General features: G+C 49.6%; 115 protein-coding genes, 2 tRNA genes, 10 pseudogenes and 2 other annotated features (2 of these 129 only partly in view). Of the genes and pseudogenes, 46 read left to right on the forward strand and 81 right to left on the reverse strand.

All coding sequences use genetic code 11. From position 1 onward, the window contains the following. From QUE34_RS22075 to eilA, 6 genes and pseudogenes are all read left to right on the forward strand, one after another. On the forward strand, window positions 1-382 hold the 3' portion of the coding sequence (locus tag QUE34_RS22075) for a SycD/LcrH family type III secretion system chaperone (protein ID WP_286338880.1). It extends 116 nt beyond the left edge of the window; the window shows 382 of its 498 coding nt (coding positions 117-498); the start codon falls outside the window, past its left edge; its stop codon occupies window positions 380-382. Window positions 383-391: 9 nt separating this feature from the next. Further along, entirely contained in the window at window positions 392-574 is a 183-nt protein-coding gene (locus QUE34_RS22080; RefSeq protein ID WP_103253760.1) for a hypothetical protein, read from the forward strand. Window positions 575-629: 55 nt separating this feature from the next. Continuing rightward, window positions 630-2,410, forward strand: a pseudogene (locus QUE34_RS22085) (type III cell invasion protein SipB). A gap of 12 nt (window positions 2,411-2,422) precedes the next feature. After that, window positions 2,423-3,574 (forward strand): hypothetical protein, encoded by a 1,152-nt coding sequence (locus QUE34_RS22090; RefSeq protein WP_103253758.1) that lies wholly within the window; start codon window positions 2,423-2,425, stop codon window positions 3,572-3,574. A gap of 43 nt (window positions 3,575-3,617) precedes the next feature. Beyond that, window positions 3,618-4,967 carry an IpaD/SipD/SspD family type III secretion system needle tip protein gene (locus tag QUE34_RS22095; RefSeq protein ID WP_103253757.1) on the forward strand — a complete coding sequence of 450 codons (1,350 nt, stop codon included), beginning with the start codon at window positions 3,618-3,620 and terminating at the stop codon, window positions 4,965-4,967. Window positions 4,968-5,169: 202 nt separating this feature from the next. Then, window positions 5,170-6,867, forward strand: a complete 1,698-nt coding sequence (eilA, locus tag QUE34_RS22100; RefSeq protein WP_103253756.1) for a HilA family transcriptional regulator EilA — start codon at window positions 5,170-5,172, stop codon at window positions 6,865-6,867. Window positions 6,868-6,918: 51 nt separating this feature from the next. Here eilA and iatC read toward each other — a convergent pair whose 3' ends face one another. Together iatC and nepI are read right to left on the reverse strand one after the other, a co-directional pair. Further along, a complete protein-coding gene (gene iatC, locus QUE34_RS22105) occupies window positions 6,919-16,596 on the reverse strand; it encodes an inverse autotransporter adhesin IatC (RefSeq protein WP_286338881.1) in 9,678 nt (3,225 codons plus the stop codon). 201 nt (window positions 16,597-16,797) lie between these two features. Then, complete coding sequence (nepI, locus tag QUE34_RS22110) at window positions 16,798-17,982, reverse strand: purine ribonucleoside efflux pump NepI (RefSeq protein WP_032185504.1); 1,185 nt, start codon at window positions 17,980-17,982, stop codon at window positions 16,798-16,800. A 233-nt stretch (window positions 17,983-18,215) separates the two neighbouring features. Here nepI and QUE34_RS22115 point away from each other — a divergent pair, with 233 nt between their 5' ends. Continuing rightward, a complete protein-coding gene (locus QUE34_RS22115) occupies window positions 18,216-18,569 on the forward strand; it encodes a type II toxin-antitoxin system RelE/ParE family toxin (RefSeq protein ID WP_001521686.1) in 354 nt (117 codons plus the stop codon). After that, complete coding sequence (locus QUE34_RS22120; protein WP_000125643.1) at window positions 18,553-18,876, forward strand: helix-turn-helix domain-containing protein; 324 nt, start codon at window positions 18,553-18,555, stop codon at window positions 18,874-18,876. Before QUE34_RS22115 ends, QUE34_RS22120 begins: the two co-directional genes overlap by 17 nt. Before the next feature lie 115 nt (window positions 18,877-18,991). Here QUE34_RS22120 and QUE34_RS22125 read toward each other — a convergent pair whose 3' ends face one another. Both QUE34_RS22125 and adeQ read right to left on the reverse strand, forming a co-directional pair. Then, window positions 18,992-19,444 carry a DUF1198 domain-containing protein gene (locus tag QUE34_RS22125; RefSeq protein WP_001353562.1) on the reverse strand — a complete coding sequence of 151 codons (453 nt, stop codon included), beginning with the start codon at window positions 19,442-19,444 and terminating at the stop codon, window positions 18,992-18,994. A 52-nt stretch (window positions 19,445-19,496) separates the two neighbouring features. Then, a complete protein-coding gene (gene adeQ / locus QUE34_RS22130; RefSeq protein WP_024166224.1) occupies window positions 19,497-20,831 on the reverse strand; it encodes an adenine permease AdeQ in 1,335 nt (444 codons plus the stop codon). A gap of 174 nt (window positions 20,832-21,005) precedes the next feature. On the opposite strand from adeQ, the gene adeD reads away from it, so the two are divergent. Beyond that, the gene (gene adeD, locus QUE34_RS22135; RefSeq protein ID WP_032304083.1) at window positions 21,006-22,772 is read left to right on the forward strand and encodes an adenine deaminase; all 1,767 of its coding nucleotides are present in this window, start codon (window positions 21,006-21,008) and stop codon (window positions 22,770-22,772) included. A gap of 46 nt (window positions 22,773-22,818) precedes the next feature. Here the strand turns inward: adeD and uhpT are convergent, their stop codons facing one another. The 9 genes from uhpT to ivbL form a co-directional block, all read right to left on the reverse strand. After that, window positions 22,819-24,210 (reverse strand): hexose-6-phosphate:phosphate antiporter UhpT, encoded by a 1,392-nt coding sequence (uhpT, locus tag QUE34_RS22140; RefSeq protein ID WP_000879194.1) that lies wholly within the window; start codon window positions 24,208-24,210, stop codon window positions 22,819-22,821. A 137-nt stretch (window positions 24,211-24,347) separates the two neighbouring features. After that, window positions 24,348-25,667 carry an MFS transporter family glucose-6-phosphate receptor UhpC gene (gene uhpC, locus QUE34_RS22145; RefSeq protein ID WP_032304084.1) on the reverse strand — a complete coding sequence of 440 codons (1,320 nt, stop codon included), beginning with the start codon at window positions 25,665-25,667 and terminating at the stop codon, window positions 24,348-24,350. 9 nt (window positions 25,668-25,676) lie between these two features. Continuing rightward, window positions 25,677-27,179, reverse strand: coding sequence for a signal transduction histidine-protein kinase/phosphatase UhpB (gene uhpB, locus QUE34_RS22150; RefSeq protein ID WP_001355057.1), 1,503 nt, complete (start codon window positions 27,177-27,179; stop codon window positions 25,677-25,679). After that, on the reverse strand, window positions 27,179-27,769 hold the full coding sequence (uhpA, locus tag QUE34_RS22155; RefSeq protein WP_000633668.1) for a response regulator transcription factor UhpA: 591 nt from the start codon (window positions 27,767-27,769) through the stop codon (window positions 27,179-27,181). Before uhpA ends, uhpB begins: the two co-directional genes overlap by 1 nt. A gap of 161 nt (window positions 27,770-27,930) precedes the next feature. Further along, entirely contained in the window at window positions 27,931-29,256 is a 1,326-nt protein-coding gene (locus QUE34_RS22160) for a hypothetical protein (protein ID WP_241232120.1), read from the reverse strand. A gap of 413 nt (window positions 29,257-29,669) precedes the next feature. Beyond that, window positions 29,670-30,152, reverse strand: a complete 483-nt coding sequence (locus QUE34_RS22165; RefSeq protein WP_032304088.1) for a hypothetical protein — start codon at window positions 30,150-30,152, stop codon at window positions 29,670-29,672. A 1,077-nt stretch (window positions 30,153-31,229) separates the two neighbouring features. Further along, window positions 31,230-31,520: an acetolactate synthase small subunit gene (ilvN, locus tag QUE34_RS22170; RefSeq protein ID WP_001181706.1), complete on the reverse strand. Its 291-nt coding sequence runs from the start codon at window positions 31,518-31,520 to the stop codon at window positions 31,230-31,232. A 3-nt stretch (window positions 31,521-31,523) separates the two neighbouring features. Continuing rightward, window positions 31,524-33,212, reverse strand: a complete 1,689-nt coding sequence (gene ilvB, locus QUE34_RS22175) for an acetolactate synthase large subunit (protein ID WP_286338882.1) — start codon at window positions 33,210-33,212, stop codon at window positions 31,524-31,526. 105 nt (window positions 33,213-33,317) lie between these two features. Next, window positions 33,318-33,416: an ilvB operon leader peptide IvbL gene (gene ivbL / locus QUE34_RS22180; protein WP_001300753.1), complete on the reverse strand. Its 99-nt coding sequence runs from the start codon at window positions 33,414-33,416 to the stop codon at window positions 33,318-33,320. A gap of 563 nt (window positions 33,417-33,979) precedes the next feature. Between ivbL and tisB the strand changes: the two genes are divergently transcribed. Further along, the gene (gene tisB, locus QUE34_RS22185) at window positions 33,980-34,069 is read left to right on the forward strand and encodes a type I toxin-antitoxin system toxin TisB (RefSeq protein WP_000060506.1); all 90 of its coding nucleotides are present in this window, start codon (window positions 33,980-33,982) and stop codon (window positions 34,067-34,069) included. Window positions 34,070-34,192: 123 nt separating this feature from the next. On the opposite strand, the gene ysdE is transcribed toward tisB, so the two are convergent. Continuing rightward, on the reverse strand, window positions 34,193-34,267 hold the full coding sequence (ysdE, locus tag QUE34_RS22190; RefSeq protein WP_211180519.1) for a protein YsdE: 75 nt from the start codon (window positions 34,265-34,267) through the stop codon (window positions 34,193-34,195). 81 nt (window positions 34,268-34,348) lie between these two features. On the opposite strand from ysdE, the gene emrD reads away from it, so the two are divergent. Beyond that, entirely contained in the window at window positions 34,349-35,533 is a 1,185-nt protein-coding gene (gene emrD / locus QUE34_RS22195; protein WP_024166225.1) for a multidrug efflux MFS transporter EmrD, read from the forward strand. Between the two features lie 7 nt (window positions 35,534-35,540). Here emrD and QUE34_RS22200 read toward each other — a convergent pair whose 3' ends face one another. From QUE34_RS22200 to QUE34_RS22210, 3 genes are read right to left on the reverse strand one after another with little or no spacing between them, the layout of a single operon-like run. After that, window positions 35,541-36,038: a radical SAM protein gene (locus tag QUE34_RS22200; protein ID WP_000148072.1), complete on the reverse strand. Its 498-nt coding sequence runs from the start codon at window positions 36,036-36,038 to the stop codon at window positions 35,541-35,543. Beyond that, a complete protein-coding gene (locus QUE34_RS22205) occupies window positions 36,035-36,397 on the reverse strand; it encodes a DUF202 domain-containing protein (RefSeq protein WP_001113432.1) in 363 nt (120 codons plus the stop codon). Before QUE34_RS22205 ends, QUE34_RS22200 begins: the two co-directional genes overlap by 4 nt. Then, window positions 36,387-36,734: a YidH family protein gene (locus QUE34_RS22210; RefSeq protein ID WP_000703959.1), complete on the reverse strand. Its 348-nt coding sequence runs from the start codon at window positions 36,732-36,734 to the stop codon at window positions 36,387-36,389. Before QUE34_RS22210 ends, QUE34_RS22205 begins: the two co-directional genes overlap by 11 nt. Window positions 36,735-37,315: 581 nt before the next feature. On the opposite strand from QUE34_RS22210, the gene QUE34_RS22215 reads away from it, so the two are divergent. The 9 genes and pseudogenes from QUE34_RS22215 (at window position 37,316) to QUE34_RS22250 (ending at window position 40,959) form a co-directional block, all read left to right on the forward strand. Continuing rightward, the gene (locus tag QUE34_RS22215; RefSeq protein WP_062896910.1) at window positions 37,316-37,954 is read left to right on the forward strand and encodes an antA/AntB antirepressor family protein; all 639 of its coding nucleotides are present in this window, start codon (window positions 37,316-37,318) and stop codon (window positions 37,952-37,954) included. Between the two features lie 47 nt (window positions 37,955-38,001). Further along, the gene (locus QUE34_RS22220) at window positions 38,002-38,223 is read left to right on the forward strand and encodes a TraR/DksA family transcriptional regulator (protein ID WP_060565136.1); all 222 of its coding nucleotides are present in this window, start codon (window positions 38,002-38,004) and stop codon (window positions 38,221-38,223) included. Continuing rightward, window positions 38,220-38,536 (forward strand): annotated as a pseudogene (locus QUE34_RS22225) (DUF4752 family protein). Before QUE34_RS22220 ends, QUE34_RS22225 begins: the two are co-directional and overlap by 4 nt. Next, a complete protein-coding gene (locus QUE34_RS22230; protein ID WP_062896909.1) occupies window positions 38,490-38,792 on the forward strand; it encodes a hypothetical protein in 303 nt (100 codons plus the stop codon). The pseudogene QUE34_RS22225 and the gene QUE34_RS22230 overlap by 47 nt, the downstream one beginning before the upstream one ends. Then, a complete protein-coding gene (locus QUE34_RS28480; RefSeq protein WP_086252968.1) occupies window positions 38,779-39,519 on the forward strand; it encodes an ead/Ea22-like family protein in 741 nt (246 codons plus the stop codon). The genes QUE34_RS22230 and QUE34_RS28480 overlap by 14 nt, the downstream gene beginning before the upstream one ends. A gap of 1 nt (window position 39,520) precedes the next feature. Then, a pseudogene (locus QUE34_RS22240) lies at window positions 39,521-39,699 on the forward strand (hypothetical protein). A gap of 333 nt (window positions 39,700-40,032) precedes the next feature. Beyond that, window positions 40,033-40,167, forward strand: a pseudogene (locus QUE34_RS28665) (DUF551 domain-containing protein); the annotation flags it as partial. A 225-nt stretch (window positions 40,168-40,392) separates the two neighbouring features. Then, window positions 40,393-40,494, forward strand: a pseudogene (locus QUE34_RS28670) (DUF551 domain-containing protein); the annotation flags it as partial. A gap of 258 nt (window positions 40,495-40,752) precedes the next feature. Next, entirely contained in the window at window positions 40,753-40,959 is a 207-nt protein-coding gene (locus tag QUE34_RS22250; protein ID WP_231207013.1) for a DUF551 domain-containing protein, read from the forward strand. An 86-nt stretch (window positions 40,960-41,045) separates the two neighbouring features. Here the strand turns inward: QUE34_RS22250 and QUE34_RS22255 are convergent, their stop codons facing one another. The 15 genes and pseudogenes from QUE34_RS22255 to QUE34_RS22325 all read right to left on the reverse strand — a co-directional run bounded on the left by QUE34_RS22255 (window position 41,046) and on the right by QUE34_RS22325 (window position 59,297). After that, window positions 41,046-41,237 carry a hypothetical protein gene (locus QUE34_RS22255; RefSeq protein ID WP_000481379.1) on the reverse strand — a complete coding sequence of 64 codons (192 nt, stop codon included), beginning with the start codon at window positions 41,235-41,237 and terminating at the stop codon, window positions 41,046-41,048. A gap of 123 nt (window positions 41,238-41,360) precedes the next feature. Further along, window positions 41,361-49,712, reverse strand: a complete 8,352-nt coding sequence (locus tag QUE34_RS22260; RefSeq protein WP_187206026.1) for an LPD5 domain-containing protein — start codon at window positions 49,710-49,712, stop codon at window positions 41,361-41,363. 69 nt (window positions 49,713-49,781) lie between these two features. Beyond that, entirely contained in the window at window positions 49,782-51,047 is a 1,266-nt protein-coding gene (locus tag QUE34_RS22265; RefSeq protein WP_000012437.1) for a hypothetical protein, read from the reverse strand. A gap of 10 nt (window positions 51,048-51,057) precedes the next feature. Continuing rightward, a complete protein-coding gene (locus QUE34_RS22270; protein WP_000540391.1) occupies window positions 51,058-51,309 on the reverse strand; it encodes a bacteriocin in 252 nt (83 codons plus the stop codon). A gap of 10 nt (window positions 51,310-51,319) precedes the next feature. Then, on the reverse strand, window positions 51,320-51,766 hold the full coding sequence (locus QUE34_RS22275; protein WP_000455645.1) for a hypothetical protein: 447 nt from the start codon (window positions 51,764-51,766) through the stop codon (window positions 51,320-51,322). Between the two features lie 2 nt (window positions 51,767-51,768). Further along, window positions 51,769-52,422, reverse strand: coding sequence for a hypothetical protein (locus QUE34_RS22280; protein ID WP_000509019.1), 654 nt, complete (start codon window positions 52,420-52,422; stop codon window positions 51,769-51,771). Between the two features lie 93 nt (window positions 52,423-52,515). Further along, window positions 52,516-52,644 (reverse strand): annotated as a pseudogene (locus QUE34_RS22285) (hypothetical protein); the annotation flags it as partial. A gap of 44 nt (window positions 52,645-52,688) precedes the next feature. Then, window positions 52,689-53,902 (reverse strand): IS3 family transposase gene (locus QUE34_RS22290; protein WP_394295875.1). Its coding sequence is split into 2 segments (ribosomal slippage): window positions 52,689-53,614 and window positions 53,614-53,902, totalling 1,215 coding nucleotides; the frame shifts between segments, so codons are not numbered across the junction. Beyond that, window positions 53,505-53,621: a sequence feature (AL1L pseudoknot), on the reverse strand. Its footprint overlaps the gene before it by 117 nt. A gap of 52 nt (window positions 53,903-53,954) precedes the next feature. Beyond that, a pseudogene (locus QUE34_RS22295) lies at window positions 53,955-54,230 on the reverse strand (hypothetical protein); the annotation flags it as partial. A gap of 55 nt (window positions 54,231-54,285) precedes the next feature. Next, window positions 54,286-54,426 carry a Hok/Gef family protein gene (locus QUE34_RS22300; protein WP_001135718.1) on the reverse strand — a complete coding sequence of 47 codons (141 nt, stop codon included), beginning with the start codon at window positions 54,424-54,426 and terminating at the stop codon, window positions 54,286-54,288. Window positions 54,427-54,659: 233 nt separating this feature from the next. Beyond that, window positions 54,660-55,394 (reverse strand): Ail/Lom family outer membrane beta-barrel protein, encoded by a 735-nt coding sequence (locus QUE34_RS22305; RefSeq protein ID WP_000835365.1) that lies wholly within the window; start codon window positions 55,392-55,394, stop codon window positions 54,660-54,662. Between the two features lie 90 nt (window positions 55,395-55,484). Next, a complete protein-coding gene (locus QUE34_RS22310; RefSeq protein ID WP_077168061.1) occupies window positions 55,485-56,102 on the reverse strand; it encodes a hypothetical protein in 618 nt (205 codons plus the stop codon). Between the two features lie 5 nt (window positions 56,103-56,107). Further along, entirely contained in the window at window positions 56,108-56,386 is a 279-nt protein-coding gene (locus QUE34_RS22315; RefSeq protein WP_077168060.1) for a hypothetical protein, read from the reverse strand. 14 nt (window positions 56,387-56,400) lie between these two features. Next, window positions 56,401-57,675, reverse strand: coding sequence for a phage tail tip fiber protein (locus QUE34_RS22320; protein ID WP_286338883.1), 1,275 nt, complete (start codon window positions 57,673-57,675; stop codon window positions 56,401-56,403). Then, window positions 57,672-59,297 (reverse strand): hypothetical protein, encoded by a 1,626-nt coding sequence (locus QUE34_RS22325; protein WP_137535565.1) that lies wholly within the window; start codon window positions 59,295-59,297, stop codon window positions 57,672-57,674. The genes QUE34_RS22320 and QUE34_RS22325 overlap by 4 nt, the downstream gene beginning before the upstream one ends. 106 nt (window positions 59,298-59,403) lie before the next feature. Here QUE34_RS22325 and QUE34_RS22330 point away from each other — a divergent pair. Further along, window positions 59,404-59,541 (forward strand): annotated as a pseudogene (locus QUE34_RS22330) (YkgJ family cysteine cluster protein); the annotation flags it as partial. A 143-nt stretch (window positions 59,542-59,684) separates the two neighbouring features. Here QUE34_RS22330 and QUE34_RS22335 read toward each other — a convergent pair. The 11 genes from QUE34_RS22335 to QUE34_RS22385 all read right to left on the reverse strand — a co-directional run bounded on the left by QUE34_RS22335 (window position 59,685) and on the right by QUE34_RS22385 (window position 71,467). Beyond that, entirely contained in the window at window positions 59,685-60,293 is a 609-nt protein-coding gene (locus QUE34_RS22335) for a DUF4376 domain-containing protein (RefSeq protein ID WP_250312946.1), read from the reverse strand. Window positions 60,294-60,310: 17 nt separating this feature from the next. Beyond that, on the reverse strand, window positions 60,311-62,269 hold the full coding sequence (locus QUE34_RS22340) for a tail fiber protein (protein WP_286338884.1): 1,959 nt from the start codon (window positions 62,267-62,269) through the stop codon (window positions 60,311-60,313). Beyond that, window positions 62,266-62,916, reverse strand: coding sequence for a phage adaptor protein (locus QUE34_RS22345; protein WP_000207922.1), 651 nt, complete (start codon window positions 62,914-62,916; stop codon window positions 62,266-62,268). The genes QUE34_RS22340 and QUE34_RS22345 overlap by 4 nt, the downstream gene beginning before the upstream one ends. Then, window positions 62,916-63,479, reverse strand: a complete 564-nt coding sequence (locus QUE34_RS22350; protein WP_000829202.1) for a hypothetical protein — start codon at window positions 63,477-63,479, stop codon at window positions 62,916-62,918. The genes QUE34_RS22345 and QUE34_RS22350 overlap by 1 nt, the downstream gene beginning before the upstream one ends. Next, window positions 63,463-63,924: a hypothetical protein gene (locus QUE34_RS22355; protein ID WP_286338841.1), complete on the reverse strand. Its 462-nt coding sequence runs from the start codon at window positions 63,922-63,924 to the stop codon at window positions 63,463-63,465. Before QUE34_RS22355 ends, QUE34_RS22350 begins: the two co-directional genes overlap by 17 nt. Before the next feature lie 49 nt (window positions 63,925-63,973). Continuing rightward, window positions 63,974-64,363: a hypothetical protein gene (locus QUE34_RS22360; RefSeq protein WP_001140444.1), complete on the reverse strand. Its 390-nt coding sequence runs from the start codon at window positions 64,361-64,363 to the stop codon at window positions 63,974-63,976. 54 nt (window positions 64,364-64,417) lie between these two features. Then, a complete protein-coding gene (locus QUE34_RS22365; protein WP_000214474.1) occupies window positions 64,418-65,632 on the reverse strand; it encodes a N4-gp56 family major capsid protein in 1,215 nt (404 codons plus the stop codon). A 23-nt stretch (window positions 65,633-65,655) separates the two neighbouring features. After that, entirely contained in the window at window positions 65,656-66,663 is a 1,008-nt protein-coding gene (locus tag QUE34_RS22370; RefSeq protein ID WP_000345011.1) for a hypothetical protein, read from the reverse strand. A gap of 157 nt (window positions 66,664-66,820) precedes the next feature. After that, a complete protein-coding gene (locus QUE34_RS22375) occupies window positions 66,821-68,965 on the reverse strand; it encodes a portal protein (RefSeq protein WP_032188285.1) in 2,145 nt (714 codons plus the stop codon). Beyond that, complete coding sequence (locus QUE34_RS22380; protein WP_286338885.1) at window positions 68,965-70,671, reverse strand: terminase large subunit; 1,707 nt, start codon at window positions 70,669-70,671, stop codon at window positions 68,965-68,967. Before QUE34_RS22380 ends, QUE34_RS22375 begins: the two co-directional genes overlap by 1 nt. Further along, on the reverse strand, window positions 70,652-71,467 hold the full coding sequence (locus QUE34_RS22385; protein WP_033807821.1) for a hypothetical protein: 816 nt from the start codon (window positions 71,465-71,467) through the stop codon (window positions 70,652-70,654). The genes QUE34_RS22380 and QUE34_RS22385 overlap by 20 nt, the downstream gene beginning before the upstream one ends. A 602-nt stretch (window positions 71,468-72,069) precedes the next feature. On the opposite strand from QUE34_RS22385, the gene QUE34_RS22390 reads away from it, so the two are divergent. Then, the gene (locus QUE34_RS22390) at window positions 72,070-72,651 is read left to right on the forward strand and encodes a lipopolysaccharide core heptose(II)-phosphate phosphatase (RefSeq protein WP_001441777.1); all 582 of its coding nucleotides are present in this window, start codon (window positions 72,070-72,072) and stop codon (window positions 72,649-72,651) included. 80 nt (window positions 72,652-72,731) lie between these two features. Here the strand turns inward: QUE34_RS22390 and QUE34_RS22395 are convergent, their stop codons facing one another. The 12 genes from QUE34_RS22395 to QUE34_RS22450 all read right to left on the reverse strand — a co-directional run bounded on the left by QUE34_RS22395 (window position 72,732) and on the right by QUE34_RS22450 (window position 77,102). After that, window positions 72,732-73,169 carry a lysis protein gene (locus QUE34_RS22395; RefSeq protein ID WP_286338886.1) on the reverse strand — a complete coding sequence of 146 codons (438 nt, stop codon included), beginning with the start codon at window positions 73,167-73,169 and terminating at the stop codon, window positions 72,732-72,734. Continuing rightward, on the reverse strand, window positions 73,166-73,642 hold the full coding sequence (locus tag QUE34_RS22400) for a glycoside hydrolase family 24 protein (protein ID WP_000229392.1): 477 nt from the start codon (window positions 73,640-73,642) through the stop codon (window positions 73,166-73,168). Before QUE34_RS22400 ends, QUE34_RS22395 begins: the two co-directional genes overlap by 4 nt. Next, window positions 73,626-73,949 (reverse strand): phage holin, lambda family, encoded by a 324-nt coding sequence (locus QUE34_RS22405; protein WP_000783734.1) that lies wholly within the window; start codon window positions 73,947-73,949, stop codon window positions 73,626-73,628. Before QUE34_RS22405 ends, QUE34_RS22400 begins: the two co-directional genes overlap by 17 nt. Before the next feature lie 242 nt (window positions 73,950-74,191). After that, window positions 74,192-74,267, reverse strand: a tRNA-Thr gene (locus QUE34_RS22410). A 5-nt stretch (window positions 74,268-74,272) separates the two neighbouring features. After that, window positions 74,273-74,347, reverse strand: a tRNA-Asn gene (locus tag QUE34_RS22415). 63 nt (window positions 74,348-74,410) lie between these two features. Continuing rightward, window positions 74,411-74,929 carry an antiterminator Q family protein gene (locus QUE34_RS22420; RefSeq protein WP_023155362.1) on the reverse strand — a complete coding sequence of 173 codons (519 nt, stop codon included), beginning with the start codon at window positions 74,927-74,929 and terminating at the stop codon, window positions 74,411-74,413. Next, window positions 74,926-75,114: a protein ninH gene (locus QUE34_RS22425; protein ID WP_000994511.1), complete on the reverse strand. Its 189-nt coding sequence runs from the start codon at window positions 75,112-75,114 to the stop codon at window positions 74,926-74,928. Before QUE34_RS22425 ends, QUE34_RS22420 begins: the two co-directional genes overlap by 4 nt. Next, window positions 75,111-75,473, reverse strand: coding sequence for a RusA family crossover junction endodeoxyribonuclease (locus QUE34_RS22430; RefSeq protein WP_097921315.1), 363 nt, complete (start codon window positions 75,471-75,473; stop codon window positions 75,111-75,113). Before QUE34_RS22430 ends, QUE34_RS22425 begins: the two co-directional genes overlap by 4 nt. Beyond that, a complete protein-coding gene (locus QUE34_RS22435) occupies window positions 75,470-75,760 on the reverse strand; it encodes a DUF1364 domain-containing protein (RefSeq protein WP_000002238.1) in 291 nt (96 codons plus the stop codon). The genes QUE34_RS22430 and QUE34_RS22435 overlap by 4 nt, the downstream gene beginning before the upstream one ends. Window positions 75,761-75,783: 23 nt before the next feature. Next, complete coding sequence (locus QUE34_RS22440) at window positions 75,784-75,975, reverse strand: NinE family protein (protein WP_001254268.1); 192 nt, start codon at window positions 75,973-75,975, stop codon at window positions 75,784-75,786. Next, window positions 75,972-76,382 (reverse strand): recombination protein NinB, encoded by a 411-nt coding sequence (locus QUE34_RS22445; protein ID WP_001076834.1) that lies wholly within the window; start codon window positions 76,380-76,382, stop codon window positions 75,972-75,974. The genes QUE34_RS22440 and QUE34_RS22445 overlap by 4 nt, the downstream gene beginning before the upstream one ends. Before the next feature lie 54 nt (window positions 76,383-76,436). After that, window positions 76,437-77,102, reverse strand: a complete 666-nt coding sequence (locus QUE34_RS22450; protein ID WP_219380928.1) for a P22AR C-terminal domain-containing protein — start codon at window positions 77,100-77,102, stop codon at window positions 76,437-76,439. Window positions 77,103-77,518: 416 nt separating this feature from the next. Here QUE34_RS22450 and QUE34_RS22455 point away from each other — a divergent pair, with 416 nt between their 5' ends. Together QUE34_RS22455 and QUE34_RS22460 are read left to right on the forward strand one after the other, a co-directional pair. Further along, window positions 77,519-77,815, forward strand: coding sequence for a type II toxin-antitoxin system RelE/ParE family toxin (locus QUE34_RS22455; RefSeq protein ID WP_286338887.1), 297 nt, complete (start codon window positions 77,519-77,521; stop codon window positions 77,813-77,815). Continuing rightward, window positions 77,808-78,125 (forward strand): helix-turn-helix domain-containing protein, encoded by a 318-nt coding sequence (locus QUE34_RS22460; protein WP_000042397.1) that lies wholly within the window; start codon window positions 77,808-77,810, stop codon window positions 78,123-78,125. The genes QUE34_RS22455 and QUE34_RS22460 overlap by 8 nt, the downstream gene beginning before the upstream one ends. A gap of 50 nt (window positions 78,126-78,175) precedes the next feature. On the opposite strand, the gene QUE34_RS22465 is transcribed toward QUE34_RS22460, so the two are convergent. The 12 genes from QUE34_RS22465 to QUE34_RS22520 all read right to left on the reverse strand — a co-directional run bounded on the left by QUE34_RS22465 (window position 78,176) and on the right by QUE34_RS22520 (window position 84,283). Continuing rightward, window positions 78,176-78,661 carry a type II toxin-antitoxin system death-on-curing family toxin gene (locus QUE34_RS22465; protein ID WP_000818160.1) on the reverse strand — a complete coding sequence of 162 codons (486 nt, stop codon included), beginning with the start codon at window positions 78,659-78,661 and terminating at the stop codon, window positions 78,176-78,178. A gap of 18 nt (window positions 78,662-78,679) precedes the next feature. Next, window positions 78,680-78,859 carry a hypothetical protein gene (locus tag QUE34_RS22470; RefSeq protein WP_000119356.1) on the reverse strand — a complete coding sequence of 60 codons (180 nt, stop codon included), beginning with the start codon at window positions 78,857-78,859 and terminating at the stop codon, window positions 78,680-78,682. A gap of 209 nt (window positions 78,860-79,068) precedes the next feature. Next, window positions 79,069-79,224: a type I toxin-antitoxin system Hok/Gef family toxin gene (locus tag QUE34_RS22475; protein ID WP_217821311.1), complete on the reverse strand. Its 156-nt coding sequence runs from the start codon at window positions 79,222-79,224 to the stop codon at window positions 79,069-79,071. Window positions 79,225-79,469: 245 nt separating this feature from the next. Continuing rightward, window positions 79,470-79,574, reverse strand: coding sequence for a hypothetical protein (locus QUE34_RS22480; RefSeq protein ID WP_001278450.1), 105 nt, complete (start codon window positions 79,572-79,574; stop codon window positions 79,470-79,472). 115 nt (window positions 79,575-79,689) lie between these two features. Continuing rightward, complete coding sequence (locus QUE34_RS22485) at window positions 79,690-80,274, reverse strand: DUF551 domain-containing protein (RefSeq protein ID WP_000206792.1); 585 nt, start codon at window positions 80,272-80,274, stop codon at window positions 79,690-79,692. A gap of 56 nt (window positions 80,275-80,330) precedes the next feature. Next, entirely contained in the window at window positions 80,331-80,726 is a 396-nt protein-coding gene (locus QUE34_RS22490) for a DUF977 family protein (protein ID WP_286338888.1), read from the reverse strand. A gap of 15 nt (window positions 80,727-80,741) precedes the next feature. Next, a complete protein-coding gene (locus tag QUE34_RS22495; RefSeq protein ID WP_000450868.1) occupies window positions 80,742-81,512 on the reverse strand; it encodes a DUF1627 domain-containing protein in 771 nt (256 codons plus the stop codon). A gap of 25 nt (window positions 81,513-81,537) precedes the next feature. Further along, window positions 81,538-82,278 (reverse strand): ATP-binding protein, encoded by a 741-nt coding sequence (locus tag QUE34_RS22500; protein ID WP_077168052.1) that lies wholly within the window; start codon window positions 82,276-82,278, stop codon window positions 81,538-81,540. A gap of 6 nt (window positions 82,279-82,284) precedes the next feature. Continuing rightward, window positions 82,285-83,367: a DNA-binding protein gene (locus QUE34_RS22505; RefSeq protein ID WP_286338889.1), complete on the reverse strand. Its 1,083-nt coding sequence runs from the start codon at window positions 83,365-83,367 to the stop codon at window positions 82,285-82,287. 20 nt (window positions 83,368-83,387) lie between these two features. Beyond that, entirely contained in the window at window positions 83,388-83,606 is a 219-nt protein-coding gene (locus QUE34_RS22510) for a hypothetical protein (RefSeq protein WP_000438870.1), read from the reverse strand. Between the two features lie 14 nt (window positions 83,607-83,620). Continuing rightward, window positions 83,621-83,917 carry a CII family transcriptional regulator gene (locus QUE34_RS22515; protein WP_000438525.1) on the reverse strand — a complete coding sequence of 99 codons (297 nt, stop codon included), beginning with the start codon at window positions 83,915-83,917 and terminating at the stop codon, window positions 83,621-83,623. A gap of 138 nt (window positions 83,918-84,055) precedes the next feature. Beyond that, the gene (locus tag QUE34_RS22520; RefSeq protein WP_001180318.1) at window positions 84,056-84,283 is read right to left on the reverse strand and encodes a helix-turn-helix transcriptional regulator; all 228 of its coding nucleotides are present in this window, start codon (window positions 84,281-84,283) and stop codon (window positions 84,056-84,058) included. A gap of 78 nt (window positions 84,284-84,361) precedes the next feature. Between QUE34_RS22520 and QUE34_RS22525 the strand changes: the two genes are divergently transcribed. The 8 genes and pseudogenes from QUE34_RS22525 to QUE34_RS22560 all read left to right on the forward strand — a co-directional run bounded on the left by QUE34_RS22525 (window position 84,362) and on the right by QUE34_RS22560 (window position 89,189). Further along, window positions 84,362-85,069 (forward strand): LexA family transcriptional regulator, encoded by a 708-nt coding sequence (locus QUE34_RS22525; RefSeq protein ID WP_000250473.1) that lies wholly within the window; start codon window positions 84,362-84,364, stop codon window positions 85,067-85,069. Window positions 85,070-85,129: 60 nt separating this feature from the next. Beyond that, window positions 85,130-85,471 carry a DUF3024 domain-containing protein gene (locus QUE34_RS22530; protein WP_000885926.1) on the forward strand — a complete coding sequence of 114 codons (342 nt, stop codon included), beginning with the start codon at window positions 85,130-85,132 and terminating at the stop codon, window positions 85,469-85,471. Between the two features lie 67 nt (window positions 85,472-85,538). Further along, entirely contained in the window at window positions 85,539-86,000 is a 462-nt protein-coding gene (locus QUE34_RS22535) for a RuvC family protein (protein WP_001221211.1), read from the forward strand. Further along, window positions 85,994-87,041: pseudogene (locus QUE34_RS22540) on the forward strand (serine/threonine-protein kinase). Before QUE34_RS22535 ends, QUE34_RS22540 begins: the two are co-directional and overlap by 7 nt. Before the next feature lie 2 nt (window positions 87,042-87,043). Continuing rightward, complete coding sequence (locus QUE34_RS22545; protein WP_000745483.1) at window positions 87,044-87,208, forward strand: hypothetical protein; 165 nt, start codon at window positions 87,044-87,046, stop codon at window positions 87,206-87,208. 489 nt (window positions 87,209-87,697) lie between these two features. Further along, on the forward strand, window positions 87,698-88,081 hold the full coding sequence (locus QUE34_RS28675) for a transcriptional antitermination N peptide (RefSeq protein WP_000198445.1): 384 nt from the start codon (window positions 87,698-87,700) through the stop codon (window positions 88,079-88,081). A 3-nt stretch (window positions 88,082-88,084) separates the two neighbouring features. After that, entirely contained in the window at window positions 88,085-88,798 is a 714-nt protein-coding gene (locus tag QUE34_RS22555; protein WP_151314344.1) for a hypothetical protein, read from the forward strand. Between the two features lie 31 nt (window positions 88,799-88,829). Continuing rightward, a complete protein-coding gene (locus QUE34_RS22560) occupies window positions 88,830-89,189 on the forward strand; it encodes a hypothetical protein (RefSeq protein ID WP_215271210.1) in 360 nt (119 codons plus the stop codon). Here QUE34_RS22560 and QUE34_RS22565 read toward each other — a convergent pair. After that, complete coding sequence (locus QUE34_RS22565; RefSeq protein WP_000189936.1) at window positions 89,158-89,367, reverse strand: hypothetical protein; 210 nt, start codon at window positions 89,365-89,367, stop codon at window positions 89,158-89,160. The two genes, QUE34_RS22560 and QUE34_RS22565, sit on opposite strands and share 32 nt — an antisense overlap. Window positions 89,368-89,823: 456 nt before the next feature. Here QUE34_RS22565 and kil point away from each other — a divergent pair, with 456 nt between their 5' ends. From kil to yidI, 10 genes and pseudogenes are all read left to right on the forward strand, one after another. Further along, window positions 89,824-90,045 (forward strand): cell division protein FtsZ, encoded by a 222-nt coding sequence (kil, locus tag QUE34_RS22570; protein WP_000560214.1) that lies wholly within the window; start codon window positions 89,824-89,826, stop codon window positions 90,043-90,045. Between the two features lie 83 nt (window positions 90,046-90,128). Further along, a complete protein-coding gene (locus QUE34_RS22575) occupies window positions 90,129-90,515 on the forward strand; it encodes a hypothetical protein (RefSeq protein WP_016238038.1) in 387 nt (128 codons plus the stop codon). A gap of 107 nt (window positions 90,516-90,622) precedes the next feature. After that, window positions 90,623-92,695 carry a RecE family exodeoxyribonuclease gene (locus QUE34_RS22580; protein WP_033865465.1) on the forward strand — a complete coding sequence of 691 codons (2,073 nt, stop codon included), beginning with the start codon at window positions 90,623-90,625 and terminating at the stop codon, window positions 92,693-92,695. Continuing rightward, on the forward strand, window positions 92,692-92,988 hold the full coding sequence (locus QUE34_RS22585; RefSeq protein ID WP_000995032.1) for a host-nuclease inhibitor Gam family protein: 297 nt from the start codon (window positions 92,692-92,694) through the stop codon (window positions 92,986-92,988). Before QUE34_RS22580 ends, QUE34_RS22585 begins: the two co-directional genes overlap by 4 nt. A 5-nt stretch (window positions 92,989-92,993) precedes the next feature. Continuing rightward, window positions 92,994-93,779, forward strand: a complete 786-nt coding sequence (bet, locus tag QUE34_RS22590; protein ID WP_000100829.1) for a phage recombination protein Bet — start codon at window positions 92,994-92,996, stop codon at window positions 93,777-93,779. After that, window positions 93,776-94,456, forward strand: a complete 681-nt coding sequence (locus tag QUE34_RS22595) for a lambda exonuclease family protein (RefSeq protein ID WP_000186872.1) — start codon at window positions 93,776-93,778, stop codon at window positions 94,454-94,456. Before bet ends, QUE34_RS22595 begins: the two co-directional genes overlap by 4 nt. Before the next feature lie 48 nt (window positions 94,457-94,504). Beyond that, the gene (locus QUE34_RS22600) at window positions 94,505-94,756 is read left to right on the forward strand and encodes a DUF4222 domain-containing protein (protein WP_000497817.1); all 252 of its coding nucleotides are present in this window, start codon (window positions 94,505-94,507) and stop codon (window positions 94,754-94,756) included. Window positions 94,757-94,790: 34 nt separating this feature from the next. Further along, window positions 94,791-94,886, forward strand: a pseudogene (locus tag QUE34_RS22605) (helix-turn-helix domain-containing protein); the annotation flags it as partial. A 131-nt stretch (window positions 94,887-95,017) separates the two neighbouring features. Continuing rightward, the gene (locus QUE34_RS22610; protein ID WP_001387389.1) at window positions 95,018-96,181 is read left to right on the forward strand and encodes a site-specific integrase; all 1,164 of its coding nucleotides are present in this window, start codon (window positions 95,018-95,020) and stop codon (window positions 96,179-96,181) included. Between the two features lie 69 nt (window positions 96,182-96,250). Beyond that, entirely contained in the window at window positions 96,251-96,661 is a 411-nt protein-coding gene (yidI, locus tag QUE34_RS22615; protein WP_286338890.1) for an inner membrane protein YidI, read from the forward strand. Between the two features lie 46 nt (window positions 96,662-96,707). On the opposite strand, the gene QUE34_RS22620 is transcribed toward yidI, so the two are convergent. Continuing rightward, the gene (locus tag QUE34_RS22620) at window positions 96,708-98,201 is read right to left on the reverse strand and encodes a sulfatase-like hydrolase/transferase (protein WP_032304096.1); all 1,494 of its coding nucleotides are present in this window, start codon (window positions 98,199-98,201) and stop codon (window positions 96,708-96,710) included. Next, window positions 98,198-99,913: a solute:sodium symporter family transporter gene (locus QUE34_RS22625; RefSeq protein ID WP_032304097.1), complete on the reverse strand. Its 1,716-nt coding sequence runs from the start codon at window positions 99,911-99,913 to the stop codon at window positions 98,198-98,200. The genes QUE34_RS22620 and QUE34_RS22625 overlap by 4 nt, the downstream gene beginning before the upstream one ends. A gap of 166 nt (window positions 99,914-100,079) precedes the next feature. On the opposite strand from QUE34_RS22625, the gene QUE34_RS22630 reads away from it, so the two are divergent. Beyond that, entirely contained in the window at window positions 100,080-100,973 is an 894-nt protein-coding gene (locus QUE34_RS22630) for a helix-turn-helix transcriptional regulator (RefSeq protein ID WP_001366762.1), read from the forward strand. On the opposite strand, the gene QUE34_RS22635 is transcribed toward QUE34_RS22630, so the two are convergent. Then, window positions 100,970-102,292 (reverse strand): 6-phospho-alpha-glucosidase, encoded by a 1,323-nt coding sequence (locus tag QUE34_RS22635; protein ID WP_032185514.1) that lies wholly within the window; start codon window positions 102,290-102,292, stop codon window positions 100,970-100,972. The genes QUE34_RS22630 and QUE34_RS22635 overlap by 4 nt on opposite strands. Next, window positions 102,292-103,908, reverse strand: a complete 1,617-nt coding sequence (locus QUE34_RS22640; protein ID WP_103253850.1) for a PTS sugar transporter subunit IIB — start codon at window positions 103,906-103,908, stop codon at window positions 102,292-102,294. The genes QUE34_RS22635 and QUE34_RS22640 overlap by 1 nt, the downstream gene beginning before the upstream one ends. A gap of 295 nt (window positions 103,909-104,203) precedes the next feature. On the opposite strand from QUE34_RS22640, the gene QUE34_RS22645 reads away from it, so the two are divergent. Continuing rightward, on the forward strand, window positions 104,204-104,920 hold the full coding sequence (locus tag QUE34_RS22645) for a GntR family transcriptional regulator (protein ID WP_001309076.1): 717 nt from the start codon (window positions 104,204-104,206) through the stop codon (window positions 104,918-104,920). Here the strand turns inward: QUE34_RS22645 and QUE34_RS22650 are convergent. The 3 genes from QUE34_RS22650 to ibpA form a co-directional block, all read right to left on the reverse strand. Next, complete coding sequence (locus QUE34_RS22650; protein WP_001279752.1) at window positions 104,917-106,578, reverse strand: putative transporter; 1,662 nt, start codon at window positions 106,576-106,578, stop codon at window positions 104,917-104,919. The two genes, QUE34_RS22645 and QUE34_RS22650, sit on opposite strands and share 4 nt — an antisense overlap. A 195-nt stretch (window positions 106,579-106,773) precedes the next feature. Then, window positions 106,774-107,202, reverse strand: a complete 429-nt coding sequence (gene ibpB / locus QUE34_RS22655; protein ID WP_001243431.1) for a small heat shock chaperone IbpB — start codon at window positions 107,200-107,202, stop codon at window positions 106,774-106,776. 111 nt (window positions 107,203-107,313) lie between these two features. After that, entirely contained in the window at window positions 107,314-107,727 is a 414-nt protein-coding gene (gene ibpA, locus QUE34_RS22660) for a small heat shock chaperone IbpA (protein ID WP_001243437.1), read from the reverse strand. After that, window positions 107,721-107,793: a sequence feature (ROSE (Repression Of Heat Shock gene Expression) occurs in the 5'-region of heat shock genes and acts as an RNA thermometer to modulate expression.), on the reverse strand. Its footprint overlaps the gene before it by 7 nt. A gap of 239 nt (window positions 107,794-108,032) precedes the next feature. Between ibpA and QUE34_RS22665 the strand changes: the two genes are divergently transcribed. After that, window positions 108,033-108,365 carry a YceK/YidQ family lipoprotein gene (locus tag QUE34_RS22665; RefSeq protein ID WP_000620888.1) on the forward strand — a complete coding sequence of 111 codons (333 nt, stop codon included), beginning with the start codon at window positions 108,033-108,035 and terminating at the stop codon, window positions 108,363-108,365. 1 nt (window position 108,366) lies between these two features. Here the strand turns inward: QUE34_RS22665 and QUE34_RS22670 are convergent, their stop codons facing one another. Continuing rightward, complete coding sequence (locus tag QUE34_RS22670) at window positions 108,367-109,581, reverse strand: YidR family protein (RefSeq protein WP_032304100.1); 1,215 nt, start codon at window positions 109,579-109,581, stop codon at window positions 108,367-108,369. Between the two features lie 100 nt (window positions 109,582-109,681). Here QUE34_RS22670 and cbrA point away from each other — a divergent pair, with 100 nt between their 5' ends. Next, window positions 109,682-110,782, forward strand: coding sequence for a colicin M resistance lipid reductase CbrA (gene cbrA, locus QUE34_RS22675; RefSeq protein ID WP_032304129.1), 1,101 nt, complete (start codon window positions 109,682-109,684; stop codon window positions 110,780-110,782). On the opposite strand, the gene QUE34_RS22680 is transcribed toward cbrA, so the two are convergent. The 5 genes from QUE34_RS22680 to dgoR all read right to left on the reverse strand — a co-directional run. Further along, window positions 110,743-112,080, reverse strand: a complete 1,338-nt coding sequence (locus tag QUE34_RS22680; RefSeq protein ID WP_000253459.1) for an MFS transporter — start codon at window positions 112,078-112,080, stop codon at window positions 110,743-110,745. The genes cbrA and QUE34_RS22680 overlap by 40 nt on opposite strands. Window positions 112,081-112,154: 74 nt before the next feature. Beyond that, entirely contained in the window at window positions 112,155-113,303 is a 1,149-nt protein-coding gene (gene dgoD, locus QUE34_RS22685; RefSeq protein WP_000705256.1) for a galactonate dehydratase, read from the reverse strand. Continuing rightward, a complete protein-coding gene (dgoA, locus tag QUE34_RS22690) occupies window positions 113,300-113,917 on the reverse strand; it encodes a 2-dehydro-3-deoxy-6-phosphogalactonate aldolase (RefSeq protein ID WP_032304102.1) in 618 nt (205 codons plus the stop codon). Before dgoA ends, dgoD begins: the two co-directional genes overlap by 4 nt. Further along, window positions 113,901-114,779 carry a 2-dehydro-3-deoxygalactonokinase gene (dgoK, locus tag QUE34_RS22695; RefSeq protein WP_032304104.1) on the reverse strand — a complete coding sequence of 293 codons (879 nt, stop codon included), beginning with the start codon at window positions 114,777-114,779 and terminating at the stop codon, window positions 113,901-113,903. The genes dgoA and dgoK overlap by 17 nt, the downstream gene beginning before the upstream one ends. Further along, window positions 114,776-114,897, reverse strand: the end of a protein-coding gene (dgoR, locus tag QUE34_RS22700) for a D-galactonate utilization transcriptional regulator DgoR (protein ID WP_000174305.1). 568 nt of this gene lie beyond the right edge of the window; the window shows 122 of its 690 coding nt (coding positions 569-690); its start codon lies beyond the right edge, outside the window — the gene reads right to left on this strand; its stop codon occupies window positions 114,776-114,778. The genes dgoK and dgoR overlap by 4 nt, the downstream gene beginning before the upstream one ends.

The raw sequence follows: 114,897 nt of genomic DNA on the forward strand, positions 1-114,897 counted from the left end.
TGAAGGCGTTTATGCTTACGCTTATAACTTTTATGAAAAAGGAAGACTTGACGAAGCTGAACTCTTTTTTAAATTTCTCTGTATTTATGATTTCCAAAATTATAATTATTTAAAGGGATATGCCGCCGTCTGTCAGTTGAAGAAAGAATATCAAAAGGCATTCGACATGTATCATATCTGTTTGATGCTATCTCCCGATAACGATTTCTCTTTGGTTTATTATATGGGCCAATGCCAGATGGGCTTAAAAAACATTAAAATGGCCACGGAGTTATTTAATACAGTCGTAACCTACAGTCAAAATGAAAAAGTTAAAGAGATGGCTAATGCTTATCTTGAACTCTTGACAGCCAATTCCGAAGAGGAAGTTCAAACAGAGTGAGTCGGCAAAATGAACATAAACGTAAAAAAATCTCCTTTTACGCCTGAAGAAGCAACCAAGAAATATAAAGAGGAAGCAACAATTGATTTAAAAAACAACCATGCCAATAAAATAAATGAGAAGAATAACAATAAACACATTGCTTATTTTCCCGTTGATGCCATTTTAGATGGAAATAAACATCTGCCATGAGTTAAATAATAAACAGTTAATTAAGCCAGATGATAGATTAAAAAGGAGGTGAATTATGTCGGCACCGATTACGGGACAGACGATCACGTTTGAACAAACCAGCGAAACATTGCGTACACAATATAGCGATGAGGAAAAAAGACTGCAGGACAGCAGCAAAACGCAAGTTGATCCCATGCGGCTTAATAAAAACCCGAAGTCCCTTGATAACGATATTCGCGCTCGTCTTGAAAACAAACCTATGCTTGCTCTACCTGCAATGCAGGTTTCCGATTCTGATAACGCCACTGCAGCAAAGACGAATGATGCCCGCCTGACGATGATTTTGGGTAATTTATCAGGCATTGCCGATCAGGATATTACTACACGCTTGCATAATAACCTGGACAACACCCTGCTTCGACACGAAATGGCACATAATAAGTTTCGTGAATTAAGCGACGCCTACACCTCGTCATTAGATTCAGCGCAAAAAGCCAACGATAATCTGCATCAGGCCAACAATAATTACAATGCAGTCGATAAAAGAGTGCAATCGCTGGAAAAAAAAGTCAACACATTGGATCAAGAGTTGTCGCAACTGCAACCAGACGATCCACAATACAATAAAGTACTGACGCAAAAAAACGCGGCTGAAAAAACACTCACGCTGTCGTTACAAAAAAATCGTTAGCTGAGAAATCATTAAATACAGCCATTATGGATGCTGACGCTGCGATCGGCAAAAGTATGGAAATTTTTGACGAAATTCAACAGCAAGAACAGAATAATAACTTCACCACCAATATTTGCTTGACCCAGGAAAACCAGAAAAACAGAAACGCGACAGCCACATTTATTCTATTGATTACCTCAGTAATGGAAGTTATTGGGGACACCAATTGCGAATCTATTAAAAATCAATCTGAGGTAATGAAAGAGATTAACCATGTCAGGGAAAATAAACTCAATGAAACAGCACATAAATATACTACCACGACTAAAGTTTTAAAAATAGTTAATGAGTGTGTAACTGTAGTTACCTTTGCCGTAAGCGCAGTCTTAATTGTTGTTGGTCTTCTTGCTGCAGTTCCAAGTGGTGGTTCAAGTATTGCGGGTGCATTGGCACTTATTGGAGGAATAGCGGGCGCAGTAGTATTAGGTGTAGATATCACTTGTCAAATCGCTCTGGGCACCACGGCTACCGGCTGGATTTTAGGGAAAGTTGTAGAAGGTCTTTCGGCTGCGATTAAAACAGTTGATCCCACTCTGCTCGCAATCACCGCGCTTCTGGACGTTATTGGTGTCGATCAAGATACGATTGAACTGGTTAAAAGTATTTACGCAAGTGCAGCCGCTTCTATTGTCATGGCGACAGTAATGATTGGTGCAGCTGTAATATGTTCTGTAGCAATAGGGGCCGTTGTTTCTGCATTATCAAAAACAGCCGCCGAAGAAGTCACCAAAGAAATAACAAGCACTATAAAATCAACCATTGAATCAATTATTAATTCAGTTTCAAAAAATATTATAAAGGTATTAGACAGCGTATGCAGCGTGCTACAAACATCAGCCGTAGTGTTGAAGTTGATTGCCAAAATAAGTAATGGCCTGGAGAAAATAGGCTTACTCATCTGTGCAATAGCAACATCGACGATGAATTGTTTTGTTGCTGGAAACTCTGCCGACATGGCAATTTTACAACAGGACATGAGTAATCTATCAAAAACGCGTGAACAAATGCTTTCAGTATTGCAAAGGGTGGATAAAACCGTCGAACAAGAGGTAAGCCAGATGGTACGAGTATTACAACACCGAACTGAAGCCTTAAAATTTGCTTCCCATTCTATCGTATAAGAGGGTTTTAACATGGCCACCTATGAAATTAAAAATGCGTCCAGCACATCTAATATTAACAGTCTTGATAAAACAATCTTTGATAGAGATTATAGTAAAAAAAACAACATACCAAATGATAATAAAATTGTGCAATACTATAACCTTAAAGATATTAATCATGACATAAGCTCTCAGTTTATAATATTAAAAAATACAGACAGAGAAGTCTGTCCGGAACTAAGAGTAAAACTATTGGATAATCTTAATTACTCAAGGAGTACGCTAGATAATTTGAGGGGTGACCTTGACCAAGCTACAATTTCATCCAGTCAATCCAGCAGTTCTGCAGAACAGAGTTCTATTAAAATATCTAAATATAATATCCTTGATATGCTAGATAATTTGACCATGCGACAACAGGCTGTTATGGAGGAATTTTTAAGGGTATTCACATCAATGTATAAAGCCTCTGCTATGTCTGAGGCTATTATGAGCAACGTTTTTGAACAACTTGTCCAGTATCAGAAAACAGAAACCGTACACGCTACAATGGCAAGTTCGGCTGGTGTTCTTGCCGGGTCAACAGTTGGCGCAGCCGGAGCTGCAGCATCTGTTGTAGCAAATTTCAGAAGCCCTCCCGAAAAGATGCAAACCCTTACACCTGATCAGAAGCACACTATCAGTGGAACTGATGATAAAACACAGCGAGGATTAAAAAGGGAAGTTCAAGATCAACAAGCTTATCTCAAGCAAATAGATGAAGAAATAAAAACAACAACGAAAGATACAACACTTGATGAAGAACAAAAAGAAGAGACCCTGAAATATTACGATAAAGAAAAAGAAACTACGGAAGAAAAGATTAGAGATAAAAACGAGCGTATTAGTATAAAACATAACAAAAGATATAATAAATATTTTACTATAGGTAAAGCAGATGTACTTTCACAGCTTGTTAATCAATCAACTCAAGCATCACTTAGAATTCTAGAAAGTACTACTCATGCAGAAAAAGAAATTGTTGAGCAAGCTAAAAATGTTTTGCATTCAGTTATGAGTAGCTATCTGGATCAAATTAATCGTGATGTTCAAGGAAGAGATCAGGCACTCAATTTATTACAGCAAATAATACAAACCATTATTGATACTGATAGTGCTATCGTTCAAGGCATTCGCTCATAAATTATTGCAATAATAGTTAATTATATTTAAGGAGGAATGACACATGATTAATAAAGATAATAATTTAAATATAGATATTTTACGTCAGCAGAATGCAAACATTCCTCTTAAAGAGGCATCCTCGCAAAGTGAGGAGCCTCATCAACTGGAAAACCGCAAAAGCGAGGGTAATTTGTATAACAGCGCCAGTAAGGATAATAATATTGGCGCTATGCTCAAGAAAGATGTTGAAAAACTATCAACTTTAGTCAGTGAACGTAGCCCGCGAAATGAAGACTGGAAATGCCAGCATGACATACAACTTAACTTCGTTAAAAACTTGCTCAGAAATTTCCCTGCTGAAAACCTGTCAGAGCAAGGATCTGCACTTTTACACGAAAGTTATTTGCTGATAAAAAACGTTCTGCATCTTACAGAAAATGTTAATACTATTGACGGAAAATTAAAGGATCCCGATAAAATATTGACCCTGCATAACTCTGTGAGAAAAACCCTGGCTAACGTTGCTCACAACACAACCGGGTCAAGTGCAATGGCAATGACCAAAGGAACCTTAACTCACGCTATCGCTTCTTTAGATAGTTCTGTGCCTGAAATGAGAAGTTCAGCAACCAGCAGTACTTTAACGGCTAGTAGTTCAAACGAATTTAAAAGTGATAAATATATATGCAGTGATATTGCTGATTTGATGAGTGTGCTCGGTAGCGACTACCTCGAAATTTATGCGAATAGCGTTGAGATAATGAGCGCATACTGGCAGGACTTCAGTGAACATATCCAAAGCAATATGGGAAAATGGACTCACTCTAATAAAAAAGGCGATGCGATAGTTTTTGACGTCAATGCATTCCAAAAAGCCTTGATGCATTTTTATTATATCGATAAATATCCTAATGGTGATTTCCACTATCATTACAATCCAGACTATGTTTTATACCCTCCGGCACCTGCTGACAAAATTGGTGTACCACTAGAAGAAGCAGAAAAATGGTGCGCCGCTTTAGGACTTCCGGTAATTCCACCCGATCCCAAACACCGCACACCTTCTCCGATTGTTGAAGTTGAACCACAAGGTAGCGGTTTATATGTTATTATTCCCAACCCTCAGATTATTGACAGTATGAGTCAATCTTCAGATTCAATGGTGCACAGGGATAATAAAGGGAAGGAAAAAAATATATCTAAAGAATTCACCGGTTATGAAATAAGCACAGCTGAATACCAGGCATGGTTAGCGGGTTATAATGGGCAAGCAGAAAACATGAAAACCGATGTACAGGTTATCACGACTAAATACAGCACAGCCAACTCCACCTACGATACGATTATAAAATTATTATCGTCAACCATTACAGCATTATTTGATTCAGCGAAAGATTATTTACGTTTCTGATTAAGTAACGCCAAATATTATAGTCCACTATCTGGTCTCGTAAAATGGGACCAGCGTTTCATATTATTAAGCATCAGCTTTCATTCATTTCTTCATCACAATCTTACAAAATGAGCGTTTTTTGATAGAGCAATTCTGCCAATACTTTATTTTATATTGATCAAATTAATACTATGAATAGAGAAAACGGAAGGAGCGTTCTATGCAACTGCAACATGGAAAAAATAATACACAACAATATATATTTGGCGACTTTGTATTAAAAAACAATGGAATATTATTATTCAAAAACAAAGAATATCATATTCCCCCGAAAGAACTTGGCGTTATTATTCTATTGCTTAATGCTGACGGTGAAATTGTTAGCAAAGAAGAGATTATTGATAAGGTCTGGAGCGCAAGTGTTGCCAGTGATGAATCTTTAACACGGTGTATTTATGCATTGCGCAAACTTTTGCATGAGAATAAACAGTGTAAGTATATCGAAACGGTCTATGGTCGTGGATACCGTTTTACTGTACCCATTGTGATTGTAACCGATAATGAACCGGTAAAGTCGACTACCACTCTTGCTGTTTTTCCCTTTCGTACTGAAGGTTCGATCAATGTTCTAAAACTCCATTACGAACTTGTCCAAGGCCTTTCAAAATATGCTTTTTGTGGTTTAGATATTTTACCCGCATCGGTAACAAATGAGGCCAGTGATTTCTCCACTATCCATCAGTTTATCAATAAAACAGGTCCAGAATATTATATTATGGGTCAGGTCGTTCACTATGGTAAAAACTGGCGTTTATTTATTGAATTAATCCATGCCAGAACACATAAATTGATTGATCATCAAAGTATTGATTTCAACCCCGATAATCCTCTTTCCGTATTATTATCACAAGTAATTAATATTCTTATTGAAAAAATACCCAATATTAATTTTAAATCTATTAATACACAACAAATGCCATCTCTGGATTCTGCTGTTATGTATATGAATGGCAGAATGGAAATGTATCGTTATACACCAGAGAGTTTGAAACGAGCATTAGTAATATTTAGAGATTGTGTGAGTACGCAACCGCAAAATACCTTGCCCTACTGTTGCCTGGCGGAATGCCATATATCATTAGCACTCCTTGGACTCAGTGAACAAAAACAAGCAATAACTACGGCAGTAACCTCCATTGAAAAGGCTCTTGAAATTAACCCTTCAAATTCTCAGGCATTGGGTTTACTGGGTTTAATCAGTGGGCTAAAAGATGAAGATTCAGTGTCTAATGTGCTATTTAAGCAAGCACATTTACTCAAACCTAATTCGCCAGACGTTTATTATTATCAGTCTCTGCTATGCTTTTTGAACGGTGACCTTGCAAGAGCATTTAATCTAATAGAAAAAAGCATTGCTCTTGAACCCAATAAAATGGGCATAAGCATTCTTAAATTAATTATACTTTATTACACATCCCCCCTCGATAACGCGATATCTTTTGCATTAAATCTTAACAGTCAAAACACCTGTAACAATCCAATTATTACCTCTATTCTGGCTATGTTCATGGCACTGAAAGGACATAATGACAAAGCCAAAAGTTTATTGCTTAAACTTGAGCCTGAACATGGTCTTGATTACACCTGTGTTAACTCGCTTTATACGAAGTTTCTGATCTATGGCGCATCTATAAAAAATGACATTATGAAGTTACTAGCAAATATTAACACTAACAAAATCAATGGTGTGATCTTGCCGTTAATTTACACTGTTTATGGTAAGAAAGAATATGAAAAGCGCTGGCAACAATTAATTAAAGAGAATGATTTATGGTCAAATGTTTTGCTTCATGACCCCCGTTTGCTCAGTGTGAAAAACGAATTTAATACTATTGGTGTGATGCGTACTTCTGCGTAATAACGAATATAAATTGCCCTGCTGATGCAGGGCAATTTAGTAGTTATTTCGTTAAAAATATCTCACACACAAACCAGAAGACTTTCCTGATCCTGGTGTTGATATACCAGTTTCAGGATTGAATTTCTCGTGAACCCCTATAAGTACAGTACTTGTCCAGTAATCCGTACTGCTAAATGTACTGCCATAAGCTTTCAAATTACCATATTCTCCCCACAACGTACCTACTTTTCGTGGAACTACACCACTACTTGGTCGCTGCGCTAATTCTAAAGATGACGCCACTTGTCCATAGCTATTGCATGATGCATTTATAATATCCCAAGTGTTATTACTGGCAGCACCTAAACTAGTAAACCATTTTTTCATCTTGAATTTGAATACAACATTATTCCCTTTACCGTCTTTTGGTTTCCCGGTAATAGTGATTTCACTATTTAGGGGCAGACTTATTGTGACTTCTCCATTATTGTTAACATTAATACCATAGATGCCTGCCGTCCAATCATAATCTGTATTCTTCATATTATGGGTTAATACTAAGGTGAATTTAGCCCCATCAAATCCTGTTTCAGGAAAACCATCTGTCGCCCTGAATATTGCACCATTCACACTCAGTGAATCGACTGCCACAAAAGGAAGGATGGTATAGGAAGGTTGCCCGTTTACACGCCAACCCTTAATCTGCAGAAATGAATTTAAGTTCTCTCCTTCTTTGTAGGCCATATAGGTACGCTCATATATGCCATCACCCAAATATATCCATTTAGCCCCTTCTTTCTTCTCCACATTTTGTAAGTACACTGCATCATCCAGCACATCCAGACCGTTATCCAACGGGTTGCCAAAATCATCAGCTAATAAAACACTGACAGGTAAATCCGCCCCAACAACCACAGCATCTTCTCGTATACGAAGCTGTGAACTAAGTGGACTCGCTTCACCCGGTTTAATAGTATAATTATTTGAATAATTGGCATCGCTCCAACCAACCATCTTCAGTTGTGCATTCAAATTCACTTCCGCGAAATGCGCCATATACTGTCTTTGATATTGCCCATTGCCGTTGTATATCCAATTATTGCTCTGGATAGGATCTGCATTCCTGACTTTTACGTTTTCCTCATTAAGCTGAGCGACACCATCAGTAATAAAGTTACCCTGAGCATCACTAAGTACAACAGTCACCGTTATGCTCTCCCCAGCGATATATACCGTTTTGTCCGTGATAATCGTGGACTGAGTTTTTGCTGCTGCACCTGGTTGTATCCCGTATAGCGCGGAATTAATCTCCGTTGCCCATGTTTTTAATTTCAGACTGGCAACCAAATTTTTCTCGGCAAACCATGCTGTCCAGATCATGGTATATTCACCATTATTCTGTTCGACCCATTGCATCGAATCGGGGACTGCGCCGCCCACCGTAAAATTATCGATATATGATTCGATAACTCCTGATGTCAGCCCTAAAGCCGGGTTACCAAACTCATCCCGCAACGTTACTGTGACAGTTAATGACTCCCCGGCGATATATGTCGTTTTATCTGTCCTGATGGCTGAATTTGTTTGCACCGGAGCACCACTGTGGATGGAATAACTCTCTGATTGTTTACTGCTGCCCCATTCAGACAACGTCAACGTCGCGTGGTGAGAGTCTCCCGCCATTTGCGCCGACCATGTAGCAGTATAAACACCGGCGGTTTCAGACCATCCTCCTGAACGTACGGCTCCTTCCACTGCGACGTTATCGCCAGACAGTAAGGACTCGCCCCCCTCAACCAGGTTACCGTGCGCGTCTTTCAGCGTCACGGCGACGGTTATAGTGTCGCCAGCGGTGTAGGCGTTTTTATCCGTAGCGATAGTTGATGTGGCTTGCGCCGGAGAACCGGACTGTATGTCATAGCGATCTGACGTTACACCATCACTCCACGTCTGCAATTGCAGGTTGGCGTGCTGATTGGTACTGGCAATCGTCGCCATACGGGTTGTGGTATACACGCCACCTGATTCAACCCAGCTTCCCGTTTCTGACGGGTCGGTGCCAGCCACCGTAAGCACACCATTAGCGGCTAACTGTGAAGCTGCACCGGTTACCAGATTATCGAACACATCCCGGAGCGTTACCGTGATGGTGATTGTCTCTCCAACCGTATAGTTCGACTTATTTGTTTCAACGGTTGAAGTGAGCTGCGATGCATCACCCGGTACAAAGGTGAGGTTCTGGCTCAGGCTGCTGCTGTTGATGCTGGCGGTGACCGCACTGGTGCCCGCCGTCTGGCTGGTGACACTGATCTCCACCGTGCCGTCCGGCTGCGTGGTGACCGTCGGGGCAACCGTTGCACCGTTGTCCGCCAACACGCTGACTGTCTGTCCGGCCAGCGCATTGCCGAACGCGTCGGTGACTTTCACCCGCAGCGTGTTCGCCATCGCGCCATCTGCCACTGAGCCGTCCTTAATGACCACCAGATCCGCGATCTTCGCGGTGCTGACATCCGGGATAAATGTCACATTCTGACTCAGACTGCTGTTGTTGATGCTGGCAGTGACCATACTGGCTCCGGCGATCTGGCTGGTGACGGTGATTATCGCCGTGCCGTCCGGCCCGGTGATAACCGTCGCGGCAACCGCTGCCCCGTTGTCCGCTGAGACGCTGACCGTCTGTCCGGCCAGCGCATTGCCGAACGCGTCGGTGACTTTCACCCGCAGCGTGTTCGCCATCGCACCATCTGCCACTGAGCCGTCCTTGATGACCACCAGATCCGCGATCTTCGCCGTGCTGACATCAGCAATAAACGTCACGTTCTGGCTCAGAGTGCTGTTGTTGATGGTTGCGGTAACTGTACTGATGCCCGCCGTCTGGCTGGTGACGGAGATTTCCACGGTGCCGTCCGGCCCGGTGATAACCGTCGCGGCAACCGCTGCCCCGTTGTCCGCTGAGACGCTGACCGTCTGTCCGGCCAGCGCATTGCCGAACGCGTCGGTGACTTTCACCCGCAGCGTGTTCGCCATCGCACCATCTGCCACTGAGCCGTCCTTGATGACCACCAGATCCGCGATCTTCGCCGTGCTGACATCAGCAATAAACGTCACGTTCTGGCTCAGAGTGCTGTTGTTGATGGTTGCGGTAACTGTACTGATGCCCGCCGTCTGGCTGGTGACGGAGATTTCCACGGTGCCGTCCGGCCCGGTGATAACCGTCGCGGCAACCGCTGCCCCGTTGTCCGCTGAGACGCTGACCGTCTGTCCGGCCAGCGCATTGCCGAACGCGTCGGTGACTTTCACCCGCAGCGTGTTCGCCATCGCACCATCTGCCACTGAGCCGTCCTTAATGACCACCAGATCAGCGATCTTCGCCGTCCTGACATCGGCGATAAACGTCACGTCCCGGCTCTGGCTGCTGCTGTTGATGGTTGCAGTGACGGCACTGGTGCCCGCCGTCTGGCTGGTGACACTGATCTCCACCGTCCCGTCCGGCTTTGTGGTCATCGTCGGAGCAACCGTTGCGCCGTTGTCCGCTGAGACGCTGACCGTCTGCCCGGCAAGTGCATTCCCGTTAGCATCGGTGACCTTCACCCGCAGCGTGTTCGCCATTGCGCCGTCAGCCACTGAGCCGTCCTTAATAACCACCAGATCCGCGATCTTCGCCGTGCTGACATCAGCAATAAACGTCACGTTCTGGTTCAGAGTGCTGTTGCTGATGCTGGCAGTGACCGTACTGGCTCCGGCGGTCTGGCTGGTGACGGTGATTATTGCCGCGCCGTCCGGCCCGGTGATAACCGTCGCGGCAACCGCTGCCCCGTTGTCCGCTGAGACGCTGACCGTCTGCCCGGCAAGTGCATTCCCGTTAGCATCGGTGACCTTCACCCGCAGCGTGTTCGCCATTGCGCCGTCAGCCACTGAGTTATCCTGCGTCACCTCCAGACTCGCGATCTGCGCCGTGCTGACATCGGCGATAAACGTGACGTTCCGGCTCGCGGTACTGCTGTTGATGCTGACAGTGACAGTACTGGCTCCCGCCGTCTGACTGGTGACACTGATCTCCACCGTGCCGTCCGGCTCTGTAATCACCGTCGGAGCAACCGTTGCGCCGTTGCCTGCCGTCACGCTGACCGTCTGTCCGCCCAGCGCATTCCCGAACGCATCGGTCACCTTCACCTGCAGCGTGTTCGCCGTCGCGCCGTCTGCCACCGCGTTATCCTGGCTAACGACCAGATCCGCTATCTTCACCGTCCTGACATCCGCGACAAACGTCACGTTCCGGCTCAGGCTGCTGCTGTTGATGCTGGCAGTGACAGTACTGGCTCCCGCCGTCTGACTGGTGACACTGATCTCCACCGTGCCGTCCGGCTCTGTAATCACCGTCGGAGCAACCGTTGCGCCGTTGCCTGCCGTCACGCTGACCGTCTGTCCGCCCAGCGCATTCCCGAACGCATCGGTCACCTTCACCTGCAGCGTGTTCGCCGTCGCGCCGTCTGCCACCGCGTTATCCCGGGTGACCACCAGATCCGCGATCTGCGCCGTGCTGACATCCGCAATAAACGTCACGTTCCGGCTCTGGCTGCTGTTGTTGACGCTGGCGGTGATCACACTGGTTCCGGCGGTCTGGCTGGTGACAGAGATCTCCGCCGTGCCGTCCGGCTGTGTGGTGACCGTCGGAGTGACCGTTGCGCTGTTGTCTGCCGTCACGCTGACCGTCTGCCCGGCAAGCACATTACCGAACGCATCCGTCACCCTCACCCGCAGCGTGTTCGCCATTGCGCCGTCAGCCACGGCGTTATCCTGCGTCACCTCCAGACTCGCGATCTGCGCCGTCCTGACATCGGCGATAAACGTGACGTTCCGGCTCTGGCTGCTGCTGTTAATGCTGGCAGTGACCGCACTGATTCCGGCGGTCTGGCTGGTGACAGAGATCTCCGCCGTGCCGTCCGGCTGCGTGGTGACCGTCGGAGCAGTCGTGGCACCGTTGCCTGCCAACACGCTGACCGTCTGCCCGGCAAGCACATTACCGAACGCATCCGTCACCCTCACCCGCAGCGTGTTCGCCATTGCGCCGTCAGCCACTGAGTTATCCCGGGTGACCACCAGATCAGCGATCTTCGCCGTCCTGACATCCGCGATAAACGTCACGTCCCGGCTCTGACTGCTGCTGTTGATACTGGCGGTGACCGCACTGCTGCCCGCCGTCTGGCTGGTGACACTGATTTCCACCGTGCCGTCCTGCCCTGTGATGACAGTCGGAGCGACCGTTGCGCCGTTATCCGCCAACACGCTGACCGTCTGCCCGGCAAGCGTATTACCGAACGCATCGGTCACCCTCGCCCGCAGCGTGTTCGCCGTCGAACCATCTGCCACGGCGTAATCCTGCGTCACTTCCAGCACCGCGATCTTCGCCGTGCTGACATCAGCAATAAACGTCACGTTCTGGCTCAGAGTGCTGTTGTTGATGGTTGCGGTAACTGTACTGATGCCCGCCGTCTGGCTGGTGACGGAGATTTCCACGGTGCCGTCCGGCCCGGTGATAACCGTCGCGGCAACCGCTGCCCCGTTGTCCGCTGAGACGCTGACCGTCTGTCCGGCCAGCGCATTGCCGAACGCGTCGGTGACTTTCACCCGCAGCGTGTTCGCCGTCGAACCGTCTGCCACTGAGCCGTCCTTAATGACCACCAGATCCGCGATCTTCGCGGTGCTGACATCCGGGATAAATGTCACATTCTGACTCAGACTGCTGTTGTTGATGCTGGCAGTGACCGTACTGATGCCCGCCGTCTGGCTGGTGACGGAGGTTTCCACAGTGCCGTCCGGCCCGGTGATAACCGTCGCGGCAACCGCTGCCCCGTTGTCCGCTGAGACGCTGACCGTCTGTCCGGCCAGCGCATTGCCGAACGCGTCGGTGACTTTCACCCGCAGCGTGTTCGCCGTCGAACCGTCTGCCACTGAGCCGTCCTTAATGACCACCAGATCCGCGATCTTCGCGGTGCTGATATCGGGGATAAATGTCACATTCTGACTCAGACTGCTGTTGTTGATGCTGGCAGTGACCGTACTGGCTCCGGCGATCTGGCTGGTGACGGTGATTATCGCCGTGCCGTCCGGCCCGGTGATAACCGTCGCGGCAACCGCTGTCCCGTTGTCCGCTGAGACGCTGACCGTCTGTCCGCCCAGCGCATTGCCAAACGCGTCGGTGACTTTCACCCACAGCATGTTCTCTGTCGCGCCGTCTGCCACCGCGTTATCCTGCGTTACCCCCAGATCAGCAATACGCGCCGTGCTGACATCAGCAACGAAGTTCACCGTTTTACTATCGCTGCTTTGATTGACCTTAGCCTCAACAGTGCTGGCATCCGCTACGGTACTGCTCAGATCAACCTCTGCCATGCCATGCACATCCGTCCTGATGTCTGCACTCTGCCCTGCATTGGCAAATACAGCCGCCCCCTTCGTCACCGTAAAGGTGACGGTCTGCTCTGGCAGCACATTGCCAAACTGATCTTCCACCCGAACATTCACCGTATGTTGATCGCTACCATTGGCCAGCACATCCAGGCTACCCGTTGTCACTTGCATCGCGACGATTTGTGCGCTGGCGGCATCGCCACTAATACTGTAAACATTTGAAGTCAGGGCGCTCGCCCAGCCGGACATCTGTAGCTGTGCTTTTAAACCGGTGCCAGGAAGTAAAGCGGTATACGTTGCGGTATAAATGCCTTTTTGATCTTCATTCCAGGTAATGCTTTCCGCTTTTGTATTTGGCAGCTGGATAGCCTGGCTGATAGCGTCTCGTTGCCCCCCGACCAGGTTTTCATAGCTATCCTTGAGCGTTACCGTAACTTTAATCGCACCGCCTGCGGTATAGGTCGTTTTGTCGGTAACGATAGAGGAATAAGCCAGCACAGCTCCGCTTTCGCGGATGACATACGCATCGGATTGCTGCACGCTACTCCATGTCGATAGTTTCAGCGTGGCGTAATGGCTATTGCCAGCAATCTTCGCGGTTCGGGTGGTGGTGTAAACGCCATCAGACTCTTCGCTCCAGTTACCCGTTTCATTTGTATCTGTACCGCTCACCTCGACCACGCCGCTACCTGCCAGCAGCGAAGCCATCCCTGTCACCCGGTTTTTCTGCTCATCCATAAGGGTGACTGTCACTTTTATCTTGCCACCCGCGGTGTATGACACATCGTCCGTCTTGATGGTGGAGGTTAGCTGCGAGATATCGCCAGTGATAAAGCTCACTTCCACAGACTGACTACTGCCATTGATCTCGGCCTTGATAAGACTGTTTACCGCCTGGTCACTGGCAAGGTTAACGCTGGCAATCCCGTCTTTATCTGTCGTCACAATACCGCCATTTGGATCGGCAAAAACCGCCGCACCATTCACGACCGTGAAGGTAACATTTTGTCCCTGCAGTAAATTTTGATGCACGTCCCTGACCGTCACAGCGACGGTATTGTGATCGCGTCTGGCGACTGCGTTATTCGCGGTGATCTGCATCGCAGCGATTTTGGCGGTATCTTTATCACCCGCAATACTGAACGCATCCGAATGCTTGGTTTGCCAGCCGGGCATCGTCAGCTGGGCCGTTAATTTGTCGCCAATGAGATGGGCCGTATAGTTTGCTTTGTAAACTCCCTCACTTTCTTCCGTCCAGGCACTAACAGCATCAGTCTTCGTGTTGTCTACTTTAACAGCCTGTTTAAGAAGTTCTTTTCTTCCGGTAACCCCGTTGCCATTCTCATCTTTCAGGGTCACTTTTACGCCTATCGGCTTACCCGCGACGTAATTATTCTGGTCTGTTTCAATCATGGAGTCCGCTCGGGATGCCATATTAGCCACAATGGCAATCAGCGCTGGTGTTTTAGCAACATCGTCGCCGTTAAATTGTGGCATCAGCGACAACGCGCCTGACGTCTTCCCGGAGGTAACTAACTGGGTATAGGTTCCGTTACCGTTGTCTTTCCATTCGCTTAGGGCGAAATCTTGCAAACCTTTCGCATGGGTTTTTAATGTCATACCCGGGATAGGCTTGCCGCTGGAATCTCGCGCGGTATAGGTCAGCGTTGAGATTGATTTTCCATCCGCAAGCAGAATTTGTAGATCGACAGAAAGCGTTGAATCAGCGAGGCTTAGTGTGGGTTTTTCTACAACCACCATACTTTCTTCACGCCGGGAGAAATTCCCTTTCGAATCTTCCGCTATAACTGTTATTGGGTAAGTGTTGTCGGTTTCAGGCATTACCGTAAATCGGTAGGGTGGAATAGTGACCTGAATATCCTTGCCGGAAACAGCAACTTTCCCGCCCGCAGATTGCAAGGAAGCGGCTTCGATGTCATAACCTTTCAGCGCGTATTTGGTTTGTAAGGAAGAAACCAGCGATTTAACCTCCCCCGGCTTGCCTTTCAGCGGATCGGTCAGCGTCAACCGCACCAGCTCTTTCTTGCGATATTCGAGGACAATATTGTTATTACGATCGACCAGGTCATAGCGACTGCCCGCAAGGCTGCGTCGTGCTGCAACTTCAGCCGGATCGAGCTGTTTTTGCAGTGAATGACCGGGTTGCAACGTCAACTCCATACCAATTCGGGTGTCGTTTTCTCCCTGTTTGCCCTGCCGTTGCTCGGCACTAAAGGAGATCAGGGGAACGGGGGTGTAACTCAAACCTGCGGTAATCGCGTGAGGATCATTTTGTCGCTCGTCTTTACCAAACAGCGCCACTTCATCGCCATAATATTGTTCATAGACCAACTTGCCGCCCAGCTGCGGCCAGGCCGGTAACCAGCCTTCGGCGCGAAGATCCCACCCGTTCGCCGGACGTGCTTCATAGTCATTGTCGAGTTCCGGTGCACTACGCCAGTTACTGAGGCGCAGATAACCGTTGCCGCTCAGTTTCAGGTAATCGCGCCAGTATTCAACGCCCATCCCGGTTCGGGTGTGATAGCGGCTCAGGTCATGATCGATAAACAGGTTTATGCCCGACATCCAGCTCGATGTGAAATAACGCCAGCCGATACCGTGGTTCGTTTGAGTGCGATCATCCGTACGGTGGAGTGCATGCTGGCTGAAGACCAGGTTATCTGGCGTTTCGTACCAGGGATGGAGAAATTCAAATGAAGAGCTTTTAAGGCTGAAATCTTCATCAACACCCAGAGATACCCGGGCAGTTCCCCAGCGGCTGAGCCAGTCTGTCGCCTGCGCAGACACAGAAGAAGCCACCCAGCCACGCGCCATACTCGCAGCCTGTTCGCTGTCCATATCGCGCGCTAAAAGTGTCCCACTTTGTTGCGCCACTTCCGCGACCTGCATTTGTGGATCTTTACCGTCGCGCTCCATCTGCATTGCTTTCAGAGTGCGCGCTTCAGGGCTGTTACTGTTGATGAGTGGTACATCTATCTCATCGCCCTGACGCACATTGTCAAAGCCCCGCGCAAATGTACGGAACTGATTCAGGCGACGTAATTCATCAACGGTAATACCAAAGCGTGCCGCGACCGTTGGTGGCGATTCCAACGCCCCCAAGGTGTATGGAATAGTTTTAACGTTCGACAGGATCAGTGACGCGGCAGTATCCGAATGCGCAGGGTTAACATGCGTAGGAGCAGCAGCTATAACAGGGAAAATAGTTTGCGTTATCAGGCAAAGACCGGCGGTCAGACGACGTAAACGATCCCCCAATCCACATACGCTGTTATCGCCCCAACGATTACCGTTCCCATGCGCTTTCCCTGTCATTTGTCATCCCTGCCGCTATGCGTTCAGATTAAATGACCTTTCTTTAACATGAGGGAAAATGATGATTCATGATTAGCAAATGATGAATACAGGCGGAAGAATGGAAATAACAACAAGATAAGAACAATGCCTGATCAATGGTTATCAGGGGAAGAACAGGAGAGTGTTCCCACCACAGCAGTAACCCCTCCTGTAAATACGTTACTTCATTTTCACCTTTGCGGTGACTAACAGCGCGGTAAGCAACATCAATGTGCCGGACAACATCAGCGGCGAAGTCAGACCAATGTTATCCAACGCATAACCGCCGATTGCCGCACCGCAGGTATTGGCAAGCTGAATAACGGCCACCTGAATAGACCCAGCCTTTTCTGCCTGATCGGCCAGTGAGCGAGTGATCCACGTTGACCAGCCAACGGGAATTAAAGCAAAAGTCAGCCCCCAGATAATCGCAACGCCGGTCGCCACGATTTTATCGCTTCCCCACAACGTCAGCACCAACGCACTCAGAGCCAGTATTAACGGCGCACCTGCTAAGGCCAGTTTTACCGAATGTTTAAGAATGAACGACGAAAGCGACGTGCCGATAAAGCTGGCGATACCAAAACTCAACAGCACCAGCGTTAAGCCATCCACGCCGAATCCTGCGAGATTCATATACACTGGACGAATATACGTGAAGAAAGCAAACTGCCCGGCGAAAGACATGAAGATGGCGATCATCCCGGCCATCACGCCCGGACGCTGTAATAAGCGGAAAGTATTTTGCTTCTGATGCGAGGGTTCGCCAGGCAGCGAAGGCAATGATTTGATAATCCAGATAATACACAGCACGCCCATCACCGCCGCCGCATTAAAGACATTGCGCCAACCGATAAGCTCACCTAAAAAGCTACCCAACGGCGCGGCTATCACCAGCGCAATAGAAACCGCGCCGAAAATCACCGACAGCGCCTTCGGCACCGTACGCGCTGGTACCAGACGCATGGTCAGCGACGCCGACATCGCCCAGAACCCGCCGAGTGCCAACCCCAGACAGGCACGACCGATTAAAAGCAAACTGAATGAGTTGGCAAAGGAAACCAGCAAGCAGGAGAGCGTCAGCAAAACGGCAAACAAAATAACAACGTAGCGGCGGTCAGTGGCCTGAATTGTCTGGGTAATAAACAAACTGGCAAACATTGCCACAAAGGCGGTCACGGTCACCGATTGCCCGGCAACCCCTTCCGAAATACCTAAATCCTGGGCCATTGGCGTCAACAAACTGACGGGCAAAAACTCAACGATAATCAGGCAGGCGACGCAAAACGCTACCGAGAAAACGGCGGACCAGTTCGGTCGGATGATGGCATCCGCGCCGCGGTTTTCGGCAATAAATTCACTCATGGTGTTACCCGTGGCATGTTTCAGAGGAAAAGCTGACCACTTTAACATTGAAATGTGTGACACATTTAACGTTTTTGCAACTTTTACGGTGTTGTGGGAAAAGTTCGAGGCTGCTCGAAGAAATAAAAATCATAGGGCAAGCTGATATGCATTTTCGCGATTGGGTTGGGAATAAGAGATAAAGTATTGCACTTGGTGATATACTTTAATAACAGGACCTCAACGATATGCGCGTGTTTAAAACCAAATGGTTTGCAAGGGAAGCCAGGTCTCATGCAATAACAGATGAAGAGTTGTGCCGGGCCATTTTAGAAACGGAGCAAGGTAAAGCTGATGCACTTGGTGGTGGCGTTTTTAAAAAGCGCCTTCACCAAAATCGTGAGCGTGCAATTATTCTGGCAAAAGGGGGAAGCAATTGGTTTTACACGTTTTTATATGCAAAACAGGATATGTCGAACATCAATAGTCAGGAACTGGCTGGGTTTCGTGAACTTGCAAAGCATTATGCCTTCCTGACGAAAGCCCAACTAACAGCAATGATTAACACTAAAGAACTGACAGAGATCTGCTATGACTGCAAAAACTAAATTTAAAAGTCCTGCATTTGAGGCTATTCACAGCGCAGCTGCTGGATTGTCCAGCGTCGATGCTATTTCTGCCGAAACGATGCGTACTTTTGACAAAGCCTGCCTGACCAGCGTGCAAGACTTACAACCTGTTGAGATAAAAGCACTGCGGGAAAAATTAAAAGTGAGTCAGCCCGTCTTCGCTCACTATCTCAATACCAGCGTTTCAACTGTACAAAAATGGGAAAGTGGCGCTAAACGCCCCAATGGCATTTCATTAAAACTGCTCAGCATTGTGCAAAAACACGGGCTGGAGGTGCTGCTGTAAATAGAACGTAGATAATGCGTTCACCTACTGTCAGTTCCGATGCCGGATGCGGCGTGCACGCCTTATCCACCCACCAGCTCAGGCGCGGTCTGTAGGCTAATAAGACGAAACGGTTTTAATGCAGCCAGTGAACGCCCTCAGCAGGCTGAAAGAATGCGTTATAGCGCATCTGAAAAGCATTAATATCCTGCATTTCAGGTTCGGTTTCGCGCAGAAAACCCAGCGCCAGCCTGACCTGAGCATCGGTAATCGGCGCGGCAAGACGGGCTTTTTGTAAAATCCGATGCCATTGCAGCAGGTTCTGTTCGCTTCCATCGACAATGACAATTTGCCAGATGAGCAACACCTGCGCGGCGTTTTGCAGGTGCGACTCATCCGGGCGATGCAAATAACGTAAAAATTCCTCACCGGCTGACTTTCCCATTTGATCAACCATCGACTCCACGGGTACGACATCAATATTCAGCCGATCGCTGAGACGGCGAATCGCCTTTCTGGCCCCGGATGTCAGCACCCGAAAACCAATTACAAACACCACCGCCAGCGTAGCGAGCATTATCCAGATCATGAGTTCTCCTGCGTAATCAGAACTCATGATATCTGGAAACCCTCGCCAGTTACTAATCCACCAAAATAATCTTCAGAGCAAACAGAGCTGCAACCACCACCACACACAGGTTCAGATCGCGCCAGCGCCCGGTGCACACCTTCATGATGCAGTACGACATAAAGCCAAGCGCAATCCCTTCGGTGATCGAGAAAGTAAAGGGCATCATCACCGTAGTAATAAATGCAGGTACTGATTCGGTAAAATCATCCCAGTTAACGCGCGCCAGGCTTGAGGTCATCAGCACGCCAACAAAGATTAACGCTCCGGCGGTGGCGTAAGGAGGGACCATTGCCACCAGCGGCGAGAAAAACATAACCAACAGAAACATAATGCCGACCACGACCGCAGTCAGCCCCGTTCGACCACCAACTGCCACACCAGAAGTACTTTCAATATAGGCGGTAACAGACGAGGTGCCGATAAACGCGCCCGCCACCGAACTGACGCTATCAACATACAGCGCCTTATTCATATTAGGGAATTTACCGTTACTATCTATTAAGCCAGCTTTATCAGTCACACCGATTAATGTTCCTGATGAATCAAATAGGTTGATCAGCATAAAGGAGAAAATGATACCGGCGAGTTCAAGTGATAATGCGCCACTCAAATCCACTTCACCAATGACGCCGCTAATATCAGGCGGAATGGAATAGACGCCGCTAAAATGAACATCACCGAAAAATAATCCACAGCAAGACGTCACCACAATAGAGACCAGCACCGCGGCATGAAAATGACGAGATGACAACACGGTTATAATAAAAAACCCTAATATACCTAACAACACACCGTGAGAACTTAAATCACCAATCATCACCAGGGTGTCTTTATTGGCGACAATAACACCAGTATTTTTTAACCCCATTAAGGCGATAAATAATCCGATTCCGCTAGTGATACCAATACGTAAACTTAATGGAATGTTGGAGATCATCCAGTACCGGATGCGAAACAGCGTGAGCAAAAATAGCCCAATTGCGCCCCAGAATATTGCGCCCATCCCGGTCTGCCAGGAGATACCCATCGCCCCCACGACCACGAACGCAAAGAAGGCGTTCAGTCCCATTGCCGGAGCCAGCGCCACGGGTAAGTTAGCAAATATCCCCATCGCAATACTGCCGATACCGGCAATCAAACAGGTGGTAACAAACACCACTTTCGGGTCCATTTGTGCCGCGCCGAGGATTTGCGGGTTCACAAAAACGATGTACACCATGGTTAAAAAAGTGGTCATCCCCGCAATCAATTCTGTGCGGACGGTGGTCCCATGCTGAGGTAGTTTAAATAATCGCGAAAGCGTCCCTGATTCATTACTCACGTAATCGGTATTGTCATTATTCATTTTTTTGTCCATTGGAGGAGATTTAATCCCTTGCTTTTGTAAAACAAATGACAACAACGGTTCAGTGATAATTATCACATTTCAATTGCACATTAATGGATATTCTTTAATAATCTCGCGACGTTTCTTTATGATAAATAATAATCAAATTGATAAAATCAAAATGAGAAAAATATGAATAATTCCATTAACCATAAATTTCATCACATTAGCCGGGTTGAATACCAGGAATTGTTAGCCGTTTCCCGTGGCGACGCTGTTGCCGATTATATTATTGATAATGTCTCTATTCTCGATCTGATCAATGGCGGAGAAATTTCCGGACCAATTGTGATTAAAGGACGTTACATTGCCGGTGTTGGCGCAGAATATGCTGACGCTCCGGCTTTGCAGCGGATTGATGCGCGCGGCGCAACGGCGGTGCCAGGGTTTATTGATGCTCACCTGCATATTGAATCCAGCATGATGACGCCGGTTACTTTTGAAACCGCCACCCTGCCGCGCGGCCTGACGACCGTTATTTGCGACCCCCATGAAATCGTCAACGTGATGGGCGAAGCCGGATTCGCCTGGTTTGCCCGCTGTGCCGAACAGGCAAGGCAAAACCAGTATTTGCAGGTCAGTTCTTGCGTACCTGCCCTGGAAGGCTGCGATGTTAACGGTGCCAGTTTTACACTTGAACAGATGCTCGCCTGGCGTGACCATCCGCAGGTTACCGGCCTTGCTGAAATGATGGATTACCCTGGCGTAATTAGCGGACAGAATGCGCTGCTCGATAAACTGGACGCATTTCGCCACCTGACGCTGGACGGTCACTGCCCGGGTTTGGGCGGTAAAGAACTTAATGCCTATATTGCTGCGGGTATTGAAAACTGCCACGAAAGTTATCTGCTGGAAGAAGGTCGCCGGAAGTTACAACTCGGCATGTCGTTGATGATCCGCGAAGGGTCCGCTGCCCGCAATCTCAACGCGCTGGCACCGTTGATCAACGAATTTAACAGCCCGCAATGTATGCTCTGCACCGATGACCGTAACCCGTGGGAGATCGCCCATGAAGGACATATCGATGCCTTAATTCGTCGCCTGATCGAACAACACAATGTGCCGCTGCATGTGGCATATCGCGTCGCCAGCTGGTCGACAGCACGCCATTTTGGTCTGAATCATCTCGGCTTACTGGCACCCGGCAAGCAGGCGGATATCGTCCTGTTGAGCGATGCGCGTAAGGTCACGGTGCAGCAGGTACTGGTGAAAGGCGAACCGATTGATGCACAAACCTTACAAGCGGAAGAGTCAGCGAGACTGGCACAATCCGCTCCGCCGTATGGCAATACCATTGCCCGCCAGCCAGTTTCCGCCAGCGACTTTGCCCTGCAATTTACGCCTGGAAAACGCTATCGGGTCATTGACGTCATCCATAACGAATTGATTACGCACTCCCGCTCTAGCGTCTACAGCGAAAATGGTTTTGATCGCGATGATGTGTGCTTTATTGCCGTACTTGAGCGTTACGGGAAAAGACTGGCTCCAGCCTGTGGTTTGCTCGGCGGTTTTGGCCTGAATGAAGGCGCGCTGGCTGCGACGGTCAGCCATGACAGCCATAATATTGTGGTGATCGGTCGTAGTGCCGAAGAGATGGCGCTGGCGGTCAATCAGGTGATTCAGGATGGCGGCGGACTATGCGTAGTACGTAACGGCCAGGTACAAAGTCATCTGCCGTTGCCCATTGCCGGGCTAATGAGCACCGACACGGCGCAGTCACTGGCGGAGCAAATTGACGCCTTGAAAGCCGCCGCCCGTGAATGTGGTCCGTTACCGGATGAGCCGTTTATTCAGATGGCGTTTCTTTCCCTGCCAGTGATCCCCGCGCTGAAACTAACCAGTCAGGGGCTGTTTGATGGCGAGAAGTTTGCCTTCACCACGCTGGAAGTCACGGAATAATAAAAAAAAGCCCGGCGTCATGCCGGGCAAAAGTCACCAGTTACGTTTATGCCACTGTCAACTGCTGAATTTTTTTCTCGCGGCGGATTTTGCGTTCTTCCATCACCGCCACTATCGCCATCAGGCAGATACAACCAATCGCGGCGATATCCAGTGCGGCAAAGGTGCCTGCCCAGCCGGTAAGGCCGAATACCGGCGTCCCATCGGCAATCATCCCCAGCCCTAACTTGGCAAAGCTGTCACCAATCAGGTAAGCGAAGGTGCCTTTAATACCATCGGCAGCGCCAATGGCTTTTTTAGGTACAAAGCCAACAGCAGCCACACCAATCAACAATTGCGGGCCAAAGACCAGGAAACCTAACGCAAAGAGAGAAGCCAGGTAGATATATTCGTTGCTGGCATGTTGATACACACCGAGCGTGGCGATAATCAGCGCCAGCGCGATGCAGGCCACCAGGCCACGGCGACCGTTCGCCAGGTCAGAGAGCCAGCCCCACAACAGCGTACCCACCAGCGCACCAGCTTCAAACAGCGTAAAGCCCTGAATCGCCACCGCTTTAGAGAGTTTCAGTTCCTGGAACGCATACACGGTTGACCACTGGTCGATACCAATACGCACCACATAGAGGAAAATGTTGGCGAAGCACAGCAGCCAGATCACTTTGTTTTTCAGCACATACTCAACAAAGATCTGCCACTTGGTCATATCGGTAGATTCTGTCTCTTTGTCCTCTTCGCTGATCTCTTCGCCGAACAGTTCTTCAGCTTTGCCGAGGCCATAAGATTCCGGGGAGTCGCTGCCGTAACGCAGGCCGATAAAACCGACAATCAACGCGATGATGGACGGGAAGATAAACATGCCGATCACATGGCCGTCAAACAGGTAATTTGCGCCGAACAGCGCCACACCTGCCGCGCCCGCACCGCCAAGATTGTGAGAAATATTCCAGAAACCGAGGAACGTCCCGCGCTTACGACGCGGCGTCCATTTGGTGATGGTGGAGTAACTGCACGATCCCCCGGTACTCTGGAAAAAGCCGCTTAAGGCGTAGAAGGCAATCATCAGGAACAGACTAACCGAGCCGCTGCCCATACTGGCACTGAAGCCCAACATACAAATGGCAGACAAGATCAGCATGAACGGCAGGAATTGTTTGGTGTTTTTGCCGTCGGCGTAATAGGAAACCAGTGTTTTACCCACACCATAAGTGATGGAGAAGCCCAGGCCGATCATCCCCAGCTGCGTCATGCTCAAGCCGTAGGTCGAGATCATGTCGTTCTGCGCGATGTTAAAGTTCTTGCGAATCAGGTACATCGTCAGGTAGCCGATAAAGACCACCAGGTAGGATTGCATGAACGGTTTGAACCACATTTTGCGCCGCACTTCGAGCGGAAGATCCAGGGTCGGCTTGCGAACCTGGTTTAAGAAAGCCAGCATGGGTTACTCCTGAAATGAATACCTGCGTGAGGTATGCATTGTAAAAATCAGCAGCAAATCAGGCCTGAGATAGCGTCCAGGCAAAACCTGGAAAATTTCTTAGTTTTGCCGGATATGAAGTGAAAAAGTGAGATGCATCACGCTTCGCGCGGTGTCTGGGCATTCAAAAAGGGCAGTAACAGCAGTGCGGAAATCCCGGCGGCAATGGCGATAACCACAAAAAAACCGCTCCAGTGCCAGGTATCGAGTACTTTCGCCAGCGGCCAACCAGCAAGCGACGCCCCCAGATAAGCAAACAAGCCGACAAACCCCGTTGCCGCCCCTGCCGCCTCCTTGTGGGAACACTCTGCTGCCGCCATGCCGATTAACATCTGCGGGCCAAAGACAAAAAAACCAATGGTGAAGAAGCAGCTTGCCTGCATCACGTAGCTGGCAAATGGCATCAGCCATAGCGAGCCGACGGACAGCAAAATCCCGGCGGCGAAAATTAAATTCATCGGCCCGCGGTTGCCGTTAAAGAGTTTGTCCGAGCCCCAACCCGCTACCAGCGCACCGATAAATCCGCCCAGTTCAAACATTGTCACTGCCGTATTCGCCGTGACCAGATCGACGCCCAGCGTCTCGGACATATACAAATTGCCCCAGTCGTTGATCGCCGCCCGGACCACATAGACCAGCACATAGCAAAACGAAAGCAGCCAGATATACGGATTCAGCAACACATATTTGGTGAGGATCTCTTTACGTGTCAGCCCTGCCCCTTCTTGTTGTTGAGCGATTTCCAGCGCGTCGTGTCGCCATTCGCCGACCGCTGGTAAACCTAACGCCTGCGGGCGATCGCGCAGCCGCCAGCAGAGAATAATCCCCACGACTATCGCCATACAACCGGCAATCATCATCCCGGCACGCCAGCCGTAATGCAGCGCGCTCGCTGCCATCACAATGGGAATGAGTGCGCCGCCGACGTTATGCGCCGTGTTCCATAATGCCCACCACCCCCCGCGCTCAGTACGTGAATACCAGGTGGTTAACAGACGCGCACACACCGGTGAACCCCAGCCCTGGAAAAAGGCGTTCAGCCCCCATAGCATGGCAAACGCCCATAGCGACGTCGAGAAGCCAAACAGAATGTTGATGATGCCCGTGGCGATAAGCCCTATCCCCATAAAATAACGGGCATTTGAGCGGTCGCTGACAATGCCGGAGACAAACTTCGACACGCCGTAGGTAATGTAAAACAGGGTCGCTAACAGGCCGATATCGCTACGGCTGAGCACGCCATTAGCAAGGATTTCTGGTACGGCGGCGTTAAAACTTTTCCGCGTGAAGTAAAACAGCGCGTAACCCAGCCAGATGGTCAGCAGAATATGCCGACGCCAGTAGCGATAGCGGGCATCAATTTCATGTTTATCGCTAATCAACGGCGCGTCAGCTGGCGCTTTCAGAAACGGCAACATCATCAAGCCTTAGACATAACGTTGAGGTAGAGAAACACTGACACGCGTGCCGTGCAAACAGGAGATGGTCAAGGTGCCACCCAGCGCCGTTACTCGCTCGCGCATTCCGGTGAGGCCAAAACCGTGTTGCCCGGAACCCGGCGGTAAACCGCTACCATCGTCTTCAATCACCAGCATCAACCGTTCGTCCTGCTGCCAGCCTTGCAACGTGACCGCACTGGCATCGGCATGTTTCACAATGTTGTTCAACCCTTCCTGGCAGACGCGAAACAGCGTCACGCGCTGGTTTTCGCTTAACGCTGATTCATCGATTCGCCATTCGAGATGGCTGACAATGCCGCGCCCTTCCAGCTCCATTTCCCGCATCAGTGAGCGGATGGCCTGCTCCAGAGTGAGATCATCCAGCTGGCGCGGACGTAACCGCCCTAACAAGCGGCGCACCGCGTCGTAAACGCCCAGGGATAACTGTTCGATGAGCTGCCCGCTCTGTTTCACGCGGGCGTTATCCGCCGCGAGCCGCTGGACAATGCCCGCTTGCGTACGAATGGCGGTGATGGTCTGACCGATATCATCGTGTAATTCACGCGCCACATCACGACGCACACTCTCTTCGGTTTCCAGCAAACGTTCAGCCAGATGCTGATTGCGCGCCAGTTCCTTTTGTAGCGACTGGTTAAGTTCACGCAAGCGCTGTATGCCAGCACCAAGCAACAACCCAGTCAGACTTTGCACCAGCAGGGAGAGCAATAAATCGACCGGATGGTCACGCCAGGTTTGACTGGCGATCAGCGCGATGGCGTTCATCAACGTCGCAATCAGCGCCCCTTGCCAGCCATAGTGCCATGCCAGCGCGATAATCGGCAGCGCCAGGCAGAAGGGAGTGAAGCGCGACAGTTCATCCGGCAATCCCAACTGGAGCCAGAGACTGATAACAAACAGCAGCAAGTACCAGACCAGATGCCGCCCGCGCCAGTTGATTGGCTGAGAAACCAATGACGGACCGAGCGGCAGCCAGGTGTTATTGGCGAGATAGTGCCAGAACACCAGACATATCGGGGCCAGCGTCAGGCCGCCAGTTAAAGTTAACAGCAGCGCATTCCACGACTCTTTGCCGTACCAAAGCCAGGGCAGCGACTGCAACAACGCCGCCGCCGTCAGCGCCGCACCCTGTAACAGCAGAGTGCGCCAGTCGCGTTGATGGCGATAGCGTGAGATCAGCGCCACGGGCAGTAACGTCAGTAAACTACCGATCATCAATAAGGAGAAATGGCTTAAACCAACCGCCTGCATTAACCAATAAATCAGCAGCCATTCCGCGCCCAGCAGCACTGGCCAGTATCCGCGTGGGCATTGCAACATTAGCCCAAGTCGAAGACCAAACGGAAATAACAGCACCGCCATATCAGGGCGCTCAACCAGATGCAGGCTGATACTCCACAGGCAAAACCACGCGGCAGAGAAGATAAAAAAGCAGGCAATAACAGTAATTAAGCGGGAGAACAACGTCTTCATCACCAGCCATCAAACATGCGGCGCGCCAGTTCCACGTCGTTACTGACGCCCAGTTTTTCCATCAGGTTGGCGCGATGGACGTGTACCGTTTTCGGCGACAAGCCCAGTTCGGCGGCAATCTCTTTCACCGCCATTCCTTGCGCCAGTTTTTCCGCCACCTGGCGTTCACGTTTGGTTAGCGGGTCCTGGCGACCGGATGCCAGTTTAATGGCAATATCTGGCGTCAGATAACAGCCGCCCGTGGCAACCGTATGCACCGCAGCAATCAGTTCGTCAGGGCTACAGCGTTTGGAGAGAAAGCCGCGCGCCCCCGCGTTAAGCGCCTGCTCAACCAGCGCCGGACTGTCATGAACGGAGAGCATAATTGTCGCCATACCTTTCGGCAGCTGGCTTAGCAGCTCCAGACCGGAGATATCGGGCATGGAGATATCGCAAATACACACCTGCACACCGCGCCCCGGCAGCCCCGCCAACGCCTCGCGCCCCGAACCAAACTCGGCAACTACCTGCAAATCAGGTTCCAGCCCCAGCAGCTGCGCAAAGCCGGAGCGGACGATGAGGTGATCGTCTATAAGTGCAACGGTGATCATGATTGGGTCCTGGCGGATAAAAAACGCGCATACCTTAACGATAAGCGCGATGTTGTTCAAGTTGGATATGGGGTATGTATTGGCTTAATGATGTTGGGCTTATCGTCAAAACGCTTACCTGAAAGGTAAGCGTTTGGTGCGTGTTATTGAGAAAAAGCGAATTATTTGTAGGTTGCAATCGTAATATTGCCTGAGAAATTTCTCCTTAGATTGCGGACATCATTATCCCTTGCCCAATAATCATCTTTGTGTCTATAACTTTCATCGGAATGTACATAGGGAGAATCATCTTCAACGTCGTTATGGATAATATTTTCGCCTTTAGTGGTATAGATATAATTAGCAATATCAAAGGTGTCATTCGCGTTATTTATGACTGCTCTTAAAACATAAAGAGTTTGTGTGAACCCGTATTCTGAGAAATCGGCATGAAGATGGTTATTTCTACCATTCAAAGCAACAAAACTCGGACAATAACTTAATGTATCGCCAACAGCTACAGCGGCGCGACGCACATCAGGTGCAACATTATCATTAGCAACATAAAATGCTTGTGAACAGGCATAAAACAAATTTCCAATCCCGGTACGACTGGATAAACAAGAAATGATTTTTGCTATTTTTTCTGGCTTTATACCATCTTGATATAACGAATCTCTCACCAGATCACATTCATCAGGGGTGAAAATAACTTTCTTGAATATTTCCTCATAAACATCACAAGAAGGAGATCCAGAGCGAGTGAAAGATCTAGTGCGAAGTGTTAAATCTTGCATTTTTTCGCGAAGTAATTCACTTATAGTGCTGTTTATTTTTTCACCACAACATAAGACAAATGAACTTCCCTCCAGAACTTGTCTTTCTGCATCTGCCAGGAGTGAGCTAAATTCATCCTCATGAAGCTTAAGGTTTTTTATAGATGATTGATGTAAATACTTTTCTGGAATTAAATCTTTTTGTTCCCTTAAAAGCTCTATCATTCGGCGTTCGGTTTGCCTATCAGAAGGGGATTTCATGTTATAGTTATTTTTAGCAACTTCCAGCTTAAGAGCATTTGCAGCAACTGTTAATTCTGAGATTTGTTCTCTTTCCTGTTGATCATGTTGTGATAAGAGCTGCAAAAACTCTTGTGCGTTAGACCCTGAAAATTCCCTGACGTCCTCATGCTTTATACTTTCAGTTTCACCATTTTTTTTCTTATGAAATTCACGATACAATTGGGTTTCTTTAAATCTGTCACTACCGAGCTCTTCAATTTTGACATAACTATTTAAACCCGTTACAGCAATCCATATTTTATTATTCGAATCCTTAGATTCAGGTGTAACATGAAAATAAGGGATGAATTTAGAATTAACCTCATAACGATAAAGATGCAACATTTCCAACAGGTGAGTTAATATATTTACAAATGATTCTCTAAAGCTTACCTTTACGGGTTCTGTTGGTACTGTTAGGCAATCGTCAATCACACCACTTTTTTTCATTACGTCAATGTTAGAAAAATCCATATTAAGATCACGCTTAATACTCTTATTTAAATTTTGCTGCTTTTGGTTAAACAGAACACTCTGTTTAACAGGATTGGTGGTTACGCTATAAGTTCCCATAATAACCTCATGGTTTTTTCTCAATATTAATAAATACAACTTTGATATTATTCAAAGCATTAATATTAGCGCCACAATTGGTCATAAAGCGACCTCCATGTGCCAGTTCGTTAAGAAAAACGCAATAATACTGGAGCTTATTTTCCGAACGATTTTCCCAATGCAATTGCATCACTAACACTACTTATTCACTATCAAAAATCGCTCATTTTTTCAAAAAGACTGTTTACACACAGACGGTTAACAATACGCGTTCATCTTAATGATAAACGCGCTTTATCAAGAAAAAATCATAAATCAGCAGTTGTTGCGGCACCAGAAAATGTAAAAGAGACTTTATCGCTGGTGGAGTTTTTCTCGTCGACACTACCGGTAGTAATATAACGAGCGCACTGAAGATTAACTTCATTTTCAATTTTATTAACCGCCATCAAATATATCTTCTGACTAAACCCATTCATAGTAAAATCCATTTCATTAAGATACTTTCCAGACCCAAAAAAAGCATTTCCTGATTTTTTTAAATGCAATGTTAATGAAGTGGCACCATCCAAACTCTTTGAGAGTAACTCGCGAACATCTTGAGATGTATGTTGTAAGCGAGTCTGATAGCCTTGTGCGGAAGAATAATAAAAACATGTAATCCCCTGAGGACTGGCTAAGCAAGCGATTATTTCATCAATCTTATCATCCGTAATATTACCGTTTGATTGTTTTAATAATTCTCTTACCCGAGCACAATCATCATCATTAAAGCATACCTGTGCAACCAATTGTTCAGGTGTCTTTTGACTATAACTTAGATCTTTTTCAATTATTTCAATTTTGCTTGCAAATATTTTAAGAATATCTTTACTTAACTCAACACCACAGCAAGTTATTTTTGCAGCGCCACTTGGTTTAGTTTGTTCTTTTATACATCTATGAGCATCCATAGTCATAGAGTATAAATAATCATCATCAATATCAATTTTTTCCTGAACAGGTAAATGCCCCTCATCTTTTTGAATTCGCAGGTTTAATAAATCATATGTATTACTCAAAATTTCTGCAGGCATTTCGTAATTACAATCCGCATTCATCAGAACAATACTATTAACTAATTTTTTCCTCAAAACCGTGTCAGCAGAATGTGTTTCTAGCGCAGCAGTTTTTTCAGATAGCGATTTGATAATAGTCGCTACAGCCACTCCAGAATATGATGTATTCCCCAATATTTCTTTTATATTATTTTTACCTGCACCAACCTGAAAAACATTAAAGGATTTGCCACCTGTTTGTTCAATTACGGTGTATTCGTTCTCTCCAGTTGCCGCCATCCAGGTACGATTACCATTATTTTCAGTGCCTGGCATAGGGTGAAAATAGTTAAGTATTTCGGTATTAACACTGCGAGAACCGGACATAATATTTGCTATTAAGCGTTTTATTTCCTGTAACATCCATTTTGCGAAATTACTGCCAGGTGAATATTTTTTCTCGTTATTTGTGATATTAAGCTCAGCAGCAATAATTCTATTTTTATCCAAAAAGGTGGAAGGGCAGGGATTTGACATCATTGTTCCGCTGTTTATAGGGCTTGCCATAATATACCTCACGATGAACCATTAATTAATAGAATGCTGGTCATGACCACTGGTATAGACAGCAATCAGAATTTAACACCATCGCTGGAAATTTTTAGCCCTAACTGTCAACCCCCTGGTTATCGGTGCAGCGACTTAAATTAACGTCCTGGGCTAATAAATTGTGCCTGAGATGGTCTCTGGCACAATTTCACCCTATATATCTGAACGGATCTATCAAAAATCGCTCATCAGTAACTCCCCCGAGCGGTTTAATGTCGCTCCTTACTGAAAAAACACCGCAATCTTGTTAAACATCGTCGGATCGGACTGATTACGCTGCACTTTCACCACATCTTCCAGCTTATCGATTTGGCTTATCATCTGCTCCAGACGCTGGTCGTCATTGACCAGTAGCCAGATATGGCTTTTGTCGCTGTCCTGAATCGGCAGACAAAGAATGCCTTCAACGTTAAAAGCGCGGCGGGCAAAAAGGCCACAAACGTGGGTCATTACGCCCGGATGGTTGCGAACGGTGAGCTCCAGAATTACGTTGTCATGAGTTGTGTTTTGCATGGCTTATTCCCCCACCATTTCAGTATTCGCCGCACCTGGCGGCACCATCGGGTATACTTTTTCTTCGGCATCAATACGCACATGGATCAGCGCCGGACCAGGGCGGTTGATGATTTCCTGCAATGCAGCCTGCGGATCGGCTTCGTTATTCAAATCACAGGTTTCGAGGCCGAATCCGGCGGCAATCTGCATAAAGTTGATTTTGCCCGGATAGGTGGCGGCAAAAACGCCCTGCTTGTAGAACAGACTCTGTTGCTGATGTACCAGCCCCAGCGCTTCGTTGTTCATCAGAATGATTTTAACATCCAGCTGGTTTTCACTGGCGGTCGCCATCTCCTGAATATTCATCATCAGGCTGCCGTCGCCGGAGAAACACAACACTTTGCGATCCGGGTTCGCCAGCGCCGCGCCAATCGCAGCAGGCAGGCCAAAGCCCATCGTGCCCAGCCCGCCGGAGGTCAGCCACTGGCGTGGGCGATTGAGCGGATAAGCCTGCGCGGTCCACATCTGATGCTGACCCACGTCGGTGGTGATAATCGCGTTGTCATCGACACAGGCGGCAACGGCGTTGATCAGGCCGTAATGGCTTAACGGATCGCACGCTTTCGGGATTGGACACGGGAATTCGCGCTGCAAATCGGCTACCAACTGGTGCCACTCTGCACACGGTTGCGCTTCCACCAGCGGGATCAACTGCGCCAGCACGTCATCAACATCCGCCTGAATCGCTACGTGCGGCTGCTTGATTTTACCCAGCTCTGCGCGGTCGATATCGACATGAATAATCTTGGCATTCGGACAGAACTGCTCGGTTTTGCCAATCGCCCGGTCATCAAAACGCGCACCGAGCACAATCAACAAATCCGCCTCCTGCAAAATGTAGTTGGTGCTGCGCACACCGTGCATCCCCAACATACCCAGCGACAACGGATGCGCTTTTGGCAACATGCCCAGCGCCATTAAAGTCATGGTGGTAGGCAGTTGCGCTTTCTCCGCCAGTTCACGCACTCGCGCAGGCGCATTGATCACACCACCGCCCAGATAAAGCACCGGGCGTTTGGCGGCGTTAATCATTGCAGCTGCGTCACGAATACTCTCTTCACTAAACGCAGGCGCGGCAGCTTTTTCTGTCATACCGGGCTGTTCTTCAATCTCAAAAACTGCCGTTTGCACATCCTTAGGAATGTCTATCCACACCGGGCCAGGGCGGCCTGATTGCGCAATACGGAAGGCATCGCTCATGACCTGCGGGAGTTCTTCGATATGTCTGACCAGATAGTTGTGTTTGGTGATGGGGATAGAGATGCCGTAGGTGTCCACTTCCTGGAAGGCATCAGTGCCGATCATTGAGGCAGGAACCTGACCAGTGATGCAAATCAGCGGGATGGAGTCCAGTCGCGCATCGGCAATGGCGGTCACCAGGTTAGTCGCACCTGGTCCGCTACAGGCCATACAGACCGCCGGTTTGCCGTCAGTGCGCGCCATTCCCTGAGCGATAAACCCCGCGCCCTGTTCATGGCGAGCCAGAATATGGCGGATTTTCGTGCTTTGGCTTAAGGCGTCGTAAACAGGCAGGATAGAACCGCCCGGAATGCCCGTCACAATCTTAATGCCCTGCTGTTCCAGGAAATGAACGATAAATTCTGCGCCGGTAAAGCGCTTACGTGTCGATGATGTGCCCGAACTTGCCATGCTCCAGTCCTTTTCTTCTGGGCCGACTTTCCGGGAGGTGCTTAAACGAAAAACCCCGCCCGGTTTGCGCCGGCGGGGTTTTGGAATCGTGTGTTGTTCCAGTCCCTACGGCGCATTGCCGACGACCACCACCACACGCACGACGACCACTGCGGCGGATGGCGCAGTTGGCAGTAGTTTTGCGTTGAGCATGGAAGTAGTCATTGGGGACCTTGTTGGTTTTGTGTTTAACAATATTTATACAAGCACAGGTTTACAGGGGAGACAATGGAAAATTTTTCATCAAGGGAAAATTGAGGGATTGATCACGTTTTGTACTGAAAAGCAGGCAATAAAAAACCCCGCCGGAGCGAGGTTTCGTCAGCCGCCCGCGGCTGGTAACCGCAAAGCACACTGTATTATGTCAACACTGAAAGTATACGTGTTCCGCGCAGAACGCGCAATTTCGGCACGAATTTTGACGTATTTAGTGCATAGTTGAGTATCGATCACAGTTTGCGTTTTGTCTAAAAATTACTGTTTATTTATACAGTATACTTCTATAATATCACTGTACGCAATGTGTTATGCGGGGGCCGCATCGTTACCCGGCGCACTAAGTCCTGGCTGAAACGGGTGGTGCCGTCAGCGCCTTAACCCCGCGAGAGCACACTGTGTTATGTCAACAGCACAACGTTTCTCCTTGAGATACCGCGTGCACAACAGCTGGCAACAGGCAGCGGAAAGGTACGTCAGCTGGCAGTGCTCCTGAACCACAGGAGACGCGTATGAGCCTGGTGGATATCGCCATTCTTATCCTCAAACTCATTGTTGCAGCACTGCAACTGCTTGATGCTGTTCTGAAATACCTGAAGTAATTCAGATTCAAGTCGCACCAAAGGGGAGCGGGTAACCGCTCCCCTTTTATATTTAGCGTGTGGGTTGGTGTCGGATGCGATGCTGACGCATCTTATCCGACCTACCATCCCTCCCGGCAACATTTATTGCCGCTTTTGTTTACATATTCTGCCGCTAAACAATTCCCCATTCCTGGCGTATATCTGGCTAACATTCATCAATGTGATAGATTCCTCTCCCGCATTTATGGGAATGCGTAGTGACTTATTCTAATTATTTTTATAAAAGCATCCGTGATAATGAAAAGGCATAGAAACGTCAATTTGTTATTGATGTTGGTATTACTCGTGGCCGTCGGTCAGATGGCGCAAACTATTTATATTCCAGCTATTGCCGATATGGCGCGCGATCTCAACGTTCGTGAAGGGGCGGTGCAAAGCGTAATGGGCGCTTATCTGCTGACTTACGGTGTCTCGCAACTGTTTTATGGCCCGATATCCGACCGTGTGGGTCGCCGACCGGTGATCCTCGTCGGAATGTCCATTTTTATGCTGGCAACGCTGGTCGCGGTCACGACCTCCAGTTTGACGGTGTTGATTGCCGCCAGCGCGATGCAGGGGATGGGCACCGGCGTAGGCGGCGTGATGGCGCGTACATTGCCGCGTGATTTATATGAACGGACACAGTTACGTCATGCTAACAGCCTGTTAAATATGGGGATTCTCGTCAGTCCGTTGCTCGCACCGTTAATCGGCGGTCTGCTGGATACGATGTGGAACTGGCGCGCCTGTTATCTCTTCCTGTTGGTACTTTGTGCCGGTGTGACCTTCAGTATGGCGCGCTGGATGCCGGAAACGCGTCCGGTAGATGCACCGCGCACGCGCCTGCTTACCAGTTATAAAACACTTTTCGGTAACAGCGGTTTTAACTGTTATTTGCTGATGCTGATTGGCGGTCTGGCCGGGATTGCCGCCTTTGAAGCCTGCTCCGGCGTGCTGATGGGTGCGGTATTAGGGCTGAGCAGTATGACGGTCAGTATTTTGTTTATTCTGCCGATTCCGGCGGCATTTTTTGGAGCATGGTTTGCCGGGCGTCCTAATAAACGATTCCCGACGTTGATGTGGCAGTCGGTTATCTGCTGCCTGCTGGCTGGCTTGCTGATGTGGATCCCCGACTGGTTTGGCGTGATGAATGTCTGGACATTGCTTGTTCCTGCCGCGCTGTTCTTTTTCGGTGCCGGGATGCTGTTTCCGCTGGCGACCAGCGGCGCAATGGAACCGTTCCCCTTCCTGGCGGGCACGGCTGGCGCGCTGGTCGGCGGTCTGCAAAACATTGGTTCCGGCGTGCTTGCGTCGCTCTCTGCGATGTTGCCGCAAACCGGTCAGGGCAGCCTGGGGTTGTTGATGACCTTAATGGGATTGTTGATCGTGCTGTGCTGGCTACCGCTGGCGACGCGGATGTCGCATCAGGGGCAGCCCGTTTAAGCTCACGTCACCGCAGCATCGTCATCAGCTCCATGGGAGAACGATGCTGCTTTATCAGATCACGCATCACCCGCATATGCGGCGCGGAGTAAGAATAAAACGCCTGATAGCCCGCACAAAGCACGTTGTCTGGCGTCTCCTCCCGAGCGTGCGGGCACAGCCGATGCCAGTCGCACGCCTGGCAGCCACGGCGCGGTTGCGGGTTTTCGCTGCCACACCATTTTTGTAGGGTGGCGTCAAAAAGCTCAATCGAGATACGACTGATATCTGCCCGTACCCAACACTCGAACAGGGCAATTAAAAATTTCCCCCACAGCTCTGCTGTCACCGAAGCGGCCGTCAGATCGCCCCGGTCATCAAATTCAAGATGGGGAATAAGCTGTACGGAGCGGATGCCCCGCTGTTTGAAATTGTAATAAAAATCGGCAGGTTGCAGAGCATCCTTATACTCTACAACCAGTTTATGCCTGTCCTCTTCAGCATCAATGACCTGACTTCCTGTCATGCGACTCTCTCAATAAATACGATAAGTTGATGTATATGCGTTACAGCAAACAGTATTGCGAGAGATAACACCGCGAGGGAGATCAAAAATTTGTCACGGACTACGTGAAATTGGGAAAAATCGCTATTCGTGACATCCATTAAATTGCGATTACGGGTGTAGTGCCAGAGGATCAGCGCTACGATGGCGAGGATGCCAATCGAAATCCAGAATAACATGCCCGCCTGGTGCCAGTTGTGTTTGATAGCCAACGCCATCAACGCGCCGTAGCCCAGCATGGTACGAAACCACGCCAGTGATGTACGCTCCGGCTGCAGCCCTGGGTCGGCAATGCGTCTGGCTTTGCGGCTATCCGGCATACAACACCAGTCCCATAACGATCACCGCCACGACCATCAATATTAAGCTGATGATTAATAAGCTGTTGGTATAGGGCAGGTCCTCTTTCAGACGCATCGCTTTTTCATTGCGTAACCAGCGCAAGTAGCCATACATCGCTAACCCGCCGGAAAACAGACACAACAACAACGCCAGCAGTTCGCGAATGACGGGCGTGGCGAAATCTGGCGCAAGTTGATCAAGCCCAACCCCCGCCGCCAGAAATCCTAGTGCAGTACGGATCCACGCCAAAAAAGTACGCTCATTAGCCAGCGAGAAGCGGTAATCGGGCGCTTCTCCGAGGCGGGAAATTTTCATTGTTGCTCCTTTGCAATTTCACTAACGCTCTACCTTTAGCGGTTTTTTTAAGAATTTCGTCCACCCGTTTCCTGATATGCTTTTGCCATCCGCTACAAGGAGGTCAGATGGGTATCATAGCGCAAAATAAAATCAGTTGGTTACGTATCGTTTAAAATCAATTAGATAGCCCGTCATTTCTGCGCTCACACGTCCCAACATTGAAAAACATGCAAAGCTTTGTAAGCCGATGCAAAGCTTTGTGTGTCTCACTTTTGTCCCAATACCAATCCGAATCCACCCTTTGTCATCATTGAGAAATGGCAAGGAAGAAAAGGATGTTACTGCACGATTTGACAAATCCGCCTGAGCTATCGCATACTGACCGCACTGAACTTACAAGCGGTCATCCGCACCCGATAGCTTTGCGGCTTTTTTATGCCCGTAATGCGGCATAGTCACATCCGTACAAAGGTCGGGTGGAGAGGCGTAATACAATACCCGTAAGGGGAATATGCCCAGAGCTTCTTGTAAGGCTCAGTTGACACCCGACCAACCAGCTACTAACTGGTTGAGCTAACTAAACTTACAAGGAGGTCATCATGACCTGTCAACTCATCCCCGTATTCAACGGCACTATCGCCAACGAAACCACTCTTCTCGTTAATGCCCGTGATTTACATACTTTTCTTGGGGTAGGTAAACGCTTTGCGTCTTGGATTACAGAACGCATTGCTGAATATGGTTTCGTTGAAAATCAGGACTATATTTTGGTTTCCCCAAATCGGGAAATCAAAGGTCGAGGAGGCGATCGCCGTAGCAAAGACTATCACCTCACCCTCGACACAGCCAAAGAGCTTGCGATGGTTGAACGTAACGAAAAAGGCCGCCAGATACGCCGCTACTTCATCGAGTGCGAAAAGAAACTTCGCAACATTCAGCCAGTACAAGCAGAACCACAGCCGCAATTCACAGCCGAGGAAATCATCCTCCTTTGCTACATGCAGCTCTGGATGGAAAAAGCCCAGGACATCAGCAAACACCTGTATCCCATTATGAAAGAGCTGAACTCCTCATACACGAACAAGCTGTATGACATTGCGTTTGAGACCATCTACATGGTGACGAAGAACAGAGACGCGCTACTGAGGGAGGTAACACGTCTCGACATGTCAAGTTCCGTTATCCAGCGGGCCATGCCAATGCTGAAAAGCCTGCGGGCAAGACAATTTGAATTCTGATACCAAAGGAGCTTCGGCTCCTTTTTTCATGCCTGAAGGAAAGGAAAATGGCAGATATCGTCGACAATGCCGCTGAAATCGAAGAATTGCAGCGCAATCTCTCCCTGCAAAAATACAAATCCGATAGTAATGCCCCATCTGCTACTCATTGTTGCGAGTGTGGCGATCCGATAGATGAGCGGCGACGCCTGGCTGTTCGTGGATGCCGAGCTTGCGCAAGTTGCCAGCAGGATATTGAACTTATCAACAAACAGAGAGGTGTGAAGTGAACATCAACACCACGATAACGATCGATACAGCCCTGAACACCGGCCTGGCGCTCCTTGGTTATTTCTACATCATGTTCTGCAGCGGACGATGGCTGTCACTGTTGTTCATGAAAAAATGGAATAAACGCCGTAAGCAGGAGCAACGCCAGAAGGCAATGGATGCATTTTTCGAAGCCTTCGGGATTGACAGCATGGAACCAGGGGATCCAGCTCGCGCAATCAGCAGAGGGGCGTAGTAATCCTTGTATATCGGAGTGAAGAGAAAAATGACGATCACAAAACAACGTGTAGAAAAAATCATATATCGCCATGAAATGGGACTGAACAGCGATGTCACTGCCGAAGAGGTTTATGACCTGGCTGTACTGGCGCTGAATTTATCAAATATCGCAAACCTGAAGCGATACGAGCTTGATATGGATTGTTGTGACTCGTTCGGTCAGGATTGTGGCGCTGACATGACTGAAGATTCTGATGGCGATTATGTTCTGTTTGATGACGTGGTTAAGTTGTTTGAGTTTGATACATTCGAAAGCCCAGCAAAGGAGGCAACCAGTGAGCAAGATTGACTATCAGTCATTGCGTGAGGCAGTACAAAACTATCAGTCGACGCTGGCGTGGTATCAGGAAAAGCCAGACAGTCCAAACGCTGAGCGGGATTGTGATGCAGCTTTAGCGGCGTTTAAGCGAGAAATCCATCATCGGGAAGTGGACATTATCGCCGGGCTGTTGGATGAGCTGGACGAAAAACAGCAATACATCAAACTCCGCGACCAAGAGAACGAGGATATTGCGCTTACTGTTGGGAAGCTGAGAGTTGAGCTTGAGGAGACAAAATCAAAACTCAACGAGCAGCGTGAGTATTACGAAGGTGTTATCTCGGATGGGGGTAAGCGTATTGCTGAACTGGAGAAAAGCGAAGAGCAACTCATCAATGAGCGTGACCATGCTGAGTCCGCTTTAGATGATATGTACTTTGCAGCAACAGGTAACAGGCCGGAGTGGAGCAACTGGTTCGGCTTTTCAGATGCTGTCGATGCCGTGGTTGACAGAATTGCTGATTTAGAAGCTAAACAATGCATTGAAGAGATGAGTAAACAAAGTTGCGAAGCTCGGGAGCGTGATTTGTTTGAATCATGGGTAATGCATTCAATTTGTATTTCCAAATCGACGCTTGAAGGATTGCGCACCGAAACTGGATACCGTAACGCGACCTTATCAGGAACAGACTTCAACCGCATGTGGGAACAATGGAAATCTATCCGCGCCGCTGGCATTCGCATCAAAGGAGAGTGAGATGGCGTTAACACACCGAGAACTCTGTCAGATTGCGTACAAGTTCCTTAAGCGCAACGGGTTCAAGGTTTGCTTTCATGACCGCTTTATAGCCGTAACCAGTACCGGAGAACAGCCAGATGCTATGGGATTCAGAAATTCAGCATCATGCCTGATAGAGGCGAAGTGTTCTCGTGCTGACTTGTTAGCAGATAGAAAAAAGCGTTTCCGTAAAAATCCGTCTCTTGGAATGGGCGACTGGCGATTCTTTATTAGTGAGCCGGGAATTATTTCAATTGAGGATTTACCACCTGGCTGGGGATTACTTCACGTTGTTAACGGAAGAGTACGGAAAGTACATGGGTGGCCCAAGGGTAATTGCTGTTGGGGTAATCCTGACGATAAGCCATTTACTGGGAATAAGCAGGTTGAATGCGATTACATGTTATCTGCATTAAGGCGCATGGAGTTGAGAGGGCACCTTAATGAAATATATGACGGTGTGATTGTTAATAAGAAAGAAGGAAACGCGGCATGATCACTATTACCAAAGGGCGACTGCTGACAATCAAACAGTGGCGCGAAACATACGGACCTGGTAGCAACGTTGTACTGCCAGCAGAAGAAGCGGAAGAACTGGCACGAATTGCTCTGGCAGCGCTGGAAGCCGAGCCGATAGGTTTCCGTTGCAGGCGCAATGATAACCTTGGTGATTGGAGTTACGTATATCATCGAGAGCCAGATGATTTTGAGCGCAAACATTTAGTGATAGAGGGCATTTACGCCGCCCCTCCAGCACCAGTAGTACCGGAAGAAAAACCAATGCCTAATCCTCTTAGCATGTACGCGGTTGATGCTGTTGCCGCTATTGCAGAGGTGAGAGGCTGGAACGCCTGCCGTGCCGCTATGCTTCAGTCCGGAAACTTTCGGGAAAACAAGAATTCGTCAACCAATAATTTTCGGGAAATCGCGGAAACGTCAACCAACTATCCGGTAATTCCTAGTGAGGTGTTGTCCGCAATCCTGAAGGTTGCCAAGATTCGTGCCGATTTCGATGATTTTGACGGTGACAGGCGAGGTATCGGTGATTGTCTGGATGAGGCTGAGCAAGAGCTTATCGTTACCATTAACAAATATGCCAGTCAGTTGGCAGCAGAACCGATAGCGACTAATGACGTTCGAGAGCAAACAGCCGTTCCGCCAGTTCCGGTAACTCCGGATGGTTGGATAAGCTGTAGTGATCGAATGCCAGAAATGGGAGAGCGACAATACTATGTGTTAGCAGCTGACTTTAAAAACAACTACCCACCAAGCATCCCCAACACTCAGGTCGGCGTATATGGCGACTGGTTTAATGATGGCAATCCCACTTGGGATGACGGTGATGGCGAAGACCTGCATCTCAAAGAAGTAACCCACTGGATGCCGCTACCAGAACCGCCGAAGGAGGTACGCCAATGACCTAGCCTGAAGCATTTGCAATTGTAGTGGCTGCCATTTCGATCGCACTGATTGTTTTTGCGATTTGCCGCTGGGGGTAAAATAGTTCACCTACATGGAGATTTGATGCCGGGGAATTGTGGGGGAGCATTCAAACCTCTCCCCTTCCCGGTTAAAGACTCCATTGCTTTGCGGTCAGAGAGATACATCAGCTTCATCAGCTTAATGAAACGCATAGATCCGCCATGCTTTTTCAGCAAATACGCTGCCATTTGCGCAACTTTTTCTTCATTAAACATAAATCGGCTCTCTGTCTCACATGAAATACTCTTTCTGACTATATGTTAATAGCTCCGGTTATTACAGGTTAATGTGTGTTTATTTCTTAATCAGCCCCGCACTTCCGTACGGGGCCATTTCTGTTAATCCACTCCCACTTTTTTGTTGTACTCGCGGTTAAACCGATCCACGGCAACCTTCATATCCCGCTCTACCGATTTCACCATCGCCGCCTGCTGCGCCAGACTGAGAGAACTGTCGGCATAAATGGCATCGCGCTGTTTGCGCAAATCCTTCAGTCTCTTCCGGGTATCCTGCATAAGCCCGTTCATCGACAATTTTCCGTTGTTCTCGTCAATGAACGCCGTTCTTTCTGCACCGGTCAGACTCTTCAGCTCTGCGTGATACTGCGCAACCTCTGTCATCCGGTCGTACATCTTCTGCTGGTCTGCATACGGCATCACCTCACCCGAAATTTTCCCCAGGAAGGGCACCTGCTGTTCCGGTATATCAATACCATTCAGCGATTTCACCGCCGCATCCGTGGTTTTGGAAATGAAGCGCCCTGTCCCTCCGGAGATATAGTCAATCCAGAATTTCAGCGATTCCGGTGTGATATCCACCGCGCCGGGACGGTACTGGCTGCCACCTGAGAACGCATTCAGCCAGGATGCAAACGCCTTGTACGCTTCTGGCGTTGAACGTCTTCCCAGCTGGCTGTCAGGTTTTGGTGTACCAAACGGCATGTTCTCCTGGTAAATCTGCGCCCCCATGAAGTTTTCATTCATGGCAAGGTTCGCAAACGGACGCAGAATGGTCGGCGCTGCATTTTTCAGCAACGCCCCGGACAACGTTTCCGACGTTTCACTGCCGATCGGGCTGAATGCCCCCAAGATACCACCGACAACATTGCCGGCAGCACGGGACGCCGTCAGGTCACCCGCCGCCACACCTTCAGCGGTATGCCCGAGCAGGAAGAAAACGTTGTACCCGTAAGGCAGAGGAATACTCCAGTACTCTCCGGCCTTGCCCCCGAACACCGATTTCATAATGACGAGGTTACGCTCTTTCACATGAGACGGCACCTTGTCATACCAGTTAACCCCGTCATCATCCTCCCCCGCAACACTGCGGTTAAGCGAGCCAAGCAGATAACCCGCTCCCACAGCTGCAAGCGCGATTTTCTGCGGTACATTGAGATTCTTCCAGCGAAGGCGCTCCAGTAACGGCCCGTCGCCATTAAGATGTCCGAGCGTTCTCACCAGGTTTGCGGTCCCCTGAATGCTGGCGTTGGCAAACATATACAGCGAGTTCATCAGCGCTCCCTGCTCACCACGACGGTTAAAGTTCACCGTCATGTTTTTGGCAAGAGATGCCGCCTGCTGGCGTGACAAACCGGCATCACGGGCGTGTTTATAGGCAGAAAGACGCAGAGCATTTTCAACCGCCCCGTTGGCATCCTCGACAAGGTTAAGGAACGAATTCCATGCACCGATACTCTGGCCTTTCCATCCTCCCTTCGCCAGCGATACAAGGCGATCCATTTCCTTCTGCTGGCCTTCAAGGTCACCCATGTTAAACCAGCCGGTTTTACCTCCGTCCTCAACAAACTCTTTCCACACCTTCTGCCACTGTGCTCCTTTGCCCGTGAGGGTTTTGCCACGCAGACTGGCGTACACGGCTGACATTGCAGAACGGCTGTCTTTGACTACAGCCAGGGCGGATAAGTTATCCAGCCCTTTCAGTTTACCGTCGCTCCTTCCCTGCTCCGCCTTCAGGTTCATCACCGCCGTCTGCACGTCACGGATGAAGTTACTGACCAGGAATTCCGGGTTATACGACGTGTTCACCGTTGCCAGGAAGCGGTTAACTTTCCCCAGCGTGCGGATTACAGCGTTACTGGTTTCCGGTCCCATATTCTTCATCGCACGCATCAGGCGCGGATCATGGAGTTTGATGTAGTACGTTTTGCCGTTCTTTTTGGTGGTGAAGTACCGGTCTGCCATCATTGCCATCAGTACAGGACGTTCGACAACTTCGTGACGGGTTTCACCGGTTTCCGGATCAACACGCTCTGCAATCGCACGCATGGTATCCGGTCTGTCATCGGTGAATACCTGCCAGTAATCCTTGTCGGGATTATCCTGCACCAGTTTCAGGAAGGCGTTACCCACTTCATTTTTGCGATGGCGGATCAGCGATTCGCTCAGGTCCTGTATCGCCTGAGTGGACGGAGACTGTGCACGGGATGCACGCCCCATGGCCTGCCTGCTTTCACGTCCGCCGATGGTGAAGCCCTTACCTGTACGGGGCAGTGACACCACACCGTCAACATCCTGCCCTTTCAGGGGAACGTAGTAACGGTAGGCTTTCTGCCAGGCATCCACCACGCCGCTCTCTTCCAGTCCGGCCTCACGGATAAGCTCACGGCGACGGGCCAGCATATCGTCAACAATCCCTGCCAGACGGTCATACTGTGCCTGTTTGCCGCTGTTACGCACACGCTGCATGATTTCCGCCGCCTCCGCGTTGGTCATCCCCGAACCGCCGTCCGGCATTTTCGGGTTGATTTTCGCGATATGCGCGTTACGTTCCGGTGCGTGACGGGCGTAGAGGTACTCATCCAGATCGGCCTGCGCAATTTTGTAGTCCGCCAGTAATTTAACCAGTGGCTGAACGTAACGCTCCTTCATCACGTTCAGGTCGTTTTCCGCCTTCCCGTGGAAGAGTTCTTCCGCCATATAAGCGTTGTTACTGTCGTCTATTTTTCCGCCAGTTTTACGGATATTCTCCTGAACAGCTTTCAGCACCTGGAATTTATCCTGCATCTGGCGCACAAAACGCGATGCAATTGTCTCTTCCGGCGTCAGACTGCTGGTACGGGAGTAATACGGCCCCTTGCGAATATCTTCAGGATAGAGTATTTTATCTACAGAGCCGCGATAAGAACGCTCCTCTTTGGGCAATTGGAGCCCACTGTACTGAGGGTTATCGCGGCTTAATTTCTCCTTCCGGTAAAGCGTTAATCCAGCCATTTCCATACTTTTCAGCTTTTTCCCGTTTTCCGTACCGTAAACAGATGCCACCTTGTTAATTTCCAGACGTTTATCTGTCGCCTTCATATGCACTGCCGAGACGACCGGATCACCATTTTTATCCACAGCATCAAGCAGCATCACAACCGCATTTCTTTCTGTCGCGGAACGGTAAATTGCATCCGGATTGTGCATCAGTTCCGGAAGTCTCTCGATAACATCCATTGGCACCACATGTTTCACGCCATTGGTAGCCTTCCGCACAGTGTCGCGGGAGATAACCAGCGGCAAATCTGGAGCGCCAAGGTGGCGCAATACCGGCGGCGTACGCCCGATGTTTGCAGTCATTGCACCAGAACGTAACGACTTCATCATTCTGGCAAGGTCATCACGATAACGCTCGCCCTCACCTTCCGGCACTTTGAACGGATCAGGTTTACCACTACGGGAGTACTGAGACGATGCGTCCGCGCCATCCTCACGCGGCGTGTAACCTTCCCGCACACGCTGGCCTAACGTGCGAATAGTTTCGCGAACAAGTCTGATATCGTTCAGTTCCGTCGGCTTCAGTAACCCCGTACGACGCAGTACCCCTTTGACCAGGGCAACAACACGCACCCATGCCGCCACGAATTTATTCGGCTGCTTCTCTGCCATATGCGCCAGAAATTCACCCGCCTGCACTTCCGGTGATTCCTTACCATAAGACGCATCAACCTTACGCCAGGCTTCACGGATGGTGGCGTTATCACTGTCACGGGTTTTCAGCACGGTCTTAATAATCGTCTGATATTCCGCTGGCGTGACTACATGCTCCATTGCATGGTGAATAATCTCGTGACGTAACTTCTCGCGAACGGTCCGCCCGTCAGGGATGTTATCCGCCACCAGGACAATTTCACGTTTATCCGGGCGATAGAACGCGTGCACCTTGCCGTAACCGTCGAATGATTCACCCGCCAGTGCTTCAGCCTCTTTCTGTGACTTCACCACGCGGACCTTCAGGTCACTGTCCTTAATGCCACTAATCACGCCACGGGCAACAGCTTCAACCTGCGGGACCGGACTGCCTTTGGCTTCCGCACTGCGGTTAACATCCGAAATCAGATTGCCTTCAGGTGTGCGGGTCACGCCCTTACGGGAATAAAACGCAACTCCCTTGTCCGTCTCACGGGTTTTCAGTGTTCGGAACAAGTGATCGAATGCCTCACGAATACCGCCATCCAGTTCTGCATTCGTCGGATAAGCGTAGGTGTCCGGCTGTCCATGGTCATCCGCCTTACGGATATTGACCAGATAATCATTCTCCACGCCAGCCATACGCGCTTTATCCTGAACATAACGCTCAAAGGCACGCGCCGCCATTTCAACATCCGTTGACCAGTACGGTTTTGAACGAACGCCATCCAGGAGTTCAGAACGACGCAACATGTCACTGCTGTTAATGGCTTTCATCACGCCTTTAAACGCGTCGTAAACCTCCTGACGTACCGGATATTCCGCATCAACATACCTGCCGTCTTTAAATACGCGCCCGGCACGCTGTGCTTCCGTCATATAGTCGCCACCTGACGTGATCTTCCCGTCAGTGGAAACATCATAACGACCAAAATAATTATCCAGTGAATGGAACCATTCGTGGGCCAGCGCCCCCGGTCCGTTACCTTTTGTCAGGTTGATTGCCACCTCACCAGGCTCATAGTGTGCCGCCGCCTTACCCTTACCACGGGCACCAAAAGCAAGCCCAAGACGACCGTTCAGAGAAAGCGCTTTTGTCGGCACGTTCAGCACGTCAGCCAGGTCATGCAGCGAGTCATAAGCCCGGTTCAAATCAGCCTGACGACGCGGACCTTCCACATAATTACCAAACTGCACACCACGAAAACCAAACGCATCACTGAACTGCTCCGGCGAAACATCCCCCTTGCGGCGTTCTGGTCCGGTACGATCGCGGTTGGTGGCGTTACGCTGCTCCTCACGCGAGACTTCACGCAGCGCCTTCACTTGATTAACCAGCTCGTCACGATGTGTGCGCACATAATCATGTGCATCACGGGCAGACTCAAAACCGCCCTTCAGTTTCTGCCTGTTTTTGCCATAACCGATAAAAATGTCGCCACTGGCCTTATGCCGGTACACGTCAAAGGTTATTCTGTCATCAGCAGAGGTTGCTGGCGTTTCCCTTTCTCTGGAGCCTTGTTCATCGAAATATGCTTTCGCCTTTTTCAGTAACTCATCCCGGCTTTCCGAGAAAAAGAGGTCGCGCCCCTTGCTATCACGAAGCGAATACATCATTTGCGGCGGATCGTAACGTTTTCCCCCGACAAACGAATAAACACCGGACCTGACACGATAGCCGGATGCTTTATCAATCTGCGATGCAGAAAGCGTACGGAGCAGTTTCCAGGTATCCGACATGCTCCGTAACCCCGGCTTATTGTCCATCATATCAGCCAGTTTCGCTGCCGGAATTTTCCCCTCCAGCATACCGGCAGTAGCTTCGCGACCGCTTTTAACAATGCTGATCCATTTCTGCATGTTACGGCTTGTTCTGGTGGGAATTTCACTGCGATACAACGCCATCATTGCCAGCGTGTCACTATCCACACCTTCTTTTTCCAGACGGGCATAATCCGGCTTTGGAAACAGTTTGCTCAGTGGTTGTGTCGCGTACTCCCCATCCTCCAGCGTTTTACCCATAGCTTCAGCAAGCTGCGCATAACGGTGTTTTGCCGCGCCCTTAATCTCCTCGCCAAAGTCTTCAATTTTCGCACCACGCGCCTGCTGGTGAGTGCTCGGTTTATCTACCGGCACCGGCACCTCAGTATCCGGAACATCGGTTATGGTCTGGCGATTATCCCCGGTCTGTCTGCGTGCTTCTGCCTGCTGTGCCAGTTCCGGAAGGGAGTCACGAACTATACGAGGGAGTGATTCAGGCTGTGGCATATCAACCCCACGCTGACTTTCAGGTGCAGGAAGTCCTTCACGCACTGGTGCTGTGGCGTTCTGCTCATCCGGTGACGGCAGACCACGACGAACCGGTTCGCCCTCCAGAATTTCCCCCTGGCGACCAGCGGCATTTTCCGGTGCCTGCGCACGTCCTTTCTGGAAACTCTGGCCCTTCACCTCACCGGTTGTGGTAAAACGACCACCACGTCCGGCCTGATTTTCATCCGGCGTACGCGCCACTTCTCCCGGTAACGGATATCCCTGTCCGGGATGAATATCGCCGGGAGCGGGAAGGCGTGGACGCTCAGTTAACTCCTGTGCTGTCGGACCGGCATCACCTTCAGCCATCTGGGAACGCACCAGTTCTTCCGCCGTCGGCGCGTTGCCACGGGCAAGACGGGCCTGCACTTCTGTATCATCCCCCGTAAAACCACGGAATCGCGGGTCACGCATGAACGCGGGCTGTTCCATCGGATCAGCATCAGTAATACGCTCTCCGTCAGCCAGAGTGTTAATGGTCTCCGTTGCCACATCTTCAGAGAACGCAGGATTATCCATTTCTACGGCATACTGATTCTCGCCTTTCTTCACTACGGACGGTTTCAGGCCGGTGGCGCTGGCATTGAGGAAAACGTCGCTCCCCAGAGCACTTTTTTCATCCGTGAAATAACGGTTGTCCGGACGCACCTTTTCAATGCGTTCTGCTGGTCTGGACGCACCACTCCCGTTAATTTCAATACGAACTTCATCCGGATCGCGGAACCGCACCGTCGGGTAAATACTCCCGTCGCCATCATCCGCATTTTCCGGCTGTGGCTGTGCCTCCGGTCTGGCCTCCTGCTGAGGGCGAAGCACATCACGGATAGCCTGTAACTGCTGCTCTTCAGTATCAGTACGCCCTTCCTTCAGGCTGAGTTTTCGGTATTCCTCAAGCAGTTCAGGGCGCGGCTTCGCCTTCAGCTCATCCATCACCGCCTGTCGCTTCGCCTGTTCATCCAGTTCATTCAACAGCTGGCTGGCGGCTTCCCGGCGATGAACGGCAGACGTGTCTCCCTCATGCGCCATATCCGCATCAGCATACTGTTCCAGAAGCTGCTCGCGATTCATCCCCTGCATGGATTCACGGTGCTGCGCCACCGGATCAACCGGTTCGGGTTGCGGGGCCGCTTCGCCCTGCTGCACGGTTTCAGCATCACGCATGGCGGTTTCTTCTGCGGCCTGACGTCTGCCACGATATCCGGCAACCGCACCGGATGGAGCCCCCATCGCAGCACCAAGAGTACCACCTTCGATCGTTGCGTCAGCCACGCCCTCCCACGGTGACACATCCATTCCGGCGGTATCACGCAGTGCCATGTTTTCCTGATAGCGTGAATAGCCGCCCTGCGCCGCATTAATCGCCCCCTGTTCAGTGGCGTTTCTGATCATGCCGCTTTTAACGGTATTCGCCGTGCCCCGCATCGCCAGATTAAGCAACTGAGCATCGCCCAGTTTTGCCGCCATGGCATTCACAGCCAGCAATTCAGGATCTGTTGCCAGCTGCGCGCGCACCTCATCAGCAACACGCTCTTTTGCCAGATCCATTTTCTGGCGATCAGTAAGCTGTGCGTGCTGCGGATCGGCGTCAATGGACAAAAACGTCTGCTGAAATTTCGGTGACTGCGCCAGCTCAGAGTAATCCGCATTAAGAACAGCATCTGCTGCCGCCATTGCACTCTGCCCCTGTGCACTGGCTGTGGAATGGGTGATCAGGCCCGCCTGGAATAAATCCGGCATTTTTTTATCGACAGCTTCTGCTGCCAGTGCCGTGGCTCTTTCCGGCTGCATCCCTGCCGCGATGTATTTTTTCTCCAGCCCGGCGGTCAGCGTTTTTCGCAATGTGACATCACCCACCTTTTTAGCCACACCGCCAGCAACCATATCAGGTACAAGGGCACCAATCAGGTTTACGCCCTTCGCCACCCAGACCGCAGAATCATCATAGCCTTCGGTCATCGGCGTATTCAGCGCACGCAGAGCACCCGGAGACATCTTACTGGTCAGCCATTCATCCGAGGATTTAGCGCCGTCACTGACAGCCTTACCGGTGACCTTCAGACCTTTACCGACAGTATCTGTAACCGCGTTTTTGCCATCAGGCAGGGTATCGATGACCTCATCAGCCCCCCTGCTGCCACCGGCAAAAATATCCTGCACAGTTGCGACACCCGGCAGCCCCATACGGCTGAACTCATTTAAAATACGCGCCCCTGTTTTTACCGGGCTCTGAATCATCGCATCACCGAGTCCACGGGCCATTTCCCCTGTTCCCCGGACGGACCGGGCGAAACCTTTACCCATTGTTGGCAATACATCGCCCAGGCTGAACGACGTACTGTTATCCTTCCAGCGATTTGAATCAGAGAAAAATGCTTCATAGCTGTCAGTTTCGCCGGGTTGCTGAATGTTCAGGCTGTTACGATTCTGGTTACCGAGTTGCGCCTCAGGACGCTGTTCCTCTGAATAGGCCATACAGACTCCATAAAAAAACCCGGCACAATGGCCGGGCATCAGGAAATGGTATTAATGGAATATCGTGAATTACTGGGCGTAATTCTGTTTCAGTCCACGGATAAACTGAGATGCAGATGAAGCACTTTCATCTCTGGCCTGTTCCCCCCTGGCCTTTTGAATACGGAGAAAATTCGCATACCCGTTCTCCAGCAATTTCTGATTCTGAGGTTCCAGCATTTCAGGCTGACGGGCCGCTACATTTCTGGCAAATGACAGCTTATCAGGATCATCTCCCGCCCAGTTGATAACCTGTTGCTGAAGTTTTTGTTGCTGAATTTTCTGTTGATGCGGTTGTGAACCAGTCGCAGCATAATATTCATCCACCGCAGCCTGAGCATTACCGCCATTCTTAATCGCGTCCGCCGCTACGTTGCTGGCCCCCTTCTGAAGCTCTTTCAGAGAAAGTCCCTGCTGCTTCGGCATAAAATAACCATAATTTTTCGATATCTCTGCAAATTTGCTGCGATCCCTGACCTGAGCGATAGCCTTATCAACGGGTATCGCCAGCACGGTTTGATCATCAGGGTGCGCACTGCCGTATTCTGTTACAGGTTTATGCGCGGTGGAGCCATCGCTGTATGTGAGATCAAGGCCAATAAGTACGTACCCTTCCTGCTGCGCCGGTACGATACTGCCAATCCTGGCCTCTTTTATCGTTTTTTCCCCGGTTGAATCAGGCATGCCAATACGCTGTTGTAGTTCCGGGGCAAACACGCCGGAAAGCACATCGAGATTTTCCGGGGTATTCAGCGAATCGATCGCCCTGTCCGGCTTATCATCAAAGATTTTCTGCAGGTTGTTCACGGCCTGACCCGCCTTCGCAGCATAGCCTTCCGTTGATATTATTTTAATGGGGTTGGCATCCGATAATTTTCCGAACAGACGAGAGGCCGCATCATGGTCACCTGCATCAATCGCTTTTCCCAGCGCCACCATCACCGACTGATCACGTGCCAGCATATCGTTATACTCAAGCCGTCGCTGGTTGTATTTCTGCAACTGGAGTCGTTGCTGTTCCATCCCCAGCGACGCATTCCGGTAATTCTGGTTGGCGTTAAACTCCCTTTCCTGCAGTGCGTAATTGCGGTCATCAACTTTGGCTCTGTAATCAAAGTTCCGCTGATCAACGTCTTTATTATGTTCAAACTGAGACTGCGCAAATTCAAAATCGCGCTCGTTATTTTTCTGTTGCTGAGCAAGCTGTGCTTCTCGCAAACCAAGCTCCTTACGACGGGTCATTGCCTGGTCAACAGTGCTGAATCCGGCAAGTAACCCCTGTGCAAATCCGCTCATTCACCACTCCTTAAAACAAAGAACCAGCAATGCCGCCAATTACTGCACCAGCAACAGCGCCAACAGGACCACCAACGGATGCGCCAATAGCCGCCCCCGTACCAATGCCCGTACCGATATTCTGCTTGTTCTGCGCTTTCTGTTGCGCCGCCATCTGTTTGTTCGCAGCCTCAATTTCTTCACGTCGTCGGTCTGCGTCACTTATTCCCTGTAATGCCTCACGCCGTGACTGATTCGCAATATCCAGTAAGCCGTACCCCATATCTTCCCCCTTACGCTGTCATCATTTGACCGCCAACACTCAGTTGTTGTCTTGCAGGTGCAGAAGCCCCCGTCAGTATGTTCATCTGGCGATCCTGCTCTGCTTCACGGATACCATTTTTCGCGCCAGCAATTGCCAGAGCATTACGCAAACCCAGTGTGTTACTGTTGGGATTATCCGGACGATTTACCCCGTATCTCGCCATCTGGTTATCCTGTGCCATCTGCGCTGTACGGAGACTGGAAGTGGCAAGGCCGCCCACCCGGGCAAGCTGTGCATTCATCAGGCTGTTGTTCTCACCAAGGTCAGCCAGCCTTGCCACGCGGGGCAAATATCTGGTTCGCCAGTCGTCGTATTGTTGGCGTGTCAGCGCTGCTGACGTCTGCCAGTCACCCTGTGGGCGGTCTGCTCCTGAATAACCAGCCCTTGCGAGAGTTTCGTATTTGCCATACTCCATAATTACAGTCTCCAGTTCTGAGCCTGACTCTGAATAGCGTTAGCGCCGGTGTCTGGCGTTTTAGAACCTCCACTTCCGCTACCGCCAGCCTTATGCATTGCATAAGCCCCAACCGCCCCCAGACCAGCGCCAACAAGAGAGGCCCGCCCCTGTTGTTTTGTAAACGCCGCCTGTGCATCTGATTTGGCTTTTGCCAGACTGCTGTCTGCCAGAGAGTTAAAACTCTGTAACGCATCGGCCTTCTGACCGGAACCGAGAGCCGCAACATCCTGTAGCCCGGCAATATATTTATCTGCCTGCGATACCTGCCCCCGTGTGGTCGTGTCAATCTGCCCGGTCACCTGGTCGCTTTGATTTGCATCCATTACCGCATTAAAACGACCACTGGATGGGTCAACGCCGGACTGAGCAAGATTACCCGCAAGCTCCCTTCGCGTTTCACCAAACTGTTTCTGATATCCCAGATTTGTTGTACCGGCGATATTGTCGTACTGCTGCTCACTGTTAAGGTCATCGACCTTTTCCATGAAGTTATCTTCTGCCGGACGGAGAATATTTTTGTAATCCTGCCACCCTTTCCAGGCCACCTCTTCCTGTGCTATTTGCGCTGCTGTTGGTTTTACTTTGGTATCACCACCGCCTTTTTTTCCGCCCATTATGGCTCCTCAGATAACAAAAAACCCTGCCGGGGCAGGGTCAGAATGTGAAGTGCAATGTTGGTTTACACACGATGATGAATACAGTGGCAGTCAGACCGCTATCCTGAACACCATGAAGCCATCCTCATCATCCGGCATTCGCTCAAAGCCCAGACGTTTTCCCAGCCGGATAAATCCCCGCCTTGCCGTGTGGAATTCAGCCCAGCGTCCGCCAGCCAGACTGAACCGCCCCGGTTTTCCTGGAGAGTGTTTTATCTGTGAACTCAGGCTGCCAGATCATCGTTTCTGATGGAAGCATAATAAGCTTTTTCTGCTTCTGCCGGAGGGATATGACCCAGCCTTCCCAGCAATCGTCGATTGTTATACCAGTCCACCCACGTGAGTGTGGCCAGTTCCACTTCTGCACGGTTTTTCCAGCTCTTACGGTGTATTACCTCCGCTTTGTAAAGACCATTGATGCTCTCCGCCATCGCGTTGTCATACGAGTCACCTGTACTCCCTGTTGATGCCAGCAGTTTTGCTTCTTTTAGTCGCTCCGTATAGGCCAGTGATACATACTGAGAACCTTTATCACTGTGATGGACTGTGCCGGACGGCCGACGGGCCCACAACGCCTGCTCCAGTGCATCCAGCACGAATGTCGTTTCCATAGACGATGAGACTCGCCACCCCACGATACATCCGGCAAACACATCAATGATGAACGCCACATAGACGAAGCCCTGCCATGTGCTGACGTAAGTAAAATCAGCCACCCACAGCTGGTCAGGACGTTCTGCCACGAACTGACGGTTTACGCGGTCGCCTGCGGAAACGGCTTTCCGGCTGACGGTAGTACGGACCTTTTTACCCCGGAGAACACCGGCAAGTCCCATAACCGCCATGAGGCGCGCCACTGTACATCTGGCCACCCTGATACCTTCGCGTAACAACTGGCGCCAGACTTTACGCACACCGTACACCTGATGATTTTCATCGTATACGCGCTGTATCTCTCTCTTCAGCCAGTCATCGCGCTGAGCACGGGCACTGCGTTTATCAGGATGATGTCGCTGTTGCTGACAGTGGTAATACGTTGACGGGGCAATATGCAGCTCACTGCATACCGGTCCGACCCCGTACTGCTCACGCAGCTTATCCAGCAGTGGCATTATTTTTTCCAGAGGCGGTCGAACTCCGCCTTCGCAAAATAAGCGGAAGCCTGGCGAAGGATATCGTTACTGCGGCGCAGTTCACGATTTTCACGTTCCAGCTCTTTCAGACGCTGACGTTCAGCGGTGGTGAGTCCACCATCACCGCCCCCGGTATCCCGCTCATGCTGACGAACCCACACACGCAGAGTCTCTGGTGTACAGCCAATCTTTGGGGCAATGGAACAAATTGCCGCCCATTGTGAGTCATATTCGCCCTGACTTTCCAGAACCATACGGACTGCCCGTTGACGGACCTCGGGGGAAAAACGTGTATTTTTAGTCATCCTGTTTACCTCTTTCTCAGGGAGTTTAGTCTCCAGGATTCCCGGGGCGGTTCAGACTGGTTAATGTCTTCACCTCCGGCAGATAACGCTCAACACCGGCACTCCCCGTACACACACCCAGCAACACCAGAACATAAGGGATACCGTCGTCACTGAGCACAGAACGCAGCACCAGAAAACCATCCGGTGCCTCAAAGCAAAACGCCTGCTTTTTAAGGCAGGCGTCTTTAACTTCATTCATAAATTCAGGGTTGCGGGAATTTCTCACAACACGCTGCATATACCGGAGAATTTTGTCGTCCATTCTCTCACCAGAAACGGGTGCCATATCGGCTGAACCTCAGCAACCAGTTGACGGGGACTTTCGTCCCCGTCGCGGTTTCTTACTGTTTACACTGCAAGAACGCCGCAAATTGTGACCACATGATGTTAAGCCTGAACTCACAGTGTGAGTTGTGTATCATCCAGACAATCACCAAAATAGTTATGCATAAAATGCTGACTATGATCGTTTTTTGCGGCATAGCGCTTGACTCCTTTTACAGAGAGGCGCTAACCTTCTACTTGCTTAAGGTACGAAGTGTTAGGGCCTCGGGTTAACATTAAAGTTGACTCGGGGCCTTTCCACATCAGGCCTTCAGGTTCTCCCTCCAGCCATCAGCCGAAAGGCACCCGCGCATAATTTACGGTTTTTGCCCTGTACGGGCAATAAAAAACCCGCCATCACAGCGGGTAGTAAACGGTTACCGGATACAGGTCAGAATTTCAGGCCAATGCCAGCAGTAACTCCACTCGTACGCCAGTCACCAGAGCCGGAACCTTCGTAAGCCACATCCAGTGTAACACTCTCATTCAGGTTAAACTGTGCACCTGCAGCCCACGCCAGGGAAGTTTTTTTCGTGCTGTTGCTTTCAGAAAATCCGCCAGTACTGTTAACATTATCCTTAATTTTCAGGTCAGCGGTAACTTTAGCTACGCCCATCCCTGCCATCGCATATAAACTCATGTACTGATTAACCCGCCATGAAGGCCCCGCTAACAGACTCCAGTAATTCGCTCTGATATCCGTTCTGGCAGAAGCTGCCGGATTCTTAATCTTCCTGGTATGTTCGGCTGGCTGCACATCAATAAATGTCTGTGAGTTAGTGAGAGAACGCGTCCATGTAAAAGAGGTGATAACGCCAAAATCATCCGTTATCTCGTAGCGATACCTGATATTAATGCCCTGTGGATTATTATCCTTGCCTTCATATCCACTGACCCGACCATCTGTATATTCGCCCAATGAAGAGAAGTAGTTTCTGTTGACGAAATGGCTGAAAGTCTTCCTGTTATGAGCAGTCGCATCCTTTACAAAATCCTTCAGTCCCGGAAACTGAAAGTGCGCATACCCCAGAGAAATTGTATGCTCTACTTCTGCTGCATGTGCAGATAAATTTACACAGGCAATCCCGGAGATTGCACACACAACCAGTGTTGCTATACTCTTCATTTAAGATATCCTGTATTCAGATAACACGCTAAACTTTTTAATAATACATCTTTTTAGACATTTTAAATGAATATTAAAAACTCGCTTCAACTAATCATATACTGATGTATTAATAACCAGGACCTTATCTATATACGGCTTTCGAATATCCCATGTTGCACCACCGGAATAATGCTCACAGGAATATATTTTATTTCCTGTGGCGCCAGTGGATGTGGTATAAATCGGTCGGTCATAAGGAGTTCTTTTCCAGTTATAATACCCGACCAGTGCAGGCATGATTGCGCATGGATATCCAAGGTCCTTTTCAAATTTGATATCAACAGGTATTAACTTCGCGTCAAGCAGCATCATTTCGCCATGATAGATCATCTCACCGTCCGGGTTATACATGGCGATACCATACTCAGAAGGTGGAGTAACCATATTAGCGAAAGCATAAACCGTCGTAACACCAGGGTTCGTTCCCCTGACAATTACATGAAGCCTTAGTGCATGATATCCATCAATCTGTTCATGCGTGTACATGACATCGGCCTTCTTCTCTGTTCTGATAAAGAAAAAACAACTTTTGCCTGACGGGATTGATGTTTTAAAAAAAGCCTTTTCAGTCGCCGGTATGGTGCCTTTGTTGATCAGGCACTGCGGTGTAAAACCAGGACTTATCCATACGCTGCCATCCGGCTTCATAATGCTCAAACCATACATGACACTTATCCCCAGAATGTATAAATATATGACCCCATCCCCTGCTCAAGATTCGACCATGTCACCGTATTGCCATTAATGGTTATCTTCGGTACTTTCCTGTCCTTAAATACATTATTCCAGGGGAATAAACAACATACAGCCTGCAATGATTTCCCGTCGGGTTTATTCGTGTACGTCTTTGAGCCAGACTCCGCTGTAAATCTGTCCAGGAAAAATACCGGAGTCAGCACGCCCGTAACATTAACGTTATTTCTGTTATAAATGGCAAAACCGTATTCCAATACTCACCTCCTGATCAGCTTAACCTGCCTATGCGAACAGCCAGGCGTCCGTTCTGGTCATAAACCTCAATTTTATCATTGCGGATCACCAGTCCTACATTCTGATTAGAGTAACGAATTGTCAGTTGCCCTTGTGACGTAACACTGAAAAGGCCTCCAATATTCAGGTTACCCTGAGAATCAACCTGAAAGTTTCCGTTCTGAATAACGGCACTCCGGATAACTGGCGAAGTGATACTTACCCCGGCTTTTACCTCATCCGCCACAACCTTCCGCGACATCAGTGTTTCAATCACCGCGTCATAAATCATCGCTTTCGGGATCACTACCTTGCCACCTGATACCGCAAACGGATAGGCTGTGTTATCCGGATTATTCGGGTCAAAGACAAACAACTGCGACGCAGAAATTGCAACCTGACTTACAGGCCTGCCTTCACTGTCTTTTCCGGCGACAATCCCGATCCCCGCAGTGATACCATCAACTCCCGCTTTTTTTGACCACATTGCAAGAAAAGCTTCACCGCCTTCTTTATCCAATTTAGTGATGCGCTTGTCGACCTCATTAAGCGATTCACTGGTTGACGAATCCAGTGTGCTAATGCGGGTTTCAATACCACCAATCGTTCTTGTCGTTTCTTCCCTGAGAGTCCCTACAACTTCGGTTGTCTTAATTGCAGCATCCTTTACAGCCTGCCCCTGCGCGTTTTTTATTTCTTTACGCAGCTCGGACACAACCGGCGACTTTGCAGCCTCATCGCGGATCTGGTCAATGATGGCCTTCACGCCGATCTGTGTTTGTGCCTGAGTGCCTTTTTCAGCATTCCATGGACCTTTCACTCCTGCCGCGTTAACAAAACGTATCCAGTAAAATCCCGACCAGCCAGGGTCAACCGGATCGCCGTAAACCTGCCCCGGCGTCGTGGCAACCAGCACTGCATCAGCAAGGTCATCCTCCGTACCCCGCCAGATTTCAGTCAGTGAATGTCCGCGATAATTGGCCACATCCCATTCCAGAAGAACTGAACCAAATCCTCCGGTCGCCTTAAAATTCAGCGGTTTTGTGGGAAAATCAACAGCCATTACGGTGCTGTCAATGTCAACTCCTGGATTCAGTGCATATGAGGTACCCGCACCACCCTGTGTACGACGTCGGGCAAGCTTAAGGCCAACCAGCTCTTCACGGGTCACAAAAGCATGACGACCGTCGCCACGCTGCCCGGTGCCAATTTCCATATTTTCCACAACAGCGGATAAATCCTTCCCCGCCCGCCACGGTTTTTTGCTCATATCGGTAACTCCGACATCGATGTACTCAGGGTTATTCGCTCCACCTGCCCGAATCCGGATACCATCACCTGCCAGTTTTGCCCGGTTGCTGCCGGAAGTCTCACCACACTTCCCTTAAACGTACCCGGCGCAAAATGAATCACAGGAACATCATCAACCATAATGGTGATCCCCACCCGCTCAGGCGCCGGAGATTTCACCCTGATACAGGAAAAAGAGGTTCTTTCAGGTAATGAAAAAATTTTTGAATGCCACCTTATCGTGGAGGGCAGAGAGCCCCCGGCAAGCACTGACATTTTGTCTCCTGTCACCACGCGCATCATATCTTTCGCGAGATCAACCCATGCGCAGTCAAACGGTGTGCTGAGATAACGGATATCCATGTTCACCGGACTGAATACAAACACATCCTGCTTACCATCCGGTTTCGTGTAACAGGCAATGTACTCACCACGCCAGGAATAAGCCACAATGGACGTCGGGTTAAACTGACTCTGCCACTGTTCAGGCGAAATAATCTTTTCCGTTGCCAGTGTTGTATTACCGTTTACATCAACAGATACCAGACCGTTTGTCCCGGCATAGAGTACGAATCCCTCCATCGCCACCATACTTCTTCGGCTCAGGCATGCCTGCATGGAAGGGATTTTGGAACCAGAAATTGTGGACGGTGATACCCCACTGAACAAATAAGGCTCCCCCTTTGTCGCCACCACCAGTGACGTTCCCAGCGGACAGATAGCTACAATATCTTCTGCCGTCGTGTGACGATTCACTTCCGGCCATGCATACGGCAGATACGCTTCCGAAAACATCACTTCATTACCGGCAAACCCGGCGGCAATACCGTTAGCCATCAGGCTAAGGCCTGTCATATTCTCTGGCGGCGGCAGGTAATCCCATGTCGCCAGGGAAGGCCCAAGGTTTTTCGTCGGTATTTTGTCCGTGTAACTGAGCACGGATGCATCCAGTTCAGCCGCAAGTAAAAAATCCGCCTCCCCTCCACCTGATGCAGAGCGATAAATCCGGCGACGTTTAATACTGGCATTCTGCAATGGCACCGGAGCCAGCGTCAGTTGTACCGCAGTTCCCGGAGTACGGAGTGTTACCTCCAGAGACGCCGGACCTGGCGGACCTTCTTCACCATAATCTGAGACAAAGGTTTCCGTATAAAACCGGGTTTCATCATCATTCGGGTTATCGTCAGAAACATCACCGCCCTGCTGAACAGTACAGACAGGAGCTGTCGTCGGTGCGGGGATCCCAAGACGATACGATGATGTCGGGTGATTCCCGTCCCCTTTTGTGGCAATGGTCGCATCCGTCACTTTAGGAAAACGCCCGTCAGTGTAGTAAATACGCCCGTGGGGGTCCTGAGCGATCGGACTGCGGATCACATCCACCACATCCGGCCATGCAAACCAGAAATCGTCACGGTAATGAAAAATTGTTTTTGGCTTAATTGTGAATGTTTTCTCAACCTCTGACATCTCGTGTTCAGGCGTGATCACGCCATAGCGAAAATGACAGTTTTCTGCCAGTACAGCAGAATTATCAGGAAGCATAGATGCAATAACGCCTGGCATCATCCCGCGCATAGTGGTTATATCGATATAAGGCATGGTTATCTGGTATCCGAAAATTTGAATGGCAGACGAGGTGGAATAATTAATCCCGGCACAATTTCACGACGTCAACCCGTACAGGAGTCGCTCTTACCGGCCCCCTCCCGGTGAAAACGCATATTGCTCTGTTTACAAAAACCGCCCGTCCACATGCAGGGAATTCGCAATGTCCGGCGAAAATGGCATCGTAAATGAAGCATGTAATCGCGCACGGGAAAAATATGGATTTCCAAAAATCTGAATATTCTCCGCCGTGAAAAAATGCGAACAACATCACTTCACTAATCAGCCTGATATGGCATACTTAGCACGCTAACTATGATAACAAACTAATACCCTAAAACTCATGGTTCCGGGACTGGTCGTGGTCCCGTTTTTTTTTATTCAGCCAGCAGGCCATCCGACAACATAACTGCGGATCGCCTTCAACTCTGTCAGCGCCTCAACCTCTGCTTTCATCTGCAACTGCCGTGTATTAATCTCCACACCCTTCGCAAACATCGCCTGCTCTATCGCATCCGACAGGGCTATGATGTCTGCCGCCGTCACCGGCACCACATTATTATCCCCGTCCGTCCAGGCAAAACCTTCCGGAAGACGGTTATTCTCTGCCATCAGGCGTGTCGTGCTTATCCTGGACAACGTCTTCTTACCGTAATCCCAGTGCCTTCCGTTGAATTCCATCACGTATTCCATATTCTCCTGCACATCACGCCAGATATTAATCTCTTCCCTTTTCGCCGCTTTTGCCGCTTCCAGTACTGCTTCCGTGGCAACAAAGGCACTCACACTTCCGTACGTTCCTGCTGTCAGCCCCGACCACAAGGCTTTTCCGTGTTCTGTATTATCCGTTTCCGTTGCGGTATACGGCAGCCATACCTGTTCCCCTTTTTCATTCACCGCATCTTCAAACTGCACCTCGCAGTTTATCCCGCCATTTTCGTTATACGCAGCATTACGAACGGCAATAACACCAGTTACCGTCTCTGCCATAACTTTTTCCTCCTCGTTTATTTTATACGAATAAACAGTGACTTCCCTGTCGACATCCCTACATATCCAAGGCAACGCCATGTCCCTGACAGAGTGACAGCCGAGTTGTCGAAACTTACATCAGCATCATAAGAAGATGACGGGTGCAACTGGCTGGCTGCAACACTGTCGCCATAGTCTGCTGTGCCTTCGTACATGGCATAAACCAGAGAACCTATATCCCCCGCACTGACCTGTTGAGCACCTGGTCCAGGATCGCCTTTATCACCTTTCGGACCCTGCGCACCTGCCGGGCCTGCGGCTCCCGTATCCCCTTTAGGTCCCTGTGGCCCCGGCGCACCTGCCGGACCTGCTGGTCCAGCCACACCCGGATCGCCTTTGTCACCTTTTGGCCCCTGTGCGCCTGCCGGGCCTGCAGCTCCCGTATCCCCTTTAGGTCCCTGTGGCCCGGTTGCGCCGGTGGCTCCTTTCTCACCCTTTGCCCCAGCAGCGCCAGTATCCCCCTTTGGTCCCAGGGGGCCGGGATCACCTTTCGGTCCCTGAACGCCCCTCGGCCCAGCCGGACCTGCTGGCCCCGTGTCCCCTTTATCTCCTTTCGGACCGGGAACACCACCTCCTGCTGCAGCCTCTTCTGCCTTTGTTTTCGCTTCATTTGCCACATCCATTGCCGCTTTCACCGCTTTCGGGGTGGCTGCCTTCGCTTCATCATCACTGTCCGTTGCGCTGCTTAACTGCACAATTCCCTTCTGTGCCGTCGTCGCATCAGCCACATTTGCAGCGCTGCCTGCCGGACCTGGCTCTCCACGAGGTCCCTGAGGTCCGGTCTCTCCTCGTTCGCCTCTCGGACCTGCAGGACCAGGTTCACCTCGGGGGCCAGTCTCCCCACGCTCACCTCGTGCTCCCATCGGTCCCTGTGGTCCGGCTTCTCCTCGTTCACCTTTAGGACCTTGCGGGCCTGCAGGACCTCCCGGATCACCTTTCTCGCCTTTTGGCCCCATATCCCCCTGGTCCCCTTTAGGCCCCCGCTCTCCGGTATCCCCCTTCAGGCCTGGTATTCCCTGCGGTCCTCGCTCCCCCTGTTCGCCCTTCTCACCACGCGGACCAGCGGGCCCTACAGCCCCCTGAGCACCAACGTCACCACGCTCACCTTTCGGCCCTGCGGGCCCTTGAGGGCCCACTGGACCTGTTTCGCCTTTAGGACCGACATCCCCCTTCGGACCAGTTTCTCCCTGAGGCCCCCGGGGCCCCCGTGCATTCTCAGCCATACGTCTGGCCTCTTCAGCACTGACAGTGGCAGCCTCTGCCCGCTTAAGGATCTCTCCGGCGCTCTCCTGCGCCAGCCTGGCCTTTTCAGCATGCTGTCTGGCTTTTTCTGCATCAGCTCCGGCGGCTTTTTCAGACTCTCCGGCACGGGTCGAGCTTTCCTCTGCATTCCCCGCTGCTGTGACTGCACGGGTCGCAGCCTCAGTGGCATCAGTCGCTTTTTGTCCGGCTTCAGCCGCCCTGCTGGTTGCCGTCTTTGCACTGTCAGATGCACTCTTCGCACTGGCTTCCGCACTTTCTTTTGACTTTATCGCCTGAGTGTTTTTTGTCGTAGTGTCTTCATTAAGGCGACGAATGGTGGCAAGGTCATCCGCAACATTGTTCTGTATCTGCCGGAAATCTGTCAGTAGTTCTCCGGGTATGCTCACCTCAACAAGACTGCGGCGTAACAGCATATTGAGCGTCACCGTACTTTCGGTCCCCTCAATACGCACACGTCCGTAGACAGCAGTTTTCCCTTTCACCGTCACCGAAACCGAATACTCCCCCGGTTCCATCGTCATTCCGTAGTATCCACCTTCACGGGTCACTGCCGACGCACTGGTGCCGCTGAGCGCATCCGGTGAAACTGTCAGCGCCGTCAGGGTAATATTTGCTCCTGATATCGCCTCACCATCAGGAGATTTCAGCGTCCCCGAAACAACAACACTCACACTCCACCTCCGTTAAACACTTTTTTACGGGCAGACAATGCACTGTCTGCCCCCTGTTTGATCCCTAGTTGCTCAACAAAACTCTGATAATGCTGCGCAGCCAGCCCCGATTCTGCGCCACCGGCAGCATCCTTACTGAAAGCGCGAAACAACATCCAGTCCACCAGTGGGTTAACATAAGCCTCTTCCAGTGGAACTGGCGTATCATCGTCCTGCGTCAGAACATACACTGCCTCCGGTATCCGGCTTACCACTGCATCAATACTTATCTCTTTGTCAGGAGCAGGAAACAGCCAGAATACGCGCGGGGACAGGTCGTTGCTGATAAAACATTCAGGAATACCCTTCATTGTGGGCCACTCAGGATACTGCGCATCCAGCACCTCCCGGGATAATGGTCTGACTGCACTACCGTCACTGAGGCATATCACGTCAAGAAGTTGTATTACACCATCGGGCAAAACCTGACGGGCGCCAGGAACACAACTGATTGTTTCCAGGCTTGCGCCAGCATCCGGTCTCGCCAGAATCACTGCCCTCACAGCATCATTGTAATAATCGCACAATTCCTGCAGGGGCCAGCGAACCATCATCGGGTCAACCAGTTGTGTATTCACACGTCCGATGATTTCTGTAATCGTCGTCATCAGTAAAACCTCTGCCTGCGTACAGGGTTGCGGTATGAAGAGTACGGGCTTGTCGCCAGTGTATGACGATATGCCCGACGGATCCCCTCAGAAAACTGCACAGAAAAATACTGTGCGCGTGACGGATCTGACCATGAAACACCAGTCTGCATGAACAACCGCTCAAGTGCCCCCGCTGCCACTTCTTCAGGCCATGTGAGGAGTTCATCCGGTATCTGGCTGCGTCCGGCTTTCGGAGCGACGGCATAAAGCACGCTCACCTCACCGGGAGAACAGGCAAATCGCAGGGAGCGTCCGGAGCTGATATCCACATCCCGACCGACAAAAAGCTCATGATTATCGTCAGAGATACGGATGATATGAACGCACTCCTCATCATCTTTATCATACGGAAGCACAATTTCTTTTCCTGCTACTGGTACAACAGTAACCTCCCGACGGCACACCAACGACTGGCGGCTGAATGCCACGGCAGCCATTGACAGAGCATCCGTCATCATAATGTTCAGTGGACCGCTGATATGACGACGGACATACGGTAAAAAATCACTCAGTTCCGCCATGCTGTTCAGTCTCCGCAACACGACGGCAAAATGCCTCACGCACCCGGATACGGAATGCCTCAGCCGTTTCTTTCGGGTCTTTGTGAATATCCAGCTCTTCTGCCTCACACAGCGTCGCCAGTCGTGCTGAGGTGAGCTTACTTAAATCCACCTCCTGCCCGTTAACAGAAACAACAAAACTGTTCTCCGCTTCTGCCCGCGCAGCAAGCACTCTTTCCTGCGCCTGCTGTGCCTGCCTCAACTGCTCATTCTGTTGTTGCTGTTTCAGAACATCATCAAGCTCTTCATGACGAACCCAGACATCAGGAAACCCCAGCAGTTGCCAGGCCATCGCACTGTCAACATGCACCGGCTCAAGACGTGGGAACAATGTGCGGCTTCCGGTAATGGTGTCCTTTTTCACGGGTTTTGGGCCGATATAGACAACGGCAATTTTCTCACTCATATAATTCCCCGGATAAAAAGCCCGCATGACGCGGGCCGGAAGGTTTTAATCAGTATCCCACCACTGTATAACGCAGCAGAACATTCAGGGTGCCGGTTGCAGCGGCAGTCTTAATGGTGACAGTAACCAGCTCCCCGTCACGCTGTGTGGTGTACGGCTCCACTGGCACATATCTGGCAAATTTTGCAGAAACAGCTTCGCTGTTATCGATGAGAACATGCTCACCGGACTTAATGCTGACGGTTGCAGTACCCAGACCGCCCGTTGAAACCAGCTGGAGTGAGTTGATACGGATGCCCACTGGCAGTGAGAGAAGATGAATAACACTGTCCGCTTCCGCAGCATTCACCGTAAATACGCCTTCTGCCACCGACTCATTACCGTGCGTACCCGTATAGACCCGTTCACTCAGTGACGGGGCAAGGATAGTCTTTGCCATAATTAATGACTCCTGAAAAAGCCGGGCGAAAACCCGGCATGGGGAAAGGAAAAATCAGAGCTTCACTGCTGTATCAACGGCAATCACACCGTGATCCTGCATCTTGCCGCTCTTCTCGGGGAAACGGATTTTTTTCAGACCGTTGATCCAGCTGATTGCTATCTCAGTACGGTTATCCATATCCGTTTTCTTCTCAACCATGTTGAAGTGACCGCCCGCCTTCTGACCGTAAGCATTTGCCAGCGCCTGAGCCCCCAGTAACATGGCGCGGTCAATATTGGTTGCAGCAGCGACCTCTTTCGTGGTTGCCGTCAGGTTATTCTCTGATACCAGAACCTTTGACCCCTGATAGAAACGGATCGGCATACCCGCATACTTACGAACCAGGATATTGCGCCACATCGCACATTCACCTTTGAACAGCGGATGATTAAAACCTTTTGCACGGTTCACGGCACGAACCATCATCTGGTTCCAGTCCTTACCGGACGTCGAGGTGTACCAGTCATTCCACTGACGCGGCGTGACGTACAGGACGTAATATGGATCTTCTCCGTGAAGTTCATCACCGGACAGACGAACCGGCTGTAACGGATGCGCCATTTCGTCAATGAACAGGGAGAGATTGTCCACCAGGCCAATAGAAAAAATATCTGCCGCTTCAATCTGCTCAAAGCTTGTCGCATCACCGCCAAAAAAGTGACGGTCATGTGTCGGAGGCAGTACATCGTTGATCATGATTTTTTTGAATTCAGGGTGCTCCGCTGTCGGCAGAATAGTGTCGTCAGCAACAAAATCACCACGAGCTCCAGCAAGATGCACTATCGCACACTGGTCCTGCAGGTCATTAAAGTACGTCCCCAGAAGCGTTCTGGCTGAGGATGCCAGGTTAAACTTCGTGCGCTGCTGACTCATACGTCCGCCTGCATCCACCAGGTGACGTCCCTGATTGATTTTCAGGGAGAAGTCAGCATGGCTGAGATCCTCACCACGACCTTCAACACGCTCATCTCCCATCGTCGGACGTTTTGAGAGTTTGTGCATGATGCTGAAGGTCACTTCATCACCGGCCTGTTTGTTAAGGTCTGTGATACGGACAACCGGCGCACCTGCGCTGGTCTGCTTCGTGCTTTTCTTGTCCGGCGAAACCGCTTTTGGCGCTTCCTGCTGTTCAGTAAGGATATTAACCATCGAGCGGTTGCGGTTGGCAGCAGTAAAAAGCGCCACCTGATACAGCTTATTCGCCTGGGCTGATGTTACAGTCGTCATTACTTCAGTACTCCTTCAGTAAGTTACCCTAGCTTCTCCAGAAGTGCGTCTATTTCAGCATTCGTCATACCACGCATAATCGCCTCTGCCTCTGAATGAGAAGCACCAAGTAACCGTTCAAAATTATCACCGATTCCGACGGAGGCCGTGGTGCCTAAATCTGACGGGGAAGCAGGTACTGCCTGCTCCTGTTCAGCGGTCTTCACTTTCTCTTCCGCCGTTTTCCGGATATCCGTTTTGTCTGCCTTGTTGTCAGCAGACGACTCACTGACTTCACCGAAAGCAACCTGCGTACGACGGGCCACTTCAGCGAAACGTTCAGTGAGCGTTTTGTCTTTCCATGCGGGGTCATTCTGGAGCTTCCCGTCGATGGATACGGCAACCGAGAAGCGATCCGGATCGGACTCCTGCCACGTTTTCAGCACCGGCACGGCATTCATCGCATCAAGAACCGGTGATAAATCCTCACCACCATTACCTTCTGCCTGCTGTGTTGATTGCTGAACACGGGACTGGAGATAGTTATTTTTACGGATGAGCGAAGCCACCGCGTCACCAATTTCCGGATACATCTCCCTGATACGGGCAATCTGCTCATCAGAAATTTTTTCGTTTTCCGGTAACGGTGTGGGCTTCATACCGGCCTGGTGGATCTGAGACGTCAGCAGTTCCACCCTGCGTTTTTCTTCAGCTATCTGCCCACGAAGAAGTGCGGCTTCCTGTTCGGCCCGTTGCTTACCGGAACGTTCAGCCTCAAGGACTTCATAGGGAATAACGTGTTTACCGTCGCGGGTGAGCACCCCCTTCGCTTCCGGCTCCTTCACGTCCTGCGTCTGCTCCACACTGGCATCCGGCGTCGGTGCCACATTGTTATCGCCCGTCTGAGTCTGTGCTTCCTCATCCGCATGTTTTTCCGTGGTATCTTCCGTCACGACGTCCTGTGCGTGACTGTCAATATCCACATCCCCAAGTCCTTCCAGCATTTTTTCCAGTTGTTCCGGGGTTTCTTCACCCGTAAATTCAAAATCCATAAATAACTCCGCATGGTCTGTTTATCGGACAGATCCGAATGGTTGAGTAAATAAGGCTTATCGCTGCCCCCGCGAATAAGCGCACCGCTCCCGGAACGCTTACCTCCGGAAACAAAAAACCCCGTACGATGACGGGGTTCCGTTAAGTTCAGGATATTCATAGCGGCAATTCATGCATCCGCTGTTGTAGTGTATGTAGCATCTGTTGCTGAAGAGCTTCCTGCTCCTGTTCCATATTCTGTATGCCGGTAATGATTTCTGCCGTATGCGCCTGGTTGAGCGCATCCACATAACGCTGTCCCTGTGCCGCGGCGACATCCCGTTGTGCGCCAGCATTATCCCGTTGCGCAGCTGCCTGTGCCCTGGCAGCTTCTGCTTCCAGTTTAGCCACCCGGCCTGCCATTTCGCGCATCTGCAGTTCCTGTTGTTGCTGCTCCTGGGCCTGTTGCTGCTGAGCGGCCTGCTGCTCTTCCGGGGTCATCTCATCCGGTGATTTTGGTGTCCCCAGCGCCGCACGAATACGTTCGACAAATTCCTGTTTCTGCGGCACATCCAGAAGGTTAACCCACAGGTCGAGCACGACGGCCTGCACCTGAGGTGGCAGCCCCTGAATAACCTCTGACATTCGCTGTGCAAGCTGTGCCTTAAACGCCGGTGTCTGCTGAACAGGAGCCAGCGCAATATGTGTATTTAACCTTGAAATATCATTGGTCAGTTCACCATTATCACCTTCAGCATTGAGAACAATGGTCTGGCGACGCTGGCGATCATCACGATTAATCACCACCGCATGATTACGCCGCTTTTTCAGGCCATCGAGAAGATAAGCGAGCAACAGCCTTCCCACCTGCTGGCAGGCAAACTGGTAGTTATCGTTGATTTCGGCAAGGGTTGTGGCTCCCTGCTCCACCAGGTTGCTGATCGCCACGCCGGACGATGCATTTGAATCCTGCCCGAGAAATGCGGAATAAACCCCCATCGTGTCCTGGATAAGTTTTTCCGACTCCTGCATGACCTGAAACTGCTGGCTGGCAACCTGAAAATCCTGTTCAACCCGGAAAACATCAGCAACGCTTTTCTGATTTTTTCGGGCCGGATTCAGTTTAATAATGCCATCCGGACGCTCGATCTGCTCCATCAGCTCGTTGTCTGACAACTGGGTGGCATCCTCGTCCATAATCACGCGTTTGGCCTGAAGCAACCACGTCAGTTTTATACGACGAAAATTCACCTCATCCTGTGCCGGAATGGCCCGGGAAATCAGCCCGTAAGGCTCCCCGGTTTTATCCTTCCGGTATCCCCAGAAGGGAACCAGCGGGAACATCCCCTGCGGAGCACTACAGGGGCGATCCACAATAAAGTGCGGTCCCACAAACCAGGCTTCACGAATACGACTTACCCGCCCGACTCTCACCTGCACCCGCCCGGATGCCACAGCCACCGCATGCATCAGATTATTTTTATCAAAGGCCACCACCCGTCCATTACTGAGTTCAATCACCGGAAGACGCTCGAATGTACGGTAATAAACCACCTGAAGCAGCACACGACGGCGTTCACGCTGAAGCCATTCGTTCTCCTTACGATCCCATGACTGATACTCTTCCCATGCACTCATCAACGGACTGGGCTGGCCTTCAGTAACCGTGGTATCGACAAAACCACGCCAGTCATCAATGGCATAATCGATAACCTGAGCCATTCCCGGGAATGTAGCTTTTGCCTCATCGGTATCCATCCAGCGGCGACGCATCAGCCAGCGGCAGTCACTTAAATCAGCCTCCCGGCTCAGCCAGTCCCAGAAAACCTCATTCCGGCTGACAGTAGACACCTTAAATTCAGGCCCGAACGGATCGCTGTTTCGTCTGACCTCCACCCAACTGAGGCCCGCCTTGATTTGTTCCGCATAGGCATCAGAGCGGGCCTTATTCATGTTGCCAAGGCGGCATGCATCGGCAAATTCAGCATTAATAGCTTCAGCCAGTTTTTCAGTTTCATCATCTGGCTCGTCTGACATCACCACCAGATCAGTCCGTGTTTTGGCCTCCATTCCCAGAACGCCATCGACGGTAGGCGCGATGAGGTTATGGATAGTCATCGGCTGACCGCGATCTTTCAGTACCTGAAGAACTTCCGGTGGCAACTGATCGCCATCGTAATACGCACAGGCCTTGTTTGCGGCATCACGCCATTTAGGCTGGCTGTCAATATCAGAACAAAGCGCCTGTAACTGGCGCTGAGAAAAACGCGGCGTGGCTCCGTTGTCGTTTTTCGTCGCCATGGTATTAGTTTCATTTTTCATCAGTGAGCCATCCAGTGTGTGGTTCTGCGTTTATCCGTTTTCTGTCTTACCCTCACCGGCATTCTGGCGCGCATCTCCTGGGCAATCATGTAGCTCATAAGCTGATCATCAAAACAGCCTTCCTGTGCATTCATGGAGCCTTTCGCGTCATAAACGTAGGTGTTCATTTCTGATAATGTGCCCGTCCAGCGGATCCCCGACAGGCCGTTATTCAGCAGCGTTTTCATTCCCTCAGTCAGGACCGGTTTACTCTGGCGGGTTGTCAGCCAGCCAAGACGGGGCGTATCGTCGTCATATGCCTGGTCAAGGTGCTGTTCGTTGTAGATATAACGCGTCGGATAGAGTTCCCGGAGTTTCAGGATAACGGCATGTCCGTGATTGTTACGCTCCGGCCCCACAAACGCGTTGTTGTACATACGGCAGACCTGCGCAATGAGATGAGCGAAAAGCTCTGCATCGAGATGACCAAACCAGTGGGCTACCTGCTCACCATTACTACATCTGATGATATCCAGCGATGAGCGGTCTCCGTGCTCCAGCCCCTCAGCGGTATCCGCTCCGCATACATACTCTTCATCCGGATCCGGTAGCTCCCAGACCAGCAGATAATTCATCAGCGTCCGGTGCTGTTCGGCTTTATTCCCGTCACGCAGAGACTGCGCTTTGGTCTTCGTTCCTGTAACCGGTTCAATGTCATAAACAATCAGCGGTGGCGAACAGAATGACTCTGCCTGCAGCGTGCTTTCCGCACTGAACACCCGTCGTCCGGACGTCAGAAACGCCTCCTGTGGCGTTGAGGGAAACTCCTGCTTCATTTCCTCACGCTGTTCAGTTTCCTTACTGATGTACCACTGCTTCTGCTCATCGGTAAGCGTGATGTTCATTGCCTTCTCAACCGCAGAAAAATACGTCATTTTTTCCCGTGACATCTTCAGCCCGCTTTCAGGCACTCTGGCGCTGTATTTAGGATCCTGCCACCATGCGTAAAAATGGAATTTATAATCCTGTGCCGTCAGCAATAAGCCTGATGCAGTGATCTCCTGTGCACGGTTACTCATATCGTAAAAATCACCACCCACGCCTTCAGCCGTGGATTCATCAAAAATAATGCATTCATCAGAGACGGCATTAAGCGTACCAGTTCGCAGCTCTTTCGCCTTAGCCGGATATTTCGCGCAAATTTTGCCGTGCTCTGAGATATGCAGGCGCTGCACCGTACCTGAGCGAAATGAGGTTGCCACCTGAATACTCGAGCCGTGACCAAACAGGATATAGCCACCGCTGGCACCGCTACGACGTTCAACGATGGTGAATGAGGCTCTCAGCCAGTCAGGGAGATGATCAAACGGTACAGCAATTTTTGTGCGGAAAATTTCACTGGCAGCCTGTTTATCCTGAGCGACGATCCCGCATTTGAGATGCGGAATGAATAATGCCTGGTCGAGAAGATAAATATCAATGGCTGTGGAAAATCCCAGCTGGCGCGCTTTCAGGATAATATTTTTATTGTGCATGCTCCGGAACAACTGGCGCTGCGCCGGTCGCATTCTGAAGGTGACCAGTTCACCTTTTTCGTTCTGTATTTTGTAGAGATGATTGAGCCGCCACCAGGGATTGCTCAGTTTAGTCATGATGAAAAGACGTTGTTCGGCTTCAGTCATTTCTGACGGCTCATCACATCGCGGTTCATTCTTCCGGAATGTCATCCAGTCTCCCCGAATTACTCATTTCATGCAGCGATGACACGATGTCACTGACAGGCGTAACAACGCCCCGACGCTGGCTGGTCAGAATATCGGTTTCAGCTCTGAGTTTATCTCTGGCGGCGTTGATTCTTTCCCGGTCAGCACGAAGTTTTGGTGCTGTCTCAGCCAGGACGTCCAGTGTCAGCAAAGAACGTTCAATTGATTCTATACGGGCAATATTCCGGTCAAGAGCCTGTTCGGCTTTAAGTATTTTGTCGTACAGAGCTACCCGTGTTTCCACGTCAGCCGCCTCTTTCAGGTCGGCGAACATCTTTTTCAATGTTCCTGTTACTGAAAGTGCGCGGGCACGGGTAAACACCAGTTCATCGGCAAGTTCCATTCCGACTGCATCATCTATGAGGTTATCTGCCTCGAGATACTTCGCGTATCCACGGTGTCTGACGGCGTGGGTGTTACGCTGAGAAAAAGCATTTGAAGGTGGCAAAAGTCTGGAACCACGAGTCCGTTTCGTTTCTGCCAAATTTGCGCATTTTTCATCACAACCATCATCGCCTGAAGGCTCGTCATGACTGGAGTTGCCGTCAGATTTCTGCGCACTTTTTTGATCATCAATTTGCGCATTTTTCTGCGCACTTTTCTCTGTATTTCTGGGGGAGTGTTTGCGCAGTTTAATGTACCGCCGAGCCGTGTCATAACTGATATTGTTCTGACGGCACCAGTCCTGAAGCTTTATGCCGGTTTTGACATGTTCGCGTCGAAATGCCTGCTCCAGCTTTTTCCAGTCCAGCTTTGCCATGTCACCTTCTGACGTTCTCTGTTAAAAACTGATGCACAATGACTGCTGTAAATTTTCAGATTTCACACAGCAGAGCCATGTCTGATTAATGTTTAACCTTATTTAGGTTATATCCGCTTCATTCCACTACAGCACCAGATAGGCTGCCTCGCGGATAAATGCTAAAGTCTCCTGATATAGAAACCCGTCGCCACATCGAGCGCTGATCAACATTTGTATATTCACTGCGACAGAAAAAATTTATTTTATTGAATAGTTAGAAATACAGAATTGCATGCTTTATAAGCATTGACGTACACTTCATTTTTAGCAATATATTCTGTTCTCATAGATGATCAGCCCTGCATGCACTGCCGGACACCGTCGGCAATTTTACAGACCTAAGAGGCAATACCAAAAAGCTAACGCGCTTTATCAAGACTTGAGCAACCAACCAATAAAAAAAGCACCAGTACCGCTACCAGTGCCCATTTCGTCGTTGTTCACAGCATTCTGTGTACCCACTGTATTTCGCATCATATCACCACGTCAGACAATCCTTAAGGATTACATAAGATTTACGCATAATAATGCCCATTTTCAACACAGACAAGGGAATTTATATGTTAAATCAAACGCTAACAAAATCTCTTCTTATATTTTTACTTGTCATAATCGTTTCTGTATCCATCATATACATTGTAAGAACTCCAGTCAGACTTGATGTGAATGATGTCACTGAGATTAACCAGAAACATCCCATTATTTTTCTCATCCGGCATGGGGAAAGATGCGATCGCTCCCAAAGAATATGTCTTTCAGCACATGAGGGAATCACAGTAAACGGAGCTAACAAAGCTCAACAATATGGAGATAAATTCAGAAGAATGTTTCCATACTACAGTCTCTATTCTACAGACACACTCCGAACAATGCAGACAGCCACTTTTTTTTCGGGAGGTAAGACAGCAACTATTCCGGACATATCGACATGTGATGATAACGCAGTAAATAACATCCTTAAAATATCAAAATCAGATCACGTTACTGTGATTTTCACACATAATCACTGTCTGTCCAGAATTGCAAAAAAAATGAATGGATGGAAATTTAAACCTGATTATATGGGCACACTGGTTCTGCATCGGGAAAATCACAATCTGATTCTCGACGGACATTTAAAACCAAACGAGCTTACCCAGTGATCCATTTGTTGATAATGCCCTGGCATTGATTCAGGTTATATCTCTCCTCATAAAAAAGGCCAGCGATTGAGCTGGCTCTGTTAATCGAGGCATTGCATCCTGATGTACTCCTGCAGGTAGTTAACCTGCGCGGTTATCTTGTCGATTCCACTTCGGAGACGGTAATAATTGAGTTCAGCATCTGCTGTAAGTCCTGAGCTTTCTCCATCGCCCATGCCGCTGGCTCCGGTCGTTGACTTTGCACAGGTGGCGGCGACTTGCAGGCGCTTACGACCAGCAGAAACATCAGCACGGAGACTTTCGATAGTCGCGTTAGCATCAGCAAGCTCCTTTGTGTATCTGGCGTCGAGTTCTGCTACATCACGTTGACGCTTCTGCATGTCAGCGATGATGTACCTGGCTTTATCGCGCTGCTCTTTGTAGGCGATGGCATTATCACGGTAATGATTAACAGCCCATGACAGGCAGACGATGATGCAGATAACCAGAGCGGAGATAATCGCGGTTACTCTGCTCATACCTCAATCTCTCTGACTGTTCCGCCAGCTTCTTTGAATTTTGCAATCAGGCTGTCAGCCTTATGCTCGAACTGGCCATAACCAGCCCCCGGCAACGAAGCCCAGATATTGCTGCAACGGTCGATTGCCTGACGGATATCACCGCGATCAATCATCGGTAAAGCGCCACGCTCTTTAATCTGCTGCAATGCCACAGCGTCCTGACTTTTCGGAGAGAAATCTTTCAGGCCAAGTTGCTTACGATAGGCATCCCACCAACGGGAAAGAAGCTGGTAACGTCCGGCTGCTGTTGATTTGAGTTTTGGGTTTAGCGTGACAAGTTTGCGAGGGTGATCGGAGTAATCAGTGAATAGCTCTCCGCCAACAATGACGTCATAACCATGATTTCTGGTTTTCTGACGTCCGTTATCAGTTCCCTCTGACCACGCCAGCATATCGAGGAACGCCTTACGTTGATTATTGATTTCCACCATCTTCTACTCCGGCTTTTTTAGCAGCGAAGCGTTTGATAAGCGAACCAATCGAGTCAGTACCGATGTAGCCGATGAACACGCTCGTTATATAAGCGAGATTGCTACTTAGTCCTGCGAAGTCGAGAAGGTCACGAATGAACCAGGCGATAATGGCGCACATCGTTGCGTCGATTACTGTTTTTGTAAACGCACCGCCATTATATCTGCCGCGAAGGTACGCCATTGCAAACGCAAGGATTGCCCCGATGCCTTGTTCCTTTGCCGCTAGAATGGCGGCTAACAGGTCATGTTTTTCTGGCATCTTCATGTCTTACCCCCAGTAAGGGGATTTGCTCTATTTAATTAGGAATAAGGTCGATTACTGATAGATCAAATCCAGGCTACTGTGTTTAGTAATCAGATTTGTTCGTGACCGATATGCACGGGCAAAACGGCAGGAGGTTGTTAGCGCAACCTCATGCCACCCGCTTTCACGAAGGTCATGTGTAGAAGGCCGCAGCGTAACTATCACTGATGAATTCAGGATAGCCAGTGGCTACGGCTCAGTTATGGTGCTGGTTAACGGACTTGAACCGCTACCCATTCGCTTACAAGGCGACCGCTCTACCATTGGAGCTAAACCAGCATGTTTGGCGGGACAGCGTGGACTCGAACCACGATAAGAAGGTTAACAGCCTTCCGTAATGACCTTTATACGACTGACCCAAATAAAAAAAGCCACCGTTGCAACTTAAGAGTCACTAACGGCAGCTTACCCTCTAATTATGGCTAAATGGCTAATTGCATGTCAAGGTTTTTAACAGCAACATGCTTAACTTTCTCAACACGTTTACGCATTTTGAAAGCATTTTGCATTGGTTGGTACAAAACAAATAATGACGCTTTCAGGATGTCGTCAATTTCGTTTCTACAGGTTGCCAGTGAAGGTTTTCTCCATCCCTCGCCACCACGTCCACACATCTTGCGTGGCTTTGCAGTCGCGTGATAGTAGGATGCAATTGCTCGCTTAGATGAACCATGAGCGTAGTAGCTGAGGAGGATGCCAAAGGCTTTTTTGTCAATGTACATGACGGAATCGACGACCTGAGAAATCAACATTCCATCATCATCATTGCACATTGGCCTTGTCATAACTCTTCCCGGCTCTACGCTCTCCATGAACTTCGCTATTACGCTGCTCATGCGCTTTTCCAGGCGGCCTGAATAAACCCATGCGCCCCACAGTTCAAGCCAGCCATTCAGCCAATCGTGCTGTTCTTTGGTGAGGTTTAGTTCTCTTATGCTCATCGTCTTCCCCTCTTGCCCTGTTTGACCATCAGGACGCCGTTAACTATTACGTGACGCTCGCCTTTTCTGTCTCGGTTGTACTTGAGCACTGTTCCTCTTGCGCAGGAAAGCATCCTCGCCACTTCGGTCTGATTGCCTCGTGTCTGGATAAGAAGCTCTGGTATCGTTTGAATTGTGGCGTTCATACGTTCTCCAGTTCGGTGATTTTTATTCCAAGCCTTCCGCCTGGCACTTTCACGCCGCGAATTACGCGAATGTCATCGAATTGCTCGTCGTCTTCCGCAAATCCGGCGTGGATAAGAGAGTCGAGTAAACCTTTCAGGATGTTATCGAGGTCGCGACGGCGGGAATCTGGTGGTTCAGCAATAATTGTGATGCGAAGTCGTGATTTAGTGAAAATGTCTAATCTGAGTTGCCGGATGATTTGCTGTACGTCTTTTCGGTATTTCTGGCCTTTATCGCTGATGTAGTACTGGCTTCCCCGTCTTCGCCAGTAGGTATTCACCGTCGGCGGCCAGGGAAGCACAAACTCATATTCATTCATGACTTAATCTTCCCCTCCTTCAGCAATATCGCCTGCGTCCTGATCACGCCTTCCAGGTGGTAAAGTCTGGCGTCGTTGTTGTCGAGAATGCGAGTACGGCGATCGATTTCATTATGGCAGTCACTACAGGCCCATGCAGCCAACAGGTCATCTGGCTTCATTCCCGTTCCGCAAATTCCAGCTATTCGGTAATGCGCCAAAACTGTAGTTTCAGGATTGCCATTGCATACGCCGTAAATCCGTACCTGACATTCTCTGCCACGCGCTTCTTTGCGTAGGTTTGCCATCATCTTATTCCTCGTACATTGAACTATCCGGAGTGACTATTAAATCTTGCACGACGTCTGAGCCACCGGACATCCCACAGGTGAGACGTATAATTGAAGGTTTTTACATCAGATTCGTTGGGGATTGGCCTGGGTTTATTTCGGGAGCGTTTCGTTGGAAGGTAATTGCAGTTTTCACAGACTATATCGGTAATGCTTCGTCGCTGTCGTCTCATTCATACCTCCTGTCGGTAAATCTGACACCCTGCTCCACAGCCCAGGAAGTTGTGTACTCAATCAGGCTTGCCATACGCTTCACGCTCATCTGCGCACTGCTTTCGCGGATATTGACGTATTCACCTTCAAGACCTGGCAAAACATCAGCTTCCTGTTTTGTCGCCACGGCATGACCGCTGATTAACAAAACTTTCCACTGTTCTGGTTTTAGCCATCTGCCGCACCACTGAACCTGTCGGGAGATATCAGCGACCATCGCGTGAAATTTGGCATTTTGATCGAGATTCCGCTTGTAATCGGTGATGCGGATCGTAACGGGTTTGTCTTTATCGAGAGTTGTTGCAAGGATGGCGTTAATGGCGAATTGTTGCTGCTGCTTACTTCGGAGGAAGATAGTCTGGTTCATTATTCCCTCTCACTGGATTTTCCCAACAAAAAAGGAGCCGAAGCTCCTTTAGTTTCAGAATTCAAATTGTCTTGCCCGCAGGCTTTTCAGCATTGGTCTGGCCCGCTGGATAACGAAACTTGACTGGTCAAGCCGTGCCGCCTCCCGCAGTAGCGCGTCTCTGTTCTTCGTCACCATGTAGATGGTTTCAAACGCAATGTCATACAGCTTGTTCGTGTATGAGGAGTTCAGCTCTTTCATAATGGGATACAGGTGTTTGCTGATGTTCTGGGCTTTTTCCATCCAGAGCTGCATGTAGCAAAGGAGGATGATTTCTTCGGCTGTGAATTGTGGCTGAATCTGCGGCTGCTGTTCGGTTGGTGCTGTTTTTCCCTGGCTGAAATAGCAGTCTTCCAGTTTTTCGAATACCTCCCACGCCCGATCGGTTTCGAGCATTTTTGCGTGACGGGCTGCGCCGCGTTCTGTCCAGAGGATGAGGGAGCGGGCATTTTTACCAACTAACCCGATTGTTTCGGGTCTGTTCTTAAACTCGCGTAATTCGTTTTTTTCAATTTTAAAGTAATGCTTTCCGGGCATGAATCGCGTCGTGTTGTTCAGAAAGTTATCAGAAATGTTTTTGATTTTTGTTCCGTAAAGGTGAGCCAACAGTTCAGTAGTAATTACGGGGATCTGGTTATAGGTAACAGGGGAAAGGTTTTCGACAGAAATTTGAACAGCCATAATGACCTCGCGTTTCGATAATTTTTACCTCGCCACCGTCAGGTGCTAATCATCGTGGTGGCGAACTGTGCGGGGTTAGCACTACCGGTCGAAACATCCGGCGAGCCTTTCGGCTCCCCCACACAGCCCGCCATAAATCGCGAATGTGACTGTGCTTAGCGCATAAAAAAACCGCCAGCGCGGTTATGCACCGTTTCGATATCCGGGGTGCTAATCCCGACGCCAGGTTTTGCTGGCGCGTGAGGAATATAGCCCCGAACACGCGACGTTGTCAAACTGATGGCATTGCAGATCCCTACGCAATGTAACACTATGTGTTATACATTAATAACGGAACAAAAAATGCGCATTTTTAAAAACGCCTGGTTTGAGCGATTTACACGCAAAACAAAATATCCGACCAGTCACTGCGCGAAATGGTTAAACAGGCTGATAACGGGCTTATCTCAGCAAACCTGGGTAACGGCGTTCTCAAGCAACGTCTGCCACGAGTCGGTGGCGGCAAATCTGGCGGTTATCGCACAATCATTTTCTATCGCGTCGGCACAAGGGCCTTTTTCGTATATGCATACGCAAAAAATGAACGTGAAAATATAACCGCTACTGCGGAAAGTGCATTTCGGAAGGCGGCTCCTCACGTACTCAATCTAACAGATGAACAACTGGCACAACTGATTCTACAGGGTCAGTTTACGGAGGTACCCAATGAGTAAAAATTACCGCAGTGATGCGCTTGCATCCGTACATGAAATGATGGAATCGCTTCATGATATCGGCGCAGTAACGAAACAGACTATGCGAGAATTCGATGAAACTTGTCTCCAGCCAGCGCCGGTAATGTCTCCGGAAAGGATCCGTGCACTGCGCGAACGAGAGCATCTGTCTCAACCTGTTTTTGCCAGATACCTCAACGTCAGTAAAAACCTGATATCAGACTGGGAACGTGGTGTAAAACGGCCGGGAGGTGCCGCTCTTCGCCTTCTTTCAGTCGTAGAGAAAAACGGAATCCAGGTAATATCATGATACTCCAATACAACAAAACCCGCCGAAGCGGGTTTTCATTAGAAGCACCTTTAGTTTTGCTGTTCTATTTTAAGCTTGATAGTTTCATACAAAACAATAGTTGCGCCTGTTTTACATAATTCCCGGCTGTCATACGCACGAGACCAATAACACAACCAGTTCTCGAGATCTTCTCGAGTATAGGTTTTGCAGGCCAGTCCCTCTGCCATTTCCACGATTTCATCGCCTGGTGCTGTTAACTCATAGCCATTCAACAACAAGAAGACATAACCAGCCATCATAGCTGTTCGTTTGTTTGCATTAGCAAATGGATGATTCTGAATCAGACTTTCAATCAATACTGATGCCAGTACAAACATGTCATTAGTCTGTTCATACCATCGAACCATGCTGGGACGAGACTGAGAAGAACTTAAATTATCAACACTCAGCACACTAACAGGTTCATCTGGTGTTTGAAGCTCAATTAAAAGGCGATTAATTTCGGTAAGATCATCAAACGAAAGGTAGTGCACTCCTTCAACAATCTCAGCCATAGAGCACAATACCCATCATTACACTTTTGAAAGTTCTTCCATTGCCTTCTCGTAACGAGAAAAACCGAAATCGAAAGCATTTTTCACCTGCTCACGATGAGTGCAATTTTCATCGATAGCCGGGCGCGGAGCTGCCACAACGCTTTTATCGCGAGGGGGAATAGTCAATCGCGGGTGTTTTTTTAGTGCGTAGCTCATTGGGTGTACCCTTACTTCTCCGTCCTGTTCTTTAACAAAAATCAAGTCAATACAAAATTAGTCAGGCTAATGTTGTTAGCATAGCCTAATACCAATCGTATTCACAACCACAGTACGTGAAAAAACCCGCCGAAGCGGGTTAAGTGCGGGTGCGTTGAGGATGCCTGACACATCAGAGGTGGCGAGGGATTTCTCCCTCGCCTGGTCTCTTACTCCTCAGGTTTGTAAGCTGTGAAGACAGTGACCTCCGTCTGACCGGTTCGGATTCGTACCTCGCAGAGGTCTTTCCTCGTTACCAGTGCCGTCACTACGACGGTAATACAGATGACGATCAGGGCGACTAACATCGCCTTTTGCTGCTTCATAGCCTGCTTCTCCTTGCCTTTCGGCGCGTAAGAGGCTAACCTACATGTGTCTAGCATGAAATTGGCCTCAGATTAATGTTAGGCGTCTTGCAGGACGCGTAATGTTAACTGGGGCTTTTCTCTGTCTGCCTTACGGTGGCATGCCCGAGGCAGACAGCCTCAAGCACCCGCAGCAATTCTGCTTAACTCTCGCTTTACCGCAAACCGTTTTTACCCGATATGGGAATTCCCATATCGTAATGAATTCAGTTCCCTAGTCGATCCATCAAAAACACAACCAGGCAGTAAACGCCCACAACAGCAATAACAGCCAGCGCACCTTCCATTGCCAGTGATATATCATCCGACATATTCCCTCCTTTGGTGTTAATCCCGGCGAACGTTTTTACCCCCACCGACAAATAACATATACTAAAAAAGCGATAGCCATAGCAACGCCTGTAATTGCAAATGCTTCAGGCCAGTTCATTGGCGCACCTCCTGCGGCGGTTCTGGTAGCGGCATCCAGTCGGTTACATTGCGGCTCTGTGTTTCGAAAAATTCATCACCATCACGGACTACATCAAAAAACTCACCGTCTCGATATTGCGCATAAAGAACGAATGCGCCATCACATAAAATAATTACGTGCTGACCGTCATCCGGCATTCGCTCACTACAGCTTATCCAACCATCCAGAGTTACCGGATGGTTGGTTGACGTTTCCGAGATTTCCCGAAAATTATTGGTTGACGAACCCTTCTTTTCCCGAAAGTTTCCAGCCTGAAGCATGGCAGCGCTGTCTGGCGGGGCAGCATATAGCGGCACGTATATTTCCGGTTCCTTATCAGCACCGGGTTGCTCTTCCAGTGAGAATGTCTTTCCGGTAAATCGATTCATATAAAGCACGGGCTCTGCTTCCAGCGAAGCCTGAGCAACAAGGGCCAGTGCTAAATCCAACTCAATTGCCTCGAGAGAATTTTTGAATGCTGTCTGTTTTACTGCAAATTTCATCGCCTTTACATTTTCACTAACATGACTGATTAACTGCTCTTTTGTAAAAGTGGTCATCTCATTCTCCTTTGATGCGAATGCCAGCGACAATTGAAGACTGATAGCTAATTTACTCACAGTACCGCCTCCTGAAAATTCTCCTGATAGAAAGCCAGCACGCGCTGCATAACTTCACTATTCCGGCACTCGCGACAGATTATGTTCAGGCGTCTATCGTAGCGGCGAATTTCTCCGTCTGGTAACTTTCGAATCAATGTCTGGTCAGTTGTTTTCTCCGGTGTCTTACGCCATACGCGATACACCTGTTCTGATGCAAAAACACCGTATTTACCGGACATGTATAAATCGCCACAAGCCAGTACATCCACAAGGCAACGTCTGACTGAATGCCAGCCTGCTCCCGTCGCTCTCTCCAGTTGCGATATCGTCATGCGTTCATTTTTGCGTACCAATCCGATAATTCGTGCCTTCAGTTCTTCCCGCTGTTCGTGTGTAAAAGGTTTCGCCATAAGCGCCTCCGGCAATCACTTTTCCGACACAATACGACCGGATGAATCGACAATCTGTCGAACAATATCCCGGTGCTTGTTCAGCTCCCGCAGCGCGGCGCAGACTCGCTCCCACTTCTGGACCTGTTTTTTGGCGCGACGAAGTTCTCGACTGGCAGCATGCAGCGATGGAAGCATCACCGAACTGGCAGATTTTTCGGTGAATGATGGAACTTCTCGGATAAACTCATCTGTACTGGCCTTTGCCGTGCTCTCTGATGCCAACGGAAAACGATTCATTTCATCGCCTGCCGCGCTGTTTTCTGCGTCATGGTGTGATTGCTTATTCTGCGATGATAAAGCGCTCAAATCGCCGTTTTCGACATCAGGCATTTTGTAACGGAATTTTCCGTTGCTGATCTCGCGTACCAGGCGTCTCGTTGCTGTTACCACCGCCAACGTGGAAGCAACCTTACGAGTGCTGACACCGAACTTCCCCGCCAGTTCCTCACACGTTTTAGCCCCATCCTGATCGATAAACTCAATCATCATGTCTGCGGTAACTTTTGGAGCGACCTCTTCGGTTACCACATCCGGCGCTTCAGGTTGTAGTGCCTGCCCTTCGGTTACCCCGGCTTCACCTTCGACAGCCAGAAACCAGGTGTGACCCGTTTTATCAACAACGCCATTTTTTTTGAGCTCCCACAGTTCGTTGAGAACTTCTTCACGGCTGATATCAAGCCGCGCCGCCAGTTCAACAGAATTGGCTTTTCCCATCGCTTTCAGTGCATGCAGTACGGTTTCCATCGAAAATTTACCTCGTCAAAAATTCTCACATACCCTGACGCCCAACGTTTGATCGCCAGCTCTCCCAGTTAAAATTCACCCAACGACCACCGTTCATGGTCATACGGTCCATCACCCGCTCGCCGAGGAGTGTGCTCATCGCTGCGTGATTCAGGTTCGTCAGCATCCCGACACTGCGCAGTGATGCCGTTCTGCGGTCGACGATCTGGTTCAGTATGACCTGCTCGTTGCGCGTATCCCGCTGCATGCCAATTTCATCAAGGACCAGAAGGTCAACTCCACAAAGCTCCTGTAAAAATTTCTCACCAGACTTGCCGTTGTCATAGCCGTCATGCAACACACTCATGACATCGGACACGGTGACGATAATCACGCTTCTCCCCTTCGCCATCAGCCGGTTGCCAATCGCTGCTGCAAGGTGATTTTTCCCGGTGCCGGGTTTACCGCTGAACACGAAGTTTGTACACCCGGTCATCAATTCATCGGCGATGGATTTCGCCTGGCTCAGAGCGTGGCGCTGACCGTCGTTCTGCACCCGGTAGTTCCCGAATGAGCACTTCCTGTGAAGCGGCTGGATGCCCGAACGATTCAGGATTTTTTCAACCCGCGTCTGGTGATTCTGGCGGTTAACTTCCTCGCTGCGCTTCCGGCCCTCAGCCAGTTGCCATTCCCGCCACTCGTCGGTCGTCCGGAACGGTGCTGCCACGTGCGGTGGTGCCAGACGGCGCACCCGTTCAAGAATCCCTCCTGTCGAAATGTTTTTCATGGCTGATTACCCCCTGAACCCCGGCGGAATTTCGGTGTCCGGTTCAGAAATGTGATTCACGCAACGCAGGCTGACTGCGCCAGCCTTCGGCAGCGACCACGGATTTTCGAAATTCCTGTTCGGGCCAAAAAACGTCGATGCCTGCTGAACAAATTCAGTTCCCGCTTTCCCGGTAGCCTCCAGGTATCTTGCGTAACGCCTCACGCCATCCAGCACGACATCCGGTGACACCCCTTCGCGTAATCTGGCCCTCCAGGCATTGAACGCGGATTTCTTCGGGTTTGACCCTGCCCGATGCGGATATTCACGCCAGACCCGTTCGAACACGTCAGGATAATCAACTCGTCCCGCAGACGGTCCCGGCATCGCCCGGGTTAACCTAATCGGCTTCCCGCTCATCGCGGAATCGGCTTCAGGCTGCTGCGGTTGGCGTTGTTGCTCCGGTTCGACGATCAGCACCTGCTGCACACAACGCCCGGAATCTGCTTCCGGTGTCGTGCCAGCTGGTCCTGGACGTTCAGTCAGAACAGGACAAAAATCCCCCTGCGGGTCCGTGGCGATTTTTTCGCCATGGACCAGAAGGGTTTTATCCCTTTCCTGTTCTTGTTCCTGTTCCTGTTCTTGGCTTGAAAGAGGCTCTGAAGGGGCTTCAATTTTCCGACATGATTCACGTCTGACATCCAGGTGGAAATCATCCTTATATCTATCATAAAAGGATGATAAAAAAGGATTTTCCAGCAACGCGGAATATTCATTTCTTACCCCAGCACAACGGTTATCGCCAGGTTTCAGCGATTCACCAACCTGCCATGCTGCCATTTCATGCACCCATACAACCTCAGAATCATGGTCATAGCTGCAAAAACCAGCCTCGCAAGCCATTTGAAGCCCCTTAGAAGCCCCTTCAGGATCAAGTCCGGTTTCGTGAGCAATGTACAAAACAGGCAGGTAATAAAGGCCCAGCATATTGGAATGAGGCGAGGTCATCATATACAACGCCACTACCATACATTCCGGACCAGACTTCCTTAGTTTTCTCCCTGTTTCGCCTAACCAGAACTGAGGTGAAATTGTTGCGTAATTACGCATACTCCCCTCGCATACAAGATTTACTCCATACCGCAGACGGTCCCGGTATCTCCCGGGTTAACCCAATCGGCTTCAGGCTGCTGCGGTTGGTGTGACTGCACATTGGTGTGACTGCACATCTTCACAGACGGTCCCGGTATCTCCGGGTTAACCCAATCGGCTTCAGGCTGCTGCGGTTGGTGTTGTTGCTGGCGAAATTCTTCCAGATGTGGCAGAATTATTCCCGTGTATTGCTCCATGCCCTGCCTGAATATCAGATATTCATCAGGATTTGCTCAGAACGTCCGGCCCCAACCGGACGTTTTTTATTTGCATGAACGTTAATGGCATGCTGGAAAGCCCGGCTGATCGGACTGATATCAGATGCCATCTGAAACGCGCATAAAATAGCCGCGATGTATCGCCAGTCGGTACGACTGACCTTCGATTCATGACAGCCAATCATCTTCGCCAGTCCCCTTTGCGTCAGAGCTGACAGGTTGATAAGTAAATCCGTTTCAGCGCGATCGATATCGCGCTGTGACAGTTTGCTGTAACTTGTTTGTTCCATTTCTTAAGATTTCCAATAGTGAATAGCTAGTTGAAAGGTATGCGTGGAAACGCATATGGCCTTAGTTGGTCAGATATCTTGGGGCTCGCTTTGTCAGCGACGTAGGACGAATGTCCATTGTGAAAATAGCGGTGTTACTTATGCAGCCAGAAGGTTCTTTTTGCTTATTTCAAGCATTTCGCTTGCTTGATATTTGCCACCAGAAATCTCTTCGATTTTTGATGCGTATTTCGTTTTCCCAAAAAACTCAGTCTTAGGGAGGAAGCCGTTTTTGAGCCACTTATAGACAGCCCTTTCGCTAACTCCACAAGCCTTCGCAACTTCAGGGATGCCGACACCTTTAATCGGCTCATCAAGATTTTGCATAGGGATATCCTTTTTCGTACTTTCAGTACGCATTATGATTGAACTGAAAGTTTTTGCAAGTGCTTTAGTATCGTACTCATGGTTCAGAATGAAAAAGTGCGCAAAGAATTCGCCCAGCGGCTAGCGCAAGCCTGTAAAGAAGCTGGTCTTGATGAACATGGTAGGGGAATGGCTATAGCCCGTGCCCTTTCTCTTTCGTCCAAAGGCGTTAGCAAATGGTTTAATGCTGAGTCTTTACCGCGTCAGGAAAAAATGAATGCGCTTGCGAAATTTCTAAACGTTGATGTTGTTTGGCTTCAGCACGGCACTTCGTTAAATGGAGCGAATGATGAAGATACTCTTTCATTTGTTGGCAAATTAAAAAAAGGGTTAGTGCGCGTGGTTGGTGAGGCAATTCTTGGTGTTGATGGTGCCATCGAGATGACCGAAGAGCGCGATGGGTGGCTCAAAATTTATAGCGATGATCCAGATGCCTTTGGCCTTCGTGTGAAAGGAGACAGCATGTGGCCCAGAATAAAATCAGGAGAATATGTACTCATTGAGCCTAACACCAAAGTATTCCCGGGTGATGAGGTGTTTGTCAGAACCGTTGAAGGACACAACATGATTAAGGTTCTTGGCTATGACAGAGATGGAGAATACCAATTTACAAGCATTAACCAGGATCACAGGCCTATAACGTTGCCTTATCATCAAGTAGCAAAGGTGGAGTATGTAGCTGGTATTCTGAAGCAATCTCGCCATCTGGATGACATCGAGGCAAGGGAGTGGCTGAAAAGTTCGTGACTTCATCGTCACATAGCTGGTAACCAGTGGCCAGAAGAAACGTTTGGGTGAGGAGGATAGATGGCGTTCACTGACCTTGAATATCAAGCGGTCAAAAAAGAAGTTCACCAATTCATTGAAAGCATAAGGCCGCCTGAACATATCCGCAATGAACTGGATATTGTTTATAGCATCAATGACCAAACGATAGATATCGGCGAACAGCGCCCCGTGTGGCAGGGCAACCCAGGTGAAACAAACATCCTGCCATCAGCAAGAATCAAGTACATACGTTCTCTGGATAGATGGAAAATCTATTGGATGCGGAAGGATATGAAATGGCATCAGTACAGTACTGAACTTTCGCTGACTGATGCGCTTGAGCTTGTGCGTGCTGACCCGGATTGCTGCTTCTTCGGATGAGTGAAGAGACGTTTGGATGATGGATGGTCGCAGAGATGCGGCCTGATTCTAAAATAGGATATAAAAAATGAGAATACTAGGTGTTAGAGCGGCGCCCAAAGTTACATCTTTTGTTGTATATTGCACTAATGAGTCTGCACTCAAATGTGTTGATGTTATTAAAATACCTTCGACCTTAGACACACCAGAAAAATTAAAGTATGTGAGAAATAACATCCTCGACATTCTTAATTTATATAATGTTGAATTAGCTGCCATACGCGTTACTGAATCAAACTCTGATAATCTTAGCATTGACCGCCTTTATATAGAAGCTGTTATTCAAGAAGCATTTTCAAGCAGTGATGTAAGAAAATATTACACTATTAGAAAATCTGGCATGAAATCATCATTGAACCTAACAGAGATCGAGTATAAAGAAATATTGAAGTCACACCGCAATATAAATGGAATCGATAATTCTGGTTTTACAACTGAAACAAATGAAGCTGTTTTGGCTGCTCTATCTGCGGAGGTAAGGGGATGCTAACTCCATACAAAAGAGCTGATGTAGAATTCGAATGGATTAGTGATCTAGAAGAACAGGGTTGTTTTTCAAAAGTATATCTGGCTCATGACAGACACCTAGCTCATGACTTGGTGATTAAAGAAATAGAAAAAAAAGAAAACACTAACCACGACGACTACTTTAATGAAGCAAGGCTTCTCTATAAACATGCACATCCAAATATTGTGCAAGTTCAGTATGCTGCTCAATGTGAGAGCAATATCTATATAGCCATGCCATTTTATCATAATGGTTCGCTAAACCAATTAATGAAAAAAAAATAATCTTACAAGCAGGGAGATAATACGGTATTCCATTCAATTTTTAAGTGGACTTTATCATATACACTCAAAAGGTCTTATGCATTTTGATATAAAACCTAATAACATTATGATATCAAACAGAAATGAGGCCATGCTATCTGACTTTGGATTATCTCAGTTAGTCAATGAGGAATCGAGAGCTGCGCCTGAGTTTGGATATCATTTTCATGTGCCACCGGAATATTTTTCTTTATCAACAAATGATTATAATTTCACATATGACATATATCAGGCAGGATTAACCATATATAGAATGTGTGTTGGACATGATAATTTTGAAAGAGAAAGATCTGCATTTAGCACGATTGAACAACTCAGAGAGTCGATAATTAATGGCTGCTATCCATTAAAAGAGTATCCTCCCCATATACATAAAAAATTAATAACAATAGTGAACAAATGCATTCATGTAGATCCAAATGAAAGATATCAATCCGTACTAGATGTACTAAACGATCTCTCAGCTATAAGTGATGGCGTTCTTGACTGGCGTCTACAGATGACGAAACCAACTAACGGCACATGCGAATGGCAAAAAAAGTCTGGGGACGCTATACTGTCTATAGTTTTTGACGCAGAAAATTCGTCTACTACTGGTTTTCGTTTATACGATGATGGGCGGAAAAGGCGTGCTACGAACTTAACAATATCCTCAGGATGTACCCCTACAAAACTGTATAGGTTATTAAAGGATAACTGATCATGAAAAAGCGCGAGGAAGTAAGCAAGCTGCCTCGCAGACGTGATGCAGCATTAGCGGTTCCCTACAAAAAAGATGAGTTCATAAGCCCTTCTGATGACAAAAAATTTTCAAAGGCGAAAAGTTTTACATCTACATCTCTAAAAGATAAATACTTTAAAATCTAGCCCGGCCTCAGCGCCGGGTTTTCTTTGCCTCACGATCCCCCACCTAAAAAAACATAACTCATTGTATTTATTGATGTAACTCGCTAAACCATGCAGTTCTGATCCCTGCCGCATAACCTTCATCAGCCACATTTTCAAAAATAAATTTCCTTATATATCAGAATCATACTTCGTAGAGTTAATAAATCACCAAAATTCGTACCAATAGTTCTTGATAATGTCGAACTATTGGTTCATTATTATCGTCATCAGCAGGACGCATTACTCACCAGGGCGGTGAATATACAACGATTCGAATATGAATCTACGGCGCTGACAAAGCGCAATAACCAAAGTGAACTTTGGGGTGTGGTGAAGGGTTCATGGACGGGAATATGTCGCACGTAAAGCGGCGAGGCCTGCGGGACTATTGCCGAATTGAAGTAGGCCGAAACAGGTCGAAATGGGTCTCCCACCTACCACACCACCAAAGTTCATCAGGAGGTCTATATGACACGCAGAACTCAGTTCAAAGGCAATTCACGTTCTCGTCGTCGTGAGCGTTTAAAGGCAAAGGCATTAGCTAACGGCGTGCTGGCCCGCGAAGAAGCAATAAGTTCAGAAGTATTACACCGCCCTACTCTAAGCAGAGCGCAGATTCAGGCTAAAGGTACTCACGAAACGCCTGAGCGCATAGAAGACGCTAAGCCAATTAAGTTCATGGCACAGGACGTGATCTGGCAACAGAAAGAATACAGACGCAATCTGGAGCGAGCAGCCATTGTGTACGCGAATGAGTTTGGACATAAGCAACCAGAAACTGGTGTATGTCTTCCAAACGTAGCTCTTTACGCGGCAGGCTACCGGAAATCCAAACAACTAACAGCGAGGTGATTGATGACCACGCCTTCAGTTTTGCCGCAAAAATTATGGCGTCCGCTTGCAGAGATTAAAAACTTCGTTGAAAAAATGCCTGATGGCGTTCGCCTTGCGGAAGTTACTAAAAAAGTTAAGACATTTGCCGAACTGTCAGGAAAGGAGAGAAACCAGCTCATCGATTTTATCGATAAACGGGAAAGCATCATTGTATTTAAGGTCAGAAAAGAAGGTTCTGGTAACGGAGTAACCTTTTTCCGCCACAAAAAATATGGATATCCCAAACGGGAAGGAAACGTCACAATCATTAAGGACCTTCAATCAAAATTATGTACCAAATGCGGGCAGACAAAATCAGTCAATGATTTTTATTCAGATGCCAGCAAGCGTGACGGGAGAGCCATTTATTGCAAGAAGTGCGAATCTGCAATGAAACGCTCACGCAGAGAATGCAACAAATTAATTCTGCAACAACAGGAACCTGAAATGAATAACCTCAAAGCAGTATCACCTTCACCAGAAACACTCAGAAAACAGGCTGAAGAATTGCTGAAAGCCGCCGAAATTGCGGAGAAAAAACGCCAGGAAGATGATGTATTCAACAAAAAACTTGCGCCCTTAAAACTTGAAATTCTTCAGGCCGCCGGAAAAATGCAGCTTAAACTGGACGAATTCATCGACTGTATGGATGAAATGAATAAAGCAGTTCAGAAGCTTAAAGAGCTGACCGCCTGATATTAATAAATTGCAACTACCGGAGTTAACTATGAACGAAACAGAACTGAAGCATATTATCGCCATGCTTCTGGAAGATGCCAGACAGGTTTATCGACTTAGCCCAAATTCCGCAACGCAGGAACGCATCCGGATGGCGGAAACAGCACTAAAACAGGACAATGGAAACGGCATATCCAAATTTAGCGCCGCCAGTGAAAATGAAGTAATAGAAATAAACAGCAATATCAGCGACAGTTGCGTCGCTTACAGCCACCAAATAATTCGTGTAAGTGCAAGAATAATGGAAGTGATGGCAAGTGAGCTTGAAAAGAACAACATCAAGCCCACTGATTGTTGTTTAAGAACCGTAATGAACGTTATTTATTACTCGATGTTCCGAAGTCGCTAACAGCGTCGAGTTTTTCATCAAAAAATGATTCAAATGCATCGTAAAATACGGCAATAGCACCGCCCTTATCTACCGCGGCAGGAACTGCCTTTTGAGGTATATCTTTCTCCCTGAATTGTGTGTTGTAGGTATCGACAGCCAGCCGCATCAGAAACATCACTTTTTCTTCTTGTGTCATAAATTCACTCTCCTTACGGGGTTTGTAGTTGAGGAGTTCTCCACGGGTGAGGTGGAGATCGTGCGCCGGACACGGGTAAGTTCCGGCACTCTCAGTTTACTGAACAGACATTACCCTGAAAGCCAGGGTACAACACGAAAGTGCACGGCGAAGACTCTTTCCCATTGAAGGCTTGTCGTTAGATTTCTTCGACCGTGCGCTTCCGGTTGTGAATAACAACATTGCTGTGTGTAGCCCTTGGCGGACATCGGTTTGCCGATTGCTGATGTCCGCCCTTTTTAAAGTGAATTTTGTGATGCGGTGAATGCGGCTATGCGCACGCGGAACAGTTAAACCGACAGGATGTCACGGAAAGTCATCGTCCCCTGACCCGGCGTTAGTTGTTAACTGGTTAACGTCACCTGGAGGCACCTGGCACCGCATCAACAAAGTTCATTTGTGAAAATGGAGATAATTATGATTGCTCATCACTTCGGAACTGATGAAATACCACGTCAGTGCGTGACGCCTGGCGATTATGTTCTTCATGAAGGTCGGACATATATCGCTTCAGCAAACAATATTGAAAAGAGAAAACTCTATATTCGTAACTTCACAACAAAAACATGCATTACCGACTGCATGATTAAAGTTTTCATCGGGCGCGATGGCTTACCCGTAAAAGCAGCGTCGTTGTGACGAGTAATAAAATACACCTTCCATATCTGTAACAGACAAGCCGAAATAAAACCGCATTAATTATCAATCACGGAAAAATCAAAATGAAAGAACTTGCGCAAAATGAAATATTTTCCGAAACCAGTCCTGATGCAATAAATGAACTCAAAGAAATTGCAGAACGCATCAGTAAAATATGCAAAGAATACAAAATCGACTTTGTATTTTCTTTTTCAGTGCTTACAGAAGTTGGAAATAACGAATATAAGGACAGTCGTTTTGTTTTATGTGGGTTAAATGGCAAAACACCAAGCCCATATATTCATGCTGCACGTGAAGTTGTCAGAAGCAACATTGGAGTACAACAAATCCATACACTTGCACAGGCTCTTGAGTTTGCAAGAGAAAATTCTGAGTGCGACTGCCCTGAATGCCAGCACGAAAAGGGAAAAACAACTCACAAAACAGCAAACCAGGCAACCTTCCACTGAAATAAAAATCCGGCAGCGCAGGCTACCGGATTTCTCCCTGCGTCACCGTATTCGGAGAAATCAGACAAAGGGCCGCTAATTCTAATCCAGCCAGAGGTTTAAATACAATGAGCGCTGATAAACAGACTTTTGCACTACACTGCGAAGCAAAAAACGATAAAGTCAGAAAACGCCTTGGCATCAAAGGCGGTTTTTTCTGGACCGAGGCCAGAAAACTTTCTGTCGCAGTTTCCCGCTGCATTGCAGCCATGGACGATGCAGGCTACGACGAGGATGATTTCAAAAAACCCGTTCGCGTAAATTTCCCCGTCGTGAATGACCTTCCACCGGAAGGCGTGTTTGATACTGAATTCTGCAACCGCTATGAAAAAGGCGGTAACGATGGCATCACCATGATGGCTATCCCCTTCGATGACAACATCAACGGTGAAGATGCCACAACTGCTGGCGATGACAACGATAACCTGGACGGAACTATTCCGGATGATGTGGAGAAAAGCGAATCCCCGGACAGCGACGATGACTGTTCTGAGTGTGAAATTCCCGTCGCCACTCTGAGCCTTACTCATCGCTTCCTTCACCTCTTCTTATTCAGCAAAGATGAAGATGGAAAATACCGGCATCATGCCACACCAGAACAACGCAATAACGTGATCCGTATGGAGATGGACACAGAGGACAGTTACCTTCAGAGCCTGCTTACTGCTGTGCGCGCCGCGCATCATGAACTGGATAAACTGACGAACTATCACCTTAGTCGCCTGGCTGAATCTGTAGGGAAAGCATTCCCCCACTCTGCAAATCATCGCATCAGCCCGGCTGAATTCGACAAGTTCATTTCCACCTGGATGAAAACTGACTACCTTGATCAGGGCCTGCTGACAAAAGAATGGCAGAACGGAAATTATGTTTCAGGCATTACCCGTACGCCTTCCGGTGCTAACGCTGGCGGCGGAAATATTACCGATCGTGGTGAAGGATTCAAACATGATAAGACATCACTCGCACGAGATGTAGCCACCGGCGTTCTGGCCCGTTCAATGGATGTGGATATTTATAACCTGCACCCAGCACACGCAAAACGCGTTGAAGAAATCGTGTCAGAGAATAAGCCGCCCTTTTCTGTTTTTCGCGACAAATTTATCGCCATGCCCGGTGGGCTGGATTATTCCCGCGCCATTGTGGTGGCTTCCGTGAAAGAAGCACCAATCGGCATTGAGGCCATCCCGGCACGCGTGACTGAATATCTCAACAAAGTGTTGACCGAAACCGATCACGCTAACCCGGATCCGGAAATCGTGGAAATTGCCTGCGGTCGCTCATCAGCACCGATGCCGCAGCGCGGAACAGCAGAAGGAAAACATGGCGATGAAGAAAAGCAACAAGCATCGGACACAATGGCTAATGAACAGGCAGCGCCTGAATCAGTGGAAGAAATTCCAGTTAAACATAATGAGGACACGCAATCACTGGAAAATGTCTCATCTGTAGAAACGAAATACCAGGAACTGAGGGAGGAACTCAATAAAGCCAGGGAAAACATCCCCCCAAAAAATCCAGTCGATGCCGACAAATTACTGGCTGCCTCGCGTGGAGAATTCGTTGAAGGCATCAGTAACCCTGCTGATCCGAAGTGGGTGAAGGGGATCCAGACTCGCGACACTGAGGACCAGAATCAGTCCAAAGTGGAACAAATTGCCCCAGAAGCGGGACAAAACAGCCCGGATACGCAACAAAACGGGCCAGAAGAGCAACAGCCAGGGCCAGTAATGCAACAGGAAGTGGAAAAGGTTTGCACCACATGCAGTCAGAACGGTGGCGGCCATTGCCCTGACTGTGGTCCAGTAATGGGAGATGAAACTTACGCTGAAACTTTTGGAGAAAATGACGCCGCTGATGGAGAAGACTCAGCACAAACTGAGGAGAAGATCATTCAGGAAAACTCTGTTGATGCCGCTCAGGAGGGCGAAACCGTTGTTCAGAACGAGCCAGGCAGTGATACGTCCGGCGATGACGCCAATTCTGAGCCAGTAACTCTCGACTGGAAAAGACAGCTCGTGATTGCCGCCGTCTATGGTTTGTGCGCCAACCCCGCATGTATAGCCACAGCGCCAGCAATCCCTGATATCGCCATCATGATTGCCAACAGGCTTGAAAATTTCGGAGGTGATAAATCATGAATGCCTGGCTTATCCCCGATCGCATTGAAGAGCAGTCATGGGCACGACACTACCAGCAAATTGCCCGTGAAGAAACTGAAGCTGAGCTGGCAGACGACCTGGAAAAAGGTCTGCCCCAACACCTGTTTGAATCGCTATGCATCGATAATCTGCAACGTCACGGGGCCAGCAAAAAAGCTATTTCCCGTGCATTTGATGACGATGTCGATTTTCAGGAACGCATGGCAGAACACATCCGCTACATGGCTGAAACCATCGCCCGTCACCAAATTAATATTGATTCAGAGGTATAAAACGGATGAGTACAGCACTCGCAACGCTGGCAGGGAAGCTGGCTGAACGTGTCGGCATGGATTCTGTCGACCCACAGGAACTAATCACCACTCTTCGCCAGACGGCATTTAAAGGTGATGCCAGCGATGCGCAATTTATCGCATTGTTGATCGTCGCCAACCAGTACGGCCTTAATCCCTGGACGAAAGAAATTTACGCCTTCCCTGACAAGCAGAACGGCATCGTTCCGGTGGTTGGCGTTGATGGCTGGTCCCGCATTATCAATGAAAACCAGCAGTTTGATGGCATGGACTTTGAGCAGGACAATGAGTCCTGTACATGCCGGATTTACCGCAAAGATCGCAATCACCCGATCTGCGTTACCGAGTGGATGGATGAATGTCGCCGCGCACCATTCAAAACCCGCGAAGGCAGAGAAATCACCGGACCGTGGCAGTCGCATCCCAAACGGATGTTACGGCACAAAGCCATGATTCAGTGTGCTCGCCTGGCCTTCGGATTTGCTGGCATCTATGACAAGGATGAAGCCGAGCGTATTGTCGAAAATACTGCATATACTACAGAACGTCAGCCGGAACGCGACATCACCCCGGTTAACGAAGAAACCATGTCGGAAATTAACGCCCTTCTTACTTCCATGGAAAAAACGTGGGATGACGACCTGTTGCCGCTCTGTTCCCAGATTTTTCGCCGCAACATTTATACATCTTCAGAACTAACACAGGCTGAAGCTGTGAAGGTTCTTGGATTCCTGAAACAGAAAGTCACAGAGCAGAAGGTAGCAGCATGACACCGGACATTATCCTGCAACGTACAGGGATCGACGTGAGAGCTGTCGAACAGGGGGATGATGCGTGGCACAAATTACGGCTCGGCGTCATCACCGCTTCAGAAGTTCACAACGTGATAGCAAAACCCCGCTCAGGAAAGAAATGGCCTGACATGAAAATGTCCTACTTCCACACCCTGCTTGCTGAGGTTTGCACCGGTGTGGCTCCGGAAGTTAATGCCAAAGCACTGGCCTGGGGAAAACAATACGAGAACGACGCCAGAGTCCTGTTTGAGTTCACCTCCGGCGTGAATGTTACTGAATCCCCGATTATCTATCGCGACGAAAGTATGCGTACAGCCTGCTCTCCCGATGGTTTATGCAGTGACGGCAACGGCCTTGAACTGAAATGCCCGTTTACCTCCCGGGATTTCATGAGGTTCCGGCTCGGTGGTTTCGAGGCCATAAAATCGGCTTACATGGCCCAGGTGCAGTACAGCATGTGGGTGACACGAAAAGATGCCTGGTACTTTGCCAACTATGACCCGCGTATGAAGCGTGAAGGCCTGCATTATGTCGTGATTGAGCGGGATGAAAAATACATGGCTGGTTTTGACGAAATGGTGCCAGAGTTCATCGAAAAAATGGACGAGGCACTGGCTGAAATTGGTTTTGTATTTGGGGAGCAATGGCGATAGCCAGTAGCAACGAGGTGCAAATGATATGACAATTAAGGAATACTACCGGTGTTCGTTCTAATCCAGCGCGGGCAGTCTTTCGTCGATGCCAACAACTATCCGGTTGAAGTCTGCAAAATCACTCTGACGCAGGTAATCTTCCGCAGGCTGGATGGGAGAACCAGAGCCGCTTCAATTAGCGCATTTAATGCAGAATTTGAGCGAATCGATCACAACGAACTACACATGATTAAAGCAGAAATTGAGAAGGAAAAGCATATTGCCAGCCTTCGAAAAATGCGCCGCATATCAATCAACTGACAACCGCCTTCGGGCGGTTTTTAATGGCGAAAATATGGATTCACACAGTATCACCCTCAAAGAGGCCTGTAAGTTTCTCAAGATATCAAGGCCAACAGCTGTTAACTGGATACGAACGGGCCGACTACAGGCAACCCGAAAAAATTCTTCCGGTAAAAGATCACCTTATCTCACAACCCGGCAAGCCTGCATTGCAGCACTTCATTCACCGCTGCATACTGTCCAGGTGAGCGCGGGTGATGGCATAACAGAGGAAAGAAAATGTCACTCTTCCGCAGAGGTGAAATATGGTACGCCTCGTACTCGCTCCCGGGCGGGAAGCGAATTAAGGAGTCTCTTGGCACAAAGGACAAGCGGCAAGCTCAGGAGTTGCACGACAAGCGAAAAGCAGAACTCTGGCGAGTAGACAGACTGGGGGATATGCCAGATGTCACTTTCGAAGAAGCCTGCCTGAGATGGCTTGAGGAAAAAGCCGACAAGAAATCCATCGATTCCGATAAATCCAGAATCGCATTCTGGATTGAGCATTTCGAGGGAATAAGGATTAAGGATATATCGGAGGCAATGATCTACTCAGTTATCAGCAAAGCGTATAACCGAAAAACAAAGGAGAGATGGAAGTTGCAGGTGGAGGCTGCATTAAGAAAAGGGAAAGAACCACCAGCCTATATACCTAAATCGGTGAGCACGCAAACAAAAGCAACACACCTGGCAATGATCAAGGCTATTCTGCGCGCCGCAGAGCGAGACTGGAAATGGCTTGAAAAAGCACCTGTAATCAAAATACCTGCCGTAAAAAACAAACGCGTGAGATGGCTGGAAAAAGAAGAAGCCAGGAGACTCATTGATGCATGCTCTGATCCCCTGAAATCTGTAGTTAAATTTGCACTGGCAACTGGCCTGAGGAGATCAAACATTATTAATCTGGAGTGGCAACAAATCGATATGCAGCGACGTGTTGCCTGGGTAAACCCTGAAGACAGTAAGTCAAACCGCGCTATTGGGGTCGCACTGAATGACACTGCCTGCAAGGTGTTGCGTGATCAAATAGGCAAACATCACCGCTGGGTGTTTGTTTATACCACTGCTGCCAGAAGGCCTGACGGGACAATGACACCAAGCATCAGAAAGATGCGCCTGGACTATAACACATCGTGGTTAACAGCATGTCGTCGGGCAGGAATTGAAAATTTCCGTTTTCATGACCTCCGCCATACCTGGGCCAGTTGGTTAATTCAGTCAGGTGTACCACTGTCAGTACTTCAGGAAATGGGCGGCTGGGAGTCTATCGAAATGGTGCGTAGGTACGCACACCTTGCACCTAATCATTTGACAGAGCACGCGAGGAAAATTGACGACATATTGGGTGACGATGTCCCAAATTTGTCCCACCCTGAGGTTTTTGAGGATGCAAAGAAAGCATAAGTAATTGAATTAGAATGAGTTAAGCTCACGCTTTCAAGTGGTGAGCAACAACTTTAAAGTTCATTGGGCATGCTGTTCGGTGCCATCGCTTTAATAATGGGGATTATCCACTTTTCATTCGGCCCTTTTTCCGCACCACCGCCAACGCTTGAAAGCATCGTGGCGGACAAAACGGCTGAAATTAAAAGAGGTCTTCTCGCCGGAATAAAAGGCGAAAAAATTACCACCGTGGAGAAAAAAGAGGATGTAGATGTCGATAAAATCCTCGATCAAGGTGGAATCGCACTGGCCATTGCCGCGCTACTTTGCGCATTTATTGGCGGTATGCGTAAGGAAAATCGCTGGGGCATTCGCGGCGCTCTGGTTTTTGGCGGCGGGACGCTGGCTTTCCATACCTTGCTTTTTGGTATCGGCATCGTGTGCAGCATTTTGCTGATATTCCTTATCTTTTCCTTCCTGACCGGCGGTTCGCTGGTTTAAGCAGCCTGAATAATGCCCGCCGGGTGATCATCAGCGGGCATTATCGTCAAAACTTCTGTTTTTTCTCTTCCACCTTCACCCCTTGTGTTGGCAGGCCGGTGTCATAATCGCGTACTACCGGCGAATAGCCATCCTGTGGGCGTGGACGGAACGCCCCCATCCAGCGCGGTTGCGCATCTTTACGCCACGGACGCAGACTCCATTGGTAACTGCGGAACGGATCGCGAATTTTGTCCATGTAATCCAGCAAGGCGTCATGCATTTTGCTGCGAACGTCGGCAAAACGGATATCATCGATCAGGTTATGCATTTCATTTGGGTCGTTACGGCGATCGTAAAGTTCATCACTGGTGAAGAGGTTTAGCACCAGTTTAAAATCATCCGTCACCCAGCAACGCACCGGAATAAAACCGCCAAAACTGTCATGCTCAATCTCATAACGGTTAAATTCCACCATCACGCCACGCGGCTCTTTCACAGTAAGGATATTTTCCCCTGGCAGAATGTCTGGTTTTTCAATATCTGCCAGCGCCATCATTGTCGGCAGTAAATCGATATGACTGACAGGTGTATCGACCTGCCGCCGCTCCCCTTGCGGCGAACGGATGATCAGCGGAATACGGGTGATGTCGTCATACATCGCGGCTCCTTTACTGATCAGCTTATGTGCGCCCATCATTTCGCCGTGATCGGAGGTATAAATGACCCACGTACTTTCACGCTGCTCTGGCGTTAATGCGTTGATGACCCGTCCAATTTGGTCATCAACAAAGTCATTGCAGGCAAAATAGAGCGGATGGTGATAAAGCCCGTCATCACCGACTGGCGATGGCATTGCCTGCGCCCATAAGCGGTGATGTTCCGGTTTGTTCGCCAGGTCATCCTGTGATTTCTCGCCAAGTTCGTAGTAAAAATCAGCGTATTTCTCTAAATACTCAACCGGACAAGTGAACGGGTGATGCGGCTCATCATACGAAACCACCATCAGGAAGGGTTCCTCGGCGCGCGCGGGCTGTTGCAGAAAATCTACCGCCCGATTGCTGATGCGGTGCGCCCAGGTGAAGGTTTCGTCGATCTGGTTCGCCTGTAAATCCTCAACACTGTTTAGGCCATTGCGCCACAGGCTGATCTCTTTTTCCGTCAGTTCGCTAAGGTAGTTCGCCCCATCGAACCAGTAATCAGCGTCCCACTCCGGCGGACACTCGCCAGTGCCGAAATAGTCATGACCGTCGAGATGCCATTTGCCAATGTAACAGGTGTGATAGCCCGCATCCTTAAAGTAGCGTCCCATAGTGGAGATGTTTTTGCCCGGCGCGACGTTATTGGTCCACGGGCCGGACTGGTTAGCGTAGATACCGGTAAACAGCCCGGCGCGCGCTGGTGTACAAACCGGTGAACAGGTATAGGCGGAATTAAAGCGAATACTTTCCGCCGCCAGACTATCAATATTTTTCGTATTCAGCGGCTTACCGCTATAGCAACCGACCATATTGGTGGCCTGGGTATCGGTCATGATGAACAGAAAATTGGGGCGTTTCATAGGCTATCCTTCGCGTCGGGAGTAAAGGTTACGGCTGGGTCGTGACGATGCCGCCAGCTGTCCAAAATCAGGTAGACAATCACTACGGCAGCGATGAAATAACTGATCATCGCTAACCAGCGCGTACCGTAGCCGCCGAATTCAGCCAGCCCGGCATAGACGCCAATCATCGCGAACAGGATACCAATTGACGCGATCTTGACGTTTTTCCACGGTTTCATGTCCACCGCAAACGCATCTTTGAAGGTGAACGGCGTGGCGCGCGGTTTGATAAAACCGATCACCAGCATCACTACCACGTTGATACAGAACGTACAGGCCAGCACATAGAGGAAATGGAAGTCGAACTTCACCAGATAGTTGATGGTGATGTAGCTGATTATGCCAATCCCCATCGCCACTTTTGCCGCCAGCGCCGGAATGCGCGGGAAGAAAAAGCCCATAATGATGATGGTAACCAGCGGCACGTTGTAAATACCGTTGAGCTGTTTCATCCAGCTATACAGCCCCTGCGGCGCGTTGGCGATCCACGGCGCGACCAGCACCGAAACGATGGCGATAAAGAAACCAAATTTGCGCCCAACGGTGACCAGCTGTTGCGGCTCGGCATTCTGGTTAATGATGCGCCGGTAAATACCCATACTGAACAACGTACTGGCGCTATTCAGAAAGCCGTTGAAGGTACTGATCACCGCACCAAATAACACCGCGCCGAAGAAACCCACCAGTGGCACTGGCAGAACGTTATTGACCAGCGTCGGGTAGGCCATGTCGGCTTTAGGTAAATCCTGATACAGATGAAACGCAATCAACCCTGGCAGCACCAGTACCAGCGGGTCGAGCATTTTCAGCACCGCCGTTAACAGCGCCCCCTTTTGCCCTTCCGCCAGGCTTTTTGACGCCAGCGTGCGTTGCACGATGCCCTGATTTGTACACCAGTAAAAGGTGTTCACCAGAATCAAACCGGTAAATGCCGCGCCAATCGGCAAGGGATCGGTCGGGCCACCGACTGAGTTTAATTTCTCGGCGTGAACGGTGGTGAGTTGCTCAATGCCCTGCATAAAGCTGCCCTTGCCCATCGCGATCAGGCCAAATATCGGCACCATCAACCCGCCAATAACCAGCCCAATACCGTTAATGGAGTCCGCCACTGCCATTGCGCGCAGTCCGCCGATCACCGCATACAAAATTCCCGCCAGGCCAAGCAAAATAACCAGTAGCCAGATCGCTGCGCCGTGGGAAATTTGTAACGATTCCCCGACGTGAAACAGGCTGTTGAGCGCCAACGCGCCGGAGTAGAGAACAATCGGCAGAAAGCAGACACCGGTGGCAATGAGGAAGCAGAAGTCGATGATAATACGCGTCGTTTTATCATAACGTTCCTCCAGGAAATCGGGGATGGTGGCAATGCCACGCTTCAGATAGCGCGGTAAAAAGATTAGCGCGAGGAAGATCAGCGTCACCGCAGAAGTGACTTCCCAGCCCATCACCGACATGCCGCTTTTGTAGGCCTGCCCGGAAAGTCCAACCAGTTGTTCCGTGGAAAGGTTGGTTAACATTAACGAAGCGGCAATAACCGGCGCTTTTAGTGAACGTCCGGCAAGAAAATAGCCTTGTTGCGATCCGGTATCTGTTTTGCGGACCTTCCACCAGGTGATGACCGCCACCAGCAGCGTAAAACCGACAAAACTCAAGATTTGTAACGAATTCATCTCATAGCCCTTATTTATGTTTATGTCCCGGACGCATGAATATAGGGAGAGGTAAAATGCGTCGGGTCAGGCAGTCAGATTCTTAAAATACAAACGTCGTATCCCTGAACGGATTGTTTTCTGTTAAGTTCAGGTTGTGAGCATAATTCGCCGGAGGGATATTAAAATGAATGGAAAATTGCAAAGTTCGGATGTAAAAAACGAAACTCCGTACAATATTCCCTTATTGATTAACGAAAATGTGATCTCCAGCGGAATTTCTCTGATCTCGCTCTGGCATACCTACGCCGACGAGCATTATCGGGTGATCTGGCCGCGGGACAAGAAGAAACCGCTTATCGCCAACTCATGGGTTGCGGTGTATACCGTACAAGGATGTGGGAAAATTATTTTAAAGAATGGTGAACAAATAACACTGCATGGCAACTGTATTATATTTTTAAAGCCAATGGATATTCACTCTTATCACTGTGAAGGTTTAGTCTGGGAACAGTACTGGATGGAATTTACCCCCACCAGTATGATGGATATTCCCGTCGGTCAGCAAAGCGTTATTTATAATGGCGAAGTTTATAATCAGGAACTCACCGAAGTTGCTGAATTAATTACTTCACCAGAAGCAATAAAAAATAATCTGGCAGTCGCTTTTCTGACGAAAATTATTTATCAGTGGATTTGTCTTATGTACTCAGACGGTAAAAAAGATCCACAACGGCGGCAAATTGAAAAACTAATTGCCACTTTACATGCCAGTCTGCAACAACGCTGGAGCGTAGCTGATATGGCTGCCACGATCCCCTGTAGCGAAGCCTGGTTGCGTCGTCTGTTTTTACGCTATACCGGCAAGACGCCCAAAGAATATTACCTCGATGCACGTCTGGATCTGGCGCTATCGCTATTAAAGCAACAAGGGAACTCGGTTGGCGAAGTCGCTGATACGCTCAACTTCTTCGACTCCTTTCATTTCAGCAAAGCCTTTAAACATAAATTTGGTTATGCGCCGTCAGCCGTGCTGAAGAATACGGACCAGCACCCAACGGATGCCAGTCCACACAATTAACGTAACTCTGGCCAGTACGCTTTGTTGGCCTCCAGCAACTCATCCAGAATAGCTTTGGCGACCGAGGCGCTCGGTACCGTTTTCGACAGGGTAATCGCCTGCCACAGGTGCTGATATGAACGCTGTTCCCAGGCGTCCACGACCAGTTTTTCCACCGCCACTTGCTGACTCATTAACCCTTTCTGAAACTGCGGGATATCGCCGACCACCAGTGGTTCTGGTCCGTTGTGCCCGACCAGACACGGGATCTCGACCATCGCTTCATCATCAAAGTTATGAATTGCCCCGTTGTTAGGCACAATCAGCAACATCCGCTCCTGAGTGTTGAAGGCAATTGCCGCCGCCAGATCGACGATGTATGACGCATGTTCGTCAATTTCCAGCTTGCCCGCCGCTGAATTTCCTGCCGCCGTAATGGCGCGGCAAGCATCGAAAACCTGTTTCTCGCGATGTTCCATCACCTCATTCGCGCGGGTATGTTCAGGGTTGGAATGCTGAACGACATAATCCGGGAAGAGATAATATTTCAGATAGGTGTTCGGCAATGTATCCGGATCCAGTGCCTGGACATCCCGCGCTTTTGCATAGGTGTCGTTCCAGCTCGCTTCAGTATGTGTATCTTGCTGCGGTGGAACATAACCGTGCTTAGAGACATATTGCCGCAGCTGGGGCATCAGGTCGTTGCCTTGCAAATCTTCAATTGATGTCCACCAGCCAAAGTGGTTCAGACCGTAGTAGCGCACGCGCATCTGTTTGCGATCTTGCAGCCCAACAATTTGCGCCATCCGACTTTCAATACCGATTGGCATGTCACAGATGTTGAGGATTTTCGCGTTCGGGCGCAGACGACGTGTGGCTTCTGCCACAATTGCTGCCGGGTTGGAGTAGTTGAGCATCCAGGCATTTGGTGAATATTTTTCCATATAATCCACCAGTTCCAGGACGCCACCGATAGATCGCATGCCGTACGCTATTCCGCCGGGTCCGCAAGTTTCCTGACCGACAACGCCGTGGCGCAGCGGTATTTTTTCATCCAGTTCGCGCATCGGATATTTGCCGACACGAATGTGCGCCATGACAAAATCAACGTCGCTGAACGCCACTTCAGGATCGGTGGTGTAGCTAAACTCAATGTCCGGCGCTTTCTCTTTAAGAATAACTTTACAGGCTTCGGCAATCACTTCCTGCCGTGCGCCATCGTTATCATAAAATTTCAGTGCGCGAAGCGGGAAACGATCCTGATTCGCCAATAACATCAACACGATGCCTGGCGTAAAGGTGCTTCCACCGCCTGCGACAACCACTGAGAATTTGGTCATTATACTGCCTCCGTAATGGCAACTTTTTCTGCTGATTGATGAGAATTAATTAAGCTATCGAGCTGTTCACGCAGCTGGGAAACATGCAAACCAATGATCACCTGAATGGCATCACCACTACGGAAGACGCCATGCGCTCCCAGCTTTTTAAAGACTTCGTCATCCAGCGTTTGTGACATGTCATGCAGTGCAATACGTAGACGCGTCGCGCAATTGTTGATGCTGGAGATATTGCCCACCCCGCCCAGGGCTTGCAGGATGCCGGTAGCCTGCTCCAGCTCTTTTTTGGGCTCTGCAGCGGTAGTTTGGCCTCGCGAGGCTTTGTATTCGGCTTTTGAGTAGAGCTTCACCTCCGCATCTTCACGTCCCGGCGTGCACATGTTGAATTGCAGAATCAGGGTGCGGAAAACCACGAAGTACAGCAGGGTAAAGCACAACCCAATGGCGATTTGGGTCAGCATCATATCCGCGTGGTTGCTGAACATCGGGATCCAGTTTTGCGGTAAAACTTGGTCTATCAGACCACCGCCCATGTTGCCCACCACACCAAAGAGATACATTACGGTCGACATTGAGGCCGCCAGCACGGCGTGTACCGCAAACAGCAACGGTGAAATGAACAGGAAGGTAAATTCCAGCGGTTCGGTAATTCCCACCAGCATGGCGGTTAAGGTTGCGGGGATCAGCAAGCCCGCCACTTTTACCCGATTTTCCGGTGCAGCAGTGAAGTACATCGCTAAAGAAATGCCCACGGCACCAAAGATTTTTGAGTTACCGTGCAGGGCAAAACCGCCTTCCGGGAACAACGATTTCAGCGGCTCGGCGCTCAAACTGAACTCTTGCAGATGCTGCGCCCAGTACATCTGAATGCCGCCTTCAACAGCTGCCGGACCAAAGATAAACGGTCCGTAGATGAAGTGGTGTAAACCGGTTGGGATCAGAATGCGTTCGAGGAAGGTGTAAACCCAGACCCCAAGCGCACCCGCCGAACGCAGGAACGCTTGCAGAGATTCAATCCCCATTTGTACTTTTGGCCAGCCGAGCAATGTCAGCCACGCGCATGGGATCATCACCAGGAAGGCGATAATCACCACATAAGATGTCCCCTGAAAAATGCCGAGAAACACTGGCAGTTTTTTATCGAACAGACGGTTATGCAGCGCCGTCACAATGCCAGAAATGATAATCGCGCCGATAATGCTGGTATCGAGGGTTTTAATTCCGGCCATCATGGTCAGCCCGCTACCTGCCACTGCGTCCTGAGAGAAATCGACGCCGAAGTAGCTTCCCCAGGTCATTCCCATCGCGTTGATGAAATAGTTCCAGGTCAGGAAACTCACCATCACCGCCAGACAAGCACGCCCCTGCGCTTGCTTAGCAAGGCCAATGGGTAAACCGACAGCAAAAATCAGCGGCATATTACGGAATACCGTCCAACCGCCCTCTTCAATGATGTGTACGATTTGCGCGAATAAACTGTTCGGATCGGTCAGTGATTCCCCGACAAACATCGGGTTTTGCAGCAAAATGGCAAGACCCACCACAATCCCGGCGAAGGGAAACAGCAGCACTGGCGTGAACATCGCGCCGCCAAAGCGTTGAATTTGACTGAGCATTTCCACATCCTCTTTTCTCAATTCTGTAAGTAGGAAGCCTGATTGGTTATGCGGCAGGCCTGGAGCGAGGATAGGAAGATGCTATCGGCAGAACATGACGACCCAGTGGGATTCGTGATCGCTTTCATGCTTTTCGTTGAGCGGTAGAGATCTACGTTTTCGCGAAAAAGTAGACATCTGTGAACACGGGTACACAGCATCGAACACATCACTAAAAAAAAGATGCTTTTTCAACGGATTAATCGAAATTTGTGGGCGCTTTACCCGGGCTTGCAGGCAAAAAAGAGATCTAGAGATGATCTACAAAAGCATTGCGGAGCGGTTAAGAATTCGACTTAACTCCGCGGATTTCACGCTAAACAGTCTTCTTCCCGGTGAAAAAAAGCTGGCGGAAGAATTTGCGGTATCACGGATGACCATCCGTAAAGCCATTGACCTGCTGGTGGCGTGGGGGTTGGTGGTCCGCCGCCACGGCAGCGGTACTTATCTGGTGCGCAAAGATGTACTGCATCAAACTGCCAGCCTGACCGGGCTGGTGGAGGTGTTAAAACGCCAGGGAAAAACGGTCACCAGCCAGGTGCTAATATTTGAAATCATGCCTGCGCCTCCGGCCATTGCCAGCCAGTTACGGATTCAAATCAACGAGCAGATCTACTTCTCCCGTCGCGTTCGTTTTGTGGAAGGGAAACCGCTGATGCTGGAAGACAGCTATATGCCGGTAAAACTGTTCCGCAACCTATCGCTGCAACATCTGGAAGGGTCGAAGTTTGAATATATTGAACAAGAGTGCGGGATTCTGATTGGCGGTAATTATGAAAGCCTGACGCCGGTGCTCGCCGATAGACTACTGGCGCGGCAAATGAAGGTAGCGGAACACACACCACTGCTGCGGATCACCTCGTTGTCATATAGCGAGAGCGGGGAGTTTTTGAATTATTCAGTAATGTTCAGAAATGCCAACGAATACCAGGTGGAGTACCATTTACGGCGACTCCACCCGGAAAAGAGTTAACCGATACTCCAGAAGAGCACCGCCAGTAATTGGGGGGTGATAATGCGCAGGAACATCACTAACGGATAAACAGTGGCGTAAGAGAGCGCCGCCGCACCGCTCGTTGGATGAAGATTATTAGCAAACGCCAGCGCCGGAGGATCGGTCATGGAGCCAGCCAGCATTCCGCACATGGTCAGGTAATTCATTTTGGCTAACATCCGCGCCAGAATACCAACAGTAATCAGCGGAACGGCGGTGATCAGGGCACCATATCCAATCCAGCTTAGCCCTTCGCCATTGACCAGGGTATTTACAAAATCCCCACCAGATTTCAGCCCCACTACCGAGAGGAACAGTACGATCCCCAGCTCCCGCAGCGCGAGGTTGGCGCTTGGCGGCATAAACCAGTACAGCTTACCGATACTGCCGATACGCCCGAGGATCAACGCCATAATCAGCGGACCGCCCGCCAGTCCCAGTTTCAACGCCGCCGGGAATCCCGGCACAAAGACGGGAATAGAACCTAACAATACGCCAAGCCCGATACCAATAAACACCGGCAGCATCTGAACCTGTTGCAGTTTCTGCTGCGCATTCCCCAGCACATTGGCAACGGCATCAATTGCGGACGGACGCCCCACCAGGTTGAGGATATCGCCGAACTGCAGGCTGATATCACCACTGGCGACCAGTTCGACCCCAGCACGGTTCAGACGCGAAATAACAACGTCATAGCGTTCTTTAAAGTGCAGATCGCGAATACGCTTACCAAGCACGTTTTCATTGGTGACCACCACACGCTCGACGCGTAAATCAGTGCCTTTCGTGGACAGCGAGGTATCGACCTCCTGACCAATCACCAGTTGCGCATTATGTAAATCCGCTGGCTGCCCCACCAGATGCAGCAAATCGCCCAGTTGGATAATGGTATCAGGCGAAGGTACTTTTAGGGTTTCTTCTCGTTTCAGACGCGAACAGATAATTTTGTCCCCGTTGAGAATCGGTACATCTTTAATGGCTAAATCATGCAGGTTAGGGTTCTCAACGCGAATATTGATAGTCTTGATCAGCGCGCCGCCATTGGTGCGTGAAGACTCGTGCTGCTGGGCTTCTGTCTCGACATTGACGCGGAAAATAACCCGCAACATCCACATGGTGAACAAGATCCCGCAAATGCCAAATGGATACGCCATCGCGTAGCTCATCCCCATCTGATCGACCATTTCCATTGGTGTACCCAGGTCGCGCAAGATCTGCTGCCCCGCCCCCAGCGCTGGCGTATTGGTTACCGCACCGGAGAAAATCCCCAGCACGACCGGCAGTGGAATATCAAACAGCTTATGCAGGATGGCGGTAACCAGACCACCGATGATGACAATCAGAACAGCAAACAAGTTGAGGCGTAATCCGGAGACGCGCAATGAAGCAAAGAAGCCCGGCCCCACCTGAATACCGATGGTATAAACGAACAGGATCAGGCCAAATTCCTGAATAACATGCAGCATATCGCTACTTAATGTCATCCCCGCCTGAGAAACAAAATGGCCGACGATGATCCCACCAAACAGCACGCCGCCAATACCTAATCCTATGCCGCGAAATTTGACGTTGCCGATAAACAAACCGACGACTGCCACCAAAGCCAGAATACTGACCGTTAATGCTATATCACTCATCATCCATTTCTCTTGAGATAACATTTTAATTGCTACGGATTATGGCTGAATCGGTGAAGCAGATTTGCCTTATAGCGCACATTATCACGGGAAAGAACGTGCCGAAATATCTTAAACAGGCGAAAATTAACGCATTGTTGAAGAAGAAAGACAAAAAAAGCCCCACCAGAATGGTGGGGCAAAGAGAATAGCTAGTTAGCTATTTAACGCGGGACGTTCGCTGATAGCGATACGCTGCGCTGCGATGGGTTCAGGCTCATTACGAATTAAATCAATATGCAGTAAACCGTTTACGAAGGTTGCGCCAGAGACTTCCATATTTTCAGCCAGCGTAAAACTCAGGCTAAACGGCTGATTCATAAGCCCTTGATGCAGCCATTTCTTCTCTTCTTTTGGCTGCTCCGGCGTGCCTTTTACGCTCAGGCGCGTACCTTCCAGTTGAATCTCTAAATCTTCCTGACGAAAACCTGCCAGCGCGAGGGTAATGCGGTAGTGGTTATCGTCGCTTTTTTCAATGTTGTACGGTGGGAAGCTTTGGCTTTCACCGGCGTTTTGCAGTGCGTTGGCCAGTTTGTCAAAACCGATCCATTGACGCATCAGTGGGGATAAATCGAAGTTACGCATAGTCATTTCTCCTTCTAAGAAGCGAGTAAGTACCTGCAAATCCGAAGATTCGCATATGCTCCCTGACGGCGAGCATGGAGATATCAGGCCGCGCCAGGCGGCCTTAGGGAATTAGTTGATTTCGATACGGCGCGGTTTTTTCGCTTCCGGAATCACACGTTCGAGATCGATATACAGCAAACCATTTACCAGGTTAGCACCACGAACATGAATGTTCTCAGCTAACTGGAATTTGCGTTCAAAGTTGCGTTCAGCGATGCCCTGGTACAGATAGGTGCGCTCTTTTTGTTCGTCGGCATGAGCACCTTTCACCACCAACAGATTATCCTGGGCGGTAATCTCCAGTTCGCTCTCAGCAAAACCAGCCACAGCGATAGCAATGCGGTAATGGTTTTCGTCTACCAGTTCAACGTTATACGGAGGGTAGCCGCCATTACTCTGGCTCTGGTTGTTTTCTAAGTGGTTAAACAAACGGTCAAATCCAATAGCAGAACGGTAAAGCGGGGATAAATCAAAGTTACGCATAATCAATAGCTCCTGAAATCAGCGAGAATGTAAGACCTTCCACAATGGACAGGTCAGGTAGCCAGAACACCCATCAGGCGCGTCCTCATCGGCTACGATGTAAAAATGGGTCTGGAAATGAACTTTTCAAGCCTTATCAGCGGACTTTTTTTTGCAGTTTATGGTCTATTGCATAGACTGAGGGGGCAGCACGAAACGTTAAAGTGCGATAGCCGCCACAGTGCGACGTAATGATGATGTTATTTTCAGCAAGGGATCGCTATAACTCATCAGGCCAACACCCACGATCAACAGATGAATTTATTATGATAAGAAATGTGTTGTTAGCGTTCATGATATGCAGCGGAATGACATTACTCGGAGGATGCTCCAGCGTGATGTCCCATACCGGGGGGAAAGAAGGAACATATCCCGGCACCCGCGCCAGCGCCACCATGATTGGCGACGATGAAACCAACTGGGGCACTAAGTCGCTAGCGATTCTCGATATGCCGTTTACCGCTGTGATGGATACGCTTTTACTGCCGTGGGATGTATTCCGCAAAGACAGCTCGGTGCGCTCACGCGTTGAAAAAAGCGAAGCCAACGCGCAAGCCACCAATGCGGTTATTCCACCCGCCAGAATGCCTGATAACTGATTTAGCGATCAGTTTCGGTGATCCACAGCTGGCCGCCTTCCATCCACGCCAGCCATCGACCATCCGGCGAGAAGACCACGGCGTCCGCAGAAGGTGGATTGGCGTGGTTTTCGGTTAAATACTCAACCTCGCCGCTTTGCGCATGGGCGCAAGCAATCCGATTATCCAGCACAAAGCCCAACCATTCTCCTGACGGATGCCAGTTAAATGCAGACTGAATATCCGTTTTGTTATGGGTTAACTGGCGCGGCTCGCCGCCCTGTGGTGAGATAAGCCACAATTGCACAATGCCGTTATCATCACGCATTAAAAACGCGATTTGCGTACCCTGCGGATTACAGCGCACCCAGTGGCGCGGAACGTTGACTAACCCCGGATAAGCCCGCTGATGGGTAAAGGTTAAACGTCGCTGCACGACGCCACGCGGTGGCGCAGGCAGGGTTGTTTCCGTTCCACTTAACGGCACATCACCTGCCGCTTTCCAGCCAGCTTCATCTTGCGGTAACTCAACGATAAACAGCTCCGGCACTTTCTCGCCCTTTGGCGAAAATGTGTCGCCAATAAACGCCAGCGCGTGGTTTCCTACCCATCCTTCTTCATAAGCACGATTGATTTCATCACTGCCAGGCTGCGGCGTGGGCGTGGTGTTACTCACCAACACGCACCAGTGGCTGCCGCTGTATTCACGCGGATGCTGCTTTTGTACGTTGACCGGGCCAAACGGTACCGCAACACCGACGTTGCGCAAATCCAGCGCCGGATCGCGTTCATGCATTACATGGTCGTTATAGGTAAAGCTCACCATTTCACCGTTCGGGCTAAAGACATGTACATGGCTGCCGCCACGCAGCGCTCCTGGCGTATACGGCGCGGTAATATCCATTGCATCGAGATTGCTCACCTTGCCGCTTTCAGCAATCACGCCGCGTCGATGATGGAAGTCGTAATGCCATGTTTCATCAGGATTTTCAGGGCCGTGAATAAAGACATATTTCTCTGACTTCGGATGAACGGTCACCACGCCGACGTGTGCGCCCTGTGACGCACGGTAGATAACCTCGACCTCGCCGGTATGGATATTCACGCGCTCAATGGTCTCACCGGTAAACGACGCCCCAGAAGGACGCACGTCAAATACCAGCCACTGGCTGTCGGGCGTCCAGGTATTGGTATTGGTGAGCAGGTGATTACGGGGAGCAAAGGTTATCTGTTTCATGGCGCGGTCCTGATACAAAACGGTTCCCGCCATCATACTTCACAAGGACTTCACTTTCAGACAATAGTCTTTTGCCATCGTGATGAATGTGAGTGAAAAGATGGAACATTTCGACGTGGCGATTATTGGCCTCGGCCCGGCAGGTTCGGCGTTGGCGCGAAAGTTAGCCAGCAAAATGCAGGTGATCGCGCTGGATAAAAAGCACCAGCATGGTACTGAAGGTTTCAGCAAGCCTTGTGGCGGTCTGCTGGCACCGGACGCGCAGCGATCTTTTATTCGCGATGGACTGACGCTGCCTGTCGATGTGATCGCCAATCCGCAGATTTTCAGCGTCAAAACCGTCGACGTAGCCGCATCGCTTACACGTAACTACCAGCGAAGCTATATCAATATTAATCGCCATGCTTTCGACTTATGGATGAAATCGCTCATTCCCACCAGCGTTGAGGTTTACCACGACAGCCTGTGCCGGAAAATCTGGCGCGAGGATGATAAATGGCATGTCATTTTTCGCGCAGACGGCTGGGAGCAACACATTACCGCCCGCTATCTGGTCGGTTCCGATGGTGCCAACTCGATGGTGCGGCGACATCTCTACCCGAACCATCAAATTCGTAAATATGTCGCTATCCAGCAGTGGTTCGCAGAGAAACATCCGGTGCCGTTCTACTCCTGCATCTTTGATAATGCGATAACTGACTGTTATTCATGGAGTATCAGCAAAGACGGTTATTTTATCTTTGGCGGTGCCTATCCAATGAAAGACGGCCAGGCGCGCTTCACGGCGCTAAAAGAGAAAATGAGCGCCTTTCAGTTCCAGTTTGGTAAGGCGGTAAAAAGCGAAAAATGCACGGTGCTGTTTCCCTCACGCTGGCAGGATTTTGTCTGCGGTAAGGACAATGCCTTTCTGATTGGTGAAGCGGCGGGATTTATCAGCGCCAGCTCGCTGGAGGGGATTAGCTATGCGCTGGATAGTGCAGAGATTCTGCGTTCGGTGTTACTGAAGCAGCCGGAGAAGAGCAACGCCGCTTACTGGCGCGCCACCCGCAAACTGCGTTTAAAACTCTTCGGCAAAATAGTAAAAAGCCGATGCCTGACCGCACCGGCTTTAAGAAAATGGATTATGCGCAGTGGTGTGGCGCATATTCCACAGTTTAAAGATTATCCAACGCGCTTCACATCGCCCACCAGCAGGATGTAAGAGAGCGCGCCAATCAACGCGACGGCGGAGATATAAACCAGTGCAGGCGCGAAACCGTAACCCTGCGCCAGGTACCCCACCACCAGCGGAACGGTGATGCCGCCCAGACCACCGGCGAAGTTAAACACGCCGCCGGTTAAACCAATCAGCCGCATCGGTGCCAGAGAAGAGACTAACGACCAGGTAATCGAAGCAAAACCGTTGCCGAAGAATGCCAGCGCCATCAGGCACATAATCATCATCGGATCGTTGGTGTAGTTAGCGCCCATAATGCAGGTGGAGATCAGCAAACCGCAGATAATCGGCGTTTTACGCGCAAAGCCCAGTGAAAAGCCCTTACGTACCAGCAGATCCGCGACCCAGCCTGAGAGCAGGACGCCAACAAACGCCGCAAGGAATGGCACCGTGGTCATAAAGCCCGCTTTCAGCGCTGTGATTCCTTTTTCCTGGGTTAAATAGTTCGGGAACCAGGTTAAGAAGAACCACAGTGTAGAAGCCACCGCAAATTGCCCAAGATAGACGCCGATCAGTTTACGATGGAACACCAGTTTCCAGTCTTTGGCTGTTAGCGGCTGACGCGACTCTTTTTTCACTGGCGCATCGCCATCCACCAGACCGCCGCCGTCACGAATGTAATCCAGTTCAGCTTTGCTAATGCCTTTGGTCAGGCGCGGCGGCTGATAAACCTTAAACCAAATCAGCGACCAGATAATGCCGATACCGCCGGTGACAATGAACACCCAGTGCCAGCTCAACATTTCCTGAATCCAGATCAGCAGCGGAGTCAGAAACGCCAGACCGACAAACTGACCAGACGTATAAAAACCCACGGCGGAAGCGCGTTCATGTTCCGGGAACCAGCTGGTCACCATCCGGTTATTGGTCGGGAACGCGGGCGCTTCGAAAATACCGGTTATCGCGCGCAGACCAATTAATGACATTAAGCCCGTGGCAAAGCCCTGGAATAACGTCGCCACTGACCAGCCAAATATCGCAATAAAATAAGTCACGCGAGAACCTACGCGATCTAAAAACCAACCGCCGGGGATCTGGCATAAGGTATATAGCCAGGCGAAGGCCGAAAATACATAGCCCATTTCCGCTTTGGTAATGCCGAACTCTTCCTGAATATGGGCGGAAGCCACGGCCAGGTTAGCGCGGTCAACATAACAAATGACCACCGTAATAAAGATCATCACCAGCGTCAGATAACGCCGACGCCCCGGTTTTGCTGCATTAACGGGAATATCCATAGCGAGCTTTCTCCAGATTTTGGGCATAGCGAAGCCGCTCACCATGCCCTGTAATGTACAGAGGGTTATATTTTTGTATTGCTGTTTTAGTGCCCGATGAGGGGCTTACGTGGCAGGAATTACCACTCTGCTACGCTGTTATCTTCATGACGCCAGAGCGGATTACGCCAGTCCGGGGCATTTTTACTGAACTCAATGACTTTGGCTTCGTCGATTTCCACGCCTAAGCCCGGTTTCATTAACGGTTTAAAGAAGCCGCCGACCATGCTGAAGTCTTCTTTATTTTTCACAAAGTCGAGTAACTCCGCGCCTTTGTTGTAATGAATGCCCATACTTTGTTCCTGAAGTACCGCGTTATAGGAAACAAAGTCGATATGCAGGCAAGCCGCCAGTGCAATCGGGCCGAGCGGACAGTGCGGCGCAAGGGTCACGTCATAGGCTTCCGCCATTCCGGCAATTTTGTAGCATTCGGTAATACCGCCTGCGTGGGAGAGATCCGGTTGCAGAATCGAAATACCGCCAGCTTCCAGCACGCGTTTAAAATCGAAGCGTGAGAACATGCGCTCACCCGCCGCCAGTGGAATATGCGTTTGTGCCGCCAGTTTCGGGTAGTATTCGGCTTGTTCCGCCAGCACCGGCTCTTCAATAAACAGAGGGCGATACGGTTCCAGTTCTTTAATCAGCACTTTCGCCATCGGCGCGCTGACGCGACCGTGGAAATCAAGACCAAACTCAATCTGATTGCCAAAAGCTTCACGAATTTGTGCCACGGTGTTGACCGCCGCATCTACCGCGCGGGAGTTATCAATCAATCCCAGCTCTTCACAACCGTTCAGTTTGAAGGTATCGAAGCCGATTTCGCGTAGCGTTTTAATGCCGTCGATAACATCCGCCGGACGATCGCCACCGACCCAACTGTAGGCTTTAATTTTGTCGCGAACCAGGCCACCCATCAATTGCCAGACCGGCGCATTCAGCACTTTACCTTTGATATCCCATAACGCCTGGTCGATCCCGGCGATGGCGCTCATCAGAATCGGACCGCCACGATAAAATCCGGCGCGATACATCACTTGCCATAAGTCATTGATGCGCGATGGATCCTGACCAATCAAATAGTCACCCAGCTCGTGAACTGCCGCTTCCACCGTGCGGGCGCGGCCTTCGATCACGGGCTCGCCCCAACCGACCACGCCTTCATCAGTTTCAATTTTCAGGAACATCCAGCGGGGAGGTAAACGATACGTAGTAATGTTGGTGATTTTCATTGCACTGCCTCTCGATACGCCTTAACAAATGCTGCTGCCTGCTGCGCGGTGCGTTCTACGGACTGCCCGGCGCGATAGAGATCGCTGCCTAAGCCCGCCCCTGCACAACCTGCGTCTATCCACTGCGCCAGGTTTTCTGGCGTCACACCGCCTACGGCAAAGACCGGGATGTCCTGCGGTAATACCGCTTTTAACGCTTTGATGTATTGCGGCCCAAAAGCCGATGACGGGAATATTTTCAGCGCCTGAGCGCCCGCGTCGATCGCGGTAAAGGCTTCAGTCGCCGTCGCGCAGCCGGGGCAAACGGTCATGCCATAGCCCACCGCGCGGCGGATCACTTCACTATGGATATTGGGCGTAACGATGAGCTGACAGCCCATCCTGGCGAGCGCATCGACCTGTTCAGGTTTCAGTACCGTACCTGCGCCAATCAACGCTTTATCGCCATACGCATCAACGATGGCGGGAATGCTTTGTTCCCATAGTGGAGAGTTCAGCGGGATTTCTACCGCGTCGAACCCAGCGTCAATCACCGCGCCAACATGCGCCAGCGCCTCGTCGGGCGTAATGCCGCGCAAAATGGCGATCAGCGGGAGTTTAGTTTGCCACTGCATGAGCGATGCTCCTTATACCAGCCTGAAATGCCGTGTCGCCCGCCACCGCCGTCACCTCGCAACCCATCGCCTGAAAGGCTTGCTGGTAGCGTGCAGTCAGCGATGTTCCGGCGACAAGGGTGATGGCGTGTTGATGGGCCACGTAGTCGCGCATACTGGCGACCTCTGCGCCAATCAACAAACCAGAGAGAAATTCGCTGACCTGTACACGGGGAAGTGTTCCTAGCACATGCGAGGCACGAACTTCAAAAAGCTGCGGCAATATTGCGGGCGCATTAAGGCCGCGCTCAAGGCCAGCCGCGAAGGCATCGGCAGAGTTTTCCTGCCGCGGTAAACCTGCGCCAATCAATGAGTGATTTAACAGTAAATGATGTAACTCACCGGTCATTACGGTGCGAAAATCGTTGATTTGCTGGCTATCGGCCTGCACCCATTTGCAATGCGTACCGGGCATGACATAAAGAGAGGAAGGAGCCAAAGTACGCGCGCCGATCAATTGTGTTTCTTCGCCGCGCATCACATTGTGGTTATCATCATGAGAAACGCATAATCCGGGAATAATCCAGATATTGTCGCCAACAGACGTTAATTGTTCGCCAATAGATGAAAAACGGGCAGGAACAGATAAATACGGCGCAACTTTCCAGCCGACATTGCTGCCGACCATTCCTGCCATCACCACTGGCGTATTCTCTTCACGCCAGTCGGTCGTCACTTCTGCTAACACCGCAGCCGGAGATTTTCCGTTCAGACGCGTAACGCCTGCTTCTGATTGCCTGCTGTCCAGGCAGTGGTCGCCCTGATAAAGCCAGGCGCGCAGATTGGTCGATCCCCAGTCAATTGCGATGTAGCGAGCTGTCATGTGATTTCCTTTAACCTTCGTGTCGAGCTGGCGATCATGGTAAGCGCCGCCTGCTCTGCCGCATCGCCGTCCTGATGCCGTATCGCATCAAACAGCGCCTTATGTTCCTGGAGCGTTT

Source organism: Escherichia sp. KS167_9B (genome assembly GCF_030295215.1).
Taxonomy (GTDB): Bacteria; Pseudomonadota; Gammaproteobacteria; order Enterobacterales; family Enterobacteriaceae; genus Escherichia; species Escherichia coli_F.

Coding starts and splice junctions, on each gene's coding strand:
- QUE34_RS22080 (WP_103253760.1), top strand. CDS start 392: ATGAACATAAACGTAAAAAAATCTCCTTTTACGCCTGAAGAAGCAACC.
- QUE34_RS22090 (WP_103253758.1), top strand. CDS start 2,423: ATGGCCACCTATGAAATTAAAAATGCGTCCAGCACATCTAATATTAAC.
- QUE34_RS22095 (WP_103253757.1), top strand. CDS start 3,618: ATGATTAATAAAGATAATAATTTAAATATAGATATTTTACGTCAGCAG.
- eilA (WP_103253756.1), top strand. CDS start 5,170: ATGCAACTGCAACATGGAAAAAATAATACACAACAATATATATTTGGC.
- iatC (WP_286338881.1), bottom strand. CDS start 16,596: ATGACAGGGAAAGCGCATGGGAACGGTAATCGTTGGGGCGATAACAGC.
- nepI (WP_032185504.1), bottom strand. CDS start 17,982: ATGAGTGAATTTATTGCCGAAAACCGCGGCGCGGATGCCATCATCCGA.
- QUE34_RS22120 (WP_000125643.1), top strand. CDS start 18,553: ATGACTGCAAAAACTAAATTTAAAAGTCCTGCATTTGAGGCTATTCAC.
- QUE34_RS22125 (WP_001353562.1), bottom strand. CDS start 19,444: ATGATCTGGATAATGCTCGCTACGCTGGCGGTGGTGTTTGTAATTGGT.
- adeQ (WP_024166224.1), bottom strand. CDS start 20,831: ATGAATAATGACAATACCGATTACGTGAGTAATGAATCAGGGACGCTT.
- adeD (WP_032304083.1), top strand. CDS start 21,006: ATGAATAATTCCATTAACCATAAATTTCATCACATTAGCCGGGTTGAA.
- uhpT (WP_000879194.1), bottom strand. CDS start 24,210: ATGCTGGCTTTCTTAAACCAGGTTCGCAAGCCGACCCTGGATCTTCCG.
- uhpC (WP_032304084.1), bottom strand. CDS start 25,667: ATGTTGCCGTTTCTGAAAGCGCCAGCTGACGCGCCGTTGATTAGCGAT.
- uhpB (WP_001355057.1), bottom strand. CDS start 27,179: ATGAAGACGTTGTTCTCCCGCTTAATTACTGTTATTGCCTGCTTTTTT.
- uhpA (WP_000633668.1), bottom strand. CDS start 27,769: ATGATCACCGTTGCACTTATAGACGATCACCTCATCGTCCGCTCCGGC.
- QUE34_RS22160 (WP_241232120.1), bottom strand. CDS start 29,256: ATGAAAAAAAGTGGTGTGATTGACGATTGCCTAACAGTACCAACAGAA.
- ilvN (WP_001181706.1), bottom strand. CDS start 31,520: ATGCAAAACACAACTCATGACAACGTAATTCTGGAGCTCACCGTTCGC.
- ilvB (WP_286338882.1), bottom strand. CDS start 33,212: ATGGCAAGTTCGGGCACATCATCGACACGTAAGCGCTTTACCGGCGCA.
- ivbL (WP_001300753.1), bottom strand. CDS start 33,416: ATGACTACTTCCATGCTCAACGCAAAACTACTGCCAACTGCGCCATCC.
- tisB (WP_000060506.1), top strand. CDS start 33,980: ATGAGCCTGGTGGATATCGCCATTCTTATCCTCAAACTCATTGTTGCA.
- emrD (WP_024166225.1), top strand. CDS start 34,349: ATGAAAAGGCATAGAAACGTCAATTTGTTATTGATGTTGGTATTACTC.
- QUE34_RS22200 (WP_000148072.1), bottom strand. CDS start 36,038: ATGACAGGAAGTCAGGTCATTGATGCTGAAGAGGACAGGCATAAACTG.
- QUE34_RS22205 (WP_001113432.1), bottom strand. CDS start 36,397: ATGCCGGATAGCCGCAAAGCCAGACGCATTGCCGACCCAGGGCTGCAG.
- QUE34_RS22210 (WP_000703959.1), bottom strand. CDS start 36,734: ATGAAAATTTCCCGCCTCGGAGAAGCGCCCGATTACCGCTTCTCGCTG.
- QUE34_RS22215 (WP_062896910.1), top strand. CDS start 37,316: ATGACCTGTCAACTCATCCCCGTATTCAACGGCACTATCGCCAACGAA.
- QUE34_RS22220 (WP_060565136.1), top strand. CDS start 38,002: ATGGCAGATATCGTCGACAATGCCGCTGAAATCGAAGAATTGCAGCGC.
- QUE34_RS22230 (WP_062896909.1), top strand. CDS start 38,490: ATGACGATCACAAAACAACGTGTAGAAAAAATCATATATCGCCATGAA.
- QUE34_RS22250 (WP_231207013.1), top strand. CDS start 40,753: ATGGGAGAGCGACAATACTATGTGTTAGCAGCTGACTTTAAAAACAAC.
- QUE34_RS22255 (WP_000481379.1), bottom strand. CDS start 41,237: ATGTTTAATGAAGAAAAAGTTGCGCAAATGGCAGCGTATTTGCTGAAA.
- QUE34_RS22260 (WP_187206026.1), bottom strand. CDS start 49,712: ATGGCCTATTCAGAGGAACAGCGTCCTGAGGCGCAACTCGGTAACCAG.
- QUE34_RS22265 (WP_000012437.1), bottom strand. CDS start 51,047: ATGAGCGGATTTGCACAGGGGTTACTTGCCGGATTCAGCACTGTTGAC.
- QUE34_RS22270 (WP_000540391.1), bottom strand. CDS start 51,309: ATGGGGTACGGCTTACTGGATATTGCGAATCAGTCACGGCGTGAGGCA.
- QUE34_RS22275 (WP_000455645.1), bottom strand. CDS start 51,766: ATGGAGTATGGCAAATACGAAACTCTCGCAAGGGCTGGTTATTCAGGA.
- QUE34_RS22280 (WP_000509019.1), bottom strand. CDS start 52,422: ATGGGCGGAAAAAAAGGCGGTGGTGATACCAAAGTAAAACCAACAGCA.
- QUE34_RS22300 (WP_001135718.1), bottom strand. CDS start 54,426: ATGCCGCAAAAAACGATCATAGTCAGCATTTTATGCATAACTATTTTG.
- QUE34_RS22305 (WP_000835365.1), bottom strand. CDS start 55,394: ATGAAGAGTATAGCAACACTGGTTGTGTGTGCAATCTCCGGGATTGCC.
- QUE34_RS22310 (WP_077168061.1), bottom strand. CDS start 56,102: ATGTATGGTTTGAGCATTATGAAGCCGGATGGCAGCGTATGGATAAGT.
- QUE34_RS22320 (WP_286338883.1), bottom strand. CDS start 57,675: ATGAGCAAAAAACCGTGGCGGGCGGGGAAGGATTTATCCGCTGTTGTG.
- QUE34_RS22325 (WP_137535565.1), bottom strand. CDS start 59,297: ATGCCTTATATCGATATAACCACTATGCGCGGGATGATGCCAGGCGTT.
- QUE34_RS22335 (WP_250312946.1), bottom strand. CDS start 60,293: ATGGCAGAGACGGTAACTGGTGTTATTGCCGTTCGTAATGCTGCGTAT.
- QUE34_RS22345 (WP_000207922.1), bottom strand. CDS start 62,916: ATGACGACGATTACAGAAATCATCGGACGTGTGAATACACAACTGGTT.
- QUE34_RS22350 (WP_000829202.1), bottom strand. CDS start 63,479: ATGGCGGAACTGAGTGATTTTTTACCGTATGTCCGTCGTCATATCAGC.
- QUE34_RS22355 (WP_286338841.1), bottom strand. CDS start 63,924: ATGAGTGAGAAAATTGCCGTTGTCTATATCGGCCCAAAACCCGTGAAA.
- QUE34_RS22360 (WP_001140444.1), bottom strand. CDS start 64,363: ATGGCAAAGACTATCCTTGCCCCGTCACTGAGTGAACGGGTCTATACG.
- QUE34_RS22365 (WP_000214474.1), bottom strand. CDS start 65,632: ATGACGACTGTAACATCAGCCCAGGCGAATAAGCTGTATCAGGTGGCG.
- QUE34_RS22370 (WP_000345011.1), bottom strand. CDS start 66,663: ATGGATTTTGAATTTACGGGTGAAGAAACCCCGGAACAACTGGAAAAA.
- QUE34_RS22375 (WP_032188285.1), bottom strand. CDS start 68,965: ATGAAAAATGAAACTAATACCATGGCGACGAAAAACGACAACGGAGCC.
- QUE34_RS22380 (WP_286338885.1), bottom strand. CDS start 70,671: ATGACATTCCGGAAGAATGAACCGCGATGTGATGAGCCGTCAGAAATG.
- QUE34_RS22385 (WP_033807821.1), bottom strand. CDS start 71,467: ATGGCAAAGCTGGACTGGAAAAAGCTGGAGCAGGCATTTCGACGCGAA.
- QUE34_RS22390 (WP_001441777.1), top strand. CDS start 72,070: ATGTTAAATCAAACGCTAACAAAATCTCTTCTTATATTTTTACTTGTC.
- QUE34_RS22395 (WP_286338886.1), bottom strand. CDS start 73,169: ATGAGCAGAGTAACCGCGATTATCTCCGCTCTGGTTATCTGCATCATC.
- QUE34_RS22400 (WP_000229392.1), bottom strand. CDS start 73,642: ATGGTGGAAATCAATAATCAACGTAAGGCGTTCCTCGATATGCTGGCG.
- QUE34_RS22405 (WP_000783734.1), bottom strand. CDS start 73,949: ATGAAGATGCCAGAAAAACATGACCTGTTAGCCGCCATTCTAGCGGCA.
- QUE34_RS22420 (WP_023155362.1), bottom strand. CDS start 74,929: ATGAGCATAAGAGAACTAAACCTCACCAAAGAACAGCACGATTGGCTG.
- QUE34_RS22425 (WP_000994511.1), bottom strand. CDS start 75,114: ATGAACGCCACAATTCAAACGATACCAGAGCTTCTTATCCAGACACGA.
- QUE34_RS22430 (WP_097921315.1), bottom strand. CDS start 75,473: ATGAATGAATATGAGTTTGTGCTTCCCTGGCCGCCGACGGTGAATACC.
- QUE34_RS22435 (WP_000002238.1), bottom strand. CDS start 75,760: ATGGCAAACCTACGCAAAGAAGCGCGTGGCAGAGAATGTCAGGTACGG.
- QUE34_RS22440 (WP_001254268.1), bottom strand. CDS start 75,975: ATGAGACGACAGCGACGAAGCATTACCGATATAGTCTGTGAAAACTGC.
- QUE34_RS22445 (WP_001076834.1), bottom strand. CDS start 76,382: ATGAACCAGACTATCTTCCTCCGAAGTAAGCAGCAGCAACAATTCGCC.
- QUE34_RS22450 (WP_219380928.1), bottom strand. CDS start 77,102: ATGGCTGTTCAAATTTCTGTCGAAAACCTTTCCCCTGTTACCTATAAC.
- QUE34_RS22455 (WP_286338887.1), top strand. CDS start 77,519: ATGGTTAAACAGGCTGATAACGGGCTTATCTCAGCAAACCTGGGTAAC.
- QUE34_RS22460 (WP_000042397.1), top strand. CDS start 77,808: ATGAGTAAAAATTACCGCAGTGATGCGCTTGCATCCGTACATGAAATG.
- QUE34_RS22465 (WP_000818160.1), bottom strand. CDS start 78,661: ATGGCTGAGATTGTTGAAGGAGTGCACTACCTTTCGTTTGATGATCTT.
- QUE34_RS22470 (WP_000119356.1), bottom strand. CDS start 78,859: ATGAGCTACGCACTAAAAAAACACCCGCGATTGACTATTCCCCCTCGC.
- QUE34_RS22475 (WP_217821311.1), bottom strand. CDS start 79,224: ATGAAGCAGCAAAAGGCGATGTTAGTCGCCCTGATCGTCATCTGTATT.
- QUE34_RS22480 (WP_001278450.1), bottom strand. CDS start 79,574: ATGTCGGATGATATATCACTGGCAATGGAAGGTGCGCTGGCTGTTATT.
- QUE34_RS22485 (WP_000206792.1), bottom strand. CDS start 80,274: ATGACCACTTTTACAAAAGAGCAGTTAATCAGTCATGTTAGTGAAAAT.
- QUE34_RS22490 (WP_286338888.1), bottom strand. CDS start 80,726: ATGGCGAAACCTTTTACACACGAACAGCGGGAAGAACTGAAGGCACGA.
- QUE34_RS22495 (WP_000450868.1), bottom strand. CDS start 81,512: ATGGAAACCGTACTGCATGCACTGAAAGCGATGGGAAAAGCCAATTCT.
- QUE34_RS22500 (WP_077168052.1), bottom strand. CDS start 82,278: ATGAAAAACATTTCGACAGGAGGGATTCTTGAACGGGTGCGCCGTCTG.
- QUE34_RS22505 (WP_286338889.1), bottom strand. CDS start 83,367: ATGCGTAATTACGCAACAATTTCACCTCAGTTCTGGTTAGGCGAAACA.
- QUE34_RS22510 (WP_000438870.1), bottom strand. CDS start 83,606: ATGGAGCAATACACGGGAATAATTCTGCCACATCTGGAAGAATTTCGC.
- QUE34_RS22515 (WP_000438525.1), bottom strand. CDS start 83,917: ATGGAACAAACAAGTTACAGCAAACTGTCACAGCGCGATATCGATCGC.
- QUE34_RS22520 (WP_001180318.1), bottom strand. CDS start 84,283: ATGCAAAATCTTGATGAGCCGATTAAAGGTGTCGGCATCCCTGAAGTT.
- QUE34_RS22525 (WP_000250473.1), top strand. CDS start 84,362: ATGGTTCAGAATGAAAAAGTGCGCAAAGAATTCGCCCAGCGGCTAGCG.
- QUE34_RS22530 (WP_000885926.1), top strand. CDS start 85,130: ATGGCGTTCACTGACCTTGAATATCAAGCGGTCAAAAAAGAAGTTCAC.
- QUE34_RS22535 (WP_001221211.1), top strand. CDS start 85,539: ATGAGAATACTAGGTGTTAGAGCGGCGCCCAAAGTTACATCTTTTGTT.
- QUE34_RS22545 (WP_000745483.1), top strand. CDS start 87,044: ATGAAAAAGCGCGAGGAAGTAAGCAAGCTGCCTCGCAGACGTGATGCA.
- QUE34_RS28675 (WP_000198445.1), top strand. CDS start 87,698: ATGACACGCAGAACTCAGTTCAAAGGCAATTCACGTTCTCGTCGTCGT.
- QUE34_RS22555 (WP_151314344.1), top strand. CDS start 88,085: ATGACCACGCCTTCAGTTTTGCCGCAAAAATTATGGCGTCCGCTTGCA.
- QUE34_RS22560 (WP_215271210.1), top strand. CDS start 88,830: ATGAACGAAACAGAACTGAAGCATATTATCGCCATGCTTCTGGAAGAT.
- QUE34_RS22565 (WP_000189936.1), bottom strand. CDS start 89,367: ATGACACAAGAAGAAAAAGTGATGTTTCTGATGCGGCTGGCTGTCGAT.
- kil (WP_000560214.1), top strand. CDS start 89,824: ATGATTGCTCATCACTTCGGAACTGATGAAATACCACGTCAGTGCGTG.
- QUE34_RS22575 (WP_016238038.1), top strand. CDS start 90,129: ATGAAAGAACTTGCGCAAAATGAAATATTTTCCGAAACCAGTCCTGAT.
- QUE34_RS22580 (WP_033865465.1), top strand. CDS start 90,623: ATGAGCGCTGATAAACAGACTTTTGCACTACACTGCGAAGCAAAAAAC.
- QUE34_RS22585 (WP_000995032.1), top strand. CDS start 92,692: ATGAATGCCTGGCTTATCCCCGATCGCATTGAAGAGCAGTCATGGGCA.
- bet (WP_000100829.1), top strand. CDS start 92,994: ATGAGTACAGCACTCGCAACGCTGGCAGGGAAGCTGGCTGAACGTGTC.
- QUE34_RS22595 (WP_000186872.1), top strand. CDS start 93,776: ATGACACCGGACATTATCCTGCAACGTACAGGGATCGACGTGAGAGCT.
- QUE34_RS22610 (WP_001387389.1), top strand. CDS start 95,018: ATGTCACTCTTCCGCAGAGGTGAAATATGGTACGCCTCGTACTCGCTC.
- yidI (WP_286338890.1), top strand. CDS start 96,251: ATGCTGTTCGGTGCCATCGCTTTAATAATGGGGATTATCCACTTTTCA.
- QUE34_RS22620 (WP_032304096.1), bottom strand. CDS start 98,201: ATGAAACGCCCCAATTTTCTGTTCATCATGACCGATACCCAGGCCACC.
- QUE34_RS22625 (WP_032304097.1), bottom strand. CDS start 99,913: ATGAATTCGTTACAAATCTTGAGTTTTGTCGGTTTTACGCTGCTGGTG.
- QUE34_RS22630 (WP_001366762.1), top strand. CDS start 100,080: ATGAATGGAAAATTGCAAAGTTCGGATGTAAAAAACGAAACTCCGTAC.
- QUE34_RS22635 (WP_032185514.1), bottom strand. CDS start 102,292: ATGACCAAATTCTCAGTGGTTGTCGCAGGCGGTGGAAGCACCTTTACG.
- QUE34_RS22640 (WP_103253850.1), bottom strand. CDS start 103,908: ATGCTCAGTCAAATTCAACGCTTTGGCGGCGCGATGTTCACGCCAGTG.
- QUE34_RS22645 (WP_001309076.1), top strand. CDS start 104,204: ATGATCTACAAAAGCATTGCGGAGCGGTTAAGAATTCGACTTAACTCC.
- QUE34_RS22650 (WP_001279752.1), bottom strand. CDS start 106,578: ATGAGTGATATAGCATTAACGGTCAGTATTCTGGCTTTGGTGGCAGTC.
- ibpB (WP_001243431.1), bottom strand. CDS start 107,202: ATGCGTAACTTCGATTTATCCCCACTGATGCGTCAATGGATCGGTTTT.
- ibpA (WP_001243437.1), bottom strand. CDS start 107,727: ATGCGTAACTTTGATTTATCCCCGCTTTACCGTTCTGCTATTGGATTT.
- QUE34_RS22665 (WP_000620888.1), top strand. CDS start 108,033: ATGATAAGAAATGTGTTGTTAGCGTTCATGATATGCAGCGGAATGACA.
- QUE34_RS22670 (WP_032304100.1), bottom strand. CDS start 109,581: ATGAAACAGATAACCTTTGCTCCCCGTAATCACCTGCTCACCAATACC.
- cbrA (WP_032304129.1), top strand. CDS start 109,682: ATGGAACATTTCGACGTGGCGATTATTGGCCTCGGCCCGGCAGGTTCG.
- QUE34_RS22680 (WP_000253459.1), bottom strand. CDS start 112,080: ATGGTGAGCGGCTTCGCTATGCCCAAAATCTGGAGAAAGCTCGCTATG.
- dgoD (WP_000705256.1), bottom strand. CDS start 113,303: ATGAAAATCACCAACATTACTACGTATCGTTTACCTCCCCGCTGGATG.
- dgoA (WP_032304102.1), bottom strand. CDS start 113,917: ATGCAGTGGCAAACTAAACTCCCGCTGATCGCCATTTTGCGCGGCATT.
- dgoK (WP_032304104.1), bottom strand. CDS start 114,779: ATGACAGCTCGCTACATCGCAATTGACTGGGGATCGACCAATCTGCGC.